General features: G+C 64.2%; 113 protein-coding genes (2 of these 113 running past the window's edge). 63 read left to right on the forward strand and 50 right to left on the reverse strand.

The window, feature by feature from the left end:
• From kdgD to XH85_RS17475, 5 genes are all read right to left on the reverse strand, one after another.
• A protein-coding gene (gene kdgD / locus XH85_RS17455) for a 5-dehydro-4-deoxyglucarate dehydratase (RefSeq protein ID WP_128932783.1) crosses the window boundary here: on the reverse strand, positions 1–891 show its 5' portion. It extends 54 nt beyond the left edge of the window; only the first 891 of its 945 coding nucleotides appear in the window; it begins with the start codon at positions 889–891; its stop codon lies beyond the left edge, outside the window.
• Between the two features lie 123 nt (positions 892–1,014).
• On the reverse strand, positions 1,015–1,920 hold the full coding sequence (locus XH85_RS17460; RefSeq protein ID WP_128932784.1) for a LysR family transcriptional regulator: 906 nt from the start codon (positions 1,918–1,920) through the stop codon (positions 1,015–1,017).
• Positions 1,921–2,041: 121 nt separating this feature from the next.
• On the reverse strand, positions 2,042–3,394 hold the full coding sequence (locus XH85_RS17465) for an MFS transporter (RefSeq protein WP_164940520.1): 1,353 nt from the start codon (positions 3,392–3,394) through the stop codon (positions 2,042–2,044).
• Positions 3,395–3,662: 268 nt separating this feature from the next.
• Positions 3,663–5,615, reverse strand: coding sequence for an SGNH/GDSL hydrolase family protein (locus tag XH85_RS17470; RefSeq protein WP_128932786.1), 1,953 nt, complete (start codon positions 5,613–5,615; stop codon positions 3,663–3,665).
• 91 nt (positions 5,616–5,706) lie between these two features.
• Positions 5,707–6,789, reverse strand: coding sequence for a lysylphosphatidylglycerol synthase transmembrane domain-containing protein (locus XH85_RS17475; protein WP_128932787.1), 1,083 nt, complete (start codon positions 6,787–6,789; stop codon positions 5,707–5,709).
• 427 nt (positions 6,790–7,216) lie between these two features.
• Here XH85_RS17475 and XH85_RS17480 point away from each other — a divergent pair, with 427 nt between their 5' ends.
• From XH85_RS17480 to XH85_RS17495, 3 genes are all read left to right on the forward strand, one after another.
• Positions 7,217–7,723 (forward strand): YciE/YciF ferroxidase family protein, encoded by a 507-nt coding sequence (locus XH85_RS17480; RefSeq protein WP_128932788.1) that lies wholly within the window; start codon positions 7,217–7,219, stop codon positions 7,721–7,723.
• A 291-nt stretch (positions 7,724–8,014) separates the two neighbouring features.
• Complete coding sequence (locus XH85_RS17490; protein WP_128932790.1) at positions 8,015–9,424, forward strand: MFS transporter; 1,410 nt, start codon at positions 8,015–8,017, stop codon at positions 9,422–9,424.
• A gap of 112 nt (positions 9,425–9,536) precedes the next feature.
• Positions 9,537–11,936 (forward strand): bifunctional diguanylate cyclase/phosphodiesterase, encoded by a 2,400-nt coding sequence (locus XH85_RS17495; RefSeq protein WP_128932791.1) that lies wholly within the window; start codon positions 9,537–9,539, stop codon positions 11,934–11,936.
• A gap of 4 nt (positions 11,937–11,940) precedes the next feature.
• Here the strand turns inward: XH85_RS17495 and XH85_RS17500 are convergent, their stop codons facing one another.
• Positions 11,941–12,375, reverse strand: coding sequence for a hypothetical protein (locus tag XH85_RS17500; RefSeq protein ID WP_128932792.1), 435 nt, complete (start codon positions 12,373–12,375; stop codon positions 11,941–11,943).
• A 79-nt stretch (positions 12,376–12,454) separates the two neighbouring features.
• Here XH85_RS17500 and XH85_RS17505 point away from each other — a divergent pair, with 79 nt between their 5' ends.
• Positions 12,455–13,036 (forward strand): hypothetical protein, encoded by a 582-nt coding sequence (locus XH85_RS17505; protein WP_128932793.1) that lies wholly within the window; start codon positions 12,455–12,457, stop codon positions 13,034–13,036.
• 8 nt (positions 13,037–13,044) lie between these two features.
• On the opposite strand, the gene XH85_RS17510 is transcribed toward XH85_RS17505, so the two are convergent.
• On the reverse strand, positions 13,045–14,388 hold the full coding sequence (locus XH85_RS17510; protein WP_164940521.1) for an aminotransferase-like domain-containing protein: 1,344 nt from the start codon (positions 14,386–14,388) through the stop codon (positions 13,045–13,047).
• 252 nt (positions 14,389–14,640) lie between these two features.
• Between XH85_RS17510 and XH85_RS17515 the strand changes: the two genes are divergently transcribed.
• Positions 14,641–14,811: a DUF1127 domain-containing protein gene (locus tag XH85_RS17515; RefSeq protein WP_245473645.1), complete on the forward strand. Its 171-nt coding sequence runs from the start codon at positions 14,641–14,643 to the stop codon at positions 14,809–14,811.
• A 982-nt stretch (positions 14,812–15,793) separates the two neighbouring features.
• On the opposite strand, the gene XH85_RS17530 is transcribed toward XH85_RS17515, so the two are convergent.
• Both XH85_RS17530 and XH85_RS17535 read right to left on the reverse strand, forming a co-directional pair.
• Entirely contained in the window at positions 15,794–16,219 is a 426-nt protein-coding gene (locus XH85_RS17530; protein WP_027577099.1) for a universal stress protein, read from the reverse strand.
• Positions 16,220–16,288: 69 nt separating this feature from the next.
• Entirely contained in the window at positions 16,289–16,825 is a 537-nt protein-coding gene (locus XH85_RS17535) for a SixA phosphatase family protein (protein ID WP_128932797.1), read from the reverse strand.
• A gap of 93 nt (positions 16,826–16,918) precedes the next feature.
• On the opposite strand from XH85_RS17535, the gene XH85_RS17540 reads away from it, so the two are divergent.
• From XH85_RS17540 to XH85_RS17580, 9 genes are all read left to right on the forward strand, one after another.
• Positions 16,919–18,376, forward strand: coding sequence for an NAD(P)/FAD-dependent oxidoreductase (locus XH85_RS17540; RefSeq protein ID WP_128932798.1), 1,458 nt, complete (start codon positions 16,919–16,921; stop codon positions 18,374–18,376).
• 89 nt (positions 18,377–18,465) lie between these two features.
• The gene (gene msrB, locus XH85_RS17545; RefSeq protein WP_128932799.1) at positions 18,466–18,978 is read left to right on the forward strand and encodes a peptide-methionine (R)-S-oxide reductase MsrB; all 513 of its coding nucleotides are present in this window, start codon (positions 18,466–18,468) and stop codon (positions 18,976–18,978) included.
• Positions 18,979–19,212: 234 nt separating this feature from the next.
• Complete coding sequence (locus XH85_RS17550; protein WP_128932800.1) at positions 19,213–21,480, forward strand: flagellar hook-basal body complex protein; 2,268 nt, start codon at positions 19,213–19,215, stop codon at positions 21,478–21,480.
• Positions 21,481–21,515: 35 nt separating this feature from the next.
• Positions 21,516–23,399 carry a flagellar hook-associated protein FlgK gene (flgK, locus tag XH85_RS17555; RefSeq protein WP_128932801.1) on the forward strand — a complete coding sequence of 628 codons (1,884 nt, stop codon included), beginning with the start codon at positions 21,516–21,518 and terminating at the stop codon, positions 23,397–23,399.
• Positions 23,400–23,420: 21 nt separating this feature from the next.
• Complete coding sequence (locus tag XH85_RS17560; RefSeq protein ID WP_128932802.1) at positions 23,421–25,304, forward strand: flagellar protein; 1,884 nt, start codon at positions 23,421–23,423, stop codon at positions 25,302–25,304.
• A 71-nt stretch (positions 25,305–25,375) separates the two neighbouring features.
• Complete coding sequence (locus XH85_RS17565) at positions 25,376–26,161, forward strand: hypothetical protein (RefSeq protein WP_128932803.1); 786 nt, start codon at positions 25,376–25,378, stop codon at positions 26,159–26,161.
• Entirely contained in the window at positions 26,151–27,797 is a 1,647-nt protein-coding gene (locus XH85_RS17570) for a hypothetical protein (protein WP_164940786.1), read from the forward strand. The genes XH85_RS17565 and XH85_RS17570 overlap by 11 nt, the downstream gene beginning before the upstream one ends.
• Position 27,798: 1 nt before the next feature.
• Positions 27,799–29,034, forward strand: a complete 1,236-nt coding sequence (locus XH85_RS17575) for an ATP-grasp domain-containing protein (RefSeq protein ID WP_128932805.1) — start codon at positions 27,799–27,801, stop codon at positions 29,032–29,034.
• Positions 29,031–30,527: a pyridoxal phosphate-dependent decarboxylase family protein gene (locus XH85_RS17580; protein WP_128932806.1), complete on the forward strand. Its 1,497-nt coding sequence runs from the start codon at positions 29,031–29,033 to the stop codon at positions 30,525–30,527. Before XH85_RS17575 ends, XH85_RS17580 begins: the two co-directional genes overlap by 4 nt.
• A 71-nt stretch (positions 30,528–30,598) precedes the next feature.
• On the opposite strand, the gene flbT is transcribed toward XH85_RS17580, so the two are convergent.
• A complete protein-coding gene (gene flbT, locus XH85_RS17585; RefSeq protein WP_128932807.1) occupies positions 30,599–31,024 on the reverse strand; it encodes a flagellar biosynthesis repressor FlbT in 426 nt (141 codons plus the stop codon).
• Between the two features lie 324 nt (positions 31,025–31,348).
• On the opposite strand from flbT, the gene XH85_RS17590 reads away from it, so the two are divergent.
• On the forward strand, positions 31,349–33,592 hold the full coding sequence (locus XH85_RS17590) for a DUF1522 domain-containing protein (RefSeq protein WP_128932808.1): 2,244 nt from the start codon (positions 31,349–31,351) through the stop codon (positions 33,590–33,592).
• 24 nt (positions 33,593–33,616) lie between these two features.
• Here XH85_RS17590 and XH85_RS45150 read toward each other — a convergent pair whose 3' ends face one another.
• On the reverse strand, positions 33,617–33,769 hold the full coding sequence (locus tag XH85_RS45150) for a hypothetical protein (protein ID WP_164940658.1): 153 nt from the start codon (positions 33,767–33,769) through the stop codon (positions 33,617–33,619).
• Positions 33,770–33,916: 147 nt separating this feature from the next.
• Here XH85_RS45150 and XH85_RS17595 point away from each other — a divergent pair, with 147 nt between their 5' ends.
• From XH85_RS17595 to flaF, 3 genes are all read left to right on the forward strand, one after another.
• Positions 33,917–36,160, forward strand: a complete 2,244-nt coding sequence (locus XH85_RS17595; protein ID WP_128932809.1) for a DUF1522 domain-containing protein — start codon at positions 33,917–33,919, stop codon at positions 36,158–36,160.
• Between the two features lie 241 nt (positions 36,161–36,401).
• Positions 36,402–38,642: a DUF1522 domain-containing protein gene (locus XH85_RS17600; RefSeq protein ID WP_128932810.1), complete on the forward strand. Its 2,241-nt coding sequence runs from the start codon at positions 36,402–36,404 to the stop codon at positions 38,640–38,642.
• A 291-nt stretch (positions 38,643–38,933) separates the two neighbouring features.
• Positions 38,934–39,302, forward strand: coding sequence for a flagellar biosynthesis regulator FlaF (gene flaF, locus XH85_RS17605; RefSeq protein WP_027560338.1), 369 nt, complete (start codon positions 38,934–38,936; stop codon positions 39,300–39,302).
• 59 nt (positions 39,303–39,361) lie between these two features.
• Here the strand turns inward: flaF and XH85_RS17610 are convergent, their stop codons facing one another.
• The 4 genes from XH85_RS17610 to XH85_RS17625 all read right to left on the reverse strand — a co-directional run bounded on the left by XH85_RS17610 (position 39,362) and on the right by XH85_RS17625 (position 41,881).
• Positions 39,362–39,721: a hypothetical protein gene (locus XH85_RS17610; protein WP_128932811.1), complete on the reverse strand. Its 360-nt coding sequence runs from the start codon at positions 39,719–39,721 to the stop codon at positions 39,362–39,364.
• 158 nt (positions 39,722–39,879) lie between these two features.
• Positions 39,880–40,377, reverse strand: a complete 498-nt coding sequence (locus XH85_RS17615; RefSeq protein ID WP_091898034.1) for a hypothetical protein — start codon at positions 40,375–40,377, stop codon at positions 39,880–39,882.
• 11 nt (positions 40,378–40,388) lie between these two features.
• The gene (gene flgJ / locus XH85_RS17620; RefSeq protein ID WP_164940787.1) at positions 40,389–40,757 is read right to left on the reverse strand and encodes a flagellar assembly peptidoglycan hydrolase FlgJ; all 369 of its coding nucleotides are present in this window, start codon (positions 40,755–40,757) and stop codon (positions 40,389–40,391) included.
• Complete coding sequence (locus XH85_RS17625) at positions 40,757–41,881, reverse strand: flagellar basal body P-ring protein FlgI (protein ID WP_128932813.1); 1,125 nt, start codon at positions 41,879–41,881, stop codon at positions 40,757–40,759. Before XH85_RS17625 ends, flgJ begins: the two co-directional genes overlap by 1 nt.
• Positions 41,882–42,163: 282 nt before the next feature.
• Here XH85_RS17625 and XH85_RS17630 point away from each other — a divergent pair, with 282 nt between their 5' ends.
• Entirely contained in the window at positions 42,164–42,577 is a 414-nt protein-coding gene (locus tag XH85_RS17630; protein WP_128932814.1) for a flagellar assembly protein FliX, read from the forward strand.
• A gap of 3 nt (positions 42,578–42,580) precedes the next feature.
• Here XH85_RS17630 and XH85_RS17635 read toward each other — a convergent pair whose 3' ends face one another.
• Entirely contained in the window at positions 42,581–42,952 is a 372-nt protein-coding gene (locus tag XH85_RS17635) for a winged helix-turn-helix transcriptional regulator (RefSeq protein ID WP_128932815.1), read from the reverse strand.
• A gap of 150 nt (positions 42,953–43,102) precedes the next feature.
• Between XH85_RS17635 and XH85_RS17640 the strand changes: the two genes are divergently transcribed.
• The 6 genes from XH85_RS17640 (at position 43,103) to XH85_RS17665 (ending at position 47,161) form a co-directional block, all read left to right on the forward strand.
• Positions 43,103–43,714 (forward strand): NAD(P)-dependent oxidoreductase, encoded by a 612-nt coding sequence (locus XH85_RS17640; RefSeq protein WP_128932816.1) that lies wholly within the window; start codon positions 43,103–43,105, stop codon positions 43,712–43,714.
• A gap of 215 nt (positions 43,715–43,929) precedes the next feature.
• On the forward strand, positions 43,930–44,295 hold the full coding sequence (dksA, locus tag XH85_RS17645; protein ID WP_128932817.1) for an RNA polymerase-binding protein DksA: 366 nt from the start codon (positions 43,930–43,932) through the stop codon (positions 44,293–44,295).
• 464 nt (positions 44,296–44,759) lie between these two features.
• Positions 44,760–45,539, forward strand: coding sequence for a 2-keto-4-pentenoate hydratase (locus XH85_RS17650; protein ID WP_128932818.1), 780 nt, complete (start codon positions 44,760–44,762; stop codon positions 45,537–45,539).
• A gap of 931 nt (positions 45,540–46,470) precedes the next feature.
• Positions 46,471–46,611 carry a hypothetical protein gene (locus XH85_RS47665; protein ID WP_338025648.1) on the forward strand — a complete coding sequence of 47 codons (141 nt, stop codon included), beginning with the start codon at positions 46,471–46,473 and terminating at the stop codon, positions 46,609–46,611.
• A 20-nt stretch (positions 46,612–46,631) separates the two neighbouring features.
• A complete protein-coding gene (locus tag XH85_RS47670) occupies positions 46,632–46,844 on the forward strand; it encodes a type II toxin-antitoxin system RelE/ParE family toxin (RefSeq protein WP_338025649.1) in 213 nt (70 codons plus the stop codon).
• A complete protein-coding gene (locus tag XH85_RS17665) occupies positions 46,841–47,161 on the forward strand; it encodes a helix-turn-helix domain-containing protein (protein WP_128932820.1) in 321 nt (106 codons plus the stop codon). Before XH85_RS47670 ends, XH85_RS17665 begins: the two co-directional genes overlap by 4 nt.
• 218 nt (positions 47,162–47,379) lie before the next feature.
• Here the strand turns inward: XH85_RS17665 and flgH are convergent, their stop codons facing one another.
• From flgH to flgF, 4 genes are read right to left on the reverse strand one after another with little or no spacing between them, the layout of a single operon-like run.
• Positions 47,380–48,144, reverse strand: a complete 765-nt coding sequence (gene flgH / locus XH85_RS17670) for a flagellar basal body L-ring protein FlgH (protein ID WP_128932821.1) — start codon at positions 48,142–48,144, stop codon at positions 47,380–47,382.
• Positions 48,145–48,147: 3 nt separating this feature from the next.
• Positions 48,148–49,278 (reverse strand): flagellar basal body P-ring formation chaperone FlgA, encoded by a 1,131-nt coding sequence (gene flgA, locus XH85_RS17675; RefSeq protein WP_164940574.1) that lies wholly within the window; start codon positions 49,276–49,278, stop codon positions 48,148–48,150.
• 10 nt (positions 49,279–49,288) lie between these two features.
• Positions 49,289–50,077, reverse strand: coding sequence for a flagellar basal-body rod protein FlgG (gene flgG, locus XH85_RS17680; RefSeq protein ID WP_091898014.1), 789 nt, complete (start codon positions 50,075–50,077; stop codon positions 49,289–49,291).
• 16 nt (positions 50,078–50,093) lie between these two features.
• Complete coding sequence (gene flgF, locus XH85_RS17685; RefSeq protein WP_128932823.1) at positions 50,094–50,855, reverse strand: flagellar basal-body rod protein FlgF; 762 nt, start codon at positions 50,853–50,855, stop codon at positions 50,094–50,096.
• 377 nt (positions 50,856–51,232) lie between these two features.
• Between flgF and fliL the strand changes: the two genes are divergently transcribed.
• The 5 genes from fliL to XH85_RS17710 all read left to right on the forward strand — a co-directional run bounded on the left by fliL (position 51,233) and on the right by XH85_RS17710 (position 54,897).
• Positions 51,233–51,730, forward strand: a complete 498-nt coding sequence (gene fliL, locus XH85_RS17690; protein WP_128932824.1) for a flagellar basal body-associated protein FliL — start codon at positions 51,233–51,235, stop codon at positions 51,728–51,730.
• An 18-nt stretch (positions 51,731–51,748) separates the two neighbouring features.
• Positions 51,749–52,951, forward strand: a complete 1,203-nt coding sequence (gene fliM, locus XH85_RS17695) for a flagellar motor switch protein FliM (protein ID WP_091898008.1) — start codon at positions 51,749–51,751, stop codon at positions 52,949–52,951.
• Positions 52,948–53,394, forward strand: a complete 447-nt coding sequence (locus XH85_RS17700) for a DUF6468 domain-containing protein (protein WP_091898006.1) — start codon at positions 52,948–52,950, stop codon at positions 53,392–53,394. Before fliM ends, XH85_RS17700 begins: the two co-directional genes overlap by 4 nt.
• 9 nt (positions 53,395–53,403) lie before the next feature.
• Complete coding sequence (locus XH85_RS17705; RefSeq protein WP_128932825.1) at positions 53,404–54,165, forward strand: MotE family protein; 762 nt, start codon at positions 53,404–53,406, stop codon at positions 54,163–54,165.
• A 534-nt stretch (positions 54,166–54,699) separates the two neighbouring features.
• A complete protein-coding gene (locus XH85_RS17710; RefSeq protein ID WP_128932826.1) occupies positions 54,700–54,897 on the forward strand; it encodes a hypothetical protein in 198 nt (65 codons plus the stop codon).
• A 22-nt stretch (positions 54,898–54,919) separates the two neighbouring features.
• On the opposite strand, the gene XH85_RS17715 is transcribed toward XH85_RS17710, so the two are convergent.
• The gene (locus XH85_RS17715; protein ID WP_245474138.1) at positions 54,920–59,053 is read right to left on the reverse strand and encodes a VCBS domain-containing protein; all 4,134 of its coding nucleotides are present in this window, start codon (positions 59,051–59,053) and stop codon (positions 54,920–54,922) included.
• Between the two features lie 406 nt (positions 59,054–59,459).
• Between XH85_RS17715 and XH85_RS17720 the strand changes: the two genes are divergently transcribed.
• From XH85_RS17720 to XH85_RS17730, 3 genes are all read left to right on the forward strand, one after another.
• Positions 59,460–60,083 carry a FecR family protein gene (locus XH85_RS17720; RefSeq protein WP_338025650.1) on the forward strand — a complete coding sequence of 208 codons (624 nt, stop codon included), beginning with the start codon at positions 59,460–59,462 and terminating at the stop codon, positions 60,081–60,083.
• 107 nt (positions 60,084–60,190) lie between these two features.
• Positions 60,191–61,054 (forward strand): tetratricopeptide repeat protein, encoded by an 864-nt coding sequence (locus XH85_RS17725; RefSeq protein WP_164940575.1) that lies wholly within the window; start codon positions 60,191–60,193, stop codon positions 61,052–61,054.
• Positions 61,055–61,270: 216 nt separating this feature from the next.
• Positions 61,271–64,996, forward strand: a complete 3,726-nt coding sequence (locus tag XH85_RS17730; RefSeq protein WP_128932828.1) for a tetratricopeptide repeat protein — start codon at positions 61,271–61,273, stop codon at positions 64,994–64,996.
• Between the two features lie 209 nt (positions 64,997–65,205).
• Here the strand turns inward: XH85_RS17730 and fliP are convergent, their stop codons facing one another.
• Together fliP and XH85_RS17745 are read right to left on the reverse strand one after the other, a co-directional pair.
• The gene (gene fliP, locus XH85_RS17740) at positions 65,206–65,964 is read right to left on the reverse strand and encodes a flagellar type III secretion system pore protein FliP (RefSeq protein ID WP_128932830.1); all 759 of its coding nucleotides are present in this window, start codon (positions 65,962–65,964) and stop codon (positions 65,206–65,208) included.
• Positions 65,961–66,932 (reverse strand): flagellar biosynthetic protein FliO, encoded by a 972-nt coding sequence (locus tag XH85_RS17745; protein ID WP_128932831.1) that lies wholly within the window; start codon positions 66,930–66,932, stop codon positions 65,961–65,963. The genes fliP and XH85_RS17745 overlap by 4 nt, the downstream gene beginning before the upstream one ends.
• Before the next feature lie 352 nt (positions 66,933–67,284).
• Between XH85_RS17745 and flgB the strand changes: the two genes are divergently transcribed.
• From flgB to XH85_RS17805, 10 genes are all read left to right on the forward strand, one after another.
• Complete coding sequence (gene flgB, locus XH85_RS17750; protein WP_128932832.1) at positions 67,285–67,689, forward strand: flagellar basal body rod protein FlgB; 405 nt, start codon at positions 67,285–67,287, stop codon at positions 67,687–67,689.
• 18 nt (positions 67,690–67,707) lie between these two features.
• Complete coding sequence (flgC, locus tag XH85_RS17755; RefSeq protein ID WP_128932833.1) at positions 67,708–68,133, forward strand: flagellar basal body rod protein FlgC; 426 nt, start codon at positions 67,708–67,710, stop codon at positions 68,131–68,133.
• A gap of 16 nt (positions 68,134–68,149) precedes the next feature.
• On the forward strand, positions 68,150–68,458 hold the full coding sequence (gene fliE, locus XH85_RS17760) for a flagellar hook-basal body complex protein FliE (protein WP_128932834.1): 309 nt from the start codon (positions 68,150–68,152) through the stop codon (positions 68,456–68,458).
• A 169-nt stretch (positions 68,459–68,627) separates the two neighbouring features.
• Positions 68,628–68,891: a flagellar biosynthesis protein FliQ gene (gene fliQ / locus XH85_RS17765; protein ID WP_011088555.1), complete on the forward strand. Its 264-nt coding sequence runs from the start codon at positions 68,628–68,630 to the stop codon at positions 68,889–68,891.
• Between the two features lie 17 nt (positions 68,892–68,908).
• Positions 68,909–69,679, forward strand: coding sequence for a flagellar biosynthetic protein FliR (gene fliR, locus XH85_RS17770; RefSeq protein ID WP_091897984.1), 771 nt, complete (start codon positions 68,909–68,911; stop codon positions 69,677–69,679).
• A 7-nt stretch (positions 69,680–69,686) separates the two neighbouring features.
• Complete coding sequence (gene flhB / locus XH85_RS17775; RefSeq protein WP_128932835.1) at positions 69,687–70,766, forward strand: flagellar biosynthesis protein FlhB; 1,080 nt, start codon at positions 69,687–69,689, stop codon at positions 70,764–70,766.
• A gap of 154 nt (positions 70,767–70,920) precedes the next feature.
• Positions 70,921–73,503, forward strand: coding sequence for a cell cycle histidine kinase CckA (gene cckA / locus XH85_RS17780; protein ID WP_128932836.1), 2,583 nt, complete (start codon positions 70,921–70,923; stop codon positions 73,501–73,503).
• A gap of 556 nt (positions 73,504–74,059) precedes the next feature.
• A complete protein-coding gene (locus XH85_RS17790) occupies positions 74,060–75,049 on the forward strand; it encodes a Tim44 domain-containing protein (RefSeq protein ID WP_128932838.1) in 990 nt (329 codons plus the stop codon).
• Between the two features lie 160 nt (positions 75,050–75,209).
• The gene (locus XH85_RS17795) at positions 75,210–75,890 is read left to right on the forward strand and encodes a lectin (RefSeq protein ID WP_128932839.1); all 681 of its coding nucleotides are present in this window, start codon (positions 75,210–75,212) and stop codon (positions 75,888–75,890) included.
• A gap of 238 nt (positions 75,891–76,128) precedes the next feature.
• Positions 76,129–76,836 carry a glutathione S-transferase gene (locus XH85_RS17805; protein WP_128932841.1) on the forward strand — a complete coding sequence of 236 codons (708 nt, stop codon included), beginning with the start codon at positions 76,129–76,131 and terminating at the stop codon, positions 76,834–76,836.
• 28 nt (positions 76,837–76,864) lie between these two features.
• Here XH85_RS17805 and XH85_RS17810 read toward each other — a convergent pair whose 3' ends face one another.
• The 3 genes from XH85_RS17810 to XH85_RS17820 form a co-directional block, all read right to left on the reverse strand.
• Positions 76,865–77,539 (reverse strand): methyltransferase family protein, encoded by a 675-nt coding sequence (locus XH85_RS17810; protein WP_128932842.1) that lies wholly within the window; start codon positions 77,537–77,539, stop codon positions 76,865–76,867.
• 117 nt (positions 77,540–77,656) lie between these two features.
• Positions 77,657–77,830 (reverse strand): hypothetical protein, encoded by a 174-nt coding sequence (locus XH85_RS17815; RefSeq protein ID WP_164934497.1) that lies wholly within the window; start codon positions 77,828–77,830, stop codon positions 77,657–77,659.
• Positions 77,831–78,170: 340 nt separating this feature from the next.
• Positions 78,171–78,644: a hypothetical protein gene (locus tag XH85_RS17820; protein ID WP_128932844.1), complete on the reverse strand. Its 474-nt coding sequence runs from the start codon at positions 78,642–78,644 to the stop codon at positions 78,171–78,173.
• A gap of 213 nt (positions 78,645–78,857) precedes the next feature.
• Between XH85_RS17820 and XH85_RS17825 the strand changes: the two genes are divergently transcribed.
• Positions 78,858–80,513: a fumarate hydratase gene (locus XH85_RS17825; RefSeq protein ID WP_128932845.1), complete on the forward strand. Its 1,656-nt coding sequence runs from the start codon at positions 78,858–78,860 to the stop codon at positions 80,511–80,513.
• 149 nt (positions 80,514–80,662) lie between these two features.
• On the opposite strand, the gene XH85_RS17830 is transcribed toward XH85_RS17825, so the two are convergent.
• From XH85_RS17830 to XH85_RS17855, 6 genes are all read right to left on the reverse strand, one after another.
• Positions 80,663–81,583: an SH3 domain-containing protein gene (locus XH85_RS17830; protein WP_128932846.1), complete on the reverse strand. Its 921-nt coding sequence runs from the start codon at positions 81,581–81,583 to the stop codon at positions 80,663–80,665.
• A gap of 15 nt (positions 81,584–81,598) precedes the next feature.
• Complete coding sequence (locus XH85_RS17835; RefSeq protein ID WP_128932847.1) at positions 81,599–81,895, reverse strand: hypothetical protein; 297 nt, start codon at positions 81,893–81,895, stop codon at positions 81,599–81,601.
• Positions 81,896–82,085: 190 nt separating this feature from the next.
• Positions 82,086–82,640: an inner membrane-spanning protein YciB gene (locus XH85_RS17840; RefSeq protein ID WP_128932848.1), complete on the reverse strand. Its 555-nt coding sequence runs from the start codon at positions 82,638–82,640 to the stop codon at positions 82,086–82,088.
• Between the two features lie 12 nt (positions 82,641–82,652).
• Positions 82,653–83,228 (reverse strand): hypothetical protein, encoded by a 576-nt coding sequence (locus XH85_RS17845; RefSeq protein ID WP_128932849.1) that lies wholly within the window; start codon positions 83,226–83,228, stop codon positions 82,653–82,655.
• 77 nt (positions 83,229–83,305) lie between these two features.
• The gene (locus XH85_RS17850) at positions 83,306–83,569 is read right to left on the reverse strand and encodes a hypothetical protein (RefSeq protein WP_128932850.1); all 264 of its coding nucleotides are present in this window, start codon (positions 83,567–83,569) and stop codon (positions 83,306–83,308) included.
• 136 nt (positions 83,570–83,705) lie between these two features.
• Positions 83,706–85,100, reverse strand: coding sequence for a carotenoid oxygenase family protein (locus XH85_RS17855; RefSeq protein ID WP_128932851.1), 1,395 nt, complete (start codon positions 85,098–85,100; stop codon positions 83,706–83,708).
• Positions 85,101–85,206: 106 nt separating this feature from the next.
• Here XH85_RS17855 and XH85_RS17860 point away from each other — a divergent pair, with 106 nt between their 5' ends.
• The gene (locus XH85_RS17860; protein ID WP_128932852.1) at positions 85,207–85,935 is read left to right on the forward strand and encodes a TetR/AcrR family transcriptional regulator; all 729 of its coding nucleotides are present in this window, start codon (positions 85,207–85,209) and stop codon (positions 85,933–85,935) included.
• 238 nt (positions 85,936–86,173) lie between these two features.
• Entirely contained in the window at positions 86,174–86,749 is a 576-nt protein-coding gene (locus tag XH85_RS17865; RefSeq protein WP_128932853.1) for an SET domain-containing protein, read from the forward strand.
• Positions 86,750–86,968: 219 nt separating this feature from the next.
• On the opposite strand, the gene XH85_RS17870 is transcribed toward XH85_RS17865, so the two are convergent.
• Together XH85_RS17870 and XH85_RS17875 are read right to left on the reverse strand one after the other, a co-directional pair.
• The gene (locus XH85_RS17870; RefSeq protein WP_128932854.1) at positions 86,969–87,367 is read right to left on the reverse strand and encodes a hypothetical protein; all 399 of its coding nucleotides are present in this window, start codon (positions 87,365–87,367) and stop codon (positions 86,969–86,971) included.
• A 31-nt stretch (positions 87,368–87,398) separates the two neighbouring features.
• Positions 87,399–87,629: a hypothetical protein gene (locus tag XH85_RS17875; protein WP_128932855.1), complete on the reverse strand. Its 231-nt coding sequence runs from the start codon at positions 87,627–87,629 to the stop codon at positions 87,399–87,401.
• A 101-nt stretch (positions 87,630–87,730) separates the two neighbouring features.
• Here XH85_RS17875 and XH85_RS17880 point away from each other — a divergent pair, with 101 nt between their 5' ends.
• A complete protein-coding gene (locus tag XH85_RS17880; protein WP_128932856.1) occupies positions 87,731–88,552 on the forward strand; it encodes a helix-turn-helix domain-containing protein in 822 nt (273 codons plus the stop codon).
• Between the two features lie 40 nt (positions 88,553–88,592).
• Entirely contained in the window at positions 88,593–89,417 is an 825-nt protein-coding gene (locus tag XH85_RS17885) for a helix-turn-helix domain-containing protein (RefSeq protein ID WP_128932857.1), read from the forward strand.
• Here XH85_RS17885 and XH85_RS17890 read toward each other — a convergent pair.
• The gene (locus XH85_RS17890; protein WP_128932858.1) at positions 89,405–90,205 is read right to left on the reverse strand and encodes a thioesterase family protein; all 801 of its coding nucleotides are present in this window, start codon (positions 90,203–90,205) and stop codon (positions 89,405–89,407) included. The genes XH85_RS17885 and XH85_RS17890 overlap by 13 nt on opposite strands.
• A gap of 166 nt (positions 90,206–90,371) precedes the next feature.
• Between XH85_RS17890 and XH85_RS17895 the strand changes: the two genes are divergently transcribed.
• Positions 90,372–91,037, forward strand: a complete 666-nt coding sequence (locus XH85_RS17895; RefSeq protein ID WP_128932859.1) for a DsbA family oxidoreductase — start codon at positions 90,372–90,374, stop codon at positions 91,035–91,037.
• Here the strand turns inward: XH85_RS17895 and XH85_RS17900 are convergent.
• From XH85_RS17900 to XH85_RS17910, 3 genes are all read right to left on the reverse strand, one after another.
• The gene (locus XH85_RS17900) at positions 91,015–92,205 is read right to left on the reverse strand and encodes a GNAT family N-acetyltransferase (protein ID WP_128932860.1); all 1,191 of its coding nucleotides are present in this window, start codon (positions 92,203–92,205) and stop codon (positions 91,015–91,017) included. The genes XH85_RS17895 and XH85_RS17900 overlap by 23 nt on opposite strands.
• A gap of 164 nt (positions 92,206–92,369) precedes the next feature.
• Positions 92,370–93,809 (reverse strand): cytochrome c oxidase accessory protein CcoG, encoded by a 1,440-nt coding sequence (gene ccoG, locus XH85_RS17905; protein ID WP_128932861.1) that lies wholly within the window; start codon positions 93,807–93,809, stop codon positions 92,370–92,372.
• A gap of 32 nt (positions 93,810–93,841) precedes the next feature.
• A complete protein-coding gene (locus XH85_RS17910; RefSeq protein WP_128932862.1) occupies positions 93,842–94,162 on the reverse strand; it encodes an ArsR/SmtB family transcription factor in 321 nt (106 codons plus the stop codon).
• Positions 94,163–94,255: 93 nt separating this feature from the next.
• Between XH85_RS17910 and XH85_RS17915 the strand changes: the two genes are divergently transcribed.
• The 3 genes from XH85_RS17915 to XH85_RS17925 are packed head-to-tail and all read left to right on the forward strand — an operon-like array spanning position 94,256 to position 95,534.
• Positions 94,256–94,684: a YeeE/YedE family protein gene (locus XH85_RS17915; RefSeq protein ID WP_128932863.1), complete on the forward strand. Its 429-nt coding sequence runs from the start codon at positions 94,256–94,258 to the stop codon at positions 94,682–94,684.
• Between the two features lie 5 nt (positions 94,685–94,689).
• Positions 94,690–95,157: a DUF6691 family protein gene (locus XH85_RS17920; protein ID WP_128932864.1), complete on the forward strand. Its 468-nt coding sequence runs from the start codon at positions 94,690–94,692 to the stop codon at positions 95,155–95,157.
• 20 nt (positions 95,158–95,177) lie between these two features.
• Entirely contained in the window at positions 95,178–95,534 is a 357-nt protein-coding gene (locus XH85_RS17925) for a carboxymuconolactone decarboxylase family protein (protein ID WP_128932865.1), read from the forward strand.
• Between the two features lie 79 nt (positions 95,535–95,613).
• Here XH85_RS17925 and XH85_RS17930 read toward each other — a convergent pair whose 3' ends face one another.
• Positions 95,614–95,946 carry a hypothetical protein gene (locus tag XH85_RS17930; RefSeq protein ID WP_128932866.1) on the reverse strand — a complete coding sequence of 111 codons (333 nt, stop codon included), beginning with the start codon at positions 95,944–95,946 and terminating at the stop codon, positions 95,614–95,616.
• Positions 95,947–96,056: 110 nt separating this feature from the next.
• The gene (locus XH85_RS17935; RefSeq protein WP_128932867.1) at positions 96,057–96,461 is read right to left on the reverse strand and encodes a hypothetical protein; all 405 of its coding nucleotides are present in this window, start codon (positions 96,459–96,461) and stop codon (positions 96,057–96,059) included.
• Positions 96,462–96,615: 154 nt separating this feature from the next.
• Here XH85_RS17935 and XH85_RS17940 point away from each other — a divergent pair, with 154 nt between their 5' ends.
• Positions 96,616–96,846, forward strand: a complete 231-nt coding sequence (locus XH85_RS17940) for a hypothetical protein (protein WP_128932868.1) — start codon at positions 96,616–96,618, stop codon at positions 96,844–96,846.
• A 13-nt stretch (positions 96,847–96,859) separates the two neighbouring features.
• Entirely contained in the window at positions 96,860–98,896 is a 2,037-nt protein-coding gene (locus tag XH85_RS17945) for a pyrroloquinoline quinone-dependent dehydrogenase (protein WP_420837895.1), read from the forward strand.
• A gap of 44 nt (positions 98,897–98,940) precedes the next feature.
• On the opposite strand, the gene XH85_RS17950 is transcribed toward XH85_RS17945, so the two are convergent.
• Positions 98,941–99,183, reverse strand: coding sequence for a PilZ domain-containing protein (locus tag XH85_RS17950; protein WP_128932869.1), 243 nt, complete (start codon positions 99,181–99,183; stop codon positions 98,941–98,943).
• A gap of 177 nt (positions 99,184–99,360) precedes the next feature.
• Here XH85_RS17950 and XH85_RS17955 point away from each other — a divergent pair, with 177 nt between their 5' ends.
• Positions 99,361–99,654, forward strand: coding sequence for an HdeA family protein (locus XH85_RS17955; RefSeq protein WP_164940179.1), 294 nt, complete (start codon positions 99,361–99,363; stop codon positions 99,652–99,654).
• Positions 99,655–99,771: 117 nt separating this feature from the next.
• On the opposite strand, the gene XH85_RS17960 is transcribed toward XH85_RS17955, so the two are convergent.
• Positions 99,772–100,236, reverse strand: a complete 465-nt coding sequence (locus XH85_RS17960) for a PaaI family thioesterase (RefSeq protein WP_128932870.1) — start codon at positions 100,234–100,236, stop codon at positions 99,772–99,774.
• Positions 100,237–100,273: 37 nt separating this feature from the next.
• On the reverse strand, positions 100,274–100,483 hold the full coding sequence (locus XH85_RS45155; protein ID WP_164939634.1) for a hypothetical protein: 210 nt from the start codon (positions 100,481–100,483) through the stop codon (positions 100,274–100,276).
• A 123-nt stretch (positions 100,484–100,606) separates the two neighbouring features.
• On the opposite strand from XH85_RS45155, the gene XH85_RS17970 reads away from it, so the two are divergent.
• On the forward strand, positions 100,607–100,900 hold the full coding sequence (locus tag XH85_RS17970) for a hypothetical protein (protein ID WP_128937323.1): 294 nt from the start codon (positions 100,607–100,609) through the stop codon (positions 100,898–100,900).
• Positions 100,901–101,000: 100 nt separating this feature from the next.
• Complete coding sequence (locus tag XH85_RS17975; RefSeq protein WP_164940180.1) at positions 101,001–101,255, forward strand: hypothetical protein; 255 nt, start codon at positions 101,001–101,003, stop codon at positions 101,253–101,255.
• A gap of 97 nt (positions 101,256–101,352) precedes the next feature.
• Here XH85_RS17975 and XH85_RS17980 read toward each other — a convergent pair whose 3' ends face one another.
• Both XH85_RS17980 and XH85_RS17985 read right to left on the reverse strand, forming a co-directional pair.
• On the reverse strand, positions 101,353–101,598 hold the full coding sequence (locus XH85_RS17980; protein WP_128932872.1) for a DUF6894 family protein: 246 nt from the start codon (positions 101,596–101,598) through the stop codon (positions 101,353–101,355).
• A 162-nt stretch (positions 101,599–101,760) separates the two neighbouring features.
• A complete protein-coding gene (locus tag XH85_RS17985) occupies positions 101,761–101,949 on the reverse strand; it encodes a hypothetical protein (RefSeq protein ID WP_091889179.1) in 189 nt (62 codons plus the stop codon).
• 262 nt (positions 101,950–102,211) lie between these two features.
• On the opposite strand from XH85_RS17985, the gene XH85_RS17990 reads away from it, so the two are divergent.
• Entirely contained in the window at positions 102,212–102,517 is a 306-nt protein-coding gene (locus tag XH85_RS17990; RefSeq protein ID WP_245474140.1) for a DUF2798 domain-containing protein, read from the forward strand.
• A 794-nt stretch (positions 102,518–103,311) separates the two neighbouring features.
• On the opposite strand, the gene XH85_RS17995 is transcribed toward XH85_RS17990, so the two are convergent.
• Both XH85_RS17995 and XH85_RS18000 read right to left on the reverse strand, forming a co-directional pair.
• Positions 103,312–103,479, reverse strand: a complete 168-nt coding sequence (locus XH85_RS17995) for a hypothetical protein (protein WP_164934493.1) — start codon at positions 103,477–103,479, stop codon at positions 103,312–103,314.
• Positions 103,480–103,945: 466 nt separating this feature from the next.
• Positions 103,946–104,137, reverse strand: a complete 192-nt coding sequence (locus XH85_RS18000; protein WP_128932874.1) for a hypothetical protein — start codon at positions 104,135–104,137, stop codon at positions 103,946–103,948.
• 384 nt (positions 104,138–104,521) lie between these two features.
• On the opposite strand from XH85_RS18000, the gene recA reads away from it, so the two are divergent.
• The 5 genes from recA to XH85_RS46705 all read left to right on the forward strand — a co-directional run bounded on the left by recA (position 104,522) and on the right by XH85_RS46705 (position 108,336).
• Positions 104,522–105,607 carry a recombinase RecA gene (gene recA, locus XH85_RS18005; protein WP_128932875.1) on the forward strand — a complete coding sequence of 362 codons (1,086 nt, stop codon included), beginning with the start codon at positions 104,522–104,524 and terminating at the stop codon, positions 105,605–105,607.
• Between the two features lie 326 nt (positions 105,608–105,933).
• On the forward strand, positions 105,934–106,149 hold the full coding sequence (locus XH85_RS45935; protein ID WP_208758131.1) for a hypothetical protein: 216 nt from the start codon (positions 105,934–105,936) through the stop codon (positions 106,147–106,149).
• Between the two features lie 10 nt (positions 106,150–106,159).
• Positions 106,160–107,158: a hypothetical protein gene (locus XH85_RS18015; RefSeq protein WP_128932876.1), complete on the forward strand. Its 999-nt coding sequence runs from the start codon at positions 106,160–106,162 to the stop codon at positions 107,156–107,158.
• 333 nt (positions 107,159–107,491) lie between these two features.
• Positions 107,492–108,004, forward strand: coding sequence for a hypothetical protein (locus XH85_RS46700; RefSeq protein ID WP_245474142.1), 513 nt, complete (start codon positions 107,492–107,494; stop codon positions 108,002–108,004).
• Positions 107,983–108,336, forward strand: a complete 354-nt coding sequence (locus XH85_RS46705; RefSeq protein WP_245474145.1) for a hypothetical protein — start codon at positions 107,983–107,985, stop codon at positions 108,334–108,336. The genes XH85_RS46700 and XH85_RS46705 overlap by 22 nt, the downstream gene beginning before the upstream one ends.
• A 140-nt stretch (positions 108,337–108,476) precedes the next feature.
• Here the strand turns inward: XH85_RS46705 and gcvP are convergent, their stop codons facing one another.
• From gcvP to gcvT, 3 genes are all read right to left on the reverse strand, one after another.
• Positions 108,477–111,344, reverse strand: a complete 2,868-nt coding sequence (gcvP, locus tag XH85_RS18025; protein ID WP_164940926.1) for an aminomethyl-transferring glycine dehydrogenase — start codon at positions 111,342–111,344, stop codon at positions 108,477–108,479.
• Between the two features lie 161 nt (positions 111,345–111,505).
• Positions 111,506–111,874: a glycine cleavage system protein GcvH gene (gcvH, locus tag XH85_RS18030; protein ID WP_091889091.1), complete on the reverse strand. Its 369-nt coding sequence runs from the start codon at positions 111,872–111,874 to the stop codon at positions 111,506–111,508.
• Positions 111,875–111,884: 10 nt separating this feature from the next.
• Positions 111,885–112,124: the end of a glycine cleavage system aminomethyltransferase GcvT gene (gcvT, locus tag XH85_RS18035; protein ID WP_164940788.1), read on the reverse strand. 909 nt of this gene lie beyond the right edge of the window; 240 of the gene's 1,149 nt are visible here — the last part of the coding sequence; its start codon lies off the right edge, out of view; its stop codon occupies positions 111,885–111,887.

Raw genomic sequence — 112,124 nt, forward strand, 5'->3', positions numbered from 1 at the left:
GGTCAGTTCCGCCATCTCCTGCTCGGTGAGATCGGTGAGCGGCGGACGGACCGGACCGGAATCGCGGCCGATCACTTTCATGCCGGCCTTGATGATCGAGACCGCATAGCCCTTCTTGCGGTTGCGGATCGCGATCAGCGGCAGGATGAAGTTCTTCAGGCCGGCATGGATCGTCTCATGGTCGCGCTTGCGCACGGCGGCGTAGAAGTTGGTGGCGAATTCCGGCACGAAGTTGAACACGGCCGAGGAATAGGTCGTCACGCCCATGTCGAGATAAGGCAGCGCGAAGGTCTCCGCGGTCGGCAGGCCGCCGATATAGGTCAGGCGGTCGCCGAGCTTGGTGTAGACGCGGGTCATCAGCTCGATGTCGCCGATGCCGTCCTTGTAGCCGACGAGGTTCGGGCAGCGCTCGGCGAGACGCGCGAGCGTGTCGGGCTGGAGGATGGCGTTGTCGCGGTTGTAGACGATCACGCCGATCTTCACGGCGGCGCAGATCGCCTCGACATGGGCGGCGAGGCCCTCCTGCTCGGAATGGGTGAGATAGGGCGGCAGCAGCAGCAGGCCATCGGCGCCGGCCTTCTCGGCGCCAATGGCGATCTCGCGGGCGATCGCGGTGCCGTAGCCGGTGCCGGCGAGCACGGGCACGCGGCCCTTGGTCTCCTCGACGGCGATCTTGACGACTTGCGGAACCTCGGTCGGCGTCAGCGAGAAGAACTCGCCGGTGCCGCCGGCGGCGAACAGGCCGGCGACGTCATAGCCGCACAGCCAATCCATGTTGGCGCGGTAGGTCGCCTCGTCGAAGGAGTAGTCAGCCCTGAACGGCGTGACGGGGAAGGACAGGAGGCCCGATCCGATCTTCTGGGCCATTTCCTGCGGGGTCATCTTGCTCATGGGCGCGGCTCCCTTCTTGCGTGTTGTGGAGGACGCAAGCCTGCGCGTCCATGCGCCGGTGTTTAGGAGACCGTTCGATGCGCGTCCAAGCCAAAGCCTATATCGACTGATGCAGATTGAGTATCAATCCTCCGCCACCTCCACCGAGGACAATTCACCAGCGATTTTGACGAGGGCCGAGAGTAACGGATTCTCGTCGTCGCGGCGCCAGACCATGAAGAGCTCGACGGGAACGCGCGTACGCAGCTTCAGCGGCCGCAGCCGCACGTCGGCGATCTTCAGGCTTGCCGCCGCCGCCGGCACGATGGCGAGGCCGAGGCCGGCACGCACCATGGCGAGGATCGAGTGGATCTGGCTGAGATGCTGGACGTAGCGCGGCAGCACGTCGGCGCGGGTGAACAGCGCCACCAGCAGATCGTGGAAGTAGCGGCTCTCATAGGGCGAATACATCACGAAGGGCTGGTCGTCGAAATCCTTGATGGTGATGGTCTCCGCATTCGCCAACGGATGCTTCTTCGGGATCGCCGCGAGCAGGGGCTCGGCGACGACGCGGCGGCTGGCAAGCTCGGGCCGCGCGATCGGCGGCCTGAGCAGGCCGGCGTCGATCTGGCCCGAGGTCAGCGCCTCGAACTGGTCGCCCGACACCATCTCCTTCAGTGAGAAGTCCACCTCCGGCAGCTTGGCGCGGCAGGCGGCGACGAGCTCAGGCAGGAAGCCGTAAGCCGCGGCGGCCGTGAAGCCGATCTTCAGCGAGCCGGTCTTGCCGAGCGCGATGCGGCGGGCGACTTGCGAGGCGCTTTCCGCAAGCTTGAGGATGCGCCGTGCCTCCGGCAGGAAGCTGCGCCCCGCAGGCGTCAGGCGCACCGAGCGGCTGGTGCGCTCCAGAAGCGGCGCATCGATGATGTGCTCGAGCACCTGGATCTGCCGGGACAGTGGCGGCTGCGTCATGTTCAGCCGCGCGGCGGCGCGGCCGAAATGCAGTTCCTCCGCCACCGTGACGAAACAGCGGAGCTGGTTGAGGTCGAACATCGATACATGCCTTAGATGGATAAGGCGTTTCCCCGGCACTTCTAGCATCGATCACCCCCAAAACAAAGACGGCGGCTGGGAAGCCGCCGTTGAGTTGCCTGGTCAAGCTCCCATGGAGCCCTCAGGAGGAACTTTTGAGCGTCACCCGCTCGATCTTGCCGACGACCACGAGATAGGCGAACGCCGCCACCAGCGCGTTGAGGCCGACGAACACCAGTGCGCCGTTGAACGAGCCGGTCGCGGCCAGGATGTAGCCGATCACGATCGGCGTGGTGATCGAGGAGAGATTGCCGAAGGTGTTGAACAGGCCACCGGAGACGCCGCCGGCTTCCTTCGGCGAGGTGTCGGAGACGACCGCCCAGCCGAGCGCGCCGATGCCCTTGCCGAAGAAGGCGAGCGCCATGAAGCCGACCACGAGCGCCTGTCCGTCGACATAGTTGCAGGCGATGATCGACATCGACAGCAGCATGCCGCCGACGATCGGCATCTTGCGCGCCATGGTCAGCGAGCCCGTCCTGCGCAAGATGGCGTCGGAGATGATGCCGCCGAGCACGCCGCCGATGAAGCCGCACAGCGCAGGCAGCGTCGCGACGAAGCCGGCTTGCAGGATCGACAGGCCGCGCTCCTTGACGAGGTAGACCGGAAACCACGTCAGGAAGAAATAGGTCAGCGTGTTGATGCAGTACTGGCCGAGATAGACGCCGAGCATCATGCGGTTGGAGAGCAACTGGCGGATGTGGTCCCAGCCGGAGCCGGCCCCGGGGGCACGCTCGCGCAGCAGATCGTCCTTGGGCGCGTCGAGATCGACCAGCGCGCCGCCTTCCTTGATGTAGTCGAACTCGGCGTCGTTGATCGAAGGGTGCTCCTTCGGGCCATAGATGCTCTTGATCCAGACCAGGCCCATGACGATGCCGAGCGCGCCCATCACGAAGAACACGAAGCGCCAGCCATAGGCGTGCGCGATCCAACCCATCAGCGGCGCGAAAATCACCGTCGCGAAATACTGTCCCGAGTTGAAGAACGCCGACGCGGTGCCGCGCTCATTGCCGGGAAACCAGGCGGCGACGATGCGGGCGTTAGCGGGGAAGGAGGGCGCTTCGGCGATGCCGACCAGGAAGCGAAGTGCGAACAGCACAAGAACGGCGGTGCCGGCGCTGAAGAAGCCGACCCAGCCCTGCATCATCGTGAAGATCGACCAGACGATGATGCTGAAGGCATAGACGAGGCGCGAGCCGTAGCGGTCGAGCAGCCAGCCGCCCGGCACCTGTGCGATCACATAGGACCAGCCGAACGCCGAGAAGATGTAACCCATGGCGACGGGATCGAGGTGCAGCTCCTTGGAGAGCGCGGGGCCTGCAATCGACAGCGTGGCGCGGTCGGCATAGTTGACGGTGGTGACCAGGAACAACATGGTCACGATGAACAGCCTGACGCGAGACCTCTTCACGTCCGCTGCGGACACCACTGCGCTCATCACGCGCCTCCTTAGAACTCGAACATTTCCTCAAGGCGACTCCTAGAGGCGCGCGCGGCAAAGTGTCCAAGTTCAAGGCAGTATCGATCGATGCCGTTTTTGGATTGATGGAACGGCGGGTGAGGGGAACGATCGTGAGGGCGGCGAGATGCTAACTCCAAGCTCGTCATTGCGAGCGCAGCGAAGCAATCCAGAATCTTTTCCGGAAGGACTCTGGATTGCTTCGCTGCGCTCGCAATGACGGCGAGGAGAGAGTTGATCTTCGCTTCTACTGCCGCGCACTCGGTAGCAACTGTGGCAGAAATCCGCGCGTCACATCCGGCGGAGCGGCGTCGAGGCCGAGCACGGCGCTCGCGGCGGGCAGTGCGGCATCCGCCATCGCAGCGTGGCCCTCGGCGCTTGGATGCACGGCACCGCCATAGACGGCGGAGAGCACGCCCCAGGTCGCGTCGTGGATGTCCGTCGGCTGGCTCGCGGCCGGCAATCCTTGCGGATAGGTCATCGCGGCAAAATAGCTGTCGTTGGCGTCGCGGATCCAGCGTGCGCGCGGCAGATAGGCGCGGTATTCCGAAGCGCCGCGCCCGCACAGCATCGGCTGGCTCGCCGCCGTCACGATGTCGGGATTGAAGCTCTGGCCGTTCTCGGCAAAGCAGGTGCGGTCGAATTCGGGATCGTTGCCCGAATGAGCGCAGAAGCCGTGATCGGCGAACGCCGCCTGATGCGTGTCGACGAAGGTCATGCGATCGGCTTCGGGATCCCGGCAGAGCGCGCCGCGGGTGCAGGTGGCGAGCCCTTTCAGCTGCGGCAGGAATTCGGTGTCGACGAAGGTCGAGACGCGGGCCAGGCGCTGCGGATCGGCGTTGAAGGACGGATGGATGTCGAAGCCAGCGCGGCCGCCGCGGCAGGGCACGCCGCCATCGGCGAGCGCCGGGTTGGCGTAGGAGACGTAGACCACGTGCGAGAGATCGCCGCCGACCAGCGGCTTCAGCGCCTCGCGGAGCTTGACGAAATTCTGCGGCAGCTCGCGCGCCAACGCATCGCGGGAATCGTCGACGCTCGCCATCACGCCGGAGCGACGGAACAGCGCGCGCTCGGTCGCGGTGTCGACGATGACGTCGGCGACGAGACCGGAAAAATAGACGTCGTTGGCGCCGACCGACAACAGCACGAGATCGAGCGTGCGGTCGGGCTGGCGCTTCTTCGCCGCGGTGAGCGCTTCGCGCAGCTCGGCGACTTGCGCGTTCACGCTGGTGTTGCAGACGCCGGTCTTGCCCGGCGGACACTCGCGGGCGCGCTGCGAGCCGAGCAGTCCGTCGCCGATGCTGGCGCCGGTGCAGGCGAGCGGCAGGAACGTCACGGCGATGTGGGTGTAACGCACCGCGAGCGCCAGCGCGGTGCGGGCCTGATAGCTGTAGAGCGAGCGGTGGCAGGGCGCGTTGAACCACAGCGCACTGTAGCGTTGCCAGTTGGCGAGCGTATCCGGCGCCTCGCAGGCGCGGCCACCCTTGAAGCCGTGGCGGCTCGGCCGGTAGTACTGCGCGCCGGCGGTACCGAGATAGGAGCGGAAGCAAAAACCTTCGTCCGACAGCGCCAGCGGCCGGTCCGGATTGCCTTCGCCGGAGGCGATGCTGTCTCCTAAGCCGGCGACGAAGATGTCGCGGACCTGGATCTCGGCCTGGACCCGCTGGGTCGGATCGGAGCCGGAGGAGACGTCGACGGTCGCGACCGTCTGCTTGCCGTAGCGGACGCGCAAATTGACCGGCTCGGCGCAGTCGAAGGTCGAGGCTTGCGGCCCGTCGCCATCGTCGAACGACCAGGCGCAGGTGGCGCCGACCGGCACTGCGCCGACGAGGCGCACGGTGACGGGATGGTCGATCGGGGTGAGGTAGTTCTCCTTGACGTTGTCGCGGGTGCAGGGCTGGTTGACCCGGCCCTGGAGGTCGATGCAGAGCCGGTTGACCATGTTGCGGGCCCAGCCGCGGCCCTCGCTCTGAAGCTCCAGCGACTGCTCGGCGGCCAGGATGCTGCGGTTACGCGCATTCTCGACATGGAGCAGGAAATCGCGCTCCTCGCGGAACAGGCGGAAGCGGTTGCGCACCTCCCAACTGATCTGCATGGCGCCGGCGTCCTGCGCGGCGGCGCGCTCGAGCGGCAAGGCGGATAGAATCCCGGCAAGCAGCAGGGCGCCTGCGGAGAGGATGCGAAAGGGAAGAGGAACCATGGTCCGCGTGTTCAACGGCAAAGTTGGGGCGGAAATAAGAGAGGATTGCTGTCCCGCCCGCAACCTTAGTCTGACGCTCCTGCTGACCCGTCTATCGCTTGCCGGCCTGCCGCAGCGTCCGCTCGCGCTCCATCGCGGCCACCTGCTGGGGCAGGTTGGCCTGGGCGCAGGCCTCCGCCAGCCGTCGCCGCTCCTGCCACGGCGCGACCACGTTCATCCAGAGTTCGCGCGCGCCCATGATGGAGATGGCGAGACCGAACGGGATCACGAAATAGAGAAGGCGGAACACCAGCAGCGTCGCCAGAAGCTGCTCGCGGCCGAATTCGGGCAGCGCTAACAGCATGGCGGCATCGAACACGCCGATCGAGCCGGGCGCGTGGCTGGCAAAGCCGAGAAGCGTCGCCAGGATGAACACCACGGCGAGCGACATGAAGTCGATTGGCGGATTGGCCGGCATCAGCAAGTACATCGCCGTGGCGCAGAAGCCGAGATCGACCACGCCGATCAGGATCTGCACCAGCGTCAGCGGCGTCGAGGGCAGCACCACCTTCCAACCCTTCTGGCCGAGCTCGCGCCGCTTCTCGCCCATGCAAAGCCAGACCAAATAAGAACCGATCGAGGCGAGGCCGCCGAGCGCGATCAGCCGGTTGATCGACGACGGCAGCTGATCCATCGCGGACGCCGCATCCGGATGGATGGCCATGCCGATCGAGAGCACGAAGATGTTACCGAGCCAGAAGGTCAGGCCCGACAGGAAGCAGATCTTCGCGACGTCGATCGCGTTCAAGCCGTAATCCGAATAGATCCGGAAACGGATCGCGCCGCCGGTGAAGACGGTGGCGCCGATGTTGTGGCCGATCGAATAGGACGTGAAGCTGGAGAGCGCCGCGATGCGATAGGGCACGTGCTTCTTGCCGATCGTTCGCAGTGCAAAAAAGTCGTAGAAAGTCAGGGTGCAGAACGCGAAGAAGACGCAGATCGCCGCCAGCCCGATACTTCCGCGGGGAATCTCGGTCAACGCCGTCAGGATGACCCCGGTATCGATGCCCTTGAGGGTCCGCACCAGCGTGGTGACCGCGAAGGCGATGATGCAGACGCTCGCGGCAATGCCGAGCCGTCGCCAGCCGATCCATTTATTGAAGCCGCGTCTCAGCGCGGGCAGCAGTCCGTGCATTCATCCTCCCGGCGGGGGGCAAGACCGATCCAGCCAGGTATTGGCAAGTCGGGTACGATGACGGCCAAAGATAGGCGTCGATCGGTTGGCATGATCCAGCTCATTTAAGGAAAAAACAGCGGCTTGTGCAGCCCTTGACAACAATAGGTTCTGCGTTGGACCGGCCACTTTTGTCATATGTGGTTCACATCTGACGCGCGTTAAGCATATGAGTCGCGAAACGCGGTTCGGACGGCGCATTCATGTTCAAGAGGATGGTTTCAAATCCTGCCGCCATCCGCGTTGTTCCAGCGCAAAGCGATGGGCGTTTTGGAACGTCGATACCGCGCGCTCGTTGGGCCCCATCAGCAGCCGAACATGGCGGAATAATGGGGCCTTTCGTGCAGGCCGATACCGCCGTGTTCCCGAAACCGAGAGGACCGGAACGATGGGACTGTTCACAAAAGACATCAAAACCATGAACGACCTGTTCGTGCACCAGCTCCAGGACATCTATTACGCCGAGCAGCAGCTCACCAAGGCGCTGCCGAAGATGGCAAGCAAGGCCACCGATCCGCAGCTGAAACAGGGCTTTTTGACGCACCTCGATGAAACCAAGCAGCATGTCACGCGTCTCGAGGAGGTGTTCAAGATGCACGGCATCGCCGTGAAGGCGGTCGACTGCCCGGCCATCGACGGCATCATCGAGGAAGCCGACGAGACAGCCGGCGAGGTTGCCGACAAGGCCGTGCTCGATGCTGCGCTGATCAATGCGGCCCAAGCCGCTGAGCATTACGAGATCGCCCGCTACGGCAGCCTGATCGCCTGGGCCAAGCAACTCGGCCGTAACGACTGCGCGGCGGTGCTTGCCAAGACACTCGAGGAAGAGAAGGCGACCGACAGGAAGCTGACCACACTCGCCGAGAGCAAGGTAAATCTGCGCGCGGCGAGCTGATGAAGGTGGTAGTCAACGAAGCGCCGCGCGATGGTTCGCGCGGCGCTTCTGCTTCTTCACTTCCGCTGTTGTCCTCCGCGAAGGCGGGGCATCCAGTACGCCGCGGCGCCGATTGGGTTTCATAAATTCCGTTGCGGAGTCCTGGATCGCCCGATCAAGTCGGGTGATGACACCGCGGATATCGCGGGCTTTGCGCGGACACTACCTCACGTCCATCCTTCGTCCATTATCGAAACATGATAGCGGGCTGGATGGGTATATTTCGCATGGGGCTGCAATCGAGGTGGCAGCATGCGAGCAAGCACCATCAAATATCAAACCTTGGACAATGCGCGCGCCGCGTCGCGCAGCGGCTCGCATCTTGCAACCTCCCTCACGCTTGCCGCGATGAGCCTCGGCTACGGCGTGGTGCAGCTCGACGTCACCATCGTCAACACCGCGCTCGATGCAATGGGCAGGGCGCTCGGCGGCGGCGTTGCCGAGTTGCAATGGGTGGTCAGCGCCTACACCATCGCGTTTGCCGCTTTCATCCTGACGGCCGGCGCGCTGGGCGACCGGATCGGCGCCAAGCGCGTCTTCATGGCGGGGTTCGCCATCTTCACCGCGGCCTCGCTCGCCTGCGCGCTGTCGCCCAATGCGGTCGTGCTGATCGCAGCACGGCTGGTTCAGGGCCTGGCGGCGGCGATCCTGGTGCCGAATTCTCTTGCGCTGCTCAATCATGCCTATGCGGACGACCGCGAGCGTGGTCGCGCCGTTGCGGTCTGGGCCGCCGGAGCAAGCCTTGCGCTCACCGCCGGCCCCTTTATCGGCGGCGCGCTGATCACGCTGGTCGGCTGGCGCGCGATCTTCCTGGTCAATCTGCCGATCGGGCTCGCCGGCCTGTGGCTGAGCTGGCGTTACGCCAGCGAGACCACGCGGGCGCGCTCGCGCGAGATCGATCTGCCCGGCCAGCTGGCCGCGATCGGTGCGCTGGGCACGCTCGCCGGTGCAATCATCGAAGGCGGGGCGCTCGGCTGGGACCATCCAGCCGTGATCGCAGCCTTTGTCGGAGCCGCCGTTCTCGCCGTGCTCTTCGTTTGGCGCGAGAGTCGCGCGGCGCAGCCGATGCTGCCGCTGTCGTTGTTCGGCCACCGGCTGTTCACGCTGACCTCGCTCGTGGGGCTGCTGGTGAACATCGCGATCTACGGCCTGATCTTCGTGCTCAGCCTGTATTTCCAGAGGATCAACGGGCTGTCGGCGTGGTGGACCGGGCTTGCCTTCGTGCCGATGATGGCGGCGGTGCTGCCGGTCAATCTGCTGGCGCCGCGTCTTTCCGAGCGCATCGGCCCGTGTCCGACCATCGTCGTCGGCGCCTGCATCTCGGCACTCGGCTGTCTCGGCCTGCTCTGGATCGAAGCCGGGACCAGCTATTGGACGATCTGCGCGCAGACGATCGCGATCAGCGGCGGGCTCGGCCTCCTGGTGCCGCCGCTGACGTCGACGCTGCTCGGCAGCGTCGAGAAGGCGCGTTCGGGCATCGCGGCCGGCGTCCTGAACGCGACGCGGCAGACCGGCAGCGTGCTCGGCGTTGCTCTGTTTGGTTCCTTGGTGGCGTCGGACCGTGCGTTCATGACGGGGCTGTATTTGTCGCTCGTTGTTTCGGCGGCCGTCTTGCTGATCGCCGCCGGCGTGATCGGAATCGGTGCGCCGGCGCGAGGATGAACAATGTGAGCGAACGCACACATCTCCTATTCACCATTCCCCGAACAGGTTTGTAGCCAGTTACCGATCATCCATCTCTGTCGGGTCAAGTGCCGGTTGATAGGGGCCGGCAATGTATCAAGTTCTCTTTTGTCTTACCGACGAGCACGATTGGCGACTGGTCGCGCTTGGCGGCGCAGTGTGTCTGCTCGCCAGCGCGGCGGCGATCAGCTTGTTTCAGCGCGCACGCGCGACGCACGGCCCCGCGCGTCTGGCCTGGATCGCCCTGGATGCCGCCGTCAGCGGATGCGGCATCTGGGCGACGCATTTCATCGCGATGCTCGCCTACGGGCCGGGCGGCGCCGGCGCCTACAACATCCCAGTGACGCTCCTCTCCTTGATCCTTGCGATCTCCGTGAACTTCGTGGGGCTAAGCATCGCGGTATCGTCCTCGCGCCCGGTGTGGATCGCCCTTGGCGGCGCGATCGTGGGCAGTGGTGTAGCCGCGATGCATTACACCGGTATGGCGGCGCTGGAGATACCGGCACGGGTGGACTGGATCGGAAGCACGGTCGCCGCCTCGGTGCTGTTCGGAATCGTCTTTGCCGCCTTCGCATTGTTCATCGCCGCGCGGCGCGACGACCTCTCCCATGCACTGACGGCGACCACGCTGCTGACGGTCGCCATCGTCGCGCATCATTTCACCGCGATGGGCGCGGTGCTGCTGACGCCGGATCCGACGCGCGCGATCAGCGGGCTTTCCATCCCGCCGGCCTCGCTGTCCTTCCTCACCGCCAGCGCCGCGGTCGCCATCATCGCGATTGCGCTCGTAGCCGCGCTGCTCGACCGCCGCGCCAAGGGCGTACTGGGGCGCCAGCAGATTGTGCTGGACAGCGCGCTCGAGAACATGTCGCAGGGACTGTGCATGTTCGACGCGGACGGCAAGATCATCCTGTTCAACGAGCGCTATGCCGCGATGCTTCGTCGTACCGACATCCTGCTCACCGGCCGCCTTCTGGTCGACGTGCTCAGGGAAGAGCAGGCCAAGGGCCAGTGGCAGGGCGACGCGGATGAATTCTTCGCTCGCCTCGTCGCCGACGCGCGCGAGGGCCGCACCACGACTGACGTCGTCAACCGGTTCGGCCGCTCCATCCGCGTCGTCAATCAGCCGATGCAGGGCGGCGGCTGGGTCGCGACCTTCGAGGACATCACCGAATGGCTGGAGGCGCAGGCCAAGATCTCGCACATGGCGCGCCATGACGCACTGACCAGCCTGCCGAACCGCGTGCTGTTCCACGAACAGCTCGAGCAGGGACTGCGCCGGACCAAGTCGGGCGACCAGCTCGCTGTGCTTTGTCTCGATCTCGATCACTTCAAGGACATCAACGACTCGCTCGGCCATCCCATCGGCGATGCGCTGCTGAAGGAGGTCGGCCGCAGGCTGAAGATGACCGTCGGCGAACACGATACCGTGGCGCGGCTCGGCGGTGACGAGTTCGCGGTGGTCCAGATCGGACGTTCCGAGGAAACCGCTGCGAGGTCCCTTGCCGGGCGCCTCGTCGAGGTGATCTCGGCGCCCTACGAGATCGACGACCATCAGATCGTGATCGGAGTCTCGATCGGCATCGCGCTGGCGCCGCAGGACGGCAACAATCCGGACGAACTCCTGAAGAACGCGGACCTCGCGCTCTACCGCGCCAAGGCGGACGGCCGCGGCACCTATCGCTTCTTCGAGACCGGCATGGATGCCCGCGCGCAGGCGCGGCGCCTGTTGGAAATGGATCTGCGCGCGGCGCTGCAACGTGACGAGTTCGAGGTGTACTATCAGCCGATCCGTGACGTCGCGAGCGGCCGTGTCGTCGCCTTCGAGGCGCTGCTGCGTTGGAATCACCCGCAGCGCGGGCTGATCGCACCGATCAGCTTCATCCCGCTGGCCGAGGAAACCGGACTGATCGTTCAGCTCGGCGAGTTCGTGCTGCGTTCCGCCTGCACCGACGCGGCGACCTGGCCCGACGATGTCGACGTCGCCGTCAATCTCTCGCCGGTGCAGTTCAAGAGTCCGAACCTGATCGCATCGGTGACCGAGGCGCTGGCCGCCTCGGGACTCGATGCGCGCCGCCTCGAGCTCGAGATCACCGAATCGGTGCTGCTTCAGAACAGCGAGGCGACGCTGACGACCCTGCACGAGTTGCGCGCCATGGGCGTGCGGATCTCGCTCGACGATTTCGGCACCGGCTATTCGTCGCTGAGTTATTTGCGCAGCTTCCCGTTCGACAAGATTAAGATCGACCGCTCGTTCGTGTCGGAGCTGGCGACGCGCGAGGATTCCATGGCGATCATCCGCGCAGTGACCGGCCTCGGCCGCAGCCTCGGTATCGTCACGACTGCGGAAGGCGTCGAGAACGACGCGCAGCTCGAGCTGCTCCGGCGCGAAGGCTGCACCCAGGCGCAGGGCTATCTGTTCAGCAAGCCGCGGCCTGCTTCCGATGTGGCGATGATGCTGGACGGCCCGCGGCTACGCGCGTCGGCTTGATGGTCTAGCCGCGGCGCAGTGCGAAATGCGCGCCGCAAAATGCCATCACGGCGCCGAGACACAGCGCAGCGAGCCCGGTCAGCACGCTCGAGACGGTCGGGATCGGGGTCGGTGCCGAGGCCACCTGGCCCGCGCCCGCAAGCAGCAGCACGCCGACCGCGATCAGGAATTGGCGCATCCGTTGCGGGATCTGTCCGGAAATCGCGCTCTGCATCATGGTCGCCGTGAAATAGCCGCCGGAAAAGCCGACGGTCGCGATCAGCCACCAGGCGATTGCCGCGCCGGCCGGGATGAACTCATGCGCGTCGGAGCGCCAGAGGCCGCCGAGGTCGAGCCCGTAGCGCGCGCCCAGCATGTGCACCGCGAGCGCGAGCAGCACGCCGGAGATCATTGCAGCGCCGAGAATCAGGCGGCGCGGAAAAAAGGTCGTCTCAGCCATGCCCCGCTTGTAGGATGGGCGAGGGCGGTCGCGCAAGCGGATCGCGAACCGGATCGCGCGGACGGGATTGATTGTCGAGATGCAGGTTTCGGATGCTGGGGCAGTCACGAGCTATGCCTACAAGGCGTCGCTGATCGGCTCGGCACATCGCTTCGAGCTGACGGAGCAGGGGCTGTCCTGGCACGTCGCCGGGCGCTCCGCGGTGTGGCGCTATGACGAGATCAGCGCGATTCGGCTGTCGTTTCGCCCGGTGTCGATGCAGCAGCACCGCTTTCGTGCCGACGTCAGCCACGCCAGCGGTGGGCGTATCGCGATCCTGTCGACGAGCTGGCAGACCGCGGCGCTGATGGCGCCGCAGGACAGCGGCTTTCGCGCTTTTCTCGTCGCGCTGCATGAGCGGATGGCGAAGGCGGGGAGCCGGGCGACGCTGAGCGCGGGCCTCGGCCGCAAGACCTATGCGGCGGTGCTGGCTTTCCTGGCGGTGCTGACGGTGGCGATGGCGGGTCTGTTGATCCGCGCGCTGATGATCGGCGAGTTCGCCGGCGCGCTGTTCATCCTCGGCTTTGCCGCCCTGTTCGCCTGGCAGGTCGGCGGCTTCGTGTGGCGCAACCAGCCGCGGAGCTACAGCTTCGATCAACTGCCCCGGTCCTTGCTGCCATAGACCGATCGCTACTCCGTCGAGTCGAGATCCTCTTCCTTGGTGCCGAGCAGCGACACGATCGTGCGCAGGCCGGAATCGAGCTGTTCGGGCGACGGCGGAGCGAGCGCGAGCCGCACCGCATTCGGTGCATGACCATGCGCGATTGCGAAGGTCGAGGACGGCGTCAGCGCGATGCCGCGCCGGGCCGCCGCCGCGACGAAGGTCTGCGAACGCCAATGCGGCGGCAGTGTCAGCCAGAGATGGTATGAGCGCGGGTCGGCGGCGAGTTGGTAGCCCGCCAAAAGCCTTGCCGCGGTCTGCTGGCGGCGCGCGGCGTCAATGCGCTTCAGCCGCGTCAGCTCGGCGACGGTGCCGTCGGCCATCAGCCGCTGCCCGGATGCGAGCGCGTGGCCGGAGGCGATCCAGCCACCGGTGCGGACCGCGCTCATCACGCTTTCGCGTAAGTGAGGCGGTGTGACGAGGATGCCGAGCGCGAGGCCCGGCGCGACCTTCTTGGACAGGCTGTCGATCACGATGCAGCGGTCCGGACCGAGTGCGGCGAGCGGCGTGTCGTCGGCGAGGAAGCCGTAGACGGTGTCCTCGATAATGGTGAGATCGAGCTTTTCGGCAACCCGCATGATGTCGGCGCGCCGCGTCGCGTTCATGGTGACGCCGAGCGGGTTCTGGATGATGGGCTGGAGATACAGCGCCGACAGGTGCGCCTCGCGATGCGCCTTCTGGATCGCGTCGGGGCGCGCGCCGTGCTCGTCCATGGGAAGCGGGACCAGCGTCACGCCGAGCCGCGCGGCGATGCTCTTGATGTAAGGATAGGTCAGCGCCTCGACGCCGCAGCGGCCGCCGGTGGGAACGAGTGCTGCGAGCGCGGCCGCGAGTGATTGCTTGCCGTTGGCGGTGAAGACGATCTGCTCGGCCTGTGGCGTAAAATCCTTGCGCGAGAGATAGGCGGCGGCCGCAACACGCGCGCTCTTGGTGCCGGTGCTGGTCGAGACGCGCAGCGCGGATTCGAGCGCATCGACGCGCTCGAGCCCCGCAAGGCTCTTGGCGATCATCGCCCATTGCTGCGGCAGCAGCGGGTAATTGACTTCAAAGTTGATGCGCGCGTCGGCCGGCTCGCTGATCGTCTCGACCTCGCGCCTGATGTCGCCGGAGATGAAGGTGCCGCGGCCGACCTCGCCGACCACGAGTCCGCGGCGGAGCAATTCCGTGTAAACCCGGCTCGCGGTCGAGACCGCGATACCGCGGTCATAGGCAAAATTGCGCTGCGGCGGCAGCCGGTCGCCGGGCCTTAACGTGCCGTTAGCGATGTCGACGGCAATGGCATCGGCAAGCTTCACGTACTCGAACTTGGACATTATTGCACCGAGAGCAATGTTTTCCTTGCTCCGAGCAATGTACTGGAGCATTTAGGTTCCATCAAGTTCCGCGATTGAGCCGAGGAGAGCGAGAGCAATCCGACGGCAAATGAGGTGCAAGCGCTCGAAGCGTCTGCGCCAACGGCATCGGATTCGCCGCGCGGGACGACAGGCCGGAGAAGAACAATGACCACGATCTCGCAAACTGCCGGGCAGAGTTTACGCCCATCCCCATCGAGCGGATTTTTCAGCATGCTCGCTGGCGCCGTCTACGCGCTGTTCGATCGCTTGGAGCGCCGCTCCGCCGTCAAGACGCTGAACGAGCTCGACGACCGCGCCCTGCGCGACATCGGGATCACGCGCAGCCAGATCGAGGACGCGGTCTACGGCCAGTTCAAGGCCGAGCTGACGCGGTATTTGTGAGGCAATGATAATGGCGGAGGGTGGCTGACCCCTTCGCGTGTCCCGGACGCGCTGCAGCGTTTACGCTGCTGCGCGGAACCGGGACCCAGCAAGCCAAGCATTCGCTGCCGCATGGGCCCCGGCTCTGCAGCGCACCGCTGAAGAAGCGCCGCGCTGCGTCCGGGGCATGAGAGCGGAGTTTGTCGCGCAACTGTTTCAACATCGTCATTGCGAGCGCAGCGAAGCAATCCAGAATCCCTCGGCGGAAAGACTCTGGATTGCTTCGTCGCAAGCGCTCCTCGCAATGACGGAATATGTGGATGGCACTGTCCTTCCTCTAACGTACATTTCAATCGCAGACACACCCTCGCATCCTCGCGGCTTGTTCGCCCGAGCTTTGCTTCGTCGCCTTGCCTTCAATGCAAGAGGGCGCAGGGAAGACCGGGAGCCGGTTGGCTCCTATGGACCGCCATGCCAAGAGCAGATTGCGTGTGCTTCAATGCATAGCGGGAAACAGGGCAACCGGAAGCATCCCGGCCTTCCCTGCGCAGTGGTTGGAACGGCTTATGTCGCGCTCTCCCCGGGGAGCGATGCACTATTGCCCCCGTCGGCTTGCGGATCGCTGATGCTGCGAACCCGGTCGGGCCGCCTCATCACCGCCAGACTTGGCGCACAGAACCCGGACGCCAGGACCACACGATTTGGCCGTACGCGAACCGCACCTGTCGTTGGCGTGACGCTTTCGCTCACGGTTGCCCGCCCTGCGAAGCCTTTCGCGCCGGTATGGTCAACGTCCACCGCCGCCCGACCTGCGTTCGCGACGATCGCGATACGCCCCTCTTCCTCGGGCCGGGTTGCGGCGACACATACGCCGTTTCCGAATTTCGGTAAAGCGGAATATTTTGGATGGTAGGCATTGACCGACAGTTGGGGTGTTTTGCCCGACAGGGCGACGCAAGGTCTTGTAGCCCGAGCAATAGGCGGACGGCGTTTGCTGCAACCCTCAGTGCCTGACCACCAGCACTGAGCATTTGGCATAGCGCACGACGTGTCCGGCGTTGGAGCCGAGGAAATAGGTGCGCATCGCTGGCCGGTGCGAGGTCATTACGATCAGGTCGGCTTTCATGTGCGCCGCTTCTTCCAGGATCTCGTGATAGATGCCGCCCTGGCGCACCACGCTGGAGATACGGGAGGGCTCGATCCCGGACTCGCGCGCGACGATGGCGAGGGCCTCCTCCGAGGTCTGGCGCTGCTGCTCGTCGAAATCGGCCGGCACGTATTCGGCCAGCATCACCGGCGTCATCGGCAGCACGTTGAGCAGGCGTACCGTGCCGCTCCAGGTCTGAGACAACGTCGCCGCGGTTGCGATCGCCGGCTTGGCGAGATCGGTGTCGGCGAGGTCGATGGGCACGAGGATGGACTTGAACATCTGCGCCTCCAGTCTTCCAGTCAGCACCTCTTAAGCTGAATCAACCGGTCGAGACCGCGCCCGCGCGTCTCATCCTGATCGAAGCAGCTTGGGGCTGACGAATAGCACCAGTTTGCCGCGGCGGTAGGCCACGTCACCCCAATCCTTGACGTCAAAGTCGAAGATCGCAAGCCCCGCTGTGGGCAGGTTGTGGCCGAGTGCCCTGGCTCCGGCCGGGTCGCCGCCGCCCGTCAGCATCAGCGCGACCTCGTGCATGCCGGGATTGTGGCCGATCAGCAGCAATCGCTTCGGGTCGGCCGGCGCGGTTGCAGTGCGAATGGCTTCCAGGATCTGCGCGGGATCGGCGCCATAGAGTTCCGGCAGGACCTCGACCTGCGGCGCCGCGACGCGGTCCTTCATTGCCTTCCAGGCGATGTCCCAGGTCTGTCGGGCCCGGACGGCATGCGACACCAGCACGGTATCGGGGAAGGGCGGATGGGCGGCGATCCAGTCGCCCATCTGCGCAGCATCCCTGTGGCCACGGTCGTCGAGGCGGCGATCCTGGTCACGGCCGCTCGGCGCGTCGGTCTCGGTCTTGGCGTGACGCAGCAGCATCAAACGGCGCATGGCATTCTCGAATCGTTACGCATCCAGGATAATCTACAGGCGCGGGTTGAGGACAAGGTGACAAGCGCCCGATCGGTCCTTTAAGAAAACGACATGAATGAGACCTTCACAGGCGTGCCCAAAGACGAAGCCGGCTTTCACGAGCGGGAGCGGCTGTCGTTCGATCTCGATGCCGACATTTGCGTGATCGGGGCGGGGCTTGCCGGCCTTTCCATCGCGCTGGAGGCGGCCCGGTTCGGGGCCAGCGTCGCGGTGCTCGAGGGCCGCCATGTCGGCTGGAATGCCTCCGGCAATCAGCTTGGCACCGTGATGCCGGGCTTTGCACTGCCGCTCACCGACCTGATCGAGCGCATCGGCTTCGAGGATGCGCACGAATTGTGGACGCTGTCGAAGGAGGGCGCCGAGTTCGTCCGCGCCAACGCCACGGAAGAGAACATGCCGGGGATCGGCCTCAGCGAGGGCGTGCTGGAAGTCTCCAATGTCGATGCCGGCGACCGGCTGATCAGCCGGTTGCAGATGCTGAGCGAGGATTTCGACACCGAGGTCGAGGGCTGGCAGGTCGATCGCGTCCGCGCGGTGCTCAAGACCGACCGCTATTTCCACGGCATCCATTATCCCCGCGCGTTCCAGGTCGACGGCCGCAAATATGTGCATGGCCTTGCGACGCTGGCGCGGCGGGCGGGCGCCCGCATCTTCGAGGACACGCCGGTCGTCAGCATCGATCATTCGGGCATCCGCAAGCGCATCGTCACGCCCTCGGCGCGGCTGCGCGCGACGCATATCGTGCTCGCCGGCAACATCCATCTCGGCGCGCCCTTGCGGCGCCTGTCGGAGACGCTGCTCCCGGTCTGGCGCTATGCCGGGATCACCGCGCCGCTCGGCGAGCGTGTGCATGAGATCGTCGCCTTCAAGGGATCGGTGCTGGATTCCGACGGCATCGACCATTTCCGTATCGTCGACGGCGACCGGCTGATGTGGGAGAGCCCGGAGACCACCTGGGCGGCACGTCCGCAACGCTTCGCCGGCGCCATCAAGCGACGGATCCGCACGATCTTTCCCCAGCTCGGCAATGTCGAGATCACCGATACGTTCGGCGGCGCCACCGGCCAGACCGTGCACGGCATGCCGCAGATCGGCCAGCTACGCAAAGGCCTGTGGGTGGCGAGCGGGTTCGGCCGCCAGGGCATGAACATTTCGGCCATGGCCGGACAGATGATTGCGCGCAGCATCCTCCGGGGCGACGAGCGCTGGCGCCTGTTTTCGCCATTCGAGCTGGTCTGGGCGGGAGGCATGACCGGACGGGTCGCGGGCCAGCTGGTCGGGATCTGGGGCAGGGCGAGCTCCGCCGCCGCCGGCTCGCTCGCCCGCTACCGAGAGCGGGCGCGGGTCAAGGACAGGGAACGCGAGGCCCGCCTTGCCGAAGCCAACCGGGCGGCCGGCACTGGTCCGCGCCGTCCGCCGCCCGGTGTCCGGCCACGGCCGGCCCCCCCGCCACGAGCTGCGGCCCAGAACGCGGAACCGGCCTCGCACGAGGACATTGTCTCGCAATAGACCCGAGAAAATTTCCGCCCGGAAGTGTAACGTCAGCCGCAAGAAGCCCGTATCTCAGGGCGTGGACACGCTCCCGCACGGAGAATGAGATGTTTGATCGCCGCATCCTGCTATCGACTGCCGTCGGCCTGTTCGGCCTTTCGGCCTTCCGCTGGCTGAGGGCATCCCCGGCCGAGGCTAGTGAGAAGGCCGCGGAAAAGTTCGAAATCACGAAGACGGAGGCCGAATGGCGTGCCCAGCTCACGCCGCAGCAATATGAGATCCTGCGCAATCACGGCACCGAGCGGCCGGGCTCCAGCCCGCTGCTGAAGGAGCATCGCAAGGGCATCTTCGCCTGCGCCGGCTGCGACCTGCCGCTGTTTGCGTCCGAGACCAAGTTCGAGAGCGGCACCGGCTGGCCGAGCTTCTATGCGCCGATCGAGGGCAATGTCGGCAAGACGGAGGACCGTGCCTACGGCATGGTCCGCACCGAAGTGCATTGCCGCCGCTGTGGCGGCCATCTTGGCCACGTCTTCGACGACGGTCCGAAGCCGACCGGCTTGCGCTACTGCATCGACGGTTTTGGATTGGTTTTCCATCCCGCGGCGACGTCGGCGACGTAGGCTCTTGGTTGACGCGTCTTCTTCGCGCGAGCTTGTGACGCGTCGCTCGAAAACGTCATGACGTCCCGGCAATTGTTGCCGGCCCGGCAATTGTGCCCCGGTCATCCAACCGGGGCATGTCTATTTAAGTCGTTGATTTCCTGAACATACCCGCATTGGCATGGCCTTTGCGACTGTCTCTCCCGATTGCGGCCACGGGTCGGCGCCGCCGAGATCGGATTTGGAGACAAAGTTATGGGTATCTTCGATGCAATGAACACCTCGGTGGGTGGCTTGCAGGCGCAGTCCTACGCGCTGCAGAACATTTCCGGCAACATCGCGAACTCATCCACCACCGGTTACAAGGGCATCGGCACCAGCTTCGTCGATCTCATTCCCGACGCCTCGGTCCCGAGCAAGCAGGTCGCGGGCGGCGTGACGGCCAACGCGAAGGCCACGATCACCACCCAAGGCACGATCTCGTCCTCCACCGTCGCCACCAACATGGCGATCACCGGCGACGGCTTCTTCTCGATCCAGAAGGCGACCGGCGTCGTCGACAACGTGCCGGTGTTCAACGGCGTCACCTATTACACCCGTCGCGGCGACTTCCAGCTCAACGCCAACGGCAATCTGGTCAATGGCGCCGGCTATTATCTGATGGGCACCACGGTCGACCCCAAGACCGGCAACCCGACCGGCAACGTGGCGACGGTCCTGAAATTCCAGAACAACTTCATCCCGGCCCAGGCGACCACCTCGATCCAGTACGCGGCGAACCTGCCGAGCGTGCCGAACACGGCGGCGAGCTCGACCGCGGCGAGCGGCACGCTGCTGGCGGCCGGCGGCCTTAACCCGTCGGATTTCGCCGCCAACCCGCTGATCGTCGGCACGCCGCCGCCGCCCTATACGAATGCGACGATCTCCGGCGCAGCGGCGACCGGCAATCTGCGCTCGGCCTATACGGCGACGACCGCGACCGGCACGGTGGCGCTGCTGGATAGCGCTTCGGCGGCGGCAACTGGCGGCACGTCTCTCGATTCCACCGTGTCCCCGCATCTCAACACCAGCCTTCTCACCAACCTGTCCGGCAAGTCGCTGACGGTCAACGGCCAGACCATCAACTTCGACGCCACCGTTTCTGGCGCTTCGACGGTCGGCAGCGTCACCACGATCGGCCTGCTCTCGCCTACCGGCGCAAAGATCTCGGACATCCTGAATGCGATCACCCTGGGCGCCGGCGGCGCCCCCGCCACCGCGACAATGAACGCCAGCGGTAACATCCAGATCACGACCAGCACCACGGCCGACGTCACGATCGGCGGCACTGCGGCAAGCTTGCTCGGGGTCAGCAGCGTGACACGCGGCGGTAACGTGCTGTCCACCCCCGCGATTACGAGTGGTACACAGCTCGGCGGCACCGCGACGCCCGGCGGTCCGGAAGTCCTCTCGACGCCCTTCGTGGTCGGCAACACGATCCAGGTCAACGGCACGGCACCCGCCAATACGATCACCTTCGTGGCCTCCGGTGCTGTCGCTCCGAACCAGATCAACATCACCGACGACATCGCGACCTTGCTTCAAAGGATCGACACGCTCAGCGGTGCGAGCGGTTCTTCGATCAGCAATGGCGTGATCACCCTGAATACCGGTATCGCCAATCCCACCTTGACGGTGACCAGCAACAACAGCAGCGCCTTCGCCGCGCTCGGCTTCACGTCATCCATTTCCAAGAACCGTGGCGGTGGCGGCACTGCCGGTACGGGCGGCGTGATCGGCAACGACATCGCTACCTTCACCAAGGAATCGATCAGCGGCGGCGCGGTCACCGCTTACAACGCCGCGGGCACACCGGTGAACCTGCAGCTGCGTTGGGCCAAGACCGACAGCGCCTCGCTGGGCACCGGCCATTCCGACACCTGGAACCTGTTCTACCAGACCGATCCGAATGCGACCGGCACGACGGTCGGCTGGGTCAATACCGGGCAGGCTTTCACCTTCGCCGCCGACGGCTCGCTGACCTCGCCGAGCGGCTCGGGCATCACCATCAACAATGTCAGCGTCAGTGGTCAGTCGCTCGGCTCGGTCGCCTTCAACATCTCCCAGGGCGGTCTGACGCAATACGCCAGCACCAGCGGCGCGGTGACCATCAACACCATCACCCAGAACGGCTACGCCGCGGGTCAGCTCCGCTCCGTCGCCGTCAACAACAACGGCCTCGTGGTCGGCACCTTCTCCAACGGCCAGAACCTCGACCTCGCGCAGGTCTCGCTGTCGCACTTCAACGGCACCAATTATTTGAAGGCGCTCGATGGCGGCGCCTATGCCGCGACCGAGCAGTCGGGACCTGCGATCGACGGCGCTTCGGGCACCATCAGCGGCTCGTCGCTGGAAGGCTCGAACACCGACATCGCCGACGAATTCACCAAGCTGATCGTGACCCAGCAGGCCTATTCGGCCAACACCAAGGTGATCACGACCGCGAATTCGATGGTGCAGGATCTCCTGAACGTGTTGCGCTGATCGGCGCGTGACGTAACCAAAGGCGGGTAAGTAACATGGGTTTGAGTTCAGCCCTCGCCAGTGCGATGAGCGGTTTGCGTGCCAACCAGGCCGCGCTCTCGATCGTCTCGTCGAACGTCGCAAATTCGCAGACGCCGGGTTATATCGTTCAGACGCCGAACCAGATCGAGGTCACCACCGGCGACTTCGGCTCGACGGCGATGACCACTGGCGTCAGCCGCGAGCTCGACAGCTACGTGCTGAACCAGCTGCGGACCGAGACCGGCGGCAGCGGCTACGCCGACCAGATGGCCAACATCCTTAAGCAGCTTCAGAATGTCTACGGCACGCCGGGCAACGACGGCACGCTCGAAAGCGCGCTCAACAAATTCACCACGGCACTCCAGGCGTTGTCGACCAGTTCGGGCGCCTCGTCGGCGCAGACCGTTGCGCTGGGCGCGGCGCAGGCGCTGGCGCAGCAGCTCAACGTCACCACCAAGGGCATCCAGTCGCTGCGCTCCAATGTCGAGCAGGATCTCGGCACCTCGGCGCTAGCCGCCAACGCGGCGATGCAGAAGGTCGCCGATATCAACACCAAGCTCCAGGGCCTGTCGGCCAACGACCCCTCGGCGGCCACGCTGATGGACCAGCGCGACCAGGCCATCAACACGCTGTCGAAATATGTCGACGTCCGCGTCACCACCGACGGCTCGAACCAGGCCAACATCTACACCACGACCGGCATTCAGCTCGTCGGTGCCGGGCTCGCCTCGCAATTCTCTTTTGCGTCCACCGGCGCGCTCTCGGCAACGTCGCTCTACAACAGCGATCCGGCCAAGTCCGGTGTCGGCGCGCTCACGATCAAGCTGCCGAACGGCTCGCAGCTCGACGTCGTCGCCAACAACGTGGTGTCTTCCGGCCAGATCGCGGCCGATCTGAAGCTGCGCGACCAGACCCTGGTGCAGGCGCAGACCCAGCTCGATCAGCTCGCCGCGACGATGTCGAGCGCGCTGTCCGACAAGACCACGGCCGGCAGTACGGTCTCGGGCCCGCCGGCCGGATTCGATCTCGACCTTGCCGGTGCGCAGCCTGGCAATACCGTCAACATCACCTATACGGACACGGCGACCAATACCCAGCGCCAGATCACGCTCGTCAACGTGACCGATCCGGCGGCGCTACCGCTGCAGAACGCGACGAATGCCAACCCGATGCGGATCGGTGTCAACTTCTCCGGCGGCATGGGAGCGATCGCGTCTGCGCTCAATACCGCGCTATCAGGCACGCATCTGTCGTTCGCCGCCGCCCCATCGCCGGCGACGGCCACGACCCTGCGGGTGACCGATGACAACACCGGTCTTGCCAAGGTCAATTCGGCCTCGACCATCAAGACGATCTCGTCGCTGACCTCGGGCAATCCGCAGCTGCCGCTGTTCACCGACGGCGGGCAGGCGCTCTACACCGGTGCCATCACCGCGTCGGGCTCGCAGATGACCGGCCTTGCCGGGCGCATCGCCGTGAACACGCAGCTGGTTTCCGATCCGACCCGGCTGTCGGTCTACAATACCTCGCCGGTGACGCCCGCGGGCGACACCACGCGTTCGGATTATCTCTATTCGCAGCTCACCAGTGCGGTGTTCTCCTATTCGCCGCAGACCGGCCTCGGCTCGGCGAACCAGCCCTTTACCGGCAGCGTTTCGAACTACCTCCAGCAGTTCCTGAGCATCCAGGCCAATGCCGCGACCCAGGCGACCCAGCTCCAGCAGGGCCAAAGCGTGGTGGTCTCGACGCTCCAGGCGAAGTTCGACTCGACCTCCAAAGTCAATCTGGATTCGGAGATGTCGAACCTGATCCAGCTCCAGAATGCCTATGCCGCCAACGCTCACGTGATGTCGGTGGTGCAGAGCATGATGAACACGTTGCTCCAGGCTCAAGTGTAGCAAGTAACAGGGCTCTGAAAGATGTCGATCAGCAGCATCAACTACTCTTCGTCGATTCTCGGCGCGCAGATCCGCAACATCAATGAGCAGCTCACGGATCTGTCGACGCAACTCTCGACCGGCAAGCTGTCGCAGAACTATTCCGGCATGGGCACCAACGAGGGCTTTGCGATCGCCGGACGCGCGCAGCTCTCCAACATCGCCGCCTATACCGACACGATCACCAACGTCAATGTCAGCATCAACCTCGCCAATACCGCGCTGCAGTCGCTGACGAAGATCCGCAACACGGTGCAGACGGGCTCGGCCAGCACCGCGCAAGACCTCAACGTCAACGGCCAGACGGTCGCGCAGAACACCGCCGCCGCCCAGTTCGGCTCGATGGTCGGCGTTCTCAACACGCAGACGGGCAGCCGCTATCTGTTCTCCGGAACGGCCGTCAACACCCAGTCGGTCGCGGATGCCGGCGACATCATCAATGGCACCACGACGCAGGCGGGCTTCAAGACCGTCATGGCGGAGCGCCAGGCCGCCGATCTCGGCGCCAATGGCATGGGCCGCCTGGTGCAGACGCAGCCGACGCCGAGCTCGGTGCGGGTGTCGGAGGACGTCGCCGGATCGCCGTTCGGGCTCAAGATCAAGGCGGTCTCTTCGACGCTGACAGGTGCGACCGTCACCGGCCCGAGCGGCTCGCCGGTGTCGTTCTCGGTCGATCTCAACGGCGTCAACCCGAACAACGGCGACAAGCTCAGCGTCCAGTTCACGCTACCGGACGGCACGACCGAGCAGATCGACCTGACCGCCTCGACGGCGACGCCGACCCCGCTCGGCAGCTTCGCGATCGACGCGAGCGTCCCCGTCAACCCGAACAACACGGCCGCGAACCTCAACACGGCGCTGAACACCGCGATCACCAAGCTCGCCAACACCTCGCTGGTGGCGGCATCCGCGGTGGTCGCCGGCGACAATTTCTTCGACACGGCGAGCTCTGCGATCGGCACGCCCGTCAACAACCAGGCTGCGCCGCCGGCCCCCGTCACCGGCGCGACGGCACTGTCCGGCGCGAGCCCGTCGGACTCGATCTCGCCGGGCTTCGTCGCCGGCGACACCATCACCATCAACGGCACCACGCTGACCTTCGTCAGCTCGGGTGCGACCGGCAACCAGCTCAACGTCACCGACAGCATCCAGACCCTGCTGAGTAAGATCGACCAGATCACGGGGACGTCGAAGCCCTCGACCGCCCATGGCGGTTCGATCACGATCAACACCGACGATGCGGCGAGGCTCAACATCACGAGCTCGAACACGGGGGCGCTGGTTTCGCTCGGTTTCGGTTCGACGCCCGTGATCGCCACGCAACCGCCGCTGCGCGTCGGTTCGTTCCCGGCGAGCTCGGCAACCACGCTGGTGAACGGCTCGGCCAATACGGTGAAATGGTATTTGGGCAATGACGGGCCGGGCTCGCCGCGCTCGACCGCGATGGCACGGGTCGACGATGCCGTCACAGTGCAGTATGGCGCCCAGGCGAATGAGGATGCGATCCGCCGGCAATTGCAGGCGATCGCGGTGTTCGGGACTTTCTCGACCTCGCCGACCGGGCAATATTCGGGCGGGCAGGTTTCCGCGCTGAGCCTGCGCGTGACGCAGGCGCTGACCCAGCAGCCCGGTCAGCAGCGCATCGAGGACATCCAGACCGACATCGCGATGGCCCAGAACACGATGAAGGACGCGACCACGCGCCAGACCCAGGCCAAGGCGCAGCTCCAGACCATCATCGACCAGGCGGAATCGGCCTCGCCGGACCAAGTCGCGAGCCAGATCCTGGCGCTCCAGAACGCGCTCCAGGCGTCCTATCAGGTGACCTCGAACCTGGCGCAACTCTCGCTCGTCAAGTTCTTGTAAGGTCGCGTTAAGGCGCCGTTAACCATGCCTCTTTACCTCTTGGTGAGGATTGGAGCGGGGCGGGGCTGCCGATGTCGGACAAGATGCAATTGGTGGTGGCAACGCCATGCTTCGGCGGGCAGGTGTCGAGCATCTATGCGAGCTCGATCTTTGCGCTCCAGCGCGCCGTGCACGGCATGTCCAATCTCGAGCTCAAGGTGCACTTGCGCGACGGCGACGCGCTGATCACGCGCGCGCGGGCCAATCTGGTCGCGATGTTCCTGGACGATCCCAAGGCGACGCATTTCCTGTTCATCGATGCCGACATCGGCTTCAAGCCGGAGCAGGTGTTCCGGCTGATCGAATGCGGCGCCGACGTCGTCGCCGGCTGCTACCCGATCAAGCGGGTCAATTGGGACAAGGCGAAGCGCGCCGTCGAAGCCGGCCGCACCGATGTGCCGGCGGCCTCGCTCGACTACGTGCTGGAAATCGAGGATCCCGACCGCATCGTGGTCGTCAACGGCTTCACCCGCGTGCGCTATGCCGGCACCGGCTTCCTGATGATCCGGCGCCACGTGCTGGAAGCGATGTGCCGCCACCCGGATTATGCATCTCTGCAATTCTTCCGCGAGCATTCGCACGATACGCTGGCGGCAAGCCCGAACCGGTTCGCGCTGTTCGAATGCATGATCGATCCGGCGACCGGCACGTATCTTTCCGAGGACTTCGCCTTCTGCAAGCGCTGGACCGACATCGGCGGCGAGATCTGGGCCGACATCCAGAGCTCGCTCGACCACGTCGGACCGTCGGTGTTCCACGGCGACATCGCCTCGCAATTCGCGCCCGCGCCTGCAGCGGCGGCGGCCGATGCGGCGTGAGCCTTTCGGGATGAGCGCCGGCGCATCCCGTCTGTCAGCACCGGAACGCGCATCCGAGCGCGGCTCGCGTTACCGCCTGCGCGATCTCTTCACGCCGCTGGACACGCTGCTCGTCTCCGGCGGAGATCCGCGGCTGGCGCTCGACGCTAGCGATCGCGTCAACGCCTATGGCTGCGCGGCCTCGCCGGAGCCGGAGATCTGGAATTTCGCCTCCTCGACCGCATCGACGATCTCGCGAGCGGCCTATGATCGCGCCGCGCTCGCGCGCGAAGAGCTGATGCACAAGTGCCTGTTCGACGAGGTCGAGATCGCCTTCGATGCGCGCTGTGAAGGCATGCGCGAGGAGTTGCGCGGCCATTTCCAGCTCTCGCCGCGGGTCGATGTGGTGTTCTCGCCGTCCGGCACGGATTCCCAGCTCCACGCCCTGTTCGTGGCGCGCGCGGTGCTCGGCGCGCCGCCGGTGACGACCGTGGTCGGCGCCGATCAGACCGGCAGCGGGACGATCCATACCGCGCGTGGACACCATTTCAGCTCCATGACGGCGAGCGGCTTGGCGGTCCGCAAGGACGGCGCAGTTGCGGGGCTGGCCGACGCCAGCATCGCGCTGCCACTGCGCGAGGCGGGACCCGGGATCGCGATGCGCACGGATGCGGATGCTGCGGTGCTGGGCGCGATCGAGGCCACGATCGCGCAGGGCGCGCCGGTGCTGCTTCAGATCATGGATGCCTCGAAACTCGGCTGGCGCGCACCGAGCGCGGCCTGCCTCGACGAGATCGCGCGGCGCTGGCCGCGCAAGGTTCAGATCGTCGTCGATGCCTGTCAGGCCCGGCTCGGCCGCCGCCGGCTGCGCTCCTATCTCGATCGCGGTTACCTCGTGCTGATCACCGGCTCGAAATTCTTCGGCGGACCGGCCTTCAGCGGCGCGCTGCTCGTCCCGAAAGGCTTTTCGCGGTCGCTCGACCGGGTCGAGGCGATCGCGCCTGGCTTTTTCGATGTCGGCCGTTGCGACTGGCCGATGGCCTGGACGATCCTGCGTTCGCGCTTCGAGCGCCGGCCGAATTTCGGCCAATGGTTGCGCTTGGAGGGGGCGCTGGCCGAGATCGGCAGCTACTATGCAGTGCCAGGTGCGTTTCGCGCCAGGGCACTGGTCGAGCTCGCGGCCGGCATCGACAGCATGATCGCGCTGTCGCCGTCTCTTCGCCCCGTTCCAACCGGAATCGAGAAGGTCGGTGCGGACGACGAGGAGTTCGCGCAAACTACGATCTTTCCGTTTCTGCTGCTGCGCGACGGCAAGCCGATCTCGATCGCGGAGACGGGCGCCGTTCATCAGGCGCTGACGCGTGACATGAACGAAGAGATCGGCGGCCGCACGGCGGACCGGCAGGTCGCCGCGCAGCGCTGCCTGATCGGCCAGCCGGTCCGGCTGGAGCGCCAGGACGAGGCCCCGCTGGCCGTATTGCGCCTCTGCGTCGGCGCACGGCTCGTGACCGAGATCTGGTCCCCGGACATGGCGCAGGCGCAACGCAATTTGCAGCACGTGCTCGATCGCGTCGCCGACGTCCTGGTGAAGATCGAACTGTTGCTTGATCGTGGCGCGGCGGCGCCCATGCCGGCAAAGTCCGCGTTCGAGGTGTGAGATGCAGCAGCCGGTTTCCGTGCCGAAATTTGCCGACCGTATCGGCTTTGCGCAGTTGACGCGCCGGGCCTTCGAAGGTGTCGATTTGCAGCCGTTGCGCGACCAGCTCGTCGTCCGGATCACGGAGGGGACGGCGCAGGCCGGCGAAGGCCTGGATCTGTCGCTGATCGTCCAGCTCCTTGGCGACAAGGCGGCGGGGCTTGCGATCCAATCGGAGGTGCTGACCTTCCATCAGTTGTTTCGTACGCCCAGCGCGGCTCCGAAACCGGGCTTGCGCGTGCTCGCGCTTGCAGCCGACATCGACATGGGCGGCAACACGCCGATCGATTTCCTGCTCGAAGGTTCCGACATCGAACTGTTGACGCTCTACGTGGTCAAGGGCGTCGGTCTGCCCGAGAACTTGCCCGAGCACGACGTCGCCATCGTGATTGCATCCGATTCCGAGGAATGCCGGGACGCGCTCGCGCTGATCGAGAAGGCCGCACCCGAGTGGCCGCGGCCGCTGCTCAATCGCCCCGATCTCATCGGCAACCTCGATCGCGACAAGTTGTATCGGCTGCTGACGGGTGTGCCCGGCCTCGACATTCCCGCGACCGTCCACGCCACACGCGAGCAATTGTCGGATCTTGCGCAGGGGCGAATCGCCTGCGAGGCCATCGCGGACGAATTGCACTTTCCGATGATCGCGCGGCCGCGCGGCTCGCATGCCGGTGTCGGGCTCGCGAAGCTCATTGATGCGGCGGCGCTCGCGGCCTATCTCGCCGAACGGAAAGAGCAGGACTTCTTCGTCGCGCGCTTCGTCGACTATGTTAGCCCCGACGGGCTCTACCGCAAATATCGCCTCGCTATGGTCGACGGCAAGCCTTACGCCTGCCACATGGCGATCGCCGATCGCTGGGACATCTGGTATCTAAACGCCTACATGGCGTTCAGCGAGGAGAAGCGGGCCGAGGAGGCCGTCTTCATGCTCGACTTCGACCACGCCTTTGCCGCGCGCCACAAGAGCGCGCTCGAGGAGATGAGCAGGCGCGTCGGCCTCGACTATTTCATCGTCGACTGCGCCGAGAACCAGAACGGCGAGCTCCTGGTGTTCGAAGCCGACAACACCGCCGTCGTGCACAACATGGATTCGCCGGTCGTGTTTCCGTACAAGCCGCCCCAGATGCGCAAGATATTTGCGGCGTTCACGGCGATGCTGTCGCGGCATGCGCGAGCGGGCAAGGGAAGCGCAACATGAACGAGATCATCCGCAACACCCAAAGCTCCGTCACCCACACCTCGCTCGATCCGCAGGACTGGAGCGAATTTCGCGCGCTGGCCCGTCGCATGTTAGACGAGGCGATCGATGGCATCGCCAATGTTCGTGCGCGCCCCGTCTGGCAGCCGATCCCCGACGAGGTCCGCGCGGCATTCAAAGCCGACGTGCCGCGCGAGGCGAGCGACCTTGCCGATGTCTATCGTGAATTTGCCGCGCATGTCGCGCCCTATGCGACCGGCAACGTCCACCCGGGCTTCATGGGCTGGGTCCATGGCGGCGGCACCGCGGTCGGCATGCTCGCGGAGATGCTGGCAGCCGGCCTCAATGCCAATCTCGGCGGACGCGACCACATGCCGATCGAGGTTGAGCGCCAGATCGTCGCGTGGATGCGCCGCCTGTTCGCCTTTCCGGAAGACGCGAGCGGCATCTTCGTCACGGGCACGTCGATGGCCAATCTGATGGCGGTGCTGGTGGCACGTACGAACGCACTCGGCACGCTGGCGCGCCAGCACGGTATCGGCAATGACGGCGCACTGTTTACGGCCTATACGTCGCACGCTGCACATGGCTGCATCTCGCGGGCGATGGACATTGCCGGGCTCGGCACGGATGCGCTACGCAAGATCGGTGTCGATGCCGATCATCGCATCGATGTTGCCGCGCTGCGCGCGCAGATCGCTGTTGACCGCGAGGTCGGCTTCAAGCCGTTCCTGGTGGTCGCGTCTGCGGGTACGGTCGATGTCGGCGCGATCGACGATCTCAGAACAATCGCGGAGCTGTGCCGCGAGGAAGGGATCTGGTTTCACGTCGACGGTGCCTTCGGTGCGCTCGCAATTCTCTCGCCTGAGCTCGCGCCACTGCTCGGCGGCATCGAGCTCGCCGATTCCATTGCGCTCGATTTCCACAAATGGGGACAGGTGCCGTACGATGCCGGCTTCCTGCTGGTGCGCGACGGCGAGCAGCATCGGCAGGCCTTTGCGCAGCCGGCGGCCTATCTCAGTCGCGAGGCGAGGGGGCTTGCGGCCGGCACGGTCTGGCCCTGCGATCTCGGCCCCGATCTGTCGCGCGGCTTCCGCGCGCTGAAGACCTGGTTCACGCTGAAGACGTTCGGGACCGATCGCCTCGGCGCGGTGATCGCGCGAAGCTGCGCGCTGGCAAAATATCTGGAGGCGCGCATTCTGGCCGAGCCGCGGCTGGAATTGCTGGCGCCGGTGAACCTCAACATCGTCTGCTTCCGGTATCGCGCAGGCGACGCGGTCAACCGCGAGGTTGTCGCCGACATCCAGGAGTCCGGCATCGCGGCACCGTCGAGCACGACGCTGGACGGCAAGTTCGCGATCCGCGCGGCGATCGTCAATCATCGCACCGAGGAAACAGACATCGATGCGCTGGTTGCGGCCGTGCTCAAGTTCGGCGCGCAGCGCAGCGGCGGCCTGATCGAGGTCGAGGCGCCGCCGCTCGCGGCGCAGTGACCACGAAACGCCGATGAAAACGAACCCGGAGCTGATCCGGGCCATTGTCGTTCAGGCAGGATGCGGCTCGATCAGGCGGCCGAACTGACGTCGCCGTTCGGATGGGTGGCTTTGTACTGATCGCGCAGCTTGTCTTCATAGGCGATCAGCTTGCGGGCCTCCTTGAGGGCCCGATAGAGGTCGCCGCTCATGATGTTGTTGTTGATGCCTTCGATGATCGGCCAGGAGCTCGGCACCGCGGTGACGATGTCACGCACGAGATTGAAGTAGGTGCCGTGCTGAGTCTGCGGATCCGGCGAAATGTACATCAGCTGAACCGCCAGATAGACGAGCTTGGCGGGGGTGTCGGCGGTCTCCGGCGTGAGGATGTCGCGCTCGCGCAGGATCGGCACGTTCTCGCCGTCGATCAGAAGACGTGCGCGCTGGTCCGTGTTGGTGATCACGGAGTTGCCGACGATGATCCGTTCGTGCGGTTTAAGCTCGACCTTGAGAGCCATGCCTGTTCTCCATCGATTGTTTTGTAACGAACTCCTGCGCGCCCACGCGATGACGGCAGTCGGCTCTGATTTGGAGCTGATCCTTGCCGAATGTGGTTAACGGGTCGTAAACGCCGGAAATTGCGGTAAAAAACTTAGCATTTTCAGGTGATTGAGTGCTGTCGAGACCGCGGCGGGGAAGCTCTCGATAGGCCGATTTGGGGCGCGACGCGAACAAACCGGAGATTTCATTTCACGGATTGTTAGAGGCTTGGACGCACGGTCCGCCGGTCGTTTGATCAATCTCGGTCAAGCAGGACGCGTAGCTACCAGAAAGGTAACAGTATGTCCGGTATCGTTCTCTCCTCCTCGGTTCGCCAGAACCTGCTCTCCCTCCAGTCCACCGCCGACCTCCTCGCCACCACCCAGTCGCGTCTGTCGACCGGCAAGAAGGTGAACACGGCACTGGATAACCCCACCAACTTCTTCACCGCCCAGTCGCTCGACAACCGTGCCAGCGACATCAACAACCTGCTCGATGGCATCGCCAACGGCGTGCAGGTGCTGCAGGCCGCCAACACCGGCATCACCTCGCTCCAGAAGCTGCTCGACTCCGCGAAGTCGATCGCCAATCAGGCGCTGCAGACCACGGTCGGTTATTCGACCAAGTCGAACGTCTCGACCACGATTGCTGGCGCGACGGCCTCCGACCTGCGCGGCACCACGACTTACACCAGCACGACCGCGCTCTCCAACGTGCTGTTCTCCGGCGCTGCCGGCGGCGCGACGGTTGCGACCGGAACGACGACGCTCGGCGGTGTCTCGGCTGCCCTGACCGGCTCGGCTGCAGTGGCTGGCGACGGTACGACCGCCTTCAGCGGCGCCTTGAAGCTGGCCGGTACCGCCGGTGCGACGACCATCGCCGCCAACGGCGCTCCCACCGATGGCGAAACGCTGACCGTGGATGGACACACGATCACTTTCAAGGCCGCGGACGTTCCGACCGGGGCGAATATCCCGTCGGGATCCGGTACCATCGGCAATGTCCTCACGGACGGTAACGGTAACTCAACCGTCTATCTTGGCGCTACGGCTGCGACGGGTACTGCGCAGGACCTGTTGAATGCCATCGACATTGCCAGCGGAGCTCAGACGGTCTCGATCGCCAGTGGCGCTGCGACCCTGAGCGGCGGCGCAACTGCTAACAGCATCGCTGCCGGCAAGGTCACTCTGAACACGGGTACCGGCGCTGACCTCAGCATTTCCGGCAGGTCCGACCTTCTGAAGGCCCTCGGCCTGACGGGCGCGGCGGGCAGCGGCCAAGTCACCGTCACCCAGGCGCGCTCGACCTCTTCGACCACGCTCGGAACCCTGATTCAGGACGGATCGACGCTGAACGTGGACGGCAAGACGATCACGTTCTCGAACGCGAAGACGCCCACGACAGTCGCAACGGGCTCCACCCAGGTCGGCAATCTGGTCACGGATGGAAACGGCAACTCGACCGTTTACCTTCAGGCCGGCAACGTCAACGACGTTCTGAATGCCATCGATCTCGCGACCGGTGTGCAGACCGTCAAGACGGCGGGTGCTTCCGGTGCCCTGCAGACGACCGCAGGCGCCAAGAACTCGTCGATCGTGGCCGGCGCGCTCAACCTCTCGACCGGTGCGAACGTGGATCTATCGATCACTGGCACCAAGAATGCGCTGTCGGCGCTCGGCCTGACGGGCTCGACCGGCACCGGCACCGCCTTCACGGCGAGCCGTTCCGCGGCGTCGGGTGGCATCTCGGGCAAGACCTTGACCTTCTCCTCTTTCAACGGCGGCGCGGCGGTCAACGTCACCTTCGGCGATGGCACCGGCGGCACGGTCAAGACGCTCGATCAGCTCAACACGCAGCTTCAGGCCAACAACCTGACGGCGACGATCGACGCCAACGGCCTGCTCACGGTCTCGGCCACCAACGACTATGCGTCCTCGACGATCGGATCTGCCGCCGCTGGCGGCACCATCGGCGGCACGATCACTTCGACCCTGACCTGGTCGAACGCGACCGCGCCGGTTGCTGATGCTGTTGCCCAGGCGACCCGCACCAACCTGGTGTCACAGTACAACAACATCATGACGCAGATCGACACGACCTCGCTGGACGCGTCGTTCAACGGTGTCAACCTGCTCAACGGCGATCAGCTCAAGCTTGTGTTCGACGAGACCGGCAAGTCCAACCTGAGCATCACCGGCGTGACCTTCAACTCGAAGGGTCTGGGTCTGGCTGGTCTGGTGCAGGGCACCGACTTCATCGACAACGCCGCGACCAACAAGGTGCTGACCAAGCTGAACACGGCCTCGAGCACGTTGCGCTCGGAAGCCTCGACGCTCGGTTCGAACCTCTCCGTCGTGCAGGTGCGTCAGGACTTCAACAAGAACCTGATCAACGTGCTCCAGACCGGCTCGTCCAACCTGACGCTGGCCGACACCAACGAGGAAGCGGCCAACAGCCAGGCGCTGTCGACCCGCCAGTCGATCGCGGTCTCAGCGCTATCGCTGGCCAACCAGTCGCAGCAGAGCGTGCTCCAGCTGCTCCGCTAATAAGCGTCTGAAATCGCAATCAAGTCATGGCGGCGGGGCTTCGGCCCCGCCGCTTTCTTTTTGCGCAGCCGATCGAGAGGTGGTCTGGCGGCTCTGAAAAAGTAACTGTTGGTTATGGTTAACAGGGAGCAAACGCCGAAAAAACGTGAAGAGTTTCAGGTCGATCGTCACCGGCATCGACTCGCTTCCGCTGCCTTATGGTGAATCGGCGCTTACGGCTCGTGAGCAGATTTCATCCTTTGTTAGCCATGTCCGCGCAAGCTGTGCCCGTCACTCGATCCGAAGCGATCGAACGAAGACGCGTAAACCAGAAGGGTAAGAGTTATGTCCGGTATTGTTCTCTCTGCGTCGGTTCGCCAGAACCTGCTCTCTCTCCAGTCCACCGCCGACCTCCTCGCCACCACCCAGTCGCGTCTGTCGACCGGCAAGAAGGTGAACACGGCACTGGATAACCCCACCAACTTCTTCACCGCCCAGTCGCTCGACAATCGTGCCAGCGACATCAACAACCTGCTCGATGGCATCGCCAACGGCGTGCAGGTTCTGCAGGCCGCCAACACCGGCATCACCTCGCTGTCGAAGCTGCTGGATAGCGCCAAGTCGATCGCCAATCAGGCGCTGCAGACCACGGTCGGCTATTCGACCAAGTCGAACGTCTCGACCACGATTGCTGGCGCGACGGCCTCCGACCTGCGCGGCACCACGACTTACACCAGCACGACCGCGCTCTCCAACGTGCTGTTCTCCGGCGCTGCCGGCGGCGCGACGGTTGCGACCGGAACGACGACGCTCGGCGGTGTCTCGGCTGCCCTGACCGGCTCGGCTGCAGTGGCCGGCGACGGTACGACCGCCTTCAGCGGCGCCTTGAAGCTGGCCGGTACCGCCGGTGCGACGACCATCGCCGCCAACGGCGCTCCCACCGATGGCGAAACGCTGACCGTGGATGGACACACGATCACTTTCAAGGCCGCGGACGTTCCGACCGGGGCGAATATCCCGTCGGGATCCGGTACCATCGGCAATGTCCTCACGGACGGTAACGGTAACTCAACCGTCTATCTTGGCGCTACGGCTGCGACGGGTACTGCGCAGGACCTGCTGAATGCCATCGACATTGCCAGCGGAGCTCAGACGGTCTCGATCGCCAGTGGCGCTGCGACCCTGAGCGGCGGCGCAACTGCTAACAGCATCGCTGCCGGCAAGGTCACCCTGAACACGGGTACCGGCGCTGACCTCAGCATTTCCGGCAGGTCCGACCTTCTGAAGGCCCTCGGCCTGACGGGCGCGGCGGGCAGCGGCCAAGTCACCGTCACCCAGGCGCGTTCGACCGCTTCGACCACGCTCGGAACCCTGATTCAGGACGGATCGACGCTGAACGTGGACGGCAAGACGATCACGTTCTCGAACGCGAAGACGCCCACGACAGTCGCAACGGGTTCCACCCAGGTCGGCAATCTGGTCACGGATGGAAACGGCAACTCGACCGTTTACCTTCAGGCCGGCAACGTCAACGACGTTCTGAATGCCATCGATCTCGCGACCGGTGTGCAGACCGTCAAGACGGCGGGTGCTTCCGGTGCCCTGCAGACGACCGCAGGCGCCAAGAACTCGTCGATCGTGGCCGGCGCGCTCAACCTCTCGACCGGTGCGAACGTGGATCTATCGATCACAGGTTCGGGCAACGCATTGTCCGCACTCGGCCTGACTGGCTCGACCGGCACCGGCACCGCCTTCACGGCGAGCCGCGCCGCGTCGGCCGGCGGCGTCTCGGGCAAGACCTTGACCTTCACCTCTTTCAACGGCGGCGCGGCGGTCAACGTCACCTTCGGCGATGGCACCGGCGGCACGGTCAAGACGCTCGATCAGCTCAACACGCAGCTTCAGGCCAACAACCTGACGGCGACGATCGACGCCAACGGCCTGCTCACGGTCTCGGCCACCAACGACTATGCGTCCTCGACGATCGGATCTGCCGTCGCTGGTGGCACCATCGGTGGCACGATCACGACCTCACTGACCTGGACGAACGCGACGACGCCGACCGTCGACGCAGTTGCCCAGGCCACCCGCTCGAACCTGGTTGCCCAGTACAACAACATCATGTCGCAGATCGACACGACGTCGGTGGACTCCTCCTTCAACGGCGTGAACCTTTTGAACGGCGATCAGCTCAAGCTGGTGTTCGACGAGACCGGCAAATCGAGCCTGAACATCACCGGCGTGACCTTCAACTCGAAGGGTCTGGGTTTGGCTGGCCTGGTGCAGGGTGTCGATTTCATCGACAACTCCGCGACCAACAGGGTGCTGGCCAAGCTGAACGCAGCCTCGAGCACGCTGCGTTCGGAAGCCTCGACGCTCGGTTCGAACCTCTCCGTCGTGCAGGTGCGTCAGGACTTCAACAAGAACCTGATCAATGTGCTCCAGACCGGCTCGTCCAACCTGACGCTGGCCGACACCAACGAGGAAGCGGCCAACAGCCAGGCGCTGTCGACCCGCCAGTCGATCGCGGTCTCAGCGCTATCGCTGGCCAACCAGTCGCAGCAGAGCGTGCTCCAGCTGCTCCGCTAATAAGCGTCTGAAATCACGGAACTAAAACCGGCGGCGGGCTTCGGCCCCGCCGCTTTTTTCGTTCGTGCAAAAGCTCGATGGAGCCCGTGTTCCGAGCCGGTGAGGGCGCTAACCCTGCATTAACCCTATCCCTTAAGTCGCCGTTAACCATACTTTAAAGGACAGCCCCTAAAACTCGACAAAAGCCCGCTTTCCAGATCGGCGAGCCCGATTCGTATCCGGTTCAAAAGGAAGACCGCCAATGTCCAACATCGTTCTCTCGGCGTCAGTTCGCCAGAACCTGTTGTCGCTGCAATCAACGGCCGACCTGCTCGCCACCACCCAGTCCCGACTGTCGACCGGCAAGAAGGTCAACACGGCGCTGGACAACCCCACCAACTTCTTCACCGCGCAGGGGCTGGACAATCGGGCGAGCGACATCAGCAACCTGCTCGATGGGATCAACAACGGTGTGCAGGTGCTTCAGGCGGCCAACACCGGCATCACCTCGCTGCAGAAGCTGATCGACAGTGCCAAGTCGATCGCCAACCAGGCGCTCCAGACCACGGTCGGCTACTCGACAAAGTCGAACATCTCGACCACGATCCCCGGCGCGACGCCCGCGGATCTGCGCGGCACCACGAGCTACACTTATGCGACGGCGACCGGCAACGTCGTCACCAACGGCACGGCCGGCGGTACGACTCCGATCACCACTGGCACCACGCTCGGTGGCATTTCGCAATCCCTGACCGGTAACGCCGCTCCCGACGGTGCCGGCACCGCTGCCAGCCTGGCTACGGGTCTGACTCTGCTTGGTACACCGAGCGCCACTACCATCGCGACGAACGGTGCTCCATCGGACGGCGACGTCCTCATCGTCGACGGTAAGACCATTACCTTCAGGGCCGGGGCTGCACCTGCGGTCGCCAACGTTCCCGCCGGCTCCGGCAAGAACAACAACGTCGTCACCGACGGTAATGGCAACTCCACGGTTTACCTCGGAACAAACGCTTTGCCGGCTGCAACTGTCCAGGACGTGATGGATGCGATCGATCTCGCAAGTGGCGTGCAGAAGGCTGCGATCGCGGGCGGCACCGCAACCCTGTCGAACTCCTCGGGCACCAACGCTTCCATCGCCGGCGGCCAGCTCACGCTCACCACCGGCACCGGCGCCGATCTCAGCATCACCGGCAAGGCCGACTTCCTCAAGGCGCTGGGCCTGACGACCGCGACCGGCTCCGGCAATGTCAATGTGACCAAGGCGCGTCTGACCACCTCGGCCACGCTGGGCACGCTCGTTCAGGACGGCTCCACGCTCAACGTCGACGGCAAGACAGTCACGTTCAAGAACGCGGCCGTCCCTGCCGCGGCGCCGACGGGGTCGACCAAGATCGGCAACATCGTGACCGACAACAATGGCAACTCCATTGTCTATCTCCAGGGCGCAACCGTCCAGGATTCGCTGAACGCGGTCGACCTGGCATCGGGCGCCGGCATCGTCAGCGCCGGCGCCGTGGTCGCGGCGAGCGGATCGTCGCTGTCCTCGGTCGTCAACGGCGCTCTCAAGCTCAGCACCGGCACCACCGCAGATCTGTCGATCACCGGAACGGGCAACGCGTTGTCCGCGTTCGGGCTGACCGGTCCGACCGGCACGGGCACCGCCTTTACCGCGGGCCGCTCGCCGGGTCCGGGCAGCATTTCCGGCAAGACGCTGACCTTCACCTCCTTCAACGGCGGCACGCCCGTGAACGTCACCTTCGGCGACGGCACCAACGGCACGGTCAAGACGCTCGACCAGCTCAATAACCAGCTTCAGGCCAACCACCTGACGGCGACGATCGACGCCAACGGCGTGCTCACGATCACCACCGTCAACGAATACGCCTCTTCGACGCTCGGCTCGGTGACCGCCGGCGGCGCCGTCGGCGGCACGATCACCGGCACGGTTGCCTTCACGACCGCGCAGCCGCCGATCCAGGATCCCGTGGCGCAGACGGCGCGCTCCAATCTGGTCAACCAGTTCAACAACATCCTGGCGCAGATCGACACCACCTCGCAGGACGCTTCGTTCAACGGCGTCAACCTGCTAAACGGCGACACGCTCAAGCTCGTCTTCAACGAGACCGGCAGCTCGACGCTCAGCATCAACGGCGTGGTGTTCAACGCGGCCGGCCTCGGCCTCAGCAACCTCGTCAACGGCGTCGACTTCATCGACAACGGTGCGACCAACAAGGTGCTGGCGAGCCTGAATGCGGCCTCGAGCACGCTGCGCTCGGAAGGTTCCGCGCTCGGCTCGAACCTCTCGATCGTGCAGGTGCGCCAGGACTTCTCGAAGAACCTGATCAACGTGCTGCAGACCGGCTCGTCCAACCTGACGCTGGCCGACACCAACGAGGAAGCAGCCAACAGCCAGGCGCTGTCGACCCGCCAGTCGATCGCGGTCTCTGCGCTGTCGCTGGCCAACCAGTCGCAGCAGAGCGTGCTCCAGCTGCTCCGCTAATCTCGCAGCGCAGGACAATGAACGGGAATATCGCGGCGGAGCTGATGCTCCGCCGTTTTTATGGAGATCGCTAAGACAGGATTAGCTGAGATCGATGCGCATCATGCGAGACGTGTTTACAGCGCGCGTGTGCACATCTAGCTTCGCGATGGAGAGGGACTCCGCGACCCGTAATAAACCGGAGGGCTTCCAAGCACACACGTAAGCAAATCTTAAGCGGTGCTGCCTAGGGTTGGGAAAGAAATCCTTAAGCGCGTTCAACGGGCTAGGTAAACCTCCAAGGTGTGATTGATGTCGAATTCTGCTGCCTCAGCTTATGCGCGCGTTGCAACGACCACCGCATCTCCTCGCGACATCGAGGCGCAGACTCTGCTCAAGGCCGCGAACAAGTTGCAGGATGCCGTCAACAGCGCCGATCCACTCAGCGAGCAGACCATGCAGGCCCTGATGTTCAACCGCAAGCTCTGGACGATCTTCTTGAGCGAGGCCATGCGTGACACCAATCCGCAGCCGCTCGACGTCCGGCAGAAGATCGCCAACATCAGCGTGTTCGTGCTGAGCCAGACCGCAGCATTGCAGATGAGCCCGCAATTCGATCACTTCCGTCCGCTTATCGAGATCAACAGGAATATCGCTGCCGGTTTGTCCGGCCGACCGTGATCGCGAACATCATGAGCTCTCGACCGTCGTTCTCACAGGCCAAGCTCGACGCCTGAGCGTCAGGCGCTGCGGTCGGTGCTGAGCGGACGCGAGTGTTCGGACTTCAGATCAAGCGCATGGAAATAGGCCCGCCGGCGCAGCATCGCTTCGTCGGGAAACTGATTGACCACCGCGTCGGTCCTCTCGTTGACGACCTGGAAGACGAAGGATGCGGCCGCCTGGTCGAACACGACCTGACGCGAGACGTTCTCGTGGTTCGGCAAATCATTGCGCACGGGCGCGCCCGTATCGCTCGCGGCGACCGTCTGGCTCACCGGCAAATCAGTTTGCACAGCCTCGTTCGCCGCCGCGTTCGACGTCGTTACGATCTGCACGGGGGCCGGGATCCCCACCGGCCGGATGCTGAAATCTGTACTCATGGCAGCCTCCTGGTTGCCTTGCTTGAGTCAAATCCCACCCCTCTAATCGCGCAAGCATGGAACACCAAGCCTGAAGGTCCGGTTAGGGAACATGCCTAACCGCGCGACGACATCGCCGCGCGGTTTTTTATAAAATTGTCTCTTGTTATTGCGGGCGCTCAGAGCGAGCGGCTGACCGCGAGCGGCGTGATGTGGCGCGGGCCGGGAGCCGCGCGACGACCGGCGGCGGTATAGGTGTTCGGCACGTTGCGCTTCTGGATCTCGGCATTGACGCCGCGCACGACGCTCTCGGACACGGCGTGTGCGGTGGCGAGCACGGTGAGGTTGACCTGAAGCATCGCGCGGAATGCGTCGTGGTGGCGATGCAGCGTCGAGAGCAGCTCGGGCGCAGATTTCGCGAGCTGGACCTGGTTCGCCTTCAGCTGGCTGACGGCGCCGACATAGTTTCGCGACAGCTCCTGCTTCTTGCCCTCGAGCGTCATCGCCTCGTGGACCTTGCCGGCGCGCACGAGCTCGGTCTCGCGCTCGATCAGTCCGAGCAGGGCGCTCATCGCATCCATCAGGTTCTCCGCGAGCTTGCGGGCCTCGGCGCTGCCGGGCGCAATATTCGGACGCTGCGCTTGCATCGGCTGACGTGAGGCGTTGAAATGGTTCATCTCGTTTAACCTTATGCCGTGCGGATCGTTTTCGCCTGCTGCATGATCAAGGTGCGGTAGACTTCGTTGGCGATGCCGACGCCGCCGGCCTTGGCGAAGTTCTTGGAATATTGCTCCGTCAGCATCGAGCGCCACACCCCGGTGCCGGGCGTGTCGCCGAACGGGCCTTCGCCCTTCAGGCCGGAGGTCATCTGCGAGAACATGCTGTTGAGGAACATCGCCTCGAAATCGGTGGCGGTCTTCTGCGCCTTGGCCTGCTGTTGCGGCGAGACCTTTTGCAGAGCGCTCGCGAGCTCGAAGTCCGGCCGGCCTTTGCGGCTCTCGACCGAGAAGGCCGAAGAGGTGGCGGCGCGCGGGGTGTTGATCGTACCGGTCTGCATCACATCACCTCGATGTCGGCTTCGATCGCACCAGCGGCCTTGATCGCCTGGAGGATGCTGATCATGTCGCGGGGACCGATGCCGAGGCCGTTGAGGCCGTCGACGAGCTGCTGGAGCGACACGCCGTCCTTAACCACGGCCAGCTTCTTGCCGTCCTCGGTGACAGTGACGGCGCTGCGTGGCGCGACCACGGTCCGTCCCCGCGACAACGGGTTGGGCTGGCTCACCTGCGGGCTCTCGGAGATCGTGACGGTGAGGTTGCCTTGCGCGACCGCGACGGTGGCGACGCGGACGTCACGGCCCATCACGATGATGCCGCTCCGCTCGTCGATGATTATCTTGGCGGCGAGATCGGGATCGACCTGGAGCTGCTCGATCTCGGTGAGAAAGGCGACGACGTTGCCCTTGAACTCCGGCGGGATCGACAGCTGCACCGTCGAGGGGTCGATCGGCTCGGCGGTCTTGACGCCGAGATAGTCGTTGACGGCGGCCGCGATGCGCTTGGCGGTGGTGAAGTCGGCATTGCGCAGGGCCAGACGCACGTTTGGCAGGCGATTGAGTGCGAACTCGATTTCGCGCTCGATGATGGCGCCGTTGGCAATGCGCCCCACGGTCGGCACGCCGCGCACGATTTTCGCCGCTTCGCCCTCGGCCTGGAAGCCGGAGATCGCGAGCGAGCCTTGTGCGACCGCATAGACGTTGCCGTCGGCACCTAACAGGGGTGTCACGAGCAAGGTCCCGCCCTGCAGGTTCTTGGCATCGCCGAGCGCTGAGACGGTGACGTCCATGCGCGTGCCCTGTGTGGCGAACGCCGGCAGGTTGCCCGTCACCATCACGGCGGCGACGTTGCCGGTGCGGATGGTGGCGCCGCGGATGTTGACGCCCATGCGCTCGAGCATCGCTTGCAGCGACTGCTTGGTGAACGGGATGTTGTTGAGCGTGTCGCCGGTGCCGTTGAGGCCGACGACGAGGCCGTAGCCGATGAGCTGGTTCTGCCGCACGCCCTCGATGTTGGCGAGGTCCTTGATTCGCGATGTCGCGCTTGCAGGCGTGACCGAGAGCGCCAGCGCTGACAGCGCGGCACAGGCCACCCCAACAATCCTCACCCACCGAACGCCTGACATCCTCTGCTCCCCAAGGCTCCTTAAAAGGCTCCTCAAATCGAAGGACCGGCTGCGACACTCCCATGACGAGCTGGTCCGGCGCTTTCCTTGCGAGCGCTGTGCCAACCCGGGGCAGCGAGGGTAGGTGGCTGAATAGGTTGAATAAATCTGTTTCGATCGGTGTCAGCCGACGTTCGCCCTGAGGCGCGAAACTGCCGCCTGTCGGCAGATTTTGCCGAGCCGTTTACGCGCCGTTAACCATAAAACGGCGAAGGTGAGGCATCGATCACCCGGATTGCTGCGATGCGCATCTACGGACCGAACGGCACCACGCTTGGAGCGCCGGCCAGCCAGGCCAGGCGGACGGGATCCGGCACCTTCGTCCTGCCCGACACCTCGTCGGCGCAGGAGACGCGGAGTGCTGCGGCGCCGAAAGCTGCCGCTAACATCGATGCGCTGCTTGCACTGCAAGGCGTCGACGAGGATCCGGTCGAGCGCCGCAAGCGCTCGGTCGCCCGCGGTAGGACCGCACTCGACGTGCTCGACGATCTCAAGATGGGGCTCCTGTCCGGCAATCTCGACGCGTCGACCGTGATGCGGCTGCGCGATGCCGCAGCGAACCTCAAATCGTCGTCGGGAGATTCCGGTCTCGATGCTGTGCTTTCCGAGATCGAGCTGCGCGTCGAAGTCGAGCTCGCCAAGGCCGGGCAGGCGTAGCCCTTACGCCGCTTCCTCCTTCTGCTGTGAATCGTAGCGGCGCTGGGCGGCGAGCACGTCCTTCAAATTCTGCTCGGCCCAATCGCGCAGGGGATCGACCGCCGCCGCCAGCGTCAGCCCGAGCTGCGTGATCGAATATTCCACCGTGACAGGCACGGTCGCGATGGCACGGCGCCTGAGCAGGCCGTCGCGTTCGAGCGATTTGAGAACCTGACTCAGCATCTTCTGTGAAATGCCCTCGATCGTGCGGCGCAATTGATTGAAGCGCATCGGCTCCTCGCGCAGCAGCAAGAGGATCAGCACCGCCCATTTGTCGCCGACGCGATCGAGGATCTGGCGCGTCGGACAGTTCGCTGCATAAACGTCGGGTTTCATCGTCGGGTCCTCGGATCCATTCTGACCGTTTGCGAATAGGCATGCCGGTTACTCCAGCGTTATCAGGTAAGCACAAAGTGCTCTCTTAACACCAGCATTCTTTGCGATATCTAGTAACCACTAGTTACTATAGCAGCAAAGGAGCCTTCCATGAAAATCGCAGTCGCCGGCGCCTCGGGCCGGGCCGGGTCGGAAATCACCAAGGAACTGTCCCTTCGTGGCCATACGGTTACTGCTATTGCCCGCAATCCGGAAAAGATCGCGGCCCTGCCGAACGTCACGCCCACCAAGGGCGAGGTGCTCGATCAGGCCGGCCTCGCGAAGCTGTGGGCCGGACACGACGTCGCCGTGAGTTCCGTGCACTTCCTGGCCAGCGATCCGCTCAAGCTGATCGGCGCGGCGAAAGACTCGAAGGTGGGCCGTTACATCGTCGTCGGTGGCGCTGGCAGCCTAGAGGTCGCTCCGGGCGTGAAGCTAGTCACGACTCCCGGATTTCCCGCCCAGTACAAGGCCGAGGCCGAGAAGGGTTCCGCCTTTCTGGACCTGTTGCGGCAGGAAAAGAACCTGAACTGGACCTTCATCTCGCCGTCGGCGCTGTTCGTCGAGGGCGAGCGGACGGGCAGGTTCCGGCTCGGGACCGACCAACTTCTCGCAGATGCGAACGGCAAGAGCTGGATCACCTTCGCCGACTACGCCATTGCGCTCGCCGACGAGATCGAGCGGCCGGCCCATCTGAGGCAGCGTTTCACGGTCGGTTACTGAGCCGGCAGCCGCCCCCGGGTCTTTGCGGATAAACGTTCTTGTGCAAGGACTTGGGGGTGGCCCCCGAGCGATCAGGGAAATATTGTCTGTCATAGGAGGCCGCTATATAAGGCCCCGCTCAACGGACCCCGTTCCGTTTGCGAGTCGTTGCTTAGACAGATAGGCCACCCTTGGAAAAGTTGAAAAACTACCGACCGACCGACAAAGAGCCTTTCATGAACGACCGGCAGAAGGAGTACTTCCGATTGAAGCTCCTCGCCTGGAAGGATGAGATCCTCAAAGAGTCCAAGCTCACCCTGCAAGCCCTGCAGGAGGAGAACGTGAACCACCCCGATCTTGCCGATCGGGCTTCGTCCGAAACCGACCGTGCCATCGAACTCCGCGCCCGCGACCGCCAGCGCAAGTTGATCTCCAAGATCGACGCCGCGCTTCAGCGTATCGAGGACAACACCTATGGTTATTGCGAGGAAACCGGCGAGCCGATCTCGTTGAAGCGGCTCGAGGCCCGGCCCATCGCGACGCTCTCGGTGGAAGCGCAGGAGCGCCACGAGAAGCGCGAGAAGGTCTATCGCGACGAATAGAGCCCGAGCCGCAGAGTTGCGGCTCTTTGTTTTTGGACGCAAGGCGCCTTTGGGCGTCGCGATTGGCGTTTTGCCTGTCGCTTGAAAGCCGCGCGCTTCAATGCGAGGGCGCAATCGCGAAAAGTGAATCGCGATCAACGCTCTAGATTCGATTCCTCCGGGCTCACGTGAGGTCGGATGAGAAACAGCCTTCACTTCAGGTGCGGGAGGTTTTGCGAGTCGCATCAACGAGATCGACTCGGATGTTGAGGCGTTGATCCAGCAGCATCAAGGATCGCTGTAATCACGATTCGGGCGCCGGTCGCGGGGGCCCGCAAGGCGCGCGCCCCATAAGGCCCAGACCAATTCAATATTTCCTTAAACGCGGGGAGCAGCCCGTCAGCCGACCGCCGCCCGCGCTTGTCAGGCCGGAGCGGGGATGCTGAAGTGTCGCCATCGAATGCGTAGCGTGGGAGGCGGCGCCGATGGACAGGATTCTCGAAGCCGCAAAGGCGATCGCGCTGGCGCGCCGCAACCATGCGCCGCTCGCGGCGCTGAAGCGTCCCCCGGCCGATGAAGCCGAGGGCTATCAAGTCCAGCGTGCCCTGCACGATCTCCTGCTGCCCCATGTCGGGCCGCTCGTCGGCTACAAGATCGGTTGCACCAGCCAGGTGATGCAGGACTACATCGGCATCCCGCATCCCTGCGGCGGCGGCGTGTTCCAGAATGGCGTCCACGAGAGTGGCGCGAAGCTCGCCGCCTCCAACTATGTCCGTGTCGGCGTCGAGTGCGAGATCGCGGTCCGGCTGAAGCGTGACCTTGCCGCCGGCGAGGCGCCGTTCACCGCCGAATGGGTCGGCGAGGCCGTCGAGGCCTACCATCCCGCGATCGAGATCGTCGACGATCGCTACGTGAAGTGGGAGATTATGGGCGCGCCGACCCTGATCGCCGACGATTTCTTCGCCGCCGGCTGCGTGCTGGGACCCCTGGTTCCGCGCTCGTCCGTGCCGGATCTGATGGCGGTGAAAGGCCGCGCCATCGTCAACGACGAGGAGGTGAGCCAAGGCACCGGCGCCGACGTGCTCGGTCACCCCCACAACGCGCTCGCCTGGCTCGCCAACCACCTTGCCGCCGAAGGCAAGGGCCTGCACGCGGGGCAACTCGTGCTCACCGGCAGCCTGGTGAAGACGCTCTGGCTGAAAGCCGGCGACAAAGTGCGGATCGAGCTGGACGGGCTGGGGACGGTGGAGGCGGAGTTTACGTGAGGCGGCGTTGCGGCACCCTCCGCAGTCGTTCCCCGCGAAGGCGGGAAATCCCGTAGGCCAAGGCCTTTCGGTTCATCACTGATGTCTCGGAATACTGGATCGCCCGCCTTCGCGGGCGATGACAGTTGAGAGAGAAGACCGCGGTCGGCCAAGTTCGTCATTGCGAGGAGCTCTTGCGACGAAGCAATCCAGGGTCTCTCCGCGGAGACAGTCTGGATTGCTTCGCTGCGCTCGCAATGACGGAGTATGGGAGCACGACTTCGTTCTTTCCATTGAGATCACAATCACGGACACGCCTTCTCATCCTCGCGGCATCTTCCGCCCGAGTCTTGCAATCGTCTCGCCCTCCTGAAGAAGGCGCAGGGAAGGCCGGGCGCCGGCTGGCACCCGCAATCCCGTGTGCGAAGGATACGCGCACGGGTGGATCACAGGTGACGCCGGAGACATCCCGGCCTTCCCTGCGCGAATGGTTTTAACGGTGTCCTTCGTGCTCTCCTCGGGGAGCGATGCACTATTGCCCCCCGCGCCGGATGGCTGATGCGCGCACCCGGTCGGGCAGTTCGCATCACCGCACGGCTTGACGCACAGACCCCGGGCGTCAGGACCACACGACTTCTCCGTCCGCGCGCATCCTCGCCGGACCCTCGATGGCTGGCGTGCGCTCACCATCGAGACCTGCGCGAAAACGCTGTCAGCGTCGTGTCGTATCGCCCACGCGGCTGCTCACGGAATTCCCGCCCTGCAACCAACATTGCGCGCCGACGCCGTCGCGGCCACCGCATTCCATCCATCCGTGACGATCGCGATACGCCCTCTTGTGGATGGAACAGAACGAGAACATAATGAGGTGACCGGAATTTTCAAAAATCCGAAATTGCGGAGGGCGGTTTGAGCTTTGATAGCAAAACTGCTATAAGTCACGGAGCGGGAAATGACCGGGCGCAAGCCGACAATTTGGATTGGCTCGTCCCTGCACGATCTGCGCGCATTTCCGGACGAGGTTCGCCGCGTCATGGGATTTGCGATCGACGATGCGCAGAACGGTTCGGAGCATCCGCGCGTCAAGGCGTGATAGGATTTGGTGGGAGGAGCGTGCTTGAAGTGGTCGATGACTTCGACGGCGACACCTTCAGGGCGGTCTACACGGTTCGCTTTGCCGGCAGGATCTATGTTCTTCATGCTTTTCAGAAGAAGTCGAAGAGGGGAAGCGAAACGCCCAAGCATCACATCGACCTCATCACGGCGCGTTTGAAGCTCGCCGAGGCTCACTACCATGAGAATTACGTCAAGGAAGACCGCAAATGAGCGATGACAAGAACATCACGGTCGGCAGCGATAATGTGTTTGCTGATCTCGGCTTTGCCAATCCCGAGGAGGAACTGCTCAAGGCCAAGCTCGTTCGTGAAATTCGCGATATCCTCAAGCGTCGAAAATTCACTCAGGCAAAGGCCGCAGCTTTGTTGGGTCTGAAGCAGCCCGACGTTTCCAGCATTGTCACCGGGCGTGTCGGCAAGTTCTCGATCGAACGTCTGGTGCGCTGCCTGGATCGGCTGGACTATAAGGTCGATTTGGTCGTGCGTCAGAAGCCGCGGCGCGGCTCGTCGCGGCAAGCTGCTGCTTGAGCAACTGAGTGTCTTTCCGCGGCGACAGTCTGGATTGCTTCGCAATGACCGGGGCTGGGGCCGAGCTTGAGTGCACCAACTGGCCGTAAAGCCATGAGCTCGCAGCCGCCTTTCGCAAAATACATGCGGCCCTCGCCAGGGGAGCTAGCGAGGGCCGCGTCGTACATCGTCGTTCGCGCCTAGGTTCGCGAACACGATGTGGGAGCTCTTAAAGAGGCTTAGAAGGGCAGCAGCACGTCCATGACCTGCTGGCCGTAGCGCGGCTGTTGCACGTCCATGATCTGGCCGCGGCCGCCATAGGCGATGCGGGCCTGCGCGATCTTGCTTGAATCGATGGTGTTGTCGCTCTGGATGTCTTCGGGGCGGACGATGCCGGCGACCACGAGCTCGCGGATCTCGAAGTTGACACGGATCTCCTGCTTGCCCTCGACCACGAGGTTGCCGTTCGGCAGCACCTGCGTCACAACCGCGGCGACGTTGGTCTGCAACGCTTCCTGGCGGTTGACCGAGCCCTTGCCGTCGGCCGAGGACGTCGAGTCAGTAGTGAGGAGCCGTCCGGGGAGAACCTTGAGCGGCTGCGTGACTGTCTGGCTGCCGATGAAGTCCGTAATCCCTGAGTCTTCCTTGCTGGTGCGGCTACGCTGGGTCTCGTTGGAGAGGTTGGCCTTGTCCGTGATGTTCACGGTCACGGTCAGGAGGTCGCCGACCTGGCGCGCGCGCTGGTCCTTGAAGAAGGCGCGGCTGCCGTTACGCCACAGCGAGTTCGGATTGTAGGAGGCGACTTCCGGCTTTGGCATCGGCATCTGCACCGGCTTGTAGCCGGGCTGCGTCGTCGGATTGTCGATCGCCGATAATTTTGGTTGCTCGCCGATCTGCGACAGGCGGTCGATCGAGGAGCAGCCGCTCGCCAGCGCGCAGGTTGCGAGCAGCAGGGCAGAGATCGCGATGCGACGAAGACGGGAAGCCGAACTGAACGGAGACATGACTTACTCTGACTTGGCTGGAGCTTGCGAGACGCGAACTTGCGGAATCTGGGCTTGTGCGATCTGGGCGGGAGACGCCGGCGCCTGGATCAGGCTCTGCGCCAGGGCTGCGGCCGCCGGCACATCGTCACGCTTGAGCGACGAGGTCTGCTCGACCGCGGGCGCCATCGGTGCGGACTGGCTTGCGCCCTGGACCGTGACCTGGCCGCGGCCGGTGACGACGCCGGTCAGCGTGCGCTTGGATTGCGGATTGAGCACGCTGACGGTGTCGCCCTCGGCACCGCTCTCGATCGCCTTGCCGCGCGTGGTGAGATAGAGACCGGGCACCTGGTAGATGATGGTGACGGTCTGGTCGCGCACCACGAAGTCGGGCTTGACGATGTCGGCGACGCGGATCGGCATGCCCGCGCGCATCGGCCGGCGCAGCTGCATGCCGACGGTACGATCGCGCGAAGCGGGCTCGCCGGTGACCTCGGCCTTCGGCCGGCGCTCCAGCGAGACATCGGAGGATTTCAGGAGCTCGGTGCGGTCGATGTCGCGCGTCAGCACGGCCACTTCTACCGTCTCGATCGCGGTGCCGGTGAAGCGGAGCTTGGTCGGCGTTGGATTGTTGTCGTTGTTGATCTCGAAGGCGACGTCGAAACGGCCGCTGCGGGCGTCATAGCGGGTTGAGACCGGCTGGAGCGCACCTGTGTTGGAGGCGTCGAGCCGCATGTCGGAGATGCCGCGGTCGAACGTGACCGTGATGTTGGCGGCGTCGCCAAGTCCGAAGCGGCGCTCGAGCGTGGAGGCGACCGCGGCTTCGAGGTCCTTGCTGACGAGCGTGCGGGCGAGGCGGGTGACCTGGACCTCCTTGATATCGCCCGTCATCACGCCGATCACCTGTTTCGCGCGGAGCACCGACAATACCTGCGCGACCGTCAGCGTGCCGGTGGTGCCGAGATCGGGCGAGCGGTAGACCGGGATCAGCGCGGCCGATCCTGCGTTGTCGATGAGATCGCCGACCCGCACCACGTCCGAGGTCACGCTGACGCTCGCGCGCAGCGTCGGCGCTGCGATGAAATCGTCGGCTGCCGCCGCCGGCAGTGCCAGCGCGAGAAGAGCGGAGATCGTGGCGAGGGTGGTCCGGATCATCGTCATCACCTCAGCGGAACAGCGCCGTGGTCGATTGCATCATCTGGTCGGCGGCGCTGATCACCTTGGCGTTCATCTCGTAGGCGCGCTGGGCCGCGATCAGGTCGCTCATCTCCGAGACGACGTCGACATTGGCCTGCTCGAGGCTTCCTTGCGTGATGTTGCCATAACCTTCGGCCGTCGCGGTGCCGTCCTGGGGCGGGCCGGAGGAAGGCGTCTCGGTGAACTGATTGCTGCCGACGGGCTGGAGGCCCGCCTTGTTGATGAAGCGGGTCAGGCCGATCTGGCCGAGGATGGTCGAGGTCGACGAGCCCGGCAGCGTCACCGAGACCTGACCCTGGACGTTGACGGTCAGGCCCGAGGCGTTGTTCGGGATCGTGATCGTCGGCTGCACCGGGTTGCCTTGCGCGGTGACGATGCGGCCCTGATTGTCCATCTGGAAGGTGCCGTCGCGGGTGTACTGGTAGGTGCCGTCGGGCATCAGGATCTTGAAGAAGCCTTCGCCTGAGACCGCGAGGTCGAGATCGTTGCCGGTCTGCGACAGCGTGCCCTGCGTCATACTGCGCGGCGTGCCGACGGTCTTGACGCCGCCGCCGATGTCGACGCCCACCGGCAGGATGGTGCCCTGGTCGGACGACTGCGCGCCGACGCGGCGGACGTGCTCGTAGATCAGATCCTGGAACGCCGCGGTTTGCTTCTTGAAGCCGGTGGTGCGCAGGTTGGCAATGTTGTTGGAGATCACCTGAACGTTGAGTTCCTGTGCCGCCATTCCGGTCGCTGCGGTGTGAAGCGCCTGCATGTCAGTTCTCCCTCAATCAGGCCGGAACGTCGGCGAGCTTCTCGATCGCCGATTTGTGGAGGTCGCTCTGCTGCTGGAGCAGATTGGCGATGGCGGTGTAGCTGCGCATGACTTCCACCATGCGGCTCATCTCGCCGACGGCGTTGACGTTCGACTTCTCGACGTAGCCCTGGCGCACGCTGGACTTGGTGTCGGCCTGCGGGACGGCGGAGCCTACGTCATAGAGGTTGGCGCCGAGCTTGGTCAGCTTGGTCGGATCGTCGAACGTGGCCATGCGGATCTTGCCGCGGATCGAGTCGGTCTTCGCCGTGCCCTCGAGCACCGTGATGGTGCCGTCGGGTGCGACGTTGATGTCGTGGTCGGTCGGCTGGAAGGTGATCGGGCCGGCGGTGCCGAGCACGAGGTTGCCGTCGGAGGTGACGAGCTGGCCGGTGCTGTTGAGCGAGAATTTGCCGTCGCGGGTGTAACGCTCGCCGCCATTGGCCTGCACCTCGAAATAGGCGTTACCGTCGATCGCCATGTCGAGTGGGTTGTTGGTCGGCTCCATCGGCCCCTGGCCGACGTCGCGGAAGGTGCCGCGGTCCTGCACATAGGAGACCCGGCGGTCGGAGCCGATGAAATTGTCCTCACGCGCGTTCGAGTTGAGGAACTCCTCGAACAGCGAATGGTCGGCCTTGAAGCCGTTGGTATTGGCATTGGCGACGTTGTTGGCGATGACATCCATCTGCCGTTCCAACGTCATCTGCCGTGACAAGCCGATCAGAAGCGCGTTCTGCATCGGAAATCTCCCCTGAGTGAGATCTGCCACCTCGCTCTCCCAAGCGCCTTGGCGGACCCCGTGAACGAGACCGTCTGGTTCTCCCAAACCGTCAGGTCTCGGCTCTTTCTCAGCGAAAGCCGTGCCAACTCGAAAAAGTGTGTAATTTCAAATTGTTGATGAATTTTCGGGGCGCGGGAGGGCGGCAGAAAGGTTCTGTTAGCCATGTTTGCCCGGCAGATTTTTCCTAGCGGAGGCCCAATCGAAAGATTCCGTTAACCATTATTACCGTAGCGTTTGCCATGAAGAGGAGCGCATTGCGCCGGGGGCATTTGTATCGCGTCACTGTCTGAGGCTTCGCTCTATCGACCCCTTTGAGAGATCCGGGCGCGGCGACCATGGCAGAGAACGAAGCGGAAGGCGGTGCAGCCGCCGAGGGCGCGGAAGCCGCTCCGCCGAAGAACAAGCTCAAGCTCATCATCATGGCTGTCGGCCTGCTCGCCGTCCTCGGCGGCGGTGCTGCGACCTGGTTCTTCTTCCGTCACGGCGATGACGAGCACCATGCCGAGGCGGCGCCGCCGCCAAAGCCGCCGGCTTTCGTCGACGTCCCCGACATGATGGTCAACCTCGCTGGCGCGCCCGGCGAGCGGGTGCAATATCTGCGGCTGAAGATCGTGCTGGAGCTGAAGGAAGAGAAGCAGATCGAGGCGATCAAGCCGACGATGCCGCGCGTCACCGACCTCTTCCAGACCTATGTGCGCGAACTGCGCCCCTCCGACCTCAACGGTTCCGCCGGCATCTTCCGCCTCAAGGAGGAGCTGACCAAGCGCGTCAACGCGGCGGTCGCCCCGATCCAGGTCAGCGCGGTGCTGTTCAAGGAAGTCGTGGTGCAGTGAGGATAATGAGCTAGCACCATGGCCGGCAACGAGCAGATGGACCAGGATGCGATTGCCGCCCAATGGGAGGCTTCGCTCGATTCCGAGGATCCTGCGGAGGCCGCGAAGGCTGCCGCCGAGAACGAATTATCCGAGACCATGGCCCTGCAATGGGCGGCCATGGTCGAGGACGGCAGCCGCGATCTCGGCACCGGCAAGAACTCCGGCGAACGGGTGCTGTCGCAGGAGGAGATCGATAATCTCCTCGGCTTCACCGTCGGCGACGTCACGCTCGACGACCATTCCGGCATTCGCGCGATCATCGATTCGGCGATGGTCTCCTACGAGCGTCTGCCGATGCTCGAAATCGTCTTCGACCGCCTGGTGCGGCTGTTGACGACGAGCTTGCGCAATTTCACCTCCGACAACGTCGAAGTCTCGCTCGATCGTATCACCTCGGTGCGCTTCGGCGACTACATGAACTCGATCCCGCTGCCGGCCGTGCTCTCGGTGTTCAAGGCCGAGGAGTGGGAAAACTTCGGCATGGCGACGGTCGATTCCAACCTGATCTACTCGATGATCGACGTGCTGCTCGGCGGTCGCCGCGGGACCAGCCAGCTCCGCATCGAGGGGCGGCCCTACACCACGATCGAGACCGAGCTGGTCAAGCGGCTGGTCGAGGTGGTGCTGGCCGACGCCGAGCAGGCGTTCCGGCCGCTATCCCCGGTGACCTTCACGATCGATCGGCTCGAGACCAATCCGCGTTTCGCCGCGATCAGCCGGCCCGCCAACGCCGCGATCCTGGTGCGCCTGCGCATCGATATGGAAGACCGCGGCGGCAACATCGAGCTGCTGCTGCCTTATGCGACCATCGAACCGATCCGGGGCGTCCTGCTCCAGATGTTCATGGGCGAAAAGTTCGGCCGCGATCCGGTCTGGGAGGGGCATTTCGCCACCGAGATCGTGCAGGCCGAGATCGCCGTCGATGCCGTGCTCTACGAGGCCGACATTCCACTCAAGCAGCTGATGCGGCTCAAGGTCGGCGACACGCTGCCGCTCGAGATGCGCGCGGATGCCAACGTGTCGGTGCGCTGCGGCAGCGTCACGCTGACCGAAGGGCGGATGGGCCGGGTCGGCGACCGCGTCGCGATCCGCGTGACGAAACCCCTGCGCAAGCCAAGTACGACACTTGCGATGTTCGAGAAGGTGGACGAGCAGAACAAGATGATGGAGGCCCCATGAACCACTCCCTGGGAATGGCGATCGAGTCGTTGGTGGCTATCCTGCTGATGCTGACGATCGTCTACTGCGTCATGCTCAACAAGCGCCTGACGCGGTTGAAGGCGGACGAGCATTCGCTGAAGGCGGTGATCGGCGAGCTGATCACCGCGACCGAGATCGCCGAGCGCGCGATAGGCGGGCTGAAGCTCGCCGTGCGCGACGTCAACGAGAACCTCGGCAGCCAGCTTGCGGCGGCAACCCAGATGTCCGACCAGCTCTACAAGCAGCTCGGCGAAGCCGACAACGTGGTGCGGCGCCTGTCCAAGATCGCGATCGCCGCGCGCCCCGTGACTAATCCGGAAATGGTTGCCGCGCCCGCGGCCAAGCCTTCGTCGGCGAAGGCGGTGGCGGCGGCGGCCGAAGCTTTCTCCGAGCGCCGACGATCCAACGGCCTTGCCGCATAAAGTCAGGGTATGAAGTCCTTTCGTAACATCCGCGTCATCCCGGTCGTCGTGGTCGCCGTCGCAGGTCTCGCCACGCTGAAGGTCGCGGGTCTCGTGATCAATGGCGGCTATGTGTTCGACTACAAGCCGAACCAGGCCAAGAAATCCTGGGCGCAGGAGAATCTGAACTTCCCGACCGGTCGCGAGGACCCTGATATCACCGGATCGACCCATGGCGCGCCGAAGGAGGCGCCGAAACCGGCTGCTCCCGAGACCAAGCCCGAAGGCACCGTGGTCAAGATGGACGAGGCCCAGCCGCAGGTGTCGGCCTCCGAGCGCGCGATCCTCGAGCGGTTGCAGGCACGCCGCCAGGAGATCGAGGCCCGCCAGCGCGAGATCGACATCCGCGAGAGCCTGCTCAAATCGGCCGAGAAGCGCATCGAGAACAAGGTCGAGGAGATGAAGGCGGTGGAAACCCGCATCTCCGCGACCCAGGCCGAGCAGAAGGCGGCCGAAGCCCAGCGCATGAAGGGCCTCGTCACCATGTATGAAGGCATGAAGCCGAAGGATGCCGCACGGGTGTTCGACCGGCTCGAGATGGGCGTGCTGATCGAGATCGCCTCGGCCATCGCGCCGCGGAAGATGTCGGACATCCTCGGGCTGATGTCGCCCGAGGCCGCCGAGCGGCTCACGGTCGAAATGGCCCGCCGGGCTAATGGCGGCGGGGATCAGTCCGCCTTGGCCGGCGATCTGCCCAAGATCGACGGCAAGCCGACGCAAAAGCCGAATTGAGACGCCTTGCGTGTCTAGTTCGCGAACGCCTGTGGCACCCTGCGAACAGGCGGGCGCAACGGCTTCTCAACGCGAGGAAGAGTTTTGAGCTGCTGCTTGATCAGCGCGGCCTTTGTGACCCGAGTCACGAGCTGCAGCGTGCTATGGCAACAGGAGCATTCATATACTTTCAGGGCATATCCTCTGGCGATCGGAACGATCGCTACGACCGCTCTTGCCCTGCTACACACAATGCAACCGGCTTCTCCGCTCATTGATTACCCCCAGAGCTAACCAATCGATTCGTATCGCCGAGATCACATCTGATTCAGAGTTGCGTGCGAAGCGCAACGCCTCGAAGGTTGTGAGTGCGCGTGCTCAGCAACTTGTCAAGGCAGCACATCCAGCTCCCGTTGCGGATGCAGCTGCGGCAGGTGGCATCTTCTGAGACTGCGGTGAGTTGACGCGCGCAGGTGTGAAGTGGCGGACAGTGACGCCCAAGGCGCCGTCGTAGGCTTCGGCCATTCGCAATCAGCAGCGCAGGAGGAGGAGGCCATGAACTACTCGTCCGCAGCAGAACGCGTAATCGAGGCCGTCAACCGGCTCCTCCTAGCGGCGATGACGTCCGCCTGGACATCCGCGCTAAGCCATCAGCATGCAGCGCCGCCCGAGGGCGACGACGGCAACGATGATGAATCTTCTGTCGGTCAAGAGAGCTCCTCCGCGCCGGATGGCGTCGGGAATCGACACTGAAGACGCCATCGGCTTGCGGGCGTCACACGACCAGATCGTGCAACACATGGCCCTGAACTGTACCTGCTCCGTAAGCTGGATCAACATTAGGTGGGGATGTTTCATGCACGGACGCCAGCTCGGACCCGTGGAATGTCCCAGCGTGGTCGTGATGACCGGCGAGGTCTGGGAGATGATCCAGCCCCGCGCTGTGCGGTGAACCCTGCGAAGCGTCATCCTTGAACTGGAACGAGTCGCCGAGCTGCTGCGGATTGGCGGGCTTTAGCCCGGACGCTCCATGGGGCGGGTCGTGCTGCTCGGCCGCCTCGCTTGAGGGCGAATGGTTGGCGCCAGCCGTCGATGACTTCAGTAGGCCGGGGTTGAGCGTCGTCTTTGCCGTGTCATCGCTGGGATGACCAGGCGCCTGGGCGGCGTTTCCCGGGGGCGAGACGCCGTGATTGCCAGCCTCGCTCCCCAGCGCAAGCCCGTGCCCGGCGTGCAGTTCGGCGGCGTTGTGGGCAAAATTCAGCGCGGCGATGGCGATGTCAGGCATCTGACCGCTTCCGGAAATCGCGCCATCTTTGCCAGCCGTCGTGTCGGGCGCCGCCAAGTGGCTGAAGACAAAACTGACCTCCGTCGGTGCGGCCATGTGCTGCAAGATCGTAGACGGTCCGCTGGCTGAGGGAGCTACCGCAGTTTCGGTCGCGTACGTTTGCACGTCGTCTGAACTGGAGAGGCTGGAATATTCGGTCCCTTCGGTCTGGTCCCAGCTCCAATTCAGGCTGTAGGTCGCCTCGCTTGACTGGATTGTGGAACTCCCATCGGCGGAGATCGTGCCGTCGCCGCTCCCGGAATCGGAGGAGACCTCGGAGGTGGTCGTCGTCACGGCAGTCGCGTCACTCTGCGCGGTTGCGGTGAGGTCGAGCAGTTCGCTGGCGGCCGCCATCACAGGTGCCGCAGCCGGCGCCAGGATGAAGTCCGACGCGTCGATGGTTGCAATTCCCTGCAAATGGACTTCGAGCAGACCGGAATCGCCGATGTGCAAGGTCTGGTCCGTTGGATTGACGTACACGATGGTTTCATTCGCCGCGCTGTCATAGAGCCAGGCGATGGTATGTGCCGGCACGGCCGTGCTGGTTGAGCTCAAAGCCAAGATGACGAACCCAAGCGCGCCAAGAGCGGTCAAGTCGATCTTATCGGCCCCCGAGGCGAAGTCGGTGATGGTGTCGAACTGGCTTGCGTTGGAATCGGCTACGAACAAATAAGCGAAACGGTCGTTCCCATTGCTGCCGGTGAGTTGGTCCGCACCAAATCCACCGATTATGGTGTCGCTGCCATTGTTGCCGTTGATCGTATCGTTGCCCGAGCCCCCGTAGATGACGTCATCCCCATCGTTGCCTTTGATCGTGTCATTGCCGGAGCCTCCGTAGAGAACGTCCGCTTTGCCGGTGCCATTGACGGTATCGCTGCCGGCCCCCGCGTAGATGATCTGACCTGTGTCGCCGCCGCCCGCGATGGTTTCGCTCCCCGGCGTTCCATACACGTTGGGGGGATCGGAGATCACGACGGATCCGGTCGCCAGGTTATCAAAATCGTTGGGGTCTGCGTCACTGGCGCCATGGATGGCGATGGTCACCGCCTGGGTCGTGCCATCGATGGCAGTTACCGTGAAAGTGTCGGTCAACGTGTCGCCGACATCGAGCGCCTGAACCACGCTATTGTTGTTGTCGAGTGTGTAAGTCCATACGCCGGCCGCCGTCATGGTGAAGGTGCCATATCCGTCGTCGCTCGCAGTAGGCGAAGAGACAGCGGTGAAGGTGTTCGGCGCGTTGTCGACGTCTGTATCGGTGAGCGTGCCGGTCGCGACGGCAGCACCGGGCGAGAAAGTTCCTGCCTCGATCACTGAGCCGGTTGTCGTGCCCGAAATGATGGCCGCGTCGTTGGTGCCATTGATGATGATCGTCACCACCTGCGGCGTGCCGTCGAGGGTTGTGACAGTGAAACTGTCAGTGAGCGTGCCGCCGACATTGAGCGCCTGCACCGCGCCGTTGGCGTTGTCGAGCGTGTAGGTCCACACGCCGGCGGCGGTTATTGTAAAAGTGCCATAGCCACTCGTGCTTGCCTTGGGCGAACTCACGGTTGTGAAGGTATTGGACGCATTGTCGACGTCGGCAGCAACCAGCGTGCCCGTTGCGCTCGGCGCCCCTGGTGTCGCGTTGGCAACGCCTCCGGCCTCGGTCACCGAGCCGGCCGTGGTGCCGGAAATGACGGCAGCATCGTTGCTGCCATGGATGGTGACCGTCACCACTTGGGCGGTTCCGTCGAGCGTGGTCACTGTGAACGTGTCGGTCAGTGTCTGGTCGGCACTGAGCGCCTGCACTGCAGCGTTGGCGTTGTCGAGGGTGTAGGTCCACACGCCCGCTGCCGTCATGGTGAAGGTGCCGTAGCCGGCGGCGCTTGCCGTTGGCGAGCCGACCGCCGTGAAAGCATTTGCGGTCGTGTCGACATCGGTGTCGGTGAGCGTGCCGGTCGCGGTGGGCGTGCCGGGGTTTGCATTGGCGATGCCGCCAGCCTCGATCACTGTGCCGGTCGTCGCGCCGGAGATGACCGCCGCGTCACTCGCTCCGTGGATGGTGATCGTCACCACCTGGGCGGTGCCTCCGATCGTGGTCACCGTAAAGCTGTCGATGAGTGTGTCGCCGGCATTGAGCGCCTGCACAGCGGCGTTGCCGTTGTCCAAGGTGTAGGTCCACACGCCGGCCGCCGTCATCGTGAAGGTGCCATAGCCACCGGCGCTCGTTGTTGGCGAGCTCACCGTCGTGAACGTATTAGGCGGATCGTCGACGTCGGTGTCGGTGAGGGTGCCGGTCGCAATTGGCGCGCCTGGCGTTTCGTTGGCGATGCCGCCAGCCTCGATCGTCGATCCAGTCGTGGTGCCGGAGATGATTGCGGCGTCGTTGACACCGTTGATGGTGATCGTGAAGGTCTGATTGACGGTGGTGTCTCCATCGGAGACCGTGATAACAAAACCGTCGGTCGTGGGCGCCTTCAGCGCGTTGATTGCGGCGTCATCAGGCACGAACGTATAGGCGCCGCTCGTGCTGTTGACATAGAGTGTCCCGTAGGGGCTTGTCTTCGACAGATCGTACGTCACTCCATTCAGGACCGTATTGCCGGCGCTCGCCCCGATGACGCCGAAGGTCAGCTGGCCGCCGCTGTTGGTGCTACTGGCGCTGAAAGTTCCTGTCGTCGCAGTGAATGTGTCAAACACCACCGTGTCGAGCTCAGCGGGCCCGGCTCCGGTGCTGAGCATCGGCGGTAGACGTCCCAGAGGCTCGATAATGGCGAATGGCAACACAGTCGGCAACGTCTGCAGCTCCGGCGCATCAGGCGGAACGAAGTTGATCGGCTGCAGCAGCTGGGATTTGACGAAGGGAGGCGTGCTCGAGCCATGCGGCCCTTGCCCTTGTGTTAGATTGGCGAGCACGTCCTGTTGCTCGGCACGCAACTCGTCCATCCGAGCGGCAGTGTTCGTGACCTGGTTGACACTGATGCTGGATCCCACTTTTTTGAGGACGATCGTCTCACCAGGATCTTCGACGATGATGTGCCGTGGGATCGGCTCCTTGGTTACGAGCTCAAATGCGCCGTGCGCAAGATCCTTGTAGGTGATGGAGTCGTCATCCAGGACTGTGACATCCGGATCCGCGGCCTCGGCATTTTGCGCGGCCGAGAAAGTCAGTGCTGCAAGCGTCAGCATCCCGAGACCGCCCGCATGGCCTCGGGTGCGAATGCCTGCAATCGGCGTATTCAGCCGGAGAGACCCGGCTTCTGCCAGCCGGCCCAGTACGAAACTGAAGCTCCCTCGGGTCACGTCGAACAACGCTGCATGTGACATGCCTTCGACTTCGAAGACGAAGTCGCTCAGCGCGACGTGAGTGCCGCAGGAGATGTTGAAAAGAGTACCATCGATGAAGCGAAGTGTGATCTGCCCGTCGGCATCGGTTTCGATCACGTCGGCCCTGTAAACAGGCGCACCAACTACGGCCTGTGTGGCGACGCCGCTCGCTCGCGTGAGCGTACCGCAACCGATCACCGTATGAATGTGGCCGATGATCTGGACGGGCAGGGACGTGGCGGCCCCGTTACCAACCTGGATGTCGGACGCAACTGACATAGTTCGACCTCGCCTGGGTGATCGATTTCAGGCTCGGCGTGCTGCCAGGGTCTTGCTCGGGGCGCCCTCGCCAATGGACAAAATATCCTGGGCGCTGGCAGCCCGAAGGCTTGCCCGCCGAAATAATCAAGTCTGCTTAGAGAGAGAGACGCATTGCGCGGGGTACAGCGACGCGTACCGCCATTCCCGCCGTGCCCCCTCCCGCCAATGTGATTAAATTGACAAACGAGACGTATTTAATATGTGGAGTTTACTTAACGTTGAGGATAAATTAGGCCGGTCGAGCAAATTAAACAACAATTATATTTATTGCAGCTGCGCTTCGCGGTTCAAAAATGGGCCAACGATAGCGACAGATCCTTCTCAGAAAGGGGGGATCATGTGCAGACCTACGACAGCCGCATTGGTGACCAGCTTCGTTTTGGCGCTTGCCAGTTTCTTGCCGAGTGCGGCTCGATCGCAAATCGATTCCGCCAAGCCCGCCGTCGCTGACTCATCATCCAAACCCATTGGCAAGGTGGTGGCGGCCACAGGCTCGGTCACGATCGAACATGCGGGCGCAGTGATCGTTCAGGCGAATGTCTCGGGTGAGCCCGGTCGGGCCAACACGGGTGATCCCGTGTATCTCGGTGACGTGGTGCGGACCGGGGCCGACGGCCGAGTCGGTATCAATTTTACAGACGGCACCTCGTTCAATCTATCGAGCAGCGCCCGTATGGTGTTGGATCACTATGTGTATGAGCCGGACGGCAAGTCCAATGCGACCCTGTTCAATCTCGCCAAGGGAACGTTCACTTTCGTTGCTGGCAGTGTCGCAAAGACCGGCGACATGAAGGTCGAGACTCCCGTCGCCACGCTAGGGATTCGAGGCACGACGCCGCATATCGAGATTTCGGATGATGGGTCGGTCAAGTTTTCGACCCTGATCGAAGAGGGCGAAAGTAAGCTCCTGAAGAAGCCGCCGGCGTCCGCGGCGCCAGGGCCCGATCGAAGCAGCAACCGCAGGCTCAACATCTGTCGGGGATGCTGAGAACTTTGCTTGGCCTAAGCCGCCATGATGCCGCCGCAACGCAGCCGGGCAGAGAAGACTGGGATTAGCGCTTCGTTCGTTCTCGGAGTTGGACGCCTGCTGTGAAAATGATCGCAACAGCCAGTGTCATCAAGGCCGTGATGCTCATTCTCATCATCGTGCTGTCCGGCTCGTCGGCCTTGGCGCAGAAGCCGGAGAAGGGCAGCTCCCTCAAGAATGTTGAACTGTGTAACGGCTCAGATCGCGTGTCGCCCGAAGCTCGGATCGATGGCTGCACGGCGTTTATCGATGCGGGCGAGGGGACTGCGAACGGCTTCGCTGTCGCCCACAACAACAGGGGCAATGCCTATAGCGCCAAAACCGACTACGAACGCGCGATCAAGGACTTCGTCGAAGCGACCAGGCTTAATCCAAATTATGCCAAAGCCTTCAACAACCTCGGCGTGGCCTATCTGAGGAAGGGCGCGCACGACCTGGCCCTGGGCGCTTTTGAGGAGGCGCTCAAGCTGAACCCAAACTATGGGGCTGCTTTTGCCAACCGTGCGGCAGCCTACCTGAAGAGGAATGCGTACGAGCGTGCAGCGCAGGACTATGACGAGGCAATTCGCCTTGATCCGAATCTGGAGGCGGTGTGGAGCGGACGCTGTTGGGCTCGAGCCGTCCTCGGCGCCTTGCAGGCTGCGCTGGACGACTGCGACAGGGCGCTTCGATCGGAAGCAAACAACGCCGCAACATACGATTCGCGAGCTCTGATAAATCTGAAAATGGGGCAACTCTCCGCGGCTATCGATGACTACAACTCAGCGCTGCGGTTCGCGCCCAAGCTTGCGAGCGCGCTCTACGGCCGCGGGGTCGCCAGGCTCAAGCTCGGCGACAGAGCCGGCGGCGATAGCGATATTTCGGCGGCAAGACGGATCGACGCTGCAATCCGCGAGAACTTTGCCCGCTATGGAGTGCCGTCGAACGATTGACCGATCGCGGCAGCGCTGTTGTGCAGGTGTTAACAACTCCTTAACCGCCTGCCTCTCAAATCCAAAGCTGGCGGACCTGCCCACGCTCGATCCGGCACCGCGTGCTGCCCCCAGAGCAAATCAAGATATAGCATTAACAAGTCCTTAATTGGCGAGACCTACAGTCGACGGCACCGGCCGGCGCCATTGCCGGCATGGATTGTCGGACCGGAAGAAATGCCGCCATTGGCGCGAGAGGCTGCCGCTGGATTGTTGACGCGAGCCCGCGCCCTGGCGCGGCAATTGTCGCGTCATGTCCGCAAGGTGCCTGTGCTCGCGGCTTGCCTGCTGATCGGCTTCGCGGCGCCTGCCCGGGCGGCCGATCCCGTCAGGGGCGAGGCGAGCTTTTCCGCGGGCGGCGGTTTTGCCCGTCTCGTGATCAAGCTCGGCGAGGACGTTCCCTCCGAGGTGACCACGGCCGGCTCCATTCTCGTGATCCGTTTCGATCGGCCCGTCGACGTACCCGTCGATCGCGTTCCGGAAGGCGCGCCCGACTATGTCAATTCCGCACGGCGCGATCCCGATGGCGGCGCCATCCGCCTGTCGCTGGCGCGCCGGGTCACCGTCAACACCATGAATGCCGGCGAGCGCACCTTCATCGACCTCTTGCCCGAGGGGTGGAAGGGGCCGCCGCCGAGCCTGCCGATGGAAGTGGTCAAGGAACTGGCCGAGCGCGCCCGCGTCGCCGAGCGTGCGCTGCGTGCGCAGCGCGCCGCCGCCGAGGCCAAGAAGCGTCCGCAGATCCGCGTCCGCGCCTCGGTGCAGCCGACCTTCGTCCGCTTCGTGTTCGAAATGCCCGACGGCGTCGGCGTGTCCTCCGTGCTCAATGAGCAGAAGCTCACGCTCGCGTTCAACGCCAACCTCAATTTCGATCTGGCGGACGCGGTCGTCGCCGCGCCGCCGAACGTCGCCTCGATCAAGCAGAAGGCCGACATCGACCAGACCAGTGTCGAGATCGCGCTGATCGGCGATTCCGACGTGCATTCGTTCCGCGACGAGAAGAACTACGTCGTCGACATCGCCTTCCAGCCGGACAGGGGCAGGGCGGCGGCGACGCCCGAGGCGGCGATCGCGCAGCTCAAGCCCGCGGGTCACGGACCTGGGCCTGCGCCTGAAAAGCCGGCGGCCGAGAAGCCGAAGGACGCTCATCGCGAGATCGCGGCACCGACGTCCGAGACAATCGCGCGCGAAGCCAGGATAGAGGTGAAGCCCGAGGTGAAGCCGGAAGCGCCCGCCGCGATGCCGGCCATCGAAGTGCCGAAGCCGGCGCCGGCGACTGAGGCTGCGCACGCTCCAGCAGCACCCATGGAAGCCTCCAAGCCGGCGCCGCCCGTTGCCGAAGCCGCCCCTGAAGCACCGCAAGAGGCCGTGAAGGAAGCTGCGAAAGAGCCAGTCAAGGAAGCTGCCAAGGAAGTTCCCAAGACTGCTCCTGCGTCGGCGCCGGCGGCGGTGCAGTCCGGTGTTGCCAGCGTCGATGCGCGCCGTGACAGCGACGGCCTGCGCGTGACGTTCCCGCTTCAGGTCGCAACGCCTGCGGCGGCGTTCCGCCGCGGCGACACGGTCTGGCTGGTGTTCGATACACTGAGGCCGATCGATGTCGAGGCGATCCGCGCCAAGGGCGGCGCGATGATCGGCGAGGTCGGTCGCGTGCCGCTCGACAAGGGACAGGCGGTTCGCATCCGCCTCACCCGTCCGCTGGTCTACTCGCTGACGAGCGAGGAGGTCGGCAAGGAGACCAACTGGCTGCTGACGCTCGCCGACAAGATCCAGGCGACGCCGCTGCCGCTGATGATGTCGCGCAACATCACCGATCCTGCGCTCGCCAACATTGCGATCCCCTTCGCCAATCCGGGCGTTCTGCACAAGCTCACCGATCCCGATGCCGGCGACACGCTTTATGTCGTCACCGCGCAGCGGCCGGTGCGCGGCTTCATCAAGCGGCAGGACCTCGTCGATCTCTCGTTGCTGGAATCCGCGCACGGCATCGCGATCCGGCCGAACTCCGACGAGGTCGGCGTCGAAGTCGGCGCCGACAAGGTCATTCTCGGCAAGAAGGGCGGGCTGACGCTGTCGCCGGTCGACATCTCGGCCGAGCGCGCCCCGACCGCGGTGCGCCCGGTCTTCAGCCCCGAAGGCTGGCGCAAGGGCCAGTCGGAGAATTTCTGGACGCGCCAGAGCGATCTGATGACGGCGATCTCGGCGGTCGATCCCGCGCTGCGTTCGCTGCCGCGGCTCGACCTCGCGCAGTTCTACATGTCGCGCGCCATGTATCACGAGGCCAAGGCCGTGACGGACGTGATGCTGAGCGATCCCCTCAACAAGGAGGAGAGCGGCGCGCTGATCATGCATGCGATCGCGAACATCCTGATCGGCCGGCCGGCGCAGGGCCTGAAGGATCTCGCCAATCCCGTGATCGGCAACAGCCACGATTCCCAGCTCTGGAAGGCGCTCGCCTATGCGCGCCAGGGTAAATGGGCGGACGCGCGCGAGAAATTCAAGAACGTCGAATTCGCCATCGCCTCGCTGCCGCTCGACATCCAGCGCATCGTGACGATGGATGCGATGCGCGCCTCCCTCGAGGTGAAGGACTATGCCGGCGCCTCCAAGCGCCGCAGCGAGCTCGAGGTAGTCGGGGTCTCGCCCGAGGCTGCGCCCGGCTTCGCCGTGCTGCGCGGCCGGCTCGCCGAGGCGCTCGGCCACGACAAGGATGCGCTCGACGACTACAAATTCGCGGTCGCCTCAAGCGACCGGCCGGCTGCGGCCGAGGCCAAGCAGCTCGAGGTCGCGCTGCGTCAGAAGCGCGACGAGATCGGCAAGGAAGAAGCGCTGCGCGAGCTCGAGACGCTGTCGATGACCTGGCGCGGCGATGCGATCGAGGTCAAGACGCTCCAGATGCTGTCGCAGCTCTATGCCGAGAACGGGCGCTACCGGGACGCGCTCACGGCGGCGCGCACCGCGACGAAGCTGCAGCCGAACGCAGAAGCCTCGCGCCAGGCGCAGGATCTCGCCTCCGACCTGTTCACGCAGATCTTCCTAGGGCCCAAGGGTGACGAGCTGCCGCCGGTCGAGGCGCTCGGGATGTTCTACGAGTTCCGCGACCTCACGCCGATCGGCCGCCGCGGCGACGAGCTGATCCGCCGTCTCGCCGACCGTCTCGCCTCGATCGATCTGCTCGACCAGGCCGCCGAGCTCCTGCAATACCAGGTCGATCACCGCCTCGAAGGCGCCGCCCGCGCCCAGGTCGCCGCGCGCCTTGCCATGATCTATCTGGCCAACCGCAAGCCCGACATGGCGATCACCGCGCTGCGCGCGAGCCGCATCAGCGACCTCTCCGGGGAGCTCAGGCAGCAGCGCCTGCTCCTGGAAGGGCGGGCGCAGAGCGACGTCGGCCGTCACGATCTCGCGCTCGACATCGTTTCCAACGTCTCCGGGCGCGAAGTGCTCCGCCTGCGCTCCGACATCTTCTGGGCGGCGCGGCGCTGGCGCGAATCCGCCGAGCAGATCGAGCTCTATTACGGCGAGCGATTCCGCGACTTCAAGCCGCTCAATGCGGTCGAGAAGAGCGACATCATCCGCGCCGCAGTCGGTTACGCGCTCGCCGACGATTCGATCGGCCTGTCACGCTTCCGCGAGAAATACGCGCCGCTGATGAGCGAGAGCGCCGACCGTCTCGCCTTCGACATCGCGAGCAAGCCGGCCGCGGCCTCCAGCGCCGAATTCGCCGAGATCGCCAAGCTGGCTGCCAGCGTCGATACGCTCGACGGCTTCCTGCGCGAGATGAAGCAGCGTTTCCCCGACGCCACCGCCCGCGCCCCAAGCGCGCCGCAGGCCAACGACGAGTCCGACCACACCGGCTCGCTGCCCACGATTCCGGTCGTGCGACAGATCAAGATGACGCGATAGGGCTCTGCTGCCGCGCGAAGCGCGGCCCGGAACGGCGCCGCATCCTCCGTTATTGCGAGCGCAGCGAAGCAATCCAGAGTCTTTCCGCGGCGGCAGTCTGGATTGCTTCGTCGCAAGAGCTCCTCGCAATGACGGGGAGGGGCCGGAGGCTATCGCTGGGAGCGGAGAGGATGCCACCTTCGCGGGGCATGACTGCGGATGCATCGGCCTCACCCCCCGTAGCTCTGCACCAGGCTTCCCGCCACCAGCGACCAGCCGTCGACCAGGACGAAGAAGATCAGCTTGAACGGCAGCGAGATCGTTGCAGGTGGTAGCATCATCATGCCCATCGACATCAGCACGGAAGCGACGACGAGGTCGATGATCAGGAAGGGGAGAAACAACAGGAAGCCGATCTCGAAGGCGCGCTTCAGCTCGGAGATCATAAAGGCGGGGACGAGGATGCGCAGTGCGAGATCGTCGGGCGTCGCCGGCGGCTGTTCGCCGGAGAGATCCAGGAACAGCTTGAGGTCCTTCTCGCGCACGTTCTTCTGCATGAAGCCGCGCAACGGCACCGAGGCGCGCTGAAGTGCGTCCTCGACACTGACCTGGTTGGCGACGAGCGGGCGGATGCCCTCGTCGTAGGATTTCTGCAGGACCGGCCCCATCACGAAGAAGGTGAGGAACATCGCGAGCGCAATGATCACCGAGTTCGGCGGCGCGGTCGCCGTGCCCATCGCGGTGCGCAGCAGTGACAGCACGACCACGATGCGCGTGAACGACGTCATCATGATCAGGATCGACGGCGCGATCGACAGGATCGTGAGCAGGGCGATGAGCTGGATCGCGCGCTCGGTAACGCCGCCACCGCCAGCGCCGCCGCCGAGATTGATGCTGATGTCCTGCGCATGCGCAAGCCTCGCGAGCGAGGCCGCGCCGACCAGGACAGAAAGGAAAAGAACTCTACGCGGGAGGGCCGGCAACCTCACGAAGACGGCTTCGGACGGCCGAGCAGCGAGGCCATCTCGTCTTCGAGATTTTCAAAGCTGGTCTTTTCCGCGGCGGGCTTTGCAGGCGGGGCCGGTGGCGCCGGCGGCTCGCTGCGTCCCGCGCGCGGGGGAGCGGCCGGCGGCTCCGGCGCAACCGGAGGGGCGACCGTTTCGCCGGCTGGGCGGCGCAGGGCAGCTTCGAGCCGCTGAGCCATTTCGGCGAGATTCTGCTCGGCGCTCGAGGGGATAGCGGCCGGCGCCGGTGGCGGAACAGGCGGAGCCTGGGGAATGGGGGGAGGCGGCGGCGCGGCTGCGCGCTCGGCGCGCACCGGCGGCATCTTCGGCGGCTCACTCTGGCGCGGCGGGCGCGGCATCAGCGGCGGCTCGCCGCGGGCGATGCGCGGCGGCAACGGCTCGGGCCGTGGCTCACGCTCGGGTCGCGGCGCGATCGGTTCGGGCGGAAAGCCGGCGAGCGGCGGCTCGCTGCGGCGTTCGGCCAAAGCGGGCGCAGGCCGGCGCACTTCATCGGCGAAGGACGGGCGCGCGGGCCGCGGCGGCGGCTCGGGCATGTGAGGCTCGGGATGATCCAGCAGCTCGGGTCGCGGCGCTTCGTCGGCCCAGCCGCCGGAATCGGGCATGGGGGCGAGGCGCGGCGGTTCCGCGGCGCTGGGACGATGCGGAAGCTGGTCGCGGCTGGACGCGGCGCGAACGATGTTGGGCTCGACGACGATGTCCGTCGGGCCGCCGATCATGAGGAGATGCTCGACATTGTCACGCCGGACCAGCACCAGGCGGCGCCGGCCGTCGACGGCGGCGGCATCGATCACGGCGAGCCGAGGCATCCTGCCGCGCTGGGTGTTGGCGCCCAGCCGGCTGCCGGCGAATCGGCGAACCAGCCATGCAGCGACGCCGATCAACGCCAGAACGACGATGAACGCGACGATGAAGGTGATAGGGCTGCCTTGCATACTTGTCCCCGACAAATGGCGCTTTTCTCGTGCCCGTGGTCAGACGCGCCAACCACCGGCCTACGATGCCCCAAACTGCGATCTCTTAATGTTCCACGGCAAGTTTTGCCGTCCCCAACTCTTAATAACCTATGAATCGCTCGATCCAAAACGACTTCTTGGCCTGTATACGCGCCGCCAAACGGTTGGGTTAATGCCACTTTTGGCAGCGTCGAATCACAACGCGCGCATATCGTGTCCCATCGGGGAACAAGTGCCCGTGACATCTTTAACCAGCTGTTAACCATACAGGCGGCAAATTCTGCCTAGCTTCGGACCTCAAGGTCCGGAAGGGGCGGAAGGAGCCGCAACGATGTCCATCAACGACCTCCCGGTGCTGTCGGCGCTTCGGACCAAGATGCAGTGGCACCAGGAGCGCCAGCGCGTGCTGTCCGAGAACGTCTCCAACTCCGATACCCCCAAGTTCCGGCCGCGCGACCTGGTCGAGCCGAAGCTCGACAAGACCGGCGCCGTCACGGGCTCGATGGGGCTTCTGGCCCTTGTCCGCACCAGCGCCTCCCACATGACGCCGTCAGGCGCGGCTTCCGCATTCGACCAGAACAAGAATGCGGGTTTTGAGACCCGTCCTGCGGGCAACGCCGTCAATCTCGAAGAGGAGATGATGAAGGCCGCCAGCAACCAGATGGACTACGCGGCGGCGACCTCGCTCTATTCGAAGAGCCTGCATCTGCTCAAGACCGCGATCGGCAAGGGCTAGACCTAGAGGAGCCCCGTCATGGCGAATGACAGCAGCGACTTTGCCCGCTCGATGGCGATCGCGACCTCCGGCCTGCGGGCCCAGGCCGGGCGCATGCGGGTGATCTCGGAGAACATCGCGAACGCGGATTCGACCTCGCAGACATCAGGCGGCGATCCCTACCGGCGCAAGGTGCCGACCTTTTCTTCCGCGCTCGACCGCACGCTCGAGGCGCAGGTCGTCACCCTCGGCAGGATCAAGCCCGACCAGTCCAGCTTCCGCGTCAAATACGAGCCGAACAATCCGGCCGCGGATGCGAGCGGCAACGTCAAATATCCCAACGTGAATTCGGTGGTCGAGATGACCGACATGCGCGATGCGCAGCGATCCTACGAGGCCAATCTCAACATCATCAGTGCGACGCGCCGGATGATCCAGCGCACGCTCGACATCCTCAAGAGCTGAACAGGACATTTGAGCCATGGCATCACCGACAATCGCCGCCAATGCTTACGCTAGTCTCGCCCGCGTGCTGGAGAATAGCGGCGCCGGCAAGGGCAGCGAGCCCAGCGGACAATCCTTCGCTTCGCTGCTGAAAGACGCTGTCGGCAGCGTCATGGAGTCCGGCCGCAAGTCCGATGCGCAGACGGTGGCGATGGCCGCCGGCAAGGCCAACGTGATGGACGTTGTGACGGCGGTCGCCGACACCGATGTCGCGGTGTCCACGCTGGTCTCGGTCCGCGATCGCGTGATCGCGGCCTATGAAGACATCATGAAGATGCCGATCTGATTTGGGAATGGCGCTCGCCCCAATCGTCATTGCGAGCGCAGCGAAGCAATCCAGAGTCTTTCCGCAGGCGCCAGTCTGGATTGCTTCGCTGCGCTCGCAATGACGGGGATAGGTCTTCGCACCGCTTCAAGCGCGTGAGGAGGCGAGGAACGAATAAAGGAAGTTTGCAATGACCGGACCCGAAACCCTCGACGTCGCGCGCGATGCGATCTGGACCATCGTGATCGTGTCGTCGCCGCTGATGGTGGTCGGCCTCGTGGTCGGCGTCATCGTATCGCTGTTCCAGGCGCTGACGCAGATTCAGGAGCAGACGCTGATCTATGTGCCGAAGATCCTGGCCATCTTCGCCACGATGCTGTTGGCGCTGCCGTTCATGGCCGACTCGCTCCACGCCCACATGCTGCGGATCTCGTCGCGAATCATCGGCGGCTGAGGCAAGATGCGTAAACCATGCGCATCGACGTCTCGCTGCTGCCGGCGCTCGCCGCTTCCTTCATGCTCGCCTTCGCCCGGGTCGGTGCGATGGTGATGCTGCTGCCGGGCCTGGGTGAGACCAACATCCCGACGCGGATCAAGCTGTCGATCGCGCTGCTGCTCACGCTAATCATCCTGCCCCTGCACCGCAATGCCTATCAGGTCGACATGGGCTCGCTCGCGCCGCTCCTGGTCCTGATGCTGCATGAGATCGCGATCGGCATCGTGCTGGGCGCGACCGCCCGTGTGACGCTTTCGGCTCTGCAAGTCGCCGGCTCCGTGATCGCGCAGCAGATGGGGCTCGGCTTCGTCACCTCGGTCGATCCGACGCAGGGACAGCAGGGCGTGCTCGTCGGCAATTTCCTGACCATGCTGGGCGTGACCTTGTTGTTTGCCACCGACAGCCACCATCTGGTGATCGCGGCGCTGAACGACAGTTACAAGATCTTCTCGCCGGGCGAGACCGTCTCGAGCGGCGACATCGCCTCGCTGGCAACGCGGGCCTTTGCAGCCGCGTTCCGCCTGGGCTTGCAACTCTCCGGACCGTTTCTGGTGTTCGGCCTCGTCTTCAACATCGGGTTAGGTGTGCTGGCGCGGCTGATGCCGCAGATGCAGGTCTATTTCGTCGGCGTGCCGCTCTCGATCTTCGCGGGCTTTCTGGTCCTCGCCGTGGTGCTCACGGCGATGATGGGTACGTTTCTCGACTATTTCATCGGTGTCATGCACCAGATGATGCCGCTCAAATAGGTGATCGATGGCTGAAGACAACGATCCCGAGAGTCAAACAGAAGACCCGACGCAAAAGCGCCTTGACGATGCGCTCGAACGCGGCGACGTCGCCAAGAGCCAGGAGATCAACACCTGGTTCATGATGGCGGGTGGCACGCTGGTGGTCTCGACCTTCTCGGGCTCGGTCGGCAGCGGGCTGCTGACGCCGATGCGCAACCTGCTCGCCAATTCCTGGATGATCAAGACCGACGGCAAGGCTCTGCTCGCGCTGATGCAGCAGATCGAGTTCGCCGTGCTCACGGCAATCGGCGTGCCCCTCTTGATGCTGGTGCTGGCGGCGATTGCCGGCAACATGCTCCAGCACCGTCTGGTGTGGTCGGCCGAATCCCTGAAACCCAAATTCAGCAAGATCTCGCCCGGCGCCGGCTTCAAGCGCATCTTCGGCAAGCAGGCGGCGGCGAACTTCCTGAAAGGCCTCGGCAAGCTGATCGCGCTCAGCGTGGTCATGACCATGATCCTGTGGCCGGAGCGCCATCGCATGGAGGCGATGGTCAAGCTCGATCCGGCCGCGATGCTCGGCGCCACCACCAGCATGACCATCCACCTGCTCGGCGCGGTGGTGGCGGCGCTCGCGATCGTCGCCATCGCCGACTATTTCTTCCAGTACCGCAGCTGGTTCCAGCGGCAGAAGATGTCGCTCCAGGAGATCAAGGAAGAGTTCAAGCAGTCCGAAGGCGACCCCCATATCAAGGGCAAAATCAGGCAACTCCGGCAGCAGCGCGCCAAGAAGCGCATGATGGCGGCGGTTCCCAAGGCCTCCGTGATCATCACCAACCCGACCCACTATTCGGTCGCGCTGTCCTACGAGCGCGGCATGTCGGCGCCGATCTGCGTCGCCAAAGGTGTCGACAACCTCGCCTTCAAGATCCGGGAGATCGCGCGCGAGCACGATATTCCCATCGTCGAGAACGTGCCGCTCGCCCGTGCGCTCTACGCCACCGTCGACATCGACCAGGAAATCCCGACCGAGCACTACCATGCGGTCGCCGAAGTCATCGGCTACGTTATGCGGCTGAAGCGCGGATTCGGCGCCGGGCGGGGATAAAATGCCGGAAAAGTACCGGAAATGGCCGTAATCTGGGAATCAGCGTACCTTTCGCTGCTGCCGCTCTTGCACCTTTGGGTCCGATTCAGGCAGGGAGGACCCCGTGCGCGCCGTAGCGCGTTGATTCTCTGCCGACAGGCTGCGCCAGCTTGAGATGACTGCTGAGACCGACCACGACCTCACACGCGAGCCCGTAGCGGCGCACGAGCCGTCGCCGCGCTCGGGTAGCATCGCGCTGGTGCTGCTGGTGGCCGCCGGCCTCGTCGCGGTCGCCGTCGGGCTGATGACGCTCGGGCGCGCGCAGGCGCAGCCCTATATCCTCGGCATCCTCGCCGTGCTGGCGATGGTCGGCCTGTTCAACTTGTTCGCCTTCGCCGCCGGCATTATCCGCTTCGCCGACCGTAATCTCGACGATCCCATCATTGCCCGCATCTCCGATCACTCGTTCGACGGGCTCGCGGTCACCGATGCGCGCGGGCATGTGGTCTATTCCAATGCGGCCTATCTGACGCTGACCGGCGCCACCGGCCCACAGGACGTGCGTCCCGTCGAGCGCGTCTTCATCGGCAACCCTGACGTCTCCGAAGCCGTGTTCCGCCTGCTCAAAGCCGCCCGCGAGGGCAAGCGGCAGCAGGAGGAGGTGCGCATCTCCGGCCAGGACGGCAATCAGGGCCGCTGGCTGCGCATGCGGGTGCGCCCGCTCGGCACCGGCAAGCGCGAGGCGAAATATGCGGTGTGGTCGATCGCCGATATCACCCGCGACCGCGAGCGCCAGGAAGACGTGTTCCAGGAGCTCCAGCACGCGATCGAATATCTCGATCACGCGCCTTGCGGCTTCTTCTCGGTCAATCCGGCCGGCGAGCTCGCCTATGTCAACGCGACGCTGGCGAACTGGCTGGACTACGACCTCGCCGAGATCGGCTCGGGTGGATTGAAGCTCACCGACATCGTCTCCGGCGACGGCGCCTCGCTATTGACCTCGATCGTGGCGGTGCCGGGCGAGGTGAAGACCGAGGTCTTCGACATCGACCTGCGCATGCGCACGGGCAGGACCATGCCGGTGCGGCTCTATCACAAGCTCGCCTTCGGCGCCGACGGTGCGCCGGGGCCGTCGCGCACGCTCGTGATCAGCCGCGCCCGCGACGAGCGCAGCGATCCCGACCGCGCCGCCGAAGTGCGCTTCATGCGCTTCTTCGACCACACGCCGATGGCGATTGCGACCGTCGACCGCGGCGGCAACGTCGTGCGCGCGAATGCGCGCTACGCCAAGCTCGGGCAGGCGCTCGGGCTCGAGAGCGCCTCCAAGTCGATCTTCCGCGCGGTCAATTCGCGCGATCGGCACCTGTTGATCGCGGCCATCAACCAGGCCGCCGAAGGCCAGGCCGACATCGCGCCGGTCGAGGTCGCCTTGGAGGGGACCAAGGAGCGCTGGGGCCAGTTCTTCGTCACGCCGGTCGATGCGGCCGAGAACGAGGCGGAAGCCGCCATCGTGCACATGCTCGAGACCACCGAGCGGCGCGCGCTGGAGAACCAGATCAACCAGTCGCAGAAGATGGAGACGGTCGGCCAGCTTGCCGGCGGCATCGCCCACGACTTCAACAACGTGCTCTCCGCCATCATGATGGCGAACGATTTCCTGCTGAACGCGCACAAGCCGACCGATCCGTCGTTCCAGGACATCATGCAGATCAAGCAGAACGCGACGCGCGCCGCGACGCTGGTGCGGCAGCTGCTGGCGTTTTCGCGTCGGCAGACGCTGCGGCCGCAGGTGCTCGATCTCGGCGATGCCTTGAGCGATCTCACCATGCTGCTGCGCCGGCTGATCGGCGAGAAGGTCAAGCTCGACCTCGTCCACGGCCGCGATCTCTGGCCGGTGAAGGTCGACGTCTCCCAGTTCGAGCAGGTGATCGTCAATCTCGCGGTGAACGCGCGCGACGCTATGCCTGATGGTGGCAAGCTGATCATCCGCACCTTAAACGTCAGCACCGAAGACGCGGGCAAGCTCGCCTACAAGGGCATGCCGGCCGCCGACTATGTCCGGATCGAGGTCGCCGACACCGGCACTGGCATCCCCGCCGACATCCGCGACAAGATCTTCGAGCCGTTCTTCTCGACGAAAGAGGTGGGCAAGGGTACCGGGCTCGGGCTTTCCACCGTCTACGGCATCGTAAAGCAGACCGGCGGTTTCATCTATGTCGATTCCGAACCGGGGCAGGGCACCTCGTTCCATATCTTCCTGCCGCGCCATCATGCTGAGCCGGAGGTGCAGGTCGAGCAGCCCGCAGCTTTGGTCAGCGCGGTCAATGGCGCCGCGAAGGAGGCCACACCGGCGGCCGAGGCCAAGCCGCGCACCGATCTCACCGGGCAGGGCACCATCCTCTTGGTCGAGGACGAGGAGGGCCTGCGCGCCCTGAACGCGCGTGGCCTGCGCTCGCGCGGCTACACCGTGGTCGAGGCCGAGAACGGCGTCGAGGCCATGGAGGTGCTGGAGGAGGAGAGCGGCGCGATCGATCTCGTCGTCTCCGACGTGGTAATGCCGGAGATGGACGGCCCGACGCTGCTGAAGGCGATGCGGGAGAAGAACCCGGACATCAAATTCATCTTCGTTTCCGGCTACGCCGAGGATGCGTTCGAGAAGAGCCTCCCCGAGGGCCAGCAGTTCGACTTCCTGCCAAAACCGTTTACGCTCAGCCAGCTCGTGGCGGCGGTGAAGGAGACGATGACGAAGGCGGGGTGAGCGTTGTGCCCGAGAGATTGCACTGACGCGCGACAACCTCGGCCGTCGTCCTGGCGAAAGCCAGGACCCATACCGCGTGATCTCTCGGTTGCGCACGCTGCCAATCCCGAACGACCAGCTTTCGCCAAATTGCCTCTCGGGGTAATGGGTCCTGGCTTTCGCCAGGACGACATCGGGAGTGTATGCGCGCGACTGCTTCAACACCGTCATTGCGAGCCACCGGGTCCGCGCAAAGCGCGGCCCGATGACAGGCTCCGCGAAGCAGTCCAGACTGTCTCTTTGGAAAGAGCCTGGATTGCTTCGTCGCAAGGGCTCGTCGCAATGACGTGGTGGGAGAGCTGCGCTCGCAATGGCGAGGAAAAAGCGGAAATCCCGTCGCAAAGGCGCCGGTATCCCGCGACCTCGGTTCCCCGCGCGGCCAAACCCCCGCCAAATGCGGCCAAACCCCCGCCAAATATGGGATTTTGCCACATCCCCGCGACTGAGGGCCGCAGCAATAGGTTCCGAAATCGGCTTCACTTTTCGGGAAGTCTGCCCATCTTAAGCGCACGTCCCCATGCCGGGGATTTGGGAAACGCACATGACTTTCTCGCAACGCTCCCGCAGTCTCTTCAAGACCATTGCCGTCGTGCTGGCGCTTGCGCTGCCGACTGCACTGGCGATCTCGTCCGCTGACGCCCGCGTCGGCGGCGGCTTCTCGTCGGGTTCGCGCGGCTCGCGCACCTATTCGGCGCCGCCGTCGACCACGACTGCGCCTGGCTCGGCCTCGCAGTTCAACCGCACCTACACCCAGCCGGGCGCAGGCATGAATTCGGCCGCGACCGCGCCGGCGCGCGGCGGCCTGTTCGGCCGCGGCGGCGGCTTCCTGGGCGGCCTTGCGGCCGGCTTCCTCGGCGCCGGCCTGCTCGGCATGCTGTTCGGCGGCGGCCTGTTTGGCGGCCTCGGCGGCCTGTCCTCGATCCTGGGCCTGATCATTCAGATCGCGCTGGTGGTGCTCGTGGTGCGGCTGGCGATGTCCTGGTGGCAACGCCGCCACACGCCGCAGGCGGCCTATGCCAATGCTAATGCGGGCGCAGGTCAGGGACCGCAGCCGAACTATCGCAGTGGTCTTGGTGGCTTCGGCTTCGGCGCCAACAGCGCGCCGCTCGAGATCAAGCCCGACGACTATGAGGCGTTCGAGCGCCTGCTCGGCGAAATCCAGACCGCCTGGTCGAACGAGGACGTGGCCAAGCTGCACACGCTCGCGACGCCGGAGATGGTCTCCTATTTCGAGCAGGATCTGGCCCAGAACCGTTCGCGCAACGTCGTCAACAAGGTGACCAACGTCAAGCTGTTGCAGGGCGACCTCGCGGAAGCCTGGCGTGAAGGCGAGACCGACTACGCCACGGTGGCGCTGCGCTTCGGGCTCATCGACAAGACGGTCGACCGCAACACCGGCGCAGTCGTTGCCGGTAGCGAGCAGCCGGGCGAGGCGACCGAGATCTGGACGTTCGCCCGCCGGCCGAGCACCGGCTGGGAATTGTCGGCGATCCAGCAGACCAACTGATCGCTTGCGACACGAGGAACCAAGGCGTCGTGCTCCCGCACGGCGCCTTTTTCTTTTGGGCGCCTCTTCTTTTGGGTACCCCGCATCGCCGCATCGGAATAAGCGGGCGTGCGTTGGGTTGAAATCAGGCGGCCAACGACAAGCACAACCGGAGGACAACATGATCCGCACCGAGAGATCCGTGACGATTTCAGGCCTCGCGCTCGCAATGGCCTTGCTTGCGGCGCCATCGGCGCAGGCGCAATCGGCCGACATGACATTCTTCGTGACGTCCAACGGCCCCGGCAAGGGTGCCGATCTCGGCGGCCTCGAGGGAGCCGACGCGCAATGCCAGAAGCTTGCACAAGCCGCGGGCGCCGGCACCAAGACCTGGCGCGCCTATCTCTCGACACAGGCGGCGGACGGCAAGCCGGCGGTCAACGCCCGGGATCGCATCGGCAAGGGACCGTGGCAGAACGCCAAGGGCGCGGTGATCGCCAGGGATGTTGCCGACCTGCACGGCGCGGCCAACAACCTCACCAAGCAGACCGCGCTCAGCGAGAAGGGCGAGGGGATCAATGGTGTTGGCGACCAGCCAAACCGGCATGACGTGCTCACGGGATCGCAACCAGACGGCACCGCGTTTGCCGGTCCGGACGATCGCACCTGCAAGAACTGGACATCGAGCACGCAAGGCGCCGCAATGGTCGGCCATCTCGATCGACGGGGTCTGCGCGACGACGAGCCTTCGAAATCTTGGAACAGCTCTCACCCCTCGCGCGGTCCCGACGGCGGCTGTTCGCAGGCCGATCTGAAGAGCACAGGCGGCGACGGCCTGCTGTATTGTTTCGCGGCGAATTGAGGCGCGAGCTGTCTCTTCCATCATTGCGAGGAGCGTAGCGACAAAATTGCGAAGCAATTTTGCGCTGAAGCGACGAAGCAATCCAGAATCTCTCCGCGGAGACAGTCTGGATTGCTTCGTCGCAAGGGCTCCTCGCAATGACGGAGTGTGTGGTACCGCCGCTCCGTCTCACTCCGACGGAACTTTCGGCTACGTGTTACATTGGTCCCGTCGCCCGCAACGCTCACGGACTCCTCCCATGAAATACGAGCTCTATTACTGGCCCGAGATCCAGGGCCGCGGCGAATATGTGCGGCTGGCGCTGGAGGAAGCGGGCGCCGCCTACGTCGATGTCGCGCGCGGACAGCGCGGGACAGCTGCGATGATAAAGATGATGGACGCGCATGGGGGCACGCCGCCCTTCGCCCCGCCATTCCTGAAGGCGGGCAAGCTCGTCATCGGCCAGACCGCCAACATCCTGCTCTATCTCGGCGCCCGCCATGGTCTTGCGCCGAAGACCGAAGGCGGCAGGCTTTGGGTGCACCAGCTCCAGCTCACCATCACCGACCTCGTCGTCGAGATCCACGACACCCATCACCCGCTCGGGCCCTCGCTCTATTACGAGGACCAGAAGCCGCCGGCGAAGAAGCGCACCGCCGATTTCTGGAGCGAGCGCGTGCCGAAATATCTCGGCTATTTCGAGCAGCTTCTCACCGAGAGTGGCGGCACCTATGTCACGGGACGCAGACTGACCTATGTCGATCTCTCGCTGTTCCAGATCGTCGCGGGGCTCCGCTATGCCTTCCCCAAGCGCATGAAGGCGTTCGAGACAGATATCCCGGGCCTCGTCGGCCTGCACGACCGCATCGCCGCACGGCCCAACATCAAGGCCTATCTCGACAGCGACCGCCGCATTGCCTTCAACGAGCAGGGCATCTTCCGCCGCTATCGCGAACTGGATGCTTAGCCGGCTCAGACGGGAGAGTGATCTGCCCTCACCAAACGCCCGGCACCAGGCGGTAGCGCACCCGCGCCGCATAGTCGGCATAGCCTGGAAGGCCCTCGCGCAAGGTGCGCTCCTCGATAGGGATGCGGACCGCGAACAAGGCAATGAAGAGCGGTATCATCGCAAGTCCCCACCACGACCCAAGCAACAACGGCACGCCGGTGAAGAACAGGACCATGCCGCTGTACATGGGATGGCGGACATAGGCGTAGGGACCGGTCAAGATCACGTGCTGCGCGCGCTCGGTTTGCAGCTTCACCACGGGCGCGGCGAACGAGTTCTCGCGGAAGACCCACATCGTGAACAGTGTCGAGGCCAGGAACAGCACGAGGCCGAGGACCTGGAACGCAACCGGCATCTCGGAGGATTGAATGCGCCGGTCGAGGCCCATCGCGCACAGCCAGGCCAGCATCGCCACGACAAAGACCGTCATGAACATTTTGTCGGCGGCGGGCTGATCCCGTTGCAGGACCGGCCGCAGACGTTCGGCGAGCAGAGCCGGATCGATCCGGTAGAGCCACCAGCCGCAGAGCGGACCGAGCAGGGCGGAGGTGGCGAGGAGCACCCAGGCCGAAGGCCAGTGCAGCGTTCCAGCGGACGCGAACAGCAACGCGCCCATGCCGACGACGAAGATCGTGTTCTGCAACAGGAGGCGTGCGATCATGCGCAGAGTCCCGGGATGACCGCGCACGACAGTGGTCCTGCTATCCGGCAAAGATGCGGCCGGATGCGCAAAAGGCCCGATCGACCGGATCGGGCGCTTCAGCTTTGGCAAGCCTGATCAGGCGAGCTGATCGATCCGCGTGCCCTGACCCGGGGGCAGCGGCGCGGGCGGCTGCGGCTTATAGGTCGGATCGTCGTCGTTGACCTTGGCCTGATCGTCCTGCTGCTTGGTCGTGTCGTAGCTCGGAACCACGATCGCGATCGGCGGCGGCGCAACGGTGGAAACCTTCATCCGCAAATCCTCACACATGGAAACAATTGAGCCTGCCCCGCGAGGAGCGAAGTTTCCTTCAAGGCAATCGTTAAAATGCGAGGGAATTGGCGCGGTGGGATTGGGCTGCCTTTAGCTTCCGCGCGTGCAAGTCTTAAGAGAATCGCGGCTCTCTCCACGTCATTGCAAGGAGCTCGCGACAAAATTGCGTAGCAATTTTGCGCTGATGCGACGAAGCAATCCAGTCTGTCTCCGCGCAAAGATCCTGGATTGCTTCGCTGCGCTCGCAATGACGGAATTCGTGGTGGGCGGCATCGCGACACGCGCGCCGCCACCCTGCGGAAAGCGGGGAGCCCCGCGCCTATTCGTCCTTGCCGCGCGTGATCGCGATGGACGCATCCGCCTTTGTGCGGGTGCATTCCATGTTGAGCCGGCGGTAGCGCATGTTGATCTTGTCGCCGCGCAGGAGGCCCATACGCTTCAGGCAACGTGTCGCGCCCGACGTGGTGTCGTCCTTCGTCACGGTGAAAACGATCGCGGCCATCGACCCCACCAGCGCATAGAACTCCGGCTTGGGCTTGCGATCGCCCTTGGCATAGAGCTCGATGGAATATTTGTCGCCACGGCAGCCGACGGACAGCTCCTTGGCCGCCGGGTGTGTCAAATACACGATGTTGGCGGCCCGGAAATTCACCTTGAGCCGATCGATCTGGTTCGCCAGCTCCTTGGCGCTGTCGTCGCAGCGGTCGGCGCGCGCGGGGGAGGTGAGGGCCACAAGGCCGGTGATGGCGGCGGCGACCAGGATCGCGCCGCGGACGTTCAAGTTCAATGTCATGATGAAAAGCCCCTTAGGGCGCGCATTCAAGCGTCGGCAGACGCGAAGCGCAAGGGTGGGAACGGGCCTTTCCACGTGCTGTGCCAATGCCTTCCCGAGCCCTAGCCACCCTCTCCCATGCGCTCCGGTCCCTTTCTTTTCTGCCGGAAATGGGCTTAGAACGCTTCTACGCAGCGGGCCCGCGCGAGGCCCCAAAACCCCGAGATCGACCCCATGAACGCTCCCACCGCCTTTCCCGACCAGTCAAAGCCTGTTCCGCCCTACAAGCACACTCCGCTGTTCCCGCTGGGCAAGGACGAGACGCCTTACAAGAAGATTTCGTCCGAGGGTGTCAGGGTCGAGAAGGTCCTGGGCAAGGACATGCTGGTGGTGTCGCGCGAGGCGCTGCGGGCGCTGTCGGAGGCGGCTTTCGGCGACATCAACCATTACCTGCGGCCTGGCCATCTGAAGCAGCTTCGCGCGATCCTCGAGGATGGTGAGGCGAGCCCGAACGACAAGTTCGTTGCGCTCGACTTTTTGAAGAACGCCAACATCGCCGCCGGCGGCGTGTTGCCGATGTGTCAGGACACCGGCACTGCGATCATCATGGGCAAGAAGGGCTGCAACGTCATCACCGATGGTGACGACGAGGCGGCGCTGTCGGAGGGCGCGCGCGATGCCTATCTGCGCCGCAATCTGCGCTACTCGCAGGTCGCGCCGCTCTCGATGTACGAGGAGAAGAACACCGCCAACAACATGCCGGCGCAATGCGAGATCTACGCCGAAGGCGACGACGCCTACAAGCTCATGTTCATGGCGAAGGGCGGCGGCTCCGCCAACAAGAGCTTTCTGTTCCAGGCGACGCCTTCCGTCCTGACCAAGGACCGGCTCCTCGCGTTTCTTAAGGAGAAAATCCTGACGCTAGGCACCGCGGCGTGCCCGCCCTATCACCTCGCGATCGTGATCGGCGGCACCTCGGCCGAGCTGTGCATGAAGACGGTGAAGCTCGCCTCGGCGCGCTATCTCGATGCGCTGCCGACGCACGGCTCGCCCGATGGCAACGCCTTCCGCGACGTCGAGATGGAGAAGGAAATCCACAAGATGACGCAGTCGCTCGGTGTCGGCGCGCAGTTCGGCGGAAAGTATTTCTGCCACGACGTCCGCGTGATCCGCATGCCGCGCCATGGCGCCTCGCTCCCGATCGGGCTTGGCGTGTCCTGCTCGGCCGACCGCCAGGTGCTCGGCAAGATCACGAGGGACGGCATCTATCTCGAGGAGCTCGAGCACAACCCGGCGCAATATCTGCCGCAGGTCGAGCAGTCGCTCGGCGGTGAGGTCGTCAAGATCGATCTCAACCAGCCGATGAAGGACATTCTGGCCACCTTCTCGAAATATCCGATCAAGACCCGGGTCTCGATGACCGGCACCATGATCGTCGCGCGCGATAGCGCCCATGCCAAGCTGCGCGAGCGGCTGGAGAGGGGCGAGCCGCTGCCGGATTACTTCAAGAACCATCCGGTGTATTACGCCGGTCCCGCCAAGACGCCCGACGGCTACGCCTCCGGCGCGTTCGGCCCGACCACGGCGGGTCGCATGGATTCCTTCGTCGACCAGTTCCAGGCTGCCGGCGGCTCGATGGTGATGGTCGCCAAGGGCAACCGGGCGCCTGCCGTGCGCGAGGCCTGCAAGAAGTATGGCGGCTTCTATCTCGGCTCGATCGGCGGCGCCGCGGCGAACCTTGCCGAGCACTGCATCAAGAAGGTTGAGGTGCTCGAATATCCCGAGCTCGGCATGGAAGCGATCTGGCGCATCGAAGTCGTCGACTTCCCCGCCTTCATCATCATCGACGACAAGGGCAACGACTTCTTCAAGGAATTGAATTTGGGCTAGCTGCTTCATCCCCACTTGCGTGCGGGTGATCGCAGCTGTGCTTTACGAAAGATCGTCATGCCCGGGCTTGTCCCGGGCATCCACGTTCTTGGTACGGCGAACAAGACATGGATTGCCGGGACAAGCCCGGCCATGACGATGCGGAAGCTTCAACTACAATTCGTAACCTGGTTGGAGCAGAGCGAACGCCACCAGCCGCGCACACCGTCGTGGCTCTCGACGAGACCCCAATATCCGCTACAGGCAAGCAGGCGCTTCGGGCCGCCGTCACCGTCAATCGGGCCGCCGAGCTCGCGTTGCGCCGGCATCCATTTGGCGTCGACGAAGGGGGCCTGGAACAGCCCGCCCGCGCGCGTGTAGCCGTTGGCGAAATTCGCGCCGACCTTGTTGGAGGCGACCCAGCCGCGTCCGGCATAGGGCTTTGGCGCATTGCGCGGATATTTTTTCTCGTCCTCGTAATCCTTGCCCGGCGGTTTCGCGCCTTCGATCAGAAACCAGCCGTCCTTGAAACCGACGATGCGGAATTCGGTGAGCCAGCCGCCCTCGGGCGTGTTCTCGCTGCCGCCAAGCCTTGGTCGATACGGCGGCGGCAGGGTGCCGAGCACGCGCGCCCTCACCGATGGCTCGGTCCGCACGTTGAGTCCGTTCGGATCCTTGTCGATGGACCAGGCGCCGAGATCGCAGGGCTCCGTGCCCTCGGGCAGGGGTGCGCGCTTGCCCGCCAGCTCGGCGTGGAGCTTTGCATAATCGCCGTCGTCATCGGCTGCATCGGCCTCGACGCGCGGTTTTAATTCGGCCGATACCGCGCGCTTCTCGTCTGGTGTCAGCGCGACCACGAGGGTCTGGCGCGCAGCGAACACGCTGGCCGGCGACTTCGGGTCATTCGACGTCGCCGGATAGACGGCGAGGTAACCAGTCGAGGCTTCGGTGCGGTAGGCCGTGCCGGCGACATAACCCGCCGGCACCAGGGCGAGCGCGCTTGCGCGCCACACCGGTTCCGTGTCATCCGCGCGCGCCGCTTGTGTCGCGACACACAGGATCGTTGCCGCGATGAGACGGAGCACGCGCATGATTGCTGCGCGGCCTTATGTCCGCGCGCCCGTGAACGGGAAGCTGCCCATCGGGCCGATGCCCATCTCGCCGCTGATGCTGTCGCCGGAGACGGTGCCGGTGAATTCGAGCGTGAGCGGCATCGGGTTGGTGATCGAGACCTTCCAGGAGACGTTGTCGCCGCTGACGGTGCCATCGAAAATCTCGGCGGTATTACCTTCCGCGCCTTGCGTGCCCGTGAGCGCGCCGCCCGCGGCCTTCAGGCTCAGCGTCGCCTGGCGCTCGCCCATCGGCGTCGTCATGGTCAGATTCCAGTTGCCGTCAACGGCCATTCCCATCTCCCGAACAAATCCCGGCGGGCCGCGACGATCCGCGGCCAGTCCTGGGCGAGCCTATAACCCAACTCGCAGCGCCTGCCTAACGCTGCATTGGAGGCGTAGAAGCATGATCCGGAAAAGTGTGTAGCGGTTTTCCGAAAAGATCATGCTCAAACGACAACCTAAAGCGCGGTCACATCGCGCTTTAGGCGCGGGCAGCGGCGCGCCGGCGACTGGTGACGATGAGGCGCAGAACGACGTACTGCACGGCAAAAGCCAGGATCTTGGCGCCGCCTGCGACGACCGTGAGGTAGAACGCCCACAGCTTCAGATCGCCGGTCGATGCGACGGCGATCACGCCGACGCCGATCACGAACATCAGCACCGCCCAGGCATAGCCCGCAGCCGTCACATATTCCGGAACGGTCTCGACGACGATCGGCGGCATGTAGCGCAGCATCCAGCCGCGCTTGAGCATGATGAGTCCGATCGCGAAATGCGCGATCGCGGGCTTTGCCAGCATAAAGCGGGGATCATTGGTCAACAGCGTGATCGCGCCCAGCACGACCACGAGCGCGAGGCTCGCATAGGTCATGTAGTTGAGCTCTCGTCCCTTGACGCGGGCATAGATCACCTGCGCGATTGCACCGGCAATCGCCACCGACGTCGCCAGGACGACGTTGTCGGTGATGAGGTAGATGATCAGGAAGACGATGGCGGAAAGGAAGTCGGAGGCGAGGCGGGCGAATACGCTCTTCATCGTCGATCCTGTTCAGCGGGCGTTGGGCAATGCGCGGGCGGGCGCACCGTACTTGATCTCGCGATACTCGGGATACCACTTTGTGAAGTACATTGCGCTGTTGCGGGCGGCGAAGGCGACCGCAAGGCTCGACCAGAGCGGCAGTCCGGGGACGTAGAGTAGCACGAGATTGGCGGCTGCCATCAACAGCGCGGCTGCGGTCCAGGCGCCGGTTATGACGTAATTGGCGCGGAGGAAGCCGGGCATCGCCGCGGTTTCGGCCGGGACCGATTCAAGCGCATATTGCAGCGTGAAGGGACGGCGGACCAGCATCGAGCCGAGTGAGATGATGAAGATGCCGAGATCGACCGACAGCTTGACGCCGAGCGTGCCGAGCGCGGGATCGAGCAGCGCGAGATAGAGGCCGATTGCGGCGAACACGATCGCCGAGCCCGTGGCCAGGATCTTCACCGAGCGGCCGCGCATGACATCGATTGCGACCGTGGCGAGGCAAATTGCAGCGGCCGCAAACACGCTGATCGTGGCGGAGGTCACCAGCATCAGCAACGCGAAGGCGCCGTAGGGCGCGAGGATCAGGAAAATCGCCATGAGCCGCCTCGATCGGGTCAAATCTTTACAGTGTAAAGATAAGTAATCGACGGCGAAGGTCGGGTCAAGCGAAATCTTTACAATGTCAAAATGACGTAAGCGACCTCTAAAAGATGAAGTGCTGCAACGACTTGGTCGGAGGCTTCGCCAGTCAATTCCGCCCAGGGCAGCCGCGACAGGATCGGCAGCGCGGAGGCGATCAAAAGGCCGATGGTGAGCAAGATGCCGCCGTTGAAGAAGGTAAGGCTGCTTCGCCGCAGCCGGATCGTCTGCAATGTGAATGCGGCGCAGGCCAGGGCCAGGACGGCGAGGCAGTCCGCGGTGATCGAGGGTATGTGCATGTGGAATCTCTTTGGTGACACATCCGCGCTGTCATTCCGGGGCGACGCGAAGCGTCGGAATCCATTGAGCGGCAGAACACGCGGCGAAATGGATTCCGGGCGCGCTAACGCGCGCCCCGGAATGACGAGGTGAGAACTACGCCCCCACCCAATTGCCGTGAAAGCCGTCGGGCACGCGGTGGCCGAGCTGCACCAGCGCGACGGGACCGGCCTCGACATCGGTGGCGTTGAACACGGCGAGGTCGCTGCGGTTCTCCCGCGCGCGCCAGACCACCGCGAGCAGCCAACCGTCGCCCTCGGCGGCATCCTTCGACCCCTCGACGAACACCGGCTCGGAGATGGTGTCGCCGGCCGGCAGTAGATAATGGCCGAGCCGTTTGCCGTTGCCGTCGACATGGACGACGCCCGAGAGCGCGCCGAACATCGGCAGCCTCGGATTGGCGCAGGCGTACCAGCCGTGGCGGCTCCTCAGCCCGGCGCGGCGATCGTCGATGCGGGGGAATTCGCCGGTGAGATCGTCGAGATAGGTTTGCTGGAAGCGGTCGGTATTGCCCGAGAGATCGAACGTCCAGCGGCAGTGGCGGGCGCGTGACTTCTCTGGATCCGTCGGCCGGCCGTCGGGATGCGGAAACAGCGGCGCCTCCTCGAACTGCATGACGTCGGCGATAATGCGGTGATCGTCTTCCCACGCATTCATGACGTGGAAGACGTAGCAGGCCTCAGCTCGAAACCAGACGATGTCCTTTGCCGTGCCGTTGCGCTTCATCACGCCGACATAGGCGCCTTTGTCCGGCTCCCAGGCATAGGGCGGCCGTCCACTCATCGCGCGCTCCACGCTGCCGGTGATGGGAAGGATCGGAAACAACACATGGTTCGCGGTGACGATGAAGTCATGCACCATGCTGGCATAGGGCGCTTCGAAACGCTCGAAGCGCGTCGCCTTGCCCGACGCATCGATCGATCCGTAGGAGAGGGCAGGCGTCAACGGTCCGGCGGCATTGTAGCCGAAGAATACCAGTTCGCCTGTGATGGGATCGATCTTCGGATGCGCGGTAAAGCTGCCGGCGACGCGGCCCTGGTAGTTGTGATAGCCGCGCGTTGCCAGCGTGCCAGGCTCGATCTCGGTCGGCAGATGCGCTTCTTCCAGCGCCAGCAGCTTGCCGGCATGGAAGATGATGTTGGTGTTGGCGACGCCGCCATCGGTGAGGTTGGCCGGGGCATCGGGCAGCTTGCGGCCGAAGCCGCCGAACAAGGCGCGGCCGGCGTCGTGCTCGGCCATCCATTTCGGGGTGCGGACCCAGCGATTGCGGTAGCTGGCGCGTCCGTTCTCGAGGTGGAAGGCGTGCAGCATGCCGTCGCCCACGAACCAGTGCGCACCGGGCGAAGAGAACTGCGGATTGGGGCCGTTGCGATAGAGCGTGCCGTTCAGCTCGCGCGGCAGTTCGCCGATGATGTTGAGGAATGGCGCGTCGGCCTCGAACGGGATCGGCGCGATGTTGTTGCGGCGCTCAATGACGGCGTCCTGCTGCACGGCGAATCCTTCCCTATCTTTACATCGTAAAGATTGGATAACGCTAATTGCCGTTCCGGTCAAGCGAAATCTTTACACTGTCAATATTGCGCTCTATAGCTTGTCCATGGGCAAGAGCGAAACCAGGGTCGCGCACGGCGTGCGCCCCCCGAAGAAGACACCATCGGCCTCGCGTGCGTCTCCGCGTCCCCCGCGGCGCCCGGCGGTGGCGAAGACCGAGACACCCTATCACCACGGCGCCTTGCGCGAGGCGTTGCTCCAGGCCGCCGAACGGGTGCTGGAGCGTGATGGGCTTGCCGGCCTGACATTGCGGGCGGTGGCGCGCGAGGCGGGCGTCTCGCATGCCGCGCCGACCCATCATTTCGGCGACCTCACCGGGCTGCTCAGCGAGCTTGCGGCCGTGGGCTTCCGCCAGTTCAACGCCGCGATGGCCTCGTCCTGCGATGCTGCCACCACGCCGCTCGAGCGCGCGCTGGCGCGGCCGAAGGCCTATGTCGCTTATGCGCAGGCCCATCCCGGCATGTACGGAATCATGTTCCGCACCGAACGGCTCGATTATTCGAGGCCCTCGCTGCATGAGGCCGCCGAGGCCTCCTTCGCCGGGCTTGCCAATGCGATCGGCATGATGCGGCAGGAGCAGATCAGCGAAGACGCGCTGACGCTGAACCAGGGCGCCGCGATCGCCCGCGCCTGGTCGATGGTGCACGGCTTCACCACGCTGCTGCTCGACGGGCGGCTCAAGGATATTTTGGAGCGGCTGCCCGAGGGCACGACGGCCGAACGGCTACTCGAGGCGATGCTGACGGCGCCTGTGACCACCAAACTTCCAGTGTAGCGGGCTGTGGAGCCGCAGAAGAGCCTAAATCGCGATGGGATTAGGATGAATCGTCATCGCGGTGAGGATGGGATCATGATGGCGGCTCGATGTAGCTGGAACTTCGTAGCATCAGACGCCTTGATTGTGGGCAAGGCTCAAAAGCGCCATCAGGCACCTGACAGCGGCGCGGAATCGTTCTAGAAGAGCGGCTTCGCTTGGGTCATCCGGCCTCGTTCGCGTCCATTTTCTCTTGATCATGCCAGCCATCTCTTCGAACAAACCCTATCGCGTCGGCCGCTCCAAAACCGGGCTCGGCCTTTTCGCCACCAAGCCGATCAAGAAGGGAACCCGGATCATCCGCTATTTCGGGCCGATCCTGGATTCGCGGATTCCGGCGCACGACGAGATCGAGAACAAATATCTGTTCGAGCTCAACGGCCGCTGGACCATCGACGGATCGGTGCGCAAGAACTTCGCCCGCTACATCAATCATTCCTGCCGGCCCAACGCCGAGTCCGATGTTCGCCCGCGCGAGCGCAAGGTCTTCATCCGCGCCATCAAGAACATCGAGCCGGGCGACGAGATCAACTACGACTACGGCACCGACTATTTCAAAGCCTATCTGAAGCCGATCGGCTGCAAGTGCGACTCCTGCGAGAAGAAGCGCAAGAAGCTGCGCGCCGAGGCGCGGGCCGAACGCGCCAAGGTGAAGGCGCGAGCCGAGCGCAAGGCCACGAAGGCGGGCGCCAGGAGTCCGAAAAGCAAGGCCGCGAAAAAGAAGAAGCTCAACGGCCACGCCATCGGCAAGGCGAACGGCCGCGCGCGGGCCTGAGCTTGGGCCTTCAACTCAGCTGTCATGCCCCCGGCTTGCCGCCTTCGCTAAAGCTTCGGCGGCCGAGCACCCTTGTGGCCCCGGCGTAGCCTTGGCGGAGCCGGGACCGGGGCATCCAGTACACGCCGCGGCGTCTCCGTATCCATTTACTGTCTCTGGAATACTGGGGGAATACTGGGGCGCCCGGTCAAGCCGGGCGACGACAGCATGTATGTGGCCTCACGCCGCCACCGCACTCGCGCTCCTTCGCAGCCCCACATATTGCAGCTCGGCGAACACGCCGGTCGCAATCGCCTGCGCCACGACCATAAGCTCGCCCGCGAGATTCGGCGACACCGCGCTCGAAAGCAGCAGCGCGATGCTGCCGGCTGTCCAGGCCGCGTTACCGATCACGACCAGCAGCACCAGCGCCTTGGATACGGATGCACGCGCGGCGAGCCAGCCGACCAGCGCGCTGTAGGCGATCAGGAACAGGCCGGTCTCACGCAGCAGCGCTTCCGGCAGGTTGAACAGCGAGGCGAACGCGCCTGCGCCGAAGGTGAAGCCGAGCGCGGCGACGCTGCTGAAGAGGGCATCGGCGAGCAGTGCACGGCGCAGGAAAGTGGATGCTTCGATCATCGTGGTTCTCCTTGGTTGAGGTCGGGGGAAATCACCGCAATCCGCGCCACCAAGCGCGGACAATGCGGGCGAGGCGGAACGGGCACAGGCTCCTGCCGACGCCGTGCTCGAAAGCGATGACCTGCGCGACGACATAGTCGCCGGTCGAATGCACCAGCGGCTCCGGCATGTTGAGGCTGCGCGCCAGCATCCGGGTTGCGAAGGCCATGGCCCAGGGCAAGACGTGTTCTGCGATGGTCCGGTAGAGCAGCAGCGCGATCATGGTCATCTCCTGTTTCGACCGAGGATGCGCACGTCCGCGCGCCAATTCGATTACCTCGCGGGTAATGGAAGGGCCGAAATCGGCGTGCTAGGTTTTCGATCATGAACGCACATGCATCCACGGCACGCGCCGAACACAGCCAGCCGGTCCATATCGGCGACCATTTGCGCGAATGGCGGCAGCGCCGTCGCATGAGCCAGCTCGATCTCGCCGGCGAGGCCGAGGTCTCGGCGCGGCACTTGAGCTTCGTCGAGACCGGCCGCGCAGCGCCCTCGCGCGACATGGTGCTCAGGCTCGCCGAGCGTCTCGACGTGCCCTTGCGTGAACGCAACGTGCTGCTGGTCGCGGCCGGCTATGCGCCGGCCTTCCCGCAGCGCACCCTGGAGGATCCTGCCTTGAAATCAGCGCGCCAGGCGATCGACCTCGTTCTCAAGGCGCATGAGCCCAATCCGGCCGTGGCGGTGGACCGGCATTGGAACCTGGTGTCGGCCAATCGCATGGTGGCGCCGCTGCTCGACGGCATCCCGCAGCGCCTGCTCGGCCAGCCCTTCAACGTGCTGCGGCTCGCGTTCCATCCGGAGGCGCTGGCGCCGCGCACGGTCAATCTCGCGGAATGGTGCGGGCATCTGCTCGAGCGGCTGCACCGGCAATGCGAGGCGACGGCCGACCCTGAGTTGATCAAGCTCTACAATGATCTGAAGAGCTACCCCATCCCGGCGCGCGCGGCGCCGCTGTCGAGCGACAATGTCGCAATTCCCTTCAAGCTGCGCCACCAGGGCGAGATCCTGAGCTTCTTCTCCACCACCATGGTGTTCGGCACGCCCGTCGACATCACATTGTCGGAGCTGGCGCTGGAGACCTTCTTCCCGGCGGACGAGCGCACCGCCGAACGGCTGAAGCAGATGGCGGCTAGCCTTTCCTAGCGGCGTTTACAGGGCGCAGCTGCGCTCGCATAATCCGCAGATGGACACACGTTCCTCCCGACCCTTGCGGCCGGCCAATCCGGTCGGGGATCTCCTGCGCGCCTGGCGCACACGCCGTGCGTTGAGCCAGGCGGAGCTGGCGTTCGAGGCCGGCATTTCGGTCAAGCATCTGAGCTATGTCGAGACCGGCAAGGCGGCTGCCAGCCGGGACATCCTGCTGCAACTCGCCTCCGCTCTCGATTTGTCGCTGCGTGACCGCAACGCGCTGCTCGAGGCCGGCGGTTTCGCGCGGCAATATGGCGAGCGAGATCTTGCGGCGCCGGAGCTTGCTGATGCGCGACGTGCCATCGATCTCCTGCTGCGGCGGCACGAGCCGTTCCCCGCGATCGTGACCGATCGGCGCTGGAACGTGAAGCAGGCCAATCGCGCCGCCTCACGCCTGATGACCATGCTGCTCGGGCCCGAGCGCATGCAGCGGCCGCTCAACCATATGCGCATGTTCCTTGCGCCAAACGAGCTCAGGCCGTTCGTCGAGAACTGGCCGGGCGTGGCGGCGGCACTGTTGTCGCGCGCGCGTCATGAAGCCATGGCCGCGCCGCTCGATGAGGCCGTGCAATCGACCTGGCGCGAGTTGATGCGCTTGCCGGAGCTTCCTGCGCCTCAGTTCGAGGACTACGCCGTGCCGGGGCCGCTCTGCGAGGTGCGCCTGCGCAGGGGCGAAGTCGCAATCGGCCTGATCGGTGCGGTTCTGACGCTCGGCACGCCACAGGACGTGACGCTTCAGGAGCTCCGCGTCGAGATGTTCATGCCGGCGGATGCCGCGTCCGAGGCCACCCTGGTCACGCTTGCATCTCAGGACGCCTGAGCTTGCACGGCGTCACGCCGCTCGAAGCTCATGGCCTGCATCACCTCGGCGAACGGACCGTTGCGGTCGCTCAACGTCGCCGTGGTGAGGCCCGCGCCATTGGCGCCGACGCGCGTGGCGGCACGGATCAGGATCCATTCGCCCTCGGGCGGCCGAAAGAAATAGAGGCTGATCTCGGGATTGATGAAGGTCCAGTCGTGCATGTCGACGATCTGCGCGACGCCGCTGGAAAAATCCGCGGCCTGCACGGCCTGGAGCATCGGAGTGTTGGGCTCGCCTTCGACCAACGCCGCGTCGAGCCGCATCCAGGCGGCCGCGGGACCCGGCTTTTCCAGCGCACCCTCGATCAGCCGCACCGACACGTTCTGGAAATAGCGGCTCCATTTCTGCGCGAAGGCCGGCGGCGGACTGCCTGCCTCGGGTGCCTTGTCGAGCGTTGCGGGCCCGGCGAAAGGATCGGCCGGCGATTCTCCACTCTGCGCTGTCAGCAGCGCCGTGCAGCGGCCGATCTCGGTCTCGCCGTCCATTAGCCGCACCTGCGCGGTCTTGGCCTTGCGGCCGTCGCGCAGCAATTCGGCGATCGTCCTGAAGGCGCGCAGGCCCGCCGGTCGCCAGAGGTCGAAGGTCAGGCGCCGTACCGCAAAGCCTGATTCGGTCGCGAACCGCTCGACTTCACGGGCCATGAGGGCGGTGGTGGCGCTACCCTGCAACATGTCCGGCGACCACGGACCGCCGGCATGCTCGGTGGCCCGGAAATGATGACCTTCCGGCCTGAAAATGGCTGTCATTGCAGTCTCCCGCTGGTCCGATCCTGGCCGCGAGTATCGGGGCGGGGCGCACCTTTCACAATAACCGCAGAGGTGAAGTCGTGAGCTATGCGGGACGGGCGCCTTGCGCGGCCCCGGGCTCGGCTTATCTTCCGACGGACCCGTAGAATGCCCGAAGGAGGCGCCCATGAGCACGCTGAAACCGCTCCAGATCGACGTCGTCTCCGACGTGGTGTGCCCTTGGTGCTATATCGGCAAGCACCGGATCGAGAGCGCGTTGGCGCTCGTGCCCGATGTTCCGGTCAAGCTCAATTTTCGCCCGTTCTTCCTCAATCCCTGGGTGCCGCGCGAGGGCATCAGCCGTGAGGATTATCTCACTAAGAAATTCGGCTCGGTCGAGGCCTACAAGGGCATTGCCGGGCGGGTCGTCGCAGCTGCGAGCGAGGAGGGCCTCGTCTACCGGCCCGAGATGGTGGCGCGTCAGCCCAACACGACCGACTGCCATCGCCTGATCCTCTGGGCCGAGGCAATCGGCAAGGCGCCCGAGATGAAGCAGCGCCTGATGGAGCTCTATTTCCGCGACGGCGGCGATCTCACCGACGTGAACGTGCTGGCGCAGGCAGCCGCTGACATCGGTCTCGACGCCGACGATGTGCGCAAGCGCCTTGCCACCGACGAGGACGTCGCGCGCGTTTCGGCGGACGCGCAGGAGGCCGCCGAGAAAGGCATCTCCGGCGTGCCGACCTATGTGTTCGCACAGAAATACGCCGTCTCCGGCGCGCAGGATCCCAACTTGCTCGCCCGCGCGATCCGCCAGGTCTCGGCGGAGATCAACGCGCAGGCGGCGGAGTAGCTTTCCCTTTGCGGAGCCGATGGACCACGCGTCGCGCGGCCTGATGCGCGACGTTGAGCCCGGTCAGCGCAGCATGAATGAGCGCGACGGCCGGATCCTTCCGCCGCAGCGGGATCAGCACGTCACCGATTGCGAAGCGTCCTCGCCAGATCGGATTGATCATGGGGTGATCGGCGCACGCCATGGAATCCGCGCTGGCGATGGCGGGATCGGCGCAGAGATGGCGGGTGAGGTCGAGCGTGAGCTGCACGCCGGGCGAATATTTCGCAAAGCGCTCGTCGATGCCGAGCTTGAAGAAGAAGGCGCGGTCCTGATGGCGCAGCACAATGCCGGCGGCGACCGGTATCGTTCCAGCGCGTAGCGTGATGATCTCGCATTGCGCGGTTTCCGCCAGCGTCGCGACGGCGCGGCGGATGAAGCTCGCATCGCCCGCATGCTGGATCAGCGCGGTGCCGCGCTCGCCCTTCCAGCCGCTGGCCTCGAGTTGCAGGAACGTTTCGAGCGCCGGTCCGATCTCGTTGCGCTCTCGCGCGACCTCGAACGCGACGGGGCCGGTTTCTTCGAGCCGATGGCGCTGGCGCCGCAGCTCCTTGAGCTTCCTGGCACCGAGTGCCTCGCGCAAGAGCGTCTCGCCGTCATGCGTCGCATCGAGGCTGGCGCGGATGTAGGAGCTGAGCAGGCGCGGCTTCAGGCCATCACGATTCAGAACCTGATTGAGAGCGGTCATCGCAGCGCCGTCGAGCGCGACGTCATTCAGCACGAGCGCATGGGCTCCGGCCTCGCGCGCCTGCTGCAACAGACGCGTGGCGGCCTCGATTGGGGCGTCACGGTCGATCAGCGGGCTGCACAGCGTGCCATAGGGATGCGCGCTCACCAGCGCGGGCAGGGGAATTTTCCAGGCGCGCCAGAGCGAGATCACCGGCATCAGCCCGATCAGTCGCGTCGAAGATGCGTCGAGTGCGGCAAGCGCTGAGGCCTCGGTGCGGCCGCGCGCGGTCGCGCTGACGGCAAGCTCCCAGCCCGGCAGGTAATAGCCGTTCGGTTCGATCGTGCGTTGCGCGAGCGCACGCCATTGACCGGGGTCGATGGAGGTGAGCGGAACGCGCGCGCGTGCGGCATCCCATGTCGATGCCGGATTGATCGCTGTCTCCTGCGCGATGTCGACCACGTCCAGTCGTCCCCGTTCACGCGGTCCAAGGCCGCGTTACGGCGATGCTTAGCGCAAAGATTGGAAAATACCGTTGGGACGCTGCCTCAATTCGAGCGGTAGCGTTAACGTCTCGTTGAGCATCTGAGCGGTGGCGAGCCGTCGGGTGCGTTGCCGGAGGCTTGCTACTGGTCACCCGGGACGAAATGGTCGCGGGCGCTTGCCCGTCCGCCCCCGGCGGTGTCCGAGATCGTGATGTCGATGTCGCGGGACGTCTGTGGCAAATGTGCCGGGCCGACCTGCACGGATAAGCGCACCTCCCGGGTTTGATCCTGGCCGACCGCGACGACCGGCTTGCCGTCCGGCCCGGCCTCGATGCCGGCGACGCGGCTGGTCGCGCCGGGCAGTCCGGAGATCTCGAGCACAAACGATCGTTCTGCGCCCTTGTTGAGGATGCGCACGATATAGTCGTTGCGCACCCCGCCATCCGAGAGCTGGACGAAGAGGGGATTGCGCTCGTGCAGCACGTTGACGTCCATGGTCGCGCGCGTCGCGAGTGCGTAGAGCATGATGCTGCCGACGATTGCGATTGCTGCCGCGTAGATCAGCGTGCGCGGGCGGATGATGCGATAGATCGGCGGCTTGCCGTCGCGCCGGCGCTGCATGTTGATGTCGGTGTCGTAGCCGATCAGGCCGGCGGGCCGACCGATCTCGCGCATGATGTTGTCGCAGGCATCGATGCACAGGCCGCACTGGATGCAGCCGAGCTGGATTCCGTGGCGGATATCCACGCCTGTCGGGCAGACATTGATGCACTGGTGGCAGTCGACACAGTCGCCGGCGACGTCGCCATGGGCGCGGGCGACTTCCGCCTTCTTCACCGACATGCGCGGCTCGCCGCGGTCGCGGCGATAGGTGACGTTCAGCGCCCATTCGTCGGTTAGCGCCGCCTGGATGCGGGGCCACGGGCACATGTAGATGCACATCTGCTCGCGAGCATGGCCTGCGAAGACATAGGTTGTGGCAGTCAGGATGCCGATCCAGAGATAGGCGATGAATGGCGCCTGGAACGTCGCGAGCTCCTTCACCAGCGTCGGCGCATCGGCGAAATAGAGCACCCAGGCGCCGCCGGTCCACCAGGCGATCATGATCCAGAGGAAGTGCTTCAGGGCAACTTTTCGGATGTGATCGAATGTCCAGCCGCGCTTGTCGCCCTGCATGCGCTCGCGCCGGTCGCCCTCGATCCAGCGCTCCACTGCGTAGAACAAGTCGGTCCACACCGTCTGCGGACACATGTAGCCGCACCACAGCCGGCCTGCGACCGCGTTCATCAGGAACAGCGTCATCGCCGCGATGATCAGCAGACCGGTGAAATAGTAGACTTCCTGCGGCCACAGCTCGATGAAGAAAAAATAGAAGCGGCGATGCGGGAAGTCGATCAGCACGGCCTGATCCGGCAGGCCGGGGCCGCGATTCCAGCGTACGAACGGCAGCAGATAATAGGTGCCGAGCGTGACGCAGAGGATCGCCCATTTAATGCGGCGGAAGGGCCCGCGAACCGACTGCGGATAGACCTTCTTGCGCTTCTCGTAGAGAGGTCCCTCGATGAAAGTATCGTCGGTCATGCCGCGCTCCCGGCGTTATTGCCAGCGAAGATCTATTCCGGTGCGCAGAAGAGGCGGTACAGAGTCTCCAGCACCGAGCGGACCTCCTGGCTCGCGATGCTGTAGTATATCGTCTGACCCTCCCGTCTGGGTTTGACCAGGCTCAATGCACGCATCTTTCCGAGATGCTGGGATAGTGCCGCCGACGACAGGCCCGCGATGTCGGCGAGCTCGCCGACGGACTTTTCGCCATCCAGCATGTTGCAGAGAACCAGGAGCCGTTTTGGGTTACCCATGGCGGCGAGGAGGCGGGAGGCCTCCTCGGCCTTCTCCTCCAGAGCGAGCAATTCTTGATTCCGGGGCTTGCGCTTCATGGAGGCCATATATATTAGTATATTCGAAAATAAGAAATAACTAAATCGTTTGTGCGAGGGTTCCTGAAGGTGCTCTCGCTGCGGAGGGTTCTGATGGTTTCGACATCATTTACGCCGATCGCCTCCCTCGTCGGCGGTGCACTGATCGGGTTGTCCGCCGTTCTGCTGATGTGGGCGAACGGACGCATCGCCGGCGTGAGCGGCATCGCGGCACGGCTGTTTCCGCCTTACGAGGACGGCGAGTTCGCTGGCCGGCTCGCCTTCGTCGCCGGTCTCGTCGCCGCACCCATGCTGGTCCTGTTTGTCACCGGAAGTCTTCCGGCGCAGACGATCGCGGCCGGGCCGGCCGTTTTGATCGTCGGCGGGTTGCTTACCGGTTTCGGTTCAGTGTGGGGCAGTGGCTGCACCTCCGGCCATGGCGTCTGCGGCCTGTCGCGGCTCTCGGCGCGCTCACTGGTTGCGACCATCACCTTCATGGCGACCGGCGTTGCGACAGTCTTCGTGATGCGGCACTGGAGCTGACGCCGATGGCTATCCTGGTTCAATTCGTCGTCGGCCTGATCTTCGGTCTCGGCCTCATCGTGTCCGGCATGTCGAACCCGGCCAAGGTTCTGAACTTCCTCGACATCGGCGGCATTTCGGCGGGAACGTGGGATGCGAGCCTTGCCTTCGTGATGGCCGGTGCGATCGCGGTGACCTTCATCGGCTTCAACCGCGTCCTGAGGCGTGCGCGTCCGTTCTTCGCTGAACGGTTTTATCTTCCCACGCGAAGGGACATCGATCCCAGGATCATCGCAGGTCCCGCGATCTTCGGCATCGGCTGGGGACTGGCAGGCTTCTGTCCGGGACCGGCGCTGACCGCGCTCGGTTTTGGATCGGTGTCCGCCGTGATCTTTGTCGCGGCGATGAGTGCCGGCATGGTGCTGGCGCGCTTCATCGCCCGCTTGCCGTCGCTGACGCGCTTCGTCACGCCTGCCGATCCGCTCGAAACCTGAAGTAACCCGGAGTGTAAATCATGGACAAGAATTATCCCGAGATCACCCGGCAAATCTCGGCCAACATGCGCAAGCTCCGGAGCGACATTCCCGAGACCATGAAGGGATTTGCCGCACTCGCTCAGGCGGCCACGCACGACGGCGCGCTCGACAAGAAGACGAAGGAGCTGATCGCGCTGGCGCTTGGCGTCACTGCGCATTGCGACGGCTGCATTGGCTTTCACGCCGAAGCGCTCGTCAAGCTCGGCGCGACGCGTCAGGAGGTCGAGGAGACGCTCGGCATGGCGGTCTATATGGGCGGCGGCCCGTCGCTGATGTACGCTGCGGACGCGATCGCGGCCTACGAGCAGTTTCAGCAGCAATCGGTTGTTGCCTAGTTGCGGTCATTCGATACGTTCATGCGAACGGGACCGGGCGAGTTGTCTCGTCCGGTCCCGGCCATCAAGCCTTCATCGATTACCAGCGGTCGTCGACACCGACGCCAACGCTGACGCCAGGTGCGCGAATGCCGACGCCGGCGCGCGGACCGTCATCCCAATCGCGATGGTAGGTCCGACGTTCATAATAGCGTTCGCGCGGCATGTAGTCATAGGAATCTCGCACGATCACACGCGAACCGCTGCGCGTGCGATAGCAGCGGCCGGCGTCGTCGCAGACAAGTCGTACCTGCTGGACGAGATCCGGATTGGTGTACTCGCTGCTCGTGTAGATGTCGGAAGCCTTCGCGCTCGATGCGGCTGCCAAAGCACCGACGCCCGCCAACAGCGCAACAGTCAACGTCCTCATCATGTCCTCCTCGAAACTGCCCTCGGCGGTAACAAGAAAGGGAGGCGATGTTCGTTCCCGTCGGCGATGCTGGTTTTTCCCCGGAACCGCAGCTTCGTTAGAGCGATTTGTTCCTAAATCGGCTGGTAAGTTTCGGTCCCGCAGATGTCGTCGGCTTCCGCACGCCGGCGGTCGACGACCCTTCCGCCGGTGATGGTCACGATGTAGGTCTGGGCGCCCAGCGACGTACCGGTCGCGGACGTGAGCTGCGCGCGGACGCAGGCCGTCCAGCCCGGTCCTCGCACCTCGCGATGGGGTGGGGCGACGTGCACCTCACGCGGATAGGACGTGTTCAGGAAGACCACGTCGATCTGCTCGCGCACCACGCGCTTGACGTCGGGGGCCGGCTCGGGTGGCGGTTGCTCGGCTTCCTTCATGCGCATGAACTCGGGCACCGGCGCGCGGCTGTCGGCAAAGCCGCAGGCACCGAGTGCGAGCGCGCCGGCGAGCAGCGCCGCATGAGCAATGATCCGCAACATACCTGAAGGTCCCCCCGGCGCGCCAACACATAGGCACGAATGCGATCAGGCGAAGTCCCGCCCGATCAAGATTTGCTGAAGTCTTGGAACCCGCGCCATTTGCTATTACGCGATTGCAGGCTAGCTTGTACCCCAGGCGAGGGGGATTGCATTCATGAGGATTCTGGTGATAGCGGCCGCGGTGCTGGCGCTGGCGGGAAGCGTGGCTCAGGCGCAGATGGGCGCCGGCAGCAAGCGCCATGGCAACGACGCCAAGGCGGACAACAAGCCCAAGGTCGACGAAAAGGCCTACAGGGCCGCGCTCGAGCGCATTCCCGAGCCCAAGGAAAAGTACGATCCGTGGGGTGGGGCCCGCCCCAGCGAACCCGCCAAGAAGTCGAAATAGAACGAGGCGGGCGTTGCGGATCCACCTGCGCGTTGCTGCCGCATTCGTTACGCTCCTGTCGTTTGCCGTGCCGCCGTCTTTCGCTTGGGAGAGCTGGGGCGGCGATCCCGGCGGTTCGCGCTTCTCGCCACTGCAGGAGATCTCGCCGGGCAATGTCGGCCAGCTCGTCCGCGCCTTCGAATATCACACCGGCGATCTCACGGCACGCTCGCCCGAGCTGATGCGGCGAACCAAATTCCAGGCAACGCCGCTGTTCGTCGAAGGCAGCCTGATCTTCTGCACGCCCTTCAACGAGGTCATCGCGCTCGATCCCGGCACGGGCGCGCAGAAATGGCGCTATGATCCGAAGATCGCGATCAACCAGCGCCCCGCCAATCGCTATGTCTGCCGCGGCGTCACCTATTGGGTCGACGACACGGCGCCGCCGGATGCCGCCTGCCGCGCGCGCATCTTCATGGGCACGAACGACGTCCGCCTGATCGCGCTCGATGCGAAGACAGGCGTTCCCTGTGCCGGATTTGGCAATGGCGGTGAGATCAAGCTCGATATCGGAATGGCCCTGGAATGGCCGGGCGAATTCCAGATCACCTCGCCGCCGGCGGTCGGCCGCGGTGTCGTCGTAGTCGGATCTGCGATCGGCGACAACCGCCGTGTCGACGCGCCGAGCGGCGTGGTGCGAGCGTTCGATGCGCGCAGCGGCCAGCCACGCTGGACCTTCGAGCCGCTCAAGCGCGAAGGCATCGAAGCCGGTCACGCCAATGTCTGGGCGCCGATGTCGGTCGATGACGCGCGCGGATTCGTATTCCTGCCGACGTCGTCGCCCTCGCCGGATTTCTGGGGCGGCAAGCGGCCGGGCAACAACGAGCACGCCAATTCGGTGGTCGCGCTGCACATCGAGACCGGCGAACTCGTATGGGCCTTTCAGATCGTGCGTCACGATGTCTGGGACTACGATCTGGCGGCGCAACCGACGCTGGCGCGCCTCGACACAGGTGAGGGCCAGCGCGACGTCGTGATCCAGCCGACCAAGCAGGGTTTTGTCTTCGTGCTCGATCGCGACACCGGCAAGCCGGTCTGGCCCGTCGAGGAGCGCGCCGTGCCGCAGGACGGCGCGGAAGGGGAAAGATTGTCGCCGACCCAGCCGTTCCCGACGCACGTGCCCGCGCTGACGTCGCAGACGATCTCGACCGATGATGCGCTCGCGCTATTGCCTGCGCTGCGTCGCTCGTCCTGCGAGCGGCAATTCGCGGAGGCGCACAATGAGGGCCTGTTCACGCCGCCTTCGAGGCAGGGCACGCTGTTGTTTCCATTCACCGGTGGCGGGGTGAACTGGGGCAGTGCCGCCTTCGATCCGGTCAGCCAGATCCTCTACGCCAACACCAGCCGCGCCGTGCATCGCGTCAAGCTGATCCCGCGCGCGGAAGCTGTCGGGTTCAATCCGCCGCCCGGTCATGATTTCGGCCAGCAGCGTGGCACGCCGTTCGCGATGACGCGCGCGGTGGTGATGTCGCCGCTCGGTTTGCTCTGCAACAAGCCGCCCTGGGGCGAGATGGTCGCGGTCGATCTGAAAGCCGGAAAAATCCTGTGGCGTTCGACGGTCGGCACCACCGAGGATCTTGCACCGCTCGGCGTGCCGTTGCCGTGGGGCGCGCCGCTCGTCAACGGGCTCGCGGTCACCGCAGGCGGGCTCGTCTTCACCGGAGCGATGGACGCCTATTTGCGCGCCTTCGATGCGCGGAGCGGCAGGGAGCTGTGGCAGGGCCGGTTGCCGGTCCCGGGTGTCGCCAATCCCATAACCTATCTCTGGCAGGGCGAGCAATATGTCGCGATCGGCGCCGGCGGCCACTCCGAGGCAGGCACTTCGATCGGCGACAGCGTCGTTGCGTTTCGCCTGGCGCGGCCGGGCGAGGCACCATCGCTATGGTCGCGCACCATCGATCGTCCCGGCGGACGATTTCTTGCAGCGTCCTCAACGATCGCGCTCGCGGTCGTCGCGTTTGCGATTGCAAGCCTGCGCTGGCGTCGCCGCCGTCGTATCGCGCGATCATGATCGTGTTGTGGATGCGATGCGAACGATCGTTCACATCGCGCGCGCTATTGCACGAAAGCAAGGCCGACGCGTTTGTCGCTGCGCCACACGGGGCGGCAAGTCCGCACGAAATTGTCGCACGAAATCGATAACTTGAAGCTCTGCGGCAGCGTTGTGGGGGCGTCGAGATCGACGGCAGCGCCGCCGGTCGATATGTTTCTCACCGTGCATGCGATTCCGCTATTTTCAAAGGTGATCCTGCCCCCCTTGAAAACGCGGTGACGCTGCGTTGCACGCCTCTCAATCATCTGCGTTCATCCACAATGACCATTGTGAAATAGCGCATAGAAATTACCTTGAACTCAACTCAATACTGGCGCTACTTGCACAGCGCTTCAGGCTTCGTTTACCACGTTGATGCGGACGATCTCTCCGCCGACTTTCCTGACAAGCCCTTTATGGCGTTCGCGCCGATGAAGATACTGATGAAGACCATGCTTTCGATTCTGTTCGCTGCAGCGCTCTCGCTGTCGTCCATGCCCGCCCACGCCATCAAGTGGGACCTCTCGACCATGAGCTGCAAGCAATTCCTCGAGAGTGGCGAAGACAACATCCAAGTCGTACTGACCTGGATGGACGGCTGGTACAAGGGCGACAAGGACAACGCGATCATCGACACCGACGTGTTCATCGAGAACGCCAAGAAGTTCGGCGCCTATTGCGGAAAAAATCCGAACGTCAGCATCGTGACCGCGGCCGACGAGGTGCTCGGCAAGTAACCTCGCGTGCGTGATGGCCGAAGCGCGATCGTAATCGCGTTTGCTGTCTCGACATGACTCCATTGAGAGCCGCGGTGCGCCTGGCGCTACCGCGGCTCTCTTCTTTTCGTAGCACGGTCACCCCGGCAGCATCGCGAACGCGCTCGACACCATCGCAATCGGCTTGTTGTCGGAGGCCGAGAGCAGCGTGACGCGGCCAAAGCTCATGGTGCGCCCGAGCCGCACCACGCGCGCGTCCGCCAGCACGTCCGAGGAGGAGGCTGCGCGCATGAAATGCGTGGTCTGGTCGACCGTGGTCATCGGACGATAGCCGCGGTTGGCGGCGAGGATCGCGATCACCATCGCGGTGTCGGCGAGCGCCATCAGCGCCTGGCCGCAGACCACGCCGCCGTTCCGGCACAGCCGTTCCGAAAACGGCATGCGCAGCAGGGCACCCGGCTGCCAGTCCGGCGCATCCGCTTGCTGTGCGTGCTCGATGCGCTCGATCGAGAGGTCGAGATCCTGGACCCAGGGCGCAAAGACCTCGCCGAGGATGCGTTTGGCGTCAGTGATGCCGAACTCGGCGTCTGGCTGCGTTTGCATTGCTGTCGTTCCCTCCATTATGGCCGGATGTTTCGCCTCATTCTGCGCGCATCGGCGCGGCAAAGTCACCCGGTCTGGCGCCGGTCTCTTCGGCTTGAAAATGCCCGACTTCGCCCGATATGATGGCGCGCTTGGGTACGGGTGGATGATGTTGCGTCGATGTGTCCTGGTCTTTTGTCTGGCTGCGCTCGGCCTTGCGCTGAACGGGTGCACCAAATGCGGCCCGATCTGGGACGACTGGCTGCATGCGCCGAAATCGTGCAGATCGGACCGGCTCTAGCGGCCAGGCGGCGCTGAGGTCGCGGTCGGCCGCGACAAGGATGACGAGGCGCGGGCGATCCGCGCTTCATGGATGATCAAGGAGTGGATGATGAAGCTTTTCCGTTTGGCCGCGGTGCTGGCCGTGCTGGCGGGACCGGCCTACGCGCAAATGCCCAATCTCAATTTGCTGCAGGAAGGCCCGGGCAAGACCCCCGAGGAGAAGGCCGCGGACGCCGAGCGTGAAAAGGCCTACAAGGAAACGCTGAAGAAGATTCCGGACTCCAAGGCATCCAACGATCCCTGGGGCGGCATGCGCTCCGATCCGCCGAAACAATCGGCGGCGCCGAAGGCCTCGGCCGCGACCAGCGCGTCGAAGAAGAAATCCGGCACGGCCGCCAATTGACCTGCCACCGCCCGGGGGGCGGGCCTCCGGGTGGGACTCCTCTTTGCCCTGCCGGCCTCCTACATCTCGCAAGAGAGTATTGCGTAGAGGAGGACGGGACATGGCCGATCGTCCGCGGGATCTCGCCGAACGGATGGCGCGCCGGCGCAAGATGGGCGGCAAGCCGGACCATGCGACCGGCGACGGCTATCTGCGTGAGACCTTCACGCTGCCGCGCGCAGCGGCAAGGGCGAGGGCGGAGGCCTTCTTCGCCCGCTACCCCAAGGCTGGCTATATGAGCGCGGTCGAGACCTGGCGCGAATTGCCCGGTGGCGACATCGAATTCACCATGCGGCGGTTGCCCAGCGCGGATTAGAGCATGATCCGGAAAAGTGTGCAGCGGATTTCCGGAAAGATCATGCTCAAACAAGAGCCTAAAGGGTGATGACGATTCGTCCTAATCGCATCGCGCTTTAGGGTCTCACCTTTTCGATCGTTTCTGCGACGATGCGGATCCGGAATACGGGCTCCTTGGCTTCGTCCAGCAGCTCCATGTGCCATTCGGAATTTTGCTGGAGCTTGCGGGCGATGCCGGCGGCCATGTCGGCGCAGACGCTGGTCATCTCCTTCCAGGCCGAATCGCGATCGTCAAATTCGCTTGCCTGGTCCGCGCAGCCGGAATAACGGCCGTTCCGGATTCGAAAGAAGTAGAGCGGCATGGCTGGCACCGATCACGCGTGACGGCCCAACCCCAAGGCCACGGGCGCGCAGTGCAATCCCAAACCTCGATCAGATCAATTCCGGGCGGCTACGGGATAAATCCCCTGGGGCGCTGCGCCGCCGCTGATCTCACCCAGACGGGCGGGTTCAGGCCGTCTTGCTCAGGCCGTCTTGCGCTCGATGGCCTTCAGCTCGCGGTCGATACGCAGCTGCACCCGCCGGATCGCCAAGAGGTCGATCTTCGTCTCAGTTCTGCCGGTCTTGATTTGGTCGCCGATTCGGAACTGCCACTGCCAAATTCCCGGAACTGCCGTCTTGGCGACGGTGAACTCGACGCCCCTGTGATTCATGGTCACCTCCCACGATTCACCTTCCATGCCCGTAACATGTTGGGCGTCATCATATGCCCGCGACAAGTGAAATCTGTCGATAAGTCCCGGACCGTTGACGGAAACCGCGAGGGCGCGCATTCCGAAGCAAACGAGGTCGGATTCGGCGCCGCTTGCGCGCCGCCCCGGAACTCTGTTCATGGTCGGAGAACCACGGAGCAATCCGCGCGCGACGGCATGGGCCTTGCTTGGCCCGATGACGGCAAGCAACCATGGGCGCCTCATGCTCGGCATTCCCCGCCGCTACTCTCATTTCGTCTTCGGCATCATCCAGTCCGGACTGACCTCGCTGATCGCGGCAGGCATCGCCAGCCTTCCTGCAGGCAGCGCGATGGTCTTCCTCGGGCACTGGATGGTGTCGTGGCTGATCGCGTGGGCTGCGATGCTGCCGATCGTGCTGCTGGCGGCGCCCGCGATCCGCGCCGTCTCGCTGCGGCTGACGCGGGAGGAGAAGGAGCTGCGAACCGGTAGCTATGAAAAAACCCCGCCTGGGGAGAGCCAAGCGGGGCAAAGAGTTGTTGGAGGCTGAGGTGCTGGGCTGCAACACCATAGCCAAGAGACCCTAACTGGTTCGACTTACGTCAGCCTGACAGGGCGCCAAAGCGGAGCGGGGCCGGCGTCGGCGTCCCGTTCGTCGCGCCGCGTTCGTCCATGCCCGCAAACAGAAAACCCCGCTCGCGGGGAGCGGGGTCGTCGGCTGGGTATGGAGACCCGGTGTTGGTCCACCGGGCACGACGAGACTAGGCGATCAGGCTTACACGCGCCTGACGGTGTCTGTGCAAGTCGCGATCGCGCGGGCCGCAGACTGGCCTCGCGCCCGTCCCAATTTCGACATCCGGCCGCACAACTGGCGACACACGGGTCGGCAAGATTCCACACCGTCCGGCGCAGCCATGGGGGAAACGTGGCGCGGCGGCAACGGGGTGGCATCATGGATAACGTAGAGCGGTCTTTCGCCGCCGCGACGGCGGCTGGCTTCGTCGTGCTGGTGATCGGCCTCGTGCTGCTGGCGCTGCTGTAAGGCGGCATCAAGCGCAGGTGCGGGGAGGCGGCCGGAGCTCCGCGCCGGCGCGCTTCGCCGATGGTGAATGGGCACCAATCTTTCAAAAAGGAGGAAAACAACCCCATGCACAGTAGGCTGTGAGGCGATTTCGTCATTCCATTAATGGCTTACTGGAAGTATTTAGATGCCATAATCACGCGGGATGCTCAGCCAAGCGTATCCCGGCGCGCGATGCTAGATTCCCGCGCGGTCAACGGCGGCCGCTAGCGGCGGTCAGGTTCTGCAGCGTGCCCAGGCGCTACCGCTCGCCGTCGTGGGCCTTAGTGGACCTTGATCTCGCCGAGAGGCAACCGCAGCTCGGCGGCGCGCTCGTCACGGTCCTTCTTGCGAAACTCGTTTTCCTTGCGCTCGAATTTGATCATCTCCTCCTGCGCGGCCTCCAGGAGGTGGTTGCGCCTGATGGCGCCGTGGTGTGTGTCTTCAGTCATGCCAGGGGTCCCCAGAGTTGCGGTCCCATCCCGAAGAAGGCCACAGACCGCGAAAAGGTTCGGTGCCTCAGGATTAAGGATTTATGACGGCGCTTGGGCCCGTGCGTCTTTGATGCGCGTCAGTTTCGGACGAGGATCCCATCGTGGCAGAGCAGACGGTTCATGCCGAGGGCAAATGCGCGTGCACGTCTGGTCAGGACGCGCGCGCCGACGAAAGCGACGATCGCGCTCACCCGATCTCGCAGGAATGATTCCAAGCATGGCGTGAAACGAAAGAGGCCGCCGAGGCGGCCCTCGGCGGCTTCATCTGCTGGCCTGCTGAAGCATGATCCGGACCCGAAGGGCCGCGTTGGCGCAAAGCGTGCAGCGGTTTTTCTCGCGATAAAGGTGGACCGCGTTTGCGCGGAGATCATGCTCAAACAATAATCGAAAGCGCGATGACGATGCTTCGTCATCTCATCGCGCGTTAGTGGCAGGGCTTGCCAAGCATCTGCGCGTACCGGCTGTGGCAACCGTCGTGCAATTGCGATTTCTTCGTAATTTTTGCACCGACTTTCGGAGCGCCCGATGAGATCGGAGTGTTCGATGTCTGCGCTTGCGTCGAGGCCGAGCCGACGAAGATGGCCAGGGCCACAACGATCTTGAAAACCGATTTCATCACGCCTCCTGGATTCAAGGGTACGAAATATAACGCTACATATACTAGCGTTACAAAAAGTAGCATTCAGGCGCAAGAGATCCAGCGAAACACCAATTAGGACAGTGCTACGAACGGTAGTTGCCCGGAATCCACTTGGCATCTGGACACCGGTACGGTGCCTCCCGCCGGGGCTGGAATTTCATCCCGAAACGAGATTGCAACCGGCAAAGGGGTCGCTGAAGGGCGGCCCCTTTTCGATTCAGGCACGAGCAAGGGGATTGGGACAGCCGCAAAGAACATATTGCGAACTGAGAACAAATGGGGTACATTATTTTTATCGCCGGCCCGTCCTCTCAATCGTTTGTCCCCCTAGCGAATCCTCGCCATAAGGAGCACGACCCAATGTCCGCCACTGCCCTGCGTATCGTCGAAGGATCTTCCATGGACAAGAGTAAAGCCCTGGCTGCCGCGCTCTCTCAGATCGAGCGCCAGTTCGGCAAGGGATCGGTGATGAAGCTCGGCAAGAGCGACCGCTCCATGGACATCGAGGCGGTGTCCTCGGGCTCGCTCGGGCTCGATATCGCGCTCGGCATCGGCGGCCTGCCCAAGGGACGCATCGTCGAGATCTACGGGCCGGAATCGTCGGGCAAGACCACGCTGGCGCTGCATACGGTGGCGGAAGCGCAGAAGAAGGGTGGCATCTGCGCCTTCATCGACGCCGAGCACGCGCTCGATCCGGTCTATGCCCGCAAGCTCGGCGTCAACATTGACGAACTGCTGATCTCGCAGCCCGACACCGGCGAGCAGGCGTTGGAAATTTGCGACACCTTGGTGCGCTCCGGCGCTGTGGACGTGCTGGTGGTCGATTCGGTTGCGGCGCTGGTGCCGAAGGCCGAGCTCGAGGGCGAGATGGGCGATGCGCTGCCGGGTCTGCAGGCCCGCCTGATGAGCCAGGCGCTGCGCAAGCTCACGGCCTCGATCAACAAGTCCAACACCATGGTGATCTTCATCAACCAGATCCGCATGAAGATTGGTGTGATGTACGGTTCGCCCGAGACCACGACCGGCGGCAACGCGCTGAAATTCTACGCCTCCGTCCGCCTCGACATCCGCCGCATCGGCGCGATCAAGGAGCGCGACGAAGTCGTCGGCAACACCACGCGCGTGAAGGTGGTGAAGAACAAGCTGGCGCCGCCGTTCAAGCAGGTCGAATTCGACATCATGTATGGCGAGGGCGTCTCCAAGATGGGCGAGATCCTCGATCTCGGCGTCAAGGCCGGCATCGTCGAGAAGTCCGGCGCCTGGTTCTCCTATGACAGCCAGCGCCTCGGCCAGGGCCGCGAGAACGCCAAGGCGTTCTTGAAGGGCAACCCCGACATCACCGCCAAGATCGAGACCTCGATCCGCCAGAACTCCGGCCTGATCGCCGAGCAGATTCTCGCCGGCACCCCGGAGCGCGACGCCGACGGCGAGGAGCCGGCGGAGTAAGCCTTAAAGCAGTAGAGTTTTCGCGAGGAGCGGGCGCTGAGGACGTTGAGTTGCCGACGTCTTCGGTGCCCATTTCGTTTGGGGGTGGGGTGGGATGCGTCCGCGATGAAGCGTCTGATCTTGACCAGTTCGTCCGGATTTGGGCTCGCCAAATCGGGATTGGCCGAAATTGTCGTTGCGTTTTCTTTTCGCTTTCAGTGGGGACCCTTGCCTTCACCTGAAATGCTTGCGGCCTATTTTGCGGCGCGTTCGGAGACGCTTTCACCCGGTGATCACTGGCCCGATGGGGCATCCGCTGGCCTAGTGCCATCCGAAACCGCAAGGATTTGTCCCTTATCGAGTTCTGTGAACCCTACGATGCGATCGAACTCTGGTTCGACCCGAATCCCGAAGATCAGTTGCAACTGATTTGGTTGCTCGATCACCTCAGATCTCATTCCGGGCCGGCGCAAAAACTCAAACTGCGCCTTGTGCCGGACGATCTGATCGTGATGAGGGGCGATCGCCTGTGGCGGTACGGTCTCGGTTTGACGAAACCGTGAGGCTGCGAGGATGACGCGGCTCATCGTGACAACAGATTCATCCGCTGCCGGCGCTCTGCTACGCGCGGACCTTGCCGATCTCGTCATCGCGATCGAGCGCCGGCTCATCTGGGGGCCGCTGCCGTCCGAGGAGGAATTGGGGGCTTTCTTTGCGCCGCGCACGACGCAGCCTTGCGATCTTCATTGGTTGGACAACACGCCGTCCTGGCGTCTCGAAGGGTCGGGAGTGAAAGACCGTGGACTGATCGAGCTGCTGTCGGAATGCGACTCGGCCGAATTGTGGATGGGGCCAGAGCCGAATGCGCAATTGCTTCTGCTCTGGCTGCTCGACCATTGCGGCAATGAAAGAGCGGCGGTTTCCAAACTCGTGATACGTCAGCTGGACATTGCCGTTGGTCGTGTCGATCTGGAGCGGCTTGCCAAGCTGAACCCGCCGATTGTTGAGCTCAGGCCTGATCACCTTGAAATCGCAGCTCGTGCGTGGCGGGCCTATCGTGCGCCGACGCCGCAGGATTGGTTCGGCCTTCTCAAAACGGATTTGAGTTTGCTTCCGCAGCTTGAGCGGGGCGCCGTTGACCTGCTCGAAGAGCTTCCGAGCGTTGCCACTGGTCTCGGAGCCACTGAGATGCGGATTCTTGGGTTGATCGCACCAGGCAACGTGCAGCCCTTCGATGTCTTCCCAGGCCATCAGAAGCCCAACGAGCGTCGCGTATTCGACTACTGGGAAGTGGGCGCGCTGCTTGATGGGCTCGCGCGATGTCCGGTGCCGGCCGTAGCAGGGCTGGACGAGGGGCCATTCTCGCTCGACATGCATGACGATGCTCTCCGTCACGCACGATACAAGCAATCCCGCTTGTCGCTTACAGATCTGGGGAAGGCGGTGCTGGCAGGCGATGAGGATTTCTGCCGCCATAATCCGATCGCGCGCTGGTGGGGCGGCACGCTTGTCACCACCGAACGGCTCCGGCGGTGGGATCGCGAAAGCCGCTTATTGGTCCCGCCGGTTTGATGCGTATCGCTCAGAGTGTTGGGTAATCAATTTGAGACGCGATCGTGTCTCGTTTTTGGAGTAGGACGCCGGGGCTATGAAGCGTGTGATCTTGACCAGTTCGTCCGGCGTTGGTCTCACGTATGCCGGTCGTGCTGACATGGTCGTCCCCTTGATCTTTCGGCAAAAGTGCCCCTGTATTACGTATCAATTTGAGATGCGATCGTGTCACATCTGATCCTGGCCACGAACGATCTTGCGGCAAACACGCTTCGCCAATCGGGTGCGGCGAACATCGCGCTCGGATTCTGTCTACGCTTCGTCTCGGGGAAATTACCTTCCGAGGAGCAACTTTTGATGGGGCTGGAGCGGCGATCGGAAAAGCACCGTAATCCAGGCGATCATTGGCTCGACGACGTTTGTCGCGGCTCGCTGGAAGGTTTCGGCACGCGCGATATCGGTTTCTTCGAGCTGTGTGCGAAGTTCGACTCAATCGAAGTATGGGTCGATCCCCTGCCCAATGATCAGCTTGTGCTCGTCTGGCTGCTCGACCTTCTTCGCCCCTACAAGGAGATCACGACGAAGCTGAGCTTGGTGCATACGGATGACATTGTTGCGAACTATGCACCGCAATCGGTCGCAAAATGGAAGCTGCCGGCCTTCAAGGTGGTCGACAATCATTTGATGACGGCAAGCCGCGCTTGGCCGGCCTATCGGGCGTCGACGCCAGAACCCTGTTTCGATCTGCTGATGACGGATCTGATGATCCTGCCGAGACTTCGATCGGCGCTCATTGCGATGCTTGAAGAGCTTCCGGACAGGTTGACGGGGCTCGGAGCCAGCGAATGGACATGCTGGACTTTGTGAACGACGGGCACACCGAGCCAAAGCGCGTCTGTGAGGCGAGGTGGCTTCGTGATGTGCTCGAAGATGGCGAAGCGAGCGATGCTTTGATCGAACTGGCGCAACATTCGGCACCGCCCGTCCTGCTGGGCGATCCGTCGTTCGACAATGAGGCCCGCTACCGCGGCGAGAGCGAGTGGAAGGTCACGCTGACTGAACTTGGACGTTCACTTGTCGCGCGCGAAGACGACGTGTGGCATCACAACACGATCAAACGTTGGTGGGGCGGTACCGAACTGACCAACGAACGGCTCTGGCGCTGGGACGCCGAGACCCGCTCGTTGATCGCGCCGTAAGTGCCGTAGGATGGGCAAAGGTGCGCAAGCGCCGTGCCCACCATATTTCAATAAAGGCAAGGTGGTGGGCACGCTTCCGCCTTCGCTCTTCGAGCTACGGCGGACAAGCCGCTTTGCCCACCCGAGACCTCCGTCGCGTCTTACTCCGCCGCTTCCGCGTAATCGCTCACCGGCGGGCAGGAGCATACGAGGTTACGATCGCCGTAGACGTTGTCGACGCGCCCGACCGGGCTCCAATATTTGTCGGTACGCGAGACGCCGTCGGGGAAGCAGCCCTCGGCACGGGTATAGGCGCGATTCCACGCATCATCCGCGATGTCGTGCACGGTGTGCGGAGCGTGGCGCAAGGGCGAGGCCGCGATCTCAAAGCGACCAGCTTCGACCTCGGCGATTTCTTTCCGGATCGCGATCATGGCGTCGCAGAACCGGTCCAGCTCGGCCTTCGATTCCGACTCGGTCGGCTCGATCATCAGCGTTCCCGGTACGGGGAAGCTCATGGTCGGCGCGTGGAAGCCGTAATCGATCAGGCGTTTTGCGATGTCGTCCACCGTGACGCCCGACGTCGTCTTCAGCGGACGGGGGTCGACGATGCACTCATGGGCGACGCGGCCCTTGGCGTTCTTGTAGAGCACCGGGAAGTGCGGATCGAGGCGCGCTGCGATGTAATTGGCGTTGAGGATCGCGATCTCGGTCGCACGCTTCAATCCTTCACCGCCCATCATCAAGATGTAGATGTAGGAGATGGTGAGGATCGAGGCCGAGCCGAACGGCGCGGCCGAGACCGGGCCGACCTGGGCGTCCGCCTTTGTTGCGGGATGGCCGGGGAGGAACGGGGCGAGATGCGCTCTTACGCCGATCGGGCCCATGCCGGGGCCGCCGCCGCCATGCGGAATGCAGAAGGTCTTGTGCAAATTGAGGTGGCTGACGTCGGCGCCGTAATCGCCGGGCCTGCTAAGGCCGACCTGTGCGTTGAGGTTGGCGCCGTCGAGGTACACTTGGCCGCCATGGCCGTGCACGATGTCGCAGATCTCGCTGATGTGCTCCTCGAACACGCCATGGGTCGAGGGATAGGTGATCATGACCGCGGCGAGATCGTTCGAATGCTTTTCCGCCTTGGCGCGGAGATCGTTGACATCGACGTCGCCGTTCTTCTCGCAAGCGACCACCACCACGTCCATGCCGACCATCGCGGCCGAAGCCGGGTTGGTGCCATGGGCGGAGGAGGGGATCAGGCAGATCTTGCGCTGGCTCTGTCCGCGCGACGCGTGATAGCCACGGATTGCGAGCAGGCCGGCATATTCGCCCTGCGCGCCCGAATTCGGCTGCAGCGAGATCGCGTCATAGCCGGTGATGTCGCACAGCCACTTTTCAAGCCGCGCGAACAGCGCGTGATAGCCGGCGGCCTGCTCGCGCGGAGCGAACGGATGCAGCGTCGCAAACTCCGGCCAGGTCAGCGGCATCATCTCGGTGGTCGCGTTCAGCTTCATGGTGCAGGAGCCAAGCGGAATCATGGCGCGGTCGAGCGCGAGGTCGCGATCACTGAGCTTGCGCATGTAGCGCAGCATCTCGGTCTCCGAGCGATGCGCGTGGAACACCGGATGGGTGAGGAACGCGGTGGTGCGCTTCAAGTCTTCCGGCAGCGCTTCGCGCGTCTCGGCGTCGATCTCGGCATAGGCGAGGGTGCCGCCGAAGGCGCGCCAGACCGCTTCCACCGTCGCGGGCGTCGTGGTCTCGTCGAGCGCGATGCGAAGCGCGGTTTCACCGATGCCGAGATTGATCTTCTCGGCAGCGGCGCGCGCGACGATCTCGACGCGCTTGGCGCCGGCATCGACGCTGAGCGTGTCGAAGAAGCTGTCCGACTGGAGCGCAAAGCCGAGCTTGCGCAGGCCGCTCGCGAGCACCGCGGCGCGGCGGTGCACGTTGCGCGCGATCTGCATCAATCCCTCGGGGCCATGATAGACCGCATACATCGAGGCGATCACGGCGAGCAACACCTGCGCGGTGCAGATGTTGGAGGTCGCCTTCTCGCGGCGGATGTGCTGCTCGCGAGTCTGCAGCGCCAGGCGATAAGCCGGTGCACCGCGCGAATCCACGGAGAGGCCGACAATGCGGCCGGGCAGCGAGCGCTTGAGCGCATCGCGCACCGCCATATAGGCCGCGTGCGGTCCGCCATAACCCATCGGCACGCCAAAACGTTGCGCCGAGCCGATTGCGATGTCGGCGCCCAGCTCGCCGGGCGAGGCGAGCAGCGTCAGTGCCAGCAGGTCAGCGGCAATGATCGCCAGCGCGCCCTTGGCCTTCAGCGCCGCGATCGCGGGCCGCAAGTTCCGCACCGCGCCCGAAGAGCCCGGATATTGCAGCAGCGCACCAAGCACGTCACTCTTAGCGAGATCGGTGACGGGGTCGCCGACGATCAAATTCCAGCCCAGCGGCTCGGCGCGGGTGCGCATCACCGCGAGCGTCTGCGGATGCACGTCTTTGTCGACGAAGAACGCCTTTGCCTTCACCTGCGAGTGCCGCTCGGCCAGCGCCATGGCTTCGGCCGCCGCGGTCGCCTCATCCAGCAGCGAAGCGTTGGCGACGTCGAGACCGGTGAGATCGCAGATCATGGTCTGGAAGTTGAGCAGCGCTTCCAGGCGGCCTTGGCTGATCTCGGGCTGATAGGGCGTATACGCCGTGTACCAGGCCGGATTTTCGAGGATGTTGCGCTGGATCACCGCGGGCAGGATCGTGCCGGAATAGCCTTGGCCGATCAGCGAGGTGAAGACCTGGTTCTGCCGCGCCAGCTCGGCCATATGCGCAATCGCCTCGGTTTCGCTCAACGGCTTGCCGAGATCGAGCGGGGCGGCCTGCCGGATCGAGGCCGGCAGCGTCTCCGCCATCAGCGCGTCGACGCTTTTCGCGCTGACCGCCTCGAGCATCGCGGTGACGTCGCCTGCCGAGGGGCCGATGTGGCGGCGAACGAAGCTGGTTGCGATGTCGCCATTGGATTTGCGGTGCGCGGTCATCATTGGGTCCTCGCTTTAATCATCTGACGCCGTCATGCCCCGCGAAGGCGGGGCATCCAGTAGTCACCGGCAGCGGGAATTGAACCGAGAAGCTGCGGCGTACTGGATCGTCCGCCTTCGCGGACGATGACATCGAGAATGAGGTTACAGTTCGCTTCATCTCACGCCGTATGGGCCTTGTACGCAGCTTCATCCATGAGGCCGCCGAGCTCGCTTTTGTCGGCGATCTTGATCTTGAAGAACCAGGCCGCGCCTTGCGCATCCGAGTTCACCAGCGCCGGCTCGGCGGCGAGTGCGGGGTTGATCTCGAGCACTTCGCCCGAGACCGGGGCATAGACGTCGGAGGCAGCCTTGACGGATTCGACGACGGCGGCAGCTTCCGCCTTCTTCAGCACGCGGCCGAGCTTGGGCAGTTCGACGAACACGACGTCGCCGAGCTGCTGCTGCGCGTAGTCGGTGATCCCGACGGTGGCGACGTCGCCCTCGATGGCGAGCCATTCATGGTCGGAGGTGTACAGCGTCGTGGTCATTGTCGAATCCTCAGCGTTTGTAGGTGTTTTTGACGAAGGGCATGGCGGCGACCTGCAAGGGCAGGCGCTGGCCGCGCACTTCGGCGAACAGCTTGGTGCCGAGCGCGCTCTGGCTCGTGGGCACGTAGCCCATCGCCACCGGCGCGTTCAGGCTCGGGCCGAAGCCGCCCGATGTGACCTTTCCGATCGGCTCGCCCACCGTCGCATCCGCAAACAGCAGCGCGCCCTCGCGCACCGGCGCGCGTCCCTC

Origin of the sequence: Bradyrhizobium zhanjiangense (assembly GCF_004114935.1) — a bacterium.
In the GTDB taxonomy this organism is placed as follows: Bacteria; Pseudomonadota; Alphaproteobacteria; order Rhizobiales; family Xanthobacteraceae; genus Bradyrhizobium; species Bradyrhizobium zhanjiangense.

Coding starts and splice junctions, on each gene's coding strand:
- XH85_RS17460 (WP_128932784.1), bottom strand. CDS start 1,920: ATGTTCGACCTCAACCAGCTCCGCTGTTTCGTCACGGTGGCGGAGGAA.
- XH85_RS17465 (WP_164940520.1), bottom strand. CDS start 3,394: ATGAGCGCAGTGGTGTCCGCAGCGGACGTGAAGAGGTCTCGCGTCAGG.
- XH85_RS17470 (WP_128932786.1), bottom strand. CDS start 5,615: ATGGTTCCTCTTCCCTTTCGCATCCTCTCCGCAGGCGCCCTGCTGCTT.
- XH85_RS17475 (WP_128932787.1), bottom strand. CDS start 6,789: ATGCACGGACTGCTGCCCGCGCTGAGACGCGGCTTCAATAAATGGATC.
- XH85_RS17480 (WP_128932788.1), top strand. CDS start 7,217: ATGGGACTGTTCACAAAAGACATCAAAACCATGAACGACCTGTTCGTG.
- XH85_RS17490 (WP_128932790.1), top strand. CDS start 8,015: ATGCGAGCAAGCACCATCAAATATCAAACCTTGGACAATGCGCGCGCC.
- XH85_RS17495 (WP_128932791.1), top strand. CDS start 9,537: ATGTATCAAGTTCTCTTTTGTCTTACCGACGAGCACGATTGGCGACTG.
- XH85_RS17500 (WP_128932792.1), bottom strand. CDS start 12,375: ATGGCTGAGACGACCTTTTTTCCGCGCCGCCTGATTCTCGGCGCTGCA.
- XH85_RS17505 (WP_128932793.1), top strand. CDS start 12,455: ATGCAGGTTTCGGATGCTGGGGCAGTCACGAGCTATGCCTACAAGGCG.
- XH85_RS17510 (WP_164940521.1), bottom strand. CDS start 14,388: ATGTCCAAGTTCGAGTACGTGAAGCTTGCCGATGCCATTGCCGTCGAC.
- XH85_RS17515 (WP_245473645.1), top strand. CDS start 14,641: ATGCTCGCTGGCGCCGTCTACGCGCTGTTCGATCGCTTGGAGCGCCGC.
- XH85_RS17530 (WP_027577099.1), bottom strand. CDS start 16,219: ATGTTCAAGTCCATCCTCGTGCCCATCGACCTCGCCGACACCGATCTC.
- XH85_RS17535 (WP_128932797.1), bottom strand. CDS start 16,825: ATGCGCCGTTTGATGCTGCTGCGTCACGCCAAGACCGAGACCGACGCG.
- XH85_RS17540 (WP_128932798.1), top strand. CDS start 16,919: ATGAATGAGACCTTCACAGGCGTGCCCAAAGACGAAGCCGGCTTTCAC.
- msrB (WP_128932799.1), top strand. CDS start 18,466: ATGTTTGATCGCCGCATCCTGCTATCGACTGCCGTCGGCCTGTTCGGC.
- XH85_RS17550 (WP_128932800.1), top strand. CDS start 19,213: ATGGGTATCTTCGATGCAATGAACACCTCGGTGGGTGGCTTGCAGGCG.
- flgK (WP_128932801.1), top strand. CDS start 21,516: ATGGGTTTGAGTTCAGCCCTCGCCAGTGCGATGAGCGGTTTGCGTGCC.
- XH85_RS17560 (WP_128932802.1), top strand. CDS start 23,421: ATGTCGATCAGCAGCATCAACTACTCTTCGTCGATTCTCGGCGCGCAG.
- XH85_RS17565 (WP_128932803.1), top strand. CDS start 25,376: ATGTCGGACAAGATGCAATTGGTGGTGGCAACGCCATGCTTCGGCGGG.
- XH85_RS17570 (WP_164940786.1), top strand. CDS start 26,151: ATGCGGCGTGAGCCTTTCGGGATGAGCGCCGGCGCATCCCGTCTGTCA.
- XH85_RS17575 (WP_128932805.1), top strand. CDS start 27,799: ATGCAGCAGCCGGTTTCCGTGCCGAAATTTGCCGACCGTATCGGCTTT.
- XH85_RS17580 (WP_128932806.1), top strand. CDS start 29,031: ATGAACGAGATCATCCGCAACACCCAAAGCTCCGTCACCCACACCTCG.
- flbT (WP_128932807.1), bottom strand. CDS start 31,024: ATGGCTCTCAAGGTCGAGCTTAAACCGCACGAACGGATCATCGTCGGC.
- XH85_RS17590 (WP_128932808.1), top strand. CDS start 31,349: ATGTCCGGTATCGTTCTCTCCTCCTCGGTTCGCCAGAACCTGCTCTCC.
- XH85_RS45150 (WP_164940658.1), bottom strand. CDS start 33,769: ATGCCGGTGACGATCGACCTGAAACTCTTCACGTTTTTTCGGCGTTTG.
- XH85_RS17595 (WP_128932809.1), top strand. CDS start 33,917: ATGTCCGGTATTGTTCTCTCTGCGTCGGTTCGCCAGAACCTGCTCTCT.
- XH85_RS17600 (WP_128932810.1), top strand. CDS start 36,402: ATGTCCAACATCGTTCTCTCGGCGTCAGTTCGCCAGAACCTGTTGTCG.
- flaF (WP_027560338.1), top strand. CDS start 38,934: ATGTCGAATTCTGCTGCCTCAGCTTATGCGCGCGTTGCAACGACCACC.
- XH85_RS17610 (WP_128932811.1), bottom strand. CDS start 39,721: ATGAGTACAGATTTCAGCATCCGGCCGGTGGGGATCCCGGCCCCCGTG.
- XH85_RS17615 (WP_091898034.1), bottom strand. CDS start 40,377: ATGAACCATTTCAACGCCTCACGTCAGCCGATGCAAGCGCAGCGTCCG.
- flgJ (WP_164940787.1), bottom strand. CDS start 40,757: ATGCAGACCGGTACGATCAACACCCCGCGCGCCGCCACCTCTTCGGCC.
- XH85_RS17625 (WP_128932813.1), bottom strand. CDS start 41,881: ATGTCAGGCGTTCGGTGGGTGAGGATTGTTGGGGTGGCCTGTGCCGCG.
- XH85_RS17630 (WP_128932814.1), top strand. CDS start 42,164: ATGCGCATCTACGGACCGAACGGCACCACGCTTGGAGCGCCGGCCAGC.
- XH85_RS17635 (WP_128932815.1), bottom strand. CDS start 42,952: ATGAAACCCGACGTTTATGCAGCGAACTGTCCGACGCGCCAGATCCTC.
- XH85_RS17640 (WP_128932816.1), top strand. CDS start 43,103: ATGAAAATCGCAGTCGCCGGCGCCTCGGGCCGGGCCGGGTCGGAAATC.
- dksA (WP_128932817.1), top strand. CDS start 43,930: ATGAACGACCGGCAGAAGGAGTACTTCCGATTGAAGCTCCTCGCCTGG.
- XH85_RS17650 (WP_128932818.1), top strand. CDS start 44,760: ATGGACAGGATTCTCGAAGCCGCAAAGGCGATCGCGCTGGCGCGCCGC.
- XH85_RS47665 (WP_338025648.1), top strand. CDS start 46,471: ATGACCGGGCGCAAGCCGACAATTTGGATTGGCTCGTCCCTGCACGAT.
- XH85_RS17665 (WP_128932820.1), top strand. CDS start 46,841: ATGAGCGATGACAAGAACATCACGGTCGGCAGCGATAATGTGTTTGCT.
- flgH (WP_128932821.1), bottom strand. CDS start 48,144: ATGTCTCCGTTCAGTTCGGCTTCCCGTCTTCGTCGCATCGCGATCTCT.
- flgA (WP_164940574.1), bottom strand. CDS start 49,278: ATGATCCGGACCACCCTCGCCACGATCTCCGCTCTTCTCGCGCTGGCA.
- flgG (WP_091898014.1), bottom strand. CDS start 50,077: ATGCAGGCGCTTCACACCGCAGCGACCGGAATGGCGGCACAGGAACTC.
- flgF (WP_128932823.1), bottom strand. CDS start 50,855: ATGCAGAACGCGCTTCTGATCGGCTTGTCACGGCAGATGACGTTGGAA.
- fliL (WP_128932824.1), top strand. CDS start 51,233: ATGGCAGAGAACGAAGCGGAAGGCGGTGCAGCCGCCGAGGGCGCGGAA.
- fliM (WP_091898008.1), top strand. CDS start 51,749: ATGGCCGGCAACGAGCAGATGGACCAGGATGCGATTGCCGCCCAATGG.
- XH85_RS17700 (WP_091898006.1), top strand. CDS start 52,948: ATGAACCACTCCCTGGGAATGGCGATCGAGTCGTTGGTGGCTATCCTG.
- XH85_RS17705 (WP_128932825.1), top strand. CDS start 53,404: ATGAAGTCCTTTCGTAACATCCGCGTCATCCCGGTCGTCGTGGTCGCC.
- XH85_RS17710 (WP_128932826.1), top strand. CDS start 54,700: ATGAACTACTCGTCCGCAGCAGAACGCGTAATCGAGGCCGTCAACCGG.
- XH85_RS17715 (WP_245474138.1), bottom strand. CDS start 59,053: ATGTCAGTTGCGTCCGACATCCAGGTTGGTAACGGGGCCGCCACGTCC.
- XH85_RS17725 (WP_164940575.1), top strand. CDS start 60,191: ATGATCGCAACAGCCAGTGTCATCAAGGCCGTGATGCTCATTCTCATC.
- XH85_RS17730 (WP_128932828.1), top strand. CDS start 61,271: ATGCCGCCATTGGCGCGAGAGGCTGCCGCTGGATTGTTGACGCGAGCC.
- XH85_RS17745 (WP_128932831.1), bottom strand. CDS start 66,932: ATGCAAGGCAGCCCTATCACCTTCATCGTCGCGTTCATCGTCGTTCTG.
- flgB (WP_128932832.1), top strand. CDS start 67,285: ATGTCCATCAACGACCTCCCGGTGCTGTCGGCGCTTCGGACCAAGATG.
- flgC (WP_128932833.1), top strand. CDS start 67,708: ATGGCGAATGACAGCAGCGACTTTGCCCGCTCGATGGCGATCGCGACC.
- fliE (WP_128932834.1), top strand. CDS start 68,150: ATGGCATCACCGACAATCGCCGCCAATGCTTACGCTAGTCTCGCCCGC.
- fliQ (WP_011088555.1), top strand. CDS start 68,628: ATGACCGGACCCGAAACCCTCGACGTCGCGCGCGATGCGATCTGGACC.
- fliR (WP_091897984.1), top strand. CDS start 68,909: ATGCGCATCGACGTCTCGCTGCTGCCGGCGCTCGCCGCTTCCTTCATG.
- flhB (WP_128932835.1), top strand. CDS start 69,687: ATGGCTGAAGACAACGATCCCGAGAGTCAAACAGAAGACCCGACGCAA.
- cckA (WP_128932836.1), top strand. CDS start 70,921: ATGACTGCTGAGACCGACCACGACCTCACACGCGAGCCCGTAGCGGCG.
- XH85_RS17790 (WP_128932838.1), top strand. CDS start 74,060: ATGCCGGGGATTTGGGAAACGCACATGACTTTCTCGCAACGCTCCCGC.
- XH85_RS17795 (WP_128932839.1), top strand. CDS start 75,210: ATGATCCGCACCGAGAGATCCGTGACGATTTCAGGCCTCGCGCTCGCA.
- XH85_RS17805 (WP_128932841.1), top strand. CDS start 76,129: ATGAAATACGAGCTCTATTACTGGCCCGAGATCCAGGGCCGCGGCGAA.
- XH85_RS17810 (WP_128932842.1), bottom strand. CDS start 77,539: ATGATCGCACGCCTCCTGTTGCAGAACACGATCTTCGTCGTCGGCATG.
- XH85_RS17815 (WP_164934497.1), bottom strand. CDS start 77,830: ATGAAGGTTTCCACCGTTGCGCCGCCGCCGATCGCGATCGTGGTTCCG.
- XH85_RS17820 (WP_128932844.1), bottom strand. CDS start 78,644: ATGACATTGAACTTGAACGTCCGCGGCGCGATCCTGGTCGCCGCCGCC.
- XH85_RS17825 (WP_128932845.1), top strand. CDS start 78,858: ATGAACGCTCCCACCGCCTTTCCCGACCAGTCAAAGCCTGTTCCGCCC.
- XH85_RS17830 (WP_128932846.1), bottom strand. CDS start 81,583: ATGCGCGTGCTCCGTCTCATCGCGGCAACGATCCTGTGTGTCGCGACA.
- XH85_RS17835 (WP_128932847.1), bottom strand. CDS start 81,895: ATGGCCGTTGACGGCAACTGGAATCTGACCATGACGACGCCGATGGGC.
- XH85_RS17840 (WP_128932848.1), bottom strand. CDS start 82,640: ATGAAGAGCGTATTCGCCCGCCTCGCCTCCGACTTCCTTTCCGCCATC.
- XH85_RS17845 (WP_128932849.1), bottom strand. CDS start 83,228: ATGGCGATTTTCCTGATCCTCGCGCCCTACGGCGCCTTCGCGTTGCTG.
- XH85_RS17850 (WP_128932850.1), bottom strand. CDS start 83,569: ATGCACATACCCTCGATCACCGCGGACTGCCTCGCCGTCCTGGCCCTG.
- XH85_RS17860 (WP_128932852.1), top strand. CDS start 85,207: ATGGGCAAGAGCGAAACCAGGGTCGCGCACGGCGTGCGCCCCCCGAAG.
- XH85_RS17865 (WP_128932853.1), top strand. CDS start 86,174: ATGCCAGCCATCTCTTCGAACAAACCCTATCGCGTCGGCCGCTCCAAA.
- XH85_RS17870 (WP_128932854.1), bottom strand. CDS start 87,367: ATGATCGAAGCATCCACTTTCCTGCGCCGTGCACTGCTCGCCGATGCC.
- XH85_RS17875 (WP_128932855.1), bottom strand. CDS start 87,629: ATGATCGCGCTGCTGCTCTACCGGACCATCGCAGAACACGTCTTGCCC.
- XH85_RS17880 (WP_128932856.1), top strand. CDS start 87,731: ATGAACGCACATGCATCCACGGCACGCGCCGAACACAGCCAGCCGGTC.
- XH85_RS17885 (WP_128932857.1), top strand. CDS start 88,593: ATGGACACACGTTCCTCCCGACCCTTGCGGCCGGCCAATCCGGTCGGG.
- XH85_RS17890 (WP_128932858.1), bottom strand. CDS start 90,205: ATGACAGCCATTTTCAGGCCGGAAGGTCATCATTTCCGGGCCACCGAG.
- XH85_RS17895 (WP_128932859.1), top strand. CDS start 90,372: ATGAGCACGCTGAAACCGCTCCAGATCGACGTCGTCTCCGACGTGGTG.
- ccoG (WP_128932861.1), bottom strand. CDS start 93,809: ATGACCGACGATACTTTCATCGAGGGACCTCTCTACGAGAAGCGCAAG.
- XH85_RS17910 (WP_128932862.1), bottom strand. CDS start 94,162: ATGAAGCGCAAGCCCCGGAATCAAGAATTGCTCGCTCTGGAGGAGAAG.
- XH85_RS17915 (WP_128932863.1), top strand. CDS start 94,256: ATGGTTTCGACATCATTTACGCCGATCGCCTCCCTCGTCGGCGGTGCA.
- XH85_RS17920 (WP_128932864.1), top strand. CDS start 94,690: ATGGCTATCCTGGTTCAATTCGTCGTCGGCCTGATCTTCGGTCTCGGC.
- XH85_RS17925 (WP_128932865.1), top strand. CDS start 95,178: ATGGACAAGAATTATCCCGAGATCACCCGGCAAATCTCGGCCAACATG.
- XH85_RS17930 (WP_128932866.1), bottom strand. CDS start 95,946: ATGATGAGGACGTTGACTGTTGCGCTGTTGGCGGGCGTCGGTGCTTTG.
- XH85_RS17935 (WP_128932867.1), bottom strand. CDS start 96,461: ATGTTGCGGATCATTGCTCATGCGGCGCTGCTCGCCGGCGCGCTCGCA.
- XH85_RS17940 (WP_128932868.1), top strand. CDS start 96,616: ATGAGGATTCTGGTGATAGCGGCCGCGGTGCTGGCGCTGGCGGGAAGC.
- XH85_RS17950 (WP_128932869.1), bottom strand. CDS start 99,183: ATGATTGAGAGGCGTGCAACGCAGCGTCACCGCGTTTTCAAGGGGGGC.
- XH85_RS17955 (WP_164940179.1), top strand. CDS start 99,361: ATGAAGACCATGCTTTCGATTCTGTTCGCTGCAGCGCTCTCGCTGTCG.
- XH85_RS17960 (WP_128932870.1), bottom strand. CDS start 100,236: ATGCAAACGCAGCCAGACGCCGAGTTCGGCATCACTGACGCCAAACGC.
- XH85_RS45155 (WP_164939634.1), bottom strand. CDS start 100,483: ATGCAGCCAGTCGTCCCAGATCGGGCCGCATTTGGTGCACCCGTTCAG.
- XH85_RS17970 (WP_128937323.1), top strand. CDS start 100,607: ATGAAGCTTTTCCGTTTGGCCGCGGTGCTGGCCGTGCTGGCGGGACCG.
- XH85_RS17975 (WP_164940180.1), top strand. CDS start 101,001: ATGGCCGATCGTCCGCGGGATCTCGCCGAACGGATGGCGCGCCGGCGC.
- XH85_RS17980 (WP_128932872.1), bottom strand. CDS start 101,598: ATGCCGCTCTACTTCTTTCGAATCCGGAACGGCCGTTATTCCGGCTGC.
- XH85_RS17985 (WP_091889179.1), bottom strand. CDS start 101,949: ATGAATCACAGGGGCGTCGAGTTCACCGTCGCCAAGACGGCAGTTCCG.
- XH85_RS17990 (WP_245474140.1), top strand. CDS start 102,212: ATGCTCGGCATTCCCCGCCGCTACTCTCATTTCGTCTTCGGCATCATC.
- XH85_RS17995 (WP_164934493.1), bottom strand. CDS start 103,479: ATGACTGAAGACACACACCACGGCGCCATCAGGCGCAACCACCTCCTG.
- XH85_RS18000 (WP_128932874.1), bottom strand. CDS start 104,137: ATGAAATCGGTTTTCAAGATCGTTGTGGCCCTGGCCATCTTCGTCGGC.
- recA (WP_128932875.1), top strand. CDS start 104,522: ATGTCCGCCACTGCCCTGCGTATCGTCGAAGGATCTTCCATGGACAAG.
- XH85_RS18015 (WP_128932876.1), top strand. CDS start 106,160: ATGACGCGGCTCATCGTGACAACAGATTCATCCGCTGCCGGCGCTCTG.
- XH85_RS46705 (WP_245474145.1), top strand. CDS start 107,983: ATGGACATGCTGGACTTTGTGAACGACGGGCACACCGAGCCAAAGCGC.
- gcvP (WP_164940926.1), bottom strand. CDS start 111,344: ATGACCGCGCACCGCAAATCCAATGGCGACATCGCAACCAGCTTCGTT.
- gcvH (WP_091889091.1), bottom strand. CDS start 111,874: ATGACCACGACGCTGTACACCTCCGACCATGAATGGCTCGCCATCGAG.